The organism is Marinobacter salexigens, assembly GCF_002806945.1.
Taxonomy (GTDB): Bacteria; Pseudomonadota; Gammaproteobacteria; order Pseudomonadales; family Oleiphilaceae; genus Marinobacter; species Marinobacter salexigens.
Genome location: NZ_NIHC01000001.1, coordinates 802,275 through 914,346 on the forward strand (window position 1 = coordinate 802,275; position 112,072 = coordinate 914,346).

Annotated in this window: 111 protein-coding genes (2 of these 111 only partly in view); 60 read left to right on the forward strand and 51 right to left on the reverse strand. The window is 53.8% G+C overall.

Annotated features, from left to right (window positions below; all coding sequences use genetic code 11):
- The 14 genes from CDH47_RS03730 to CDH47_RS03795 all read right to left on the reverse strand — a co-directional run.
- Positions 1 to 452: the 5' portion of a TRAP transporter small permease subunit gene (locus CDH47_RS03730; RefSeq protein ID WP_100638756.1), read on the reverse strand. The gene continues 73 nt to the left of window position 1, outside the view; the window shows 452 of its 525 coding nt (coding positions 1-452); the start codon lies at positions 450 to 452; its stop codon lies off the left edge, out of view.
- Positions 453 to 595: 143 nt separating this feature from the next.
- Positions 596 to 1,510 (reverse strand): TRAP transporter substrate-binding protein, encoded by a 915-nt coding sequence (locus CDH47_RS03735; RefSeq protein WP_205077498.1) that lies wholly within the window; start codon positions 1,508 to 1,510, stop codon positions 596 to 598.
- 228 nt (positions 1,511 to 1,738) lie between these two features.
- On the reverse strand, positions 1,739 to 2,626 hold the full coding sequence (locus CDH47_RS03740; RefSeq protein WP_100638467.1) for a LysR substrate-binding domain-containing protein: 888 nt from the start codon (positions 2,624 to 2,626) through the stop codon (positions 1,739 to 1,741).
- Positions 2,627 to 3,065: 439 nt separating this feature from the next.
- The gene (locus tag CDH47_RS03745; RefSeq protein WP_100638468.1) at positions 3,066 to 4,934 is read right to left on the reverse strand and encodes a protein kinase domain-containing protein; all 1,869 of its coding nucleotides are present in this window, start codon (positions 4,932 to 4,934) and stop codon (positions 3,066 to 3,068) included.
- A 5-nt stretch (positions 4,935 to 4,939) separates the two neighbouring features.
- Positions 4,940 to 6,199: a 2-oxo acid dehydrogenase subunit E2 gene (locus tag CDH47_RS03750; RefSeq protein WP_100638469.1), complete on the reverse strand. Its 1,260-nt coding sequence runs from the start codon at positions 6,197 to 6,199 to the stop codon at positions 4,940 to 4,942.
- A 26-nt stretch (positions 6,200 to 6,225) separates the two neighbouring features.
- On the reverse strand, positions 6,226 to 7,203 hold the full coding sequence (locus tag CDH47_RS03755) for an alpha-ketoacid dehydrogenase subunit beta (RefSeq protein WP_100638470.1): 978 nt from the start codon (positions 7,201 to 7,203) through the stop codon (positions 6,226 to 6,228).
- A 1-nt stretch (position 7,204) separates the two neighbouring features.
- Positions 7,205 to 8,389: a thiamine pyrophosphate-dependent dehydrogenase E1 component subunit alpha gene (locus CDH47_RS03760; RefSeq protein ID WP_100638471.1), complete on the reverse strand. Its 1,185-nt coding sequence runs from the start codon at positions 8,387 to 8,389 to the stop codon at positions 7,205 to 7,207.
- 324 nt (positions 8,390 to 8,713) lie between these two features.
- Positions 8,714 to 9,238, reverse strand: a complete 525-nt coding sequence (locus tag CDH47_RS03765; RefSeq protein ID WP_100638472.1) for a cytochrome C — start codon at positions 9,236 to 9,238, stop codon at positions 8,714 to 8,716.
- Positions 9,239 to 9,249: 11 nt separating this feature from the next.
- On the reverse strand, positions 9,250 to 9,771 hold the full coding sequence (locus tag CDH47_RS03770; protein ID WP_100638473.1) for a methylamine dehydrogenase light chain: 522 nt from the start codon (positions 9,769 to 9,771) through the stop codon (positions 9,250 to 9,252).
- A gap of 17 nt (positions 9,772 to 9,788) precedes the next feature.
- The gene (mauD, locus tag CDH47_RS03775) at positions 9,789 to 10,400 is read right to left on the reverse strand and encodes a methylamine dehydrogenase accessory protein MauD (RefSeq protein WP_100638474.1); all 612 of its coding nucleotides are present in this window, start codon (positions 10,398 to 10,400) and stop codon (positions 9,789 to 9,791) included.
- 1 nt (position 10,401) lies between these two features.
- Positions 10,402 to 10,944 carry a MauE/DoxX family redox-associated membrane protein gene (locus CDH47_RS03780; protein ID WP_100638475.1) on the reverse strand — a complete coding sequence of 181 codons (543 nt, stop codon included), beginning with the start codon at positions 10,942 to 10,944 and terminating at the stop codon, positions 10,402 to 10,404.
- A gap of 8 nt (positions 10,945 to 10,952) precedes the next feature.
- Positions 10,953 to 12,092 carry an amine dehydrogenase large subunit gene (locus CDH47_RS03785; protein WP_100638476.1) on the reverse strand — a complete coding sequence of 380 codons (1,140 nt, stop codon included), beginning with the start codon at positions 12,090 to 12,092 and terminating at the stop codon, positions 10,953 to 10,955.
- Between the two features lie 112 nt (positions 12,093 to 12,204).
- Complete coding sequence (locus tag CDH47_RS03790; protein WP_100638477.1) at positions 12,205 to 13,614, reverse strand: aldehyde dehydrogenase family protein; 1,410 nt, start codon at positions 13,612 to 13,614, stop codon at positions 12,205 to 12,207.
- A gap of 74 nt (positions 13,615 to 13,688) precedes the next feature.
- Positions 13,689 to 15,029: an alginate export family protein gene (locus CDH47_RS03795; protein ID WP_100638478.1), complete on the reverse strand. Its 1,341-nt coding sequence runs from the start codon at positions 15,027 to 15,029 to the stop codon at positions 13,689 to 13,691.
- Between the two features lie 326 nt (positions 15,030 to 15,355).
- On the opposite strand from CDH47_RS03795, the gene feaR reads away from it, so the two are divergent.
- From feaR to CDH47_RS03835, 8 genes are all read left to right on the forward strand, one after another.
- The gene (feaR, locus tag CDH47_RS03800; RefSeq protein WP_100638479.1) at positions 15,356 to 16,270 is read left to right on the forward strand and encodes a transcriptional regulator FeaR; all 915 of its coding nucleotides are present in this window, start codon (positions 15,356 to 15,358) and stop codon (positions 16,268 to 16,270) included.
- A gap of 240 nt (positions 16,271 to 16,510) precedes the next feature.
- Positions 16,511 to 19,153 carry a DUF2339 domain-containing protein gene (locus tag CDH47_RS03805; protein WP_100638757.1) on the forward strand — a complete coding sequence of 881 codons (2,643 nt, stop codon included), beginning with the start codon at positions 16,511 to 16,513 and terminating at the stop codon, positions 19,151 to 19,153.
- Positions 19,150 to 19,533, forward strand: coding sequence for a DUF2750 domain-containing protein (locus tag CDH47_RS03810; RefSeq protein WP_100638480.1), 384 nt, complete (start codon positions 19,150 to 19,152; stop codon positions 19,531 to 19,533). The genes CDH47_RS03805 and CDH47_RS03810 overlap by 4 nt, the downstream gene beginning before the upstream one ends.
- A gap of 44 nt (positions 19,534 to 19,577) precedes the next feature.
- Positions 19,578 to 20,018, forward strand: coding sequence for a thioredoxin TrxC (gene trxC, locus CDH47_RS03815; RefSeq protein ID WP_100638481.1), 441 nt, complete (start codon positions 19,578 to 19,580; stop codon positions 20,016 to 20,018).
- Between the two features lie 14 nt (positions 20,019 to 20,032).
- Positions 20,033 to 20,380, forward strand: coding sequence for a thioredoxin family protein (locus tag CDH47_RS03820; protein ID WP_100638758.1), 348 nt, complete (start codon positions 20,033 to 20,035; stop codon positions 20,378 to 20,380).
- Between the two features lie 172 nt (positions 20,381 to 20,552).
- Positions 20,553 to 20,732 (forward strand): hypothetical protein, encoded by a 180-nt coding sequence (locus CDH47_RS03825; RefSeq protein WP_100638482.1) that lies wholly within the window; start codon positions 20,553 to 20,555, stop codon positions 20,730 to 20,732.
- A 159-nt stretch (positions 20,733 to 20,891) separates the two neighbouring features.
- Complete coding sequence (locus tag CDH47_RS03830; RefSeq protein ID WP_100638483.1) at positions 20,892 to 22,376, forward strand: esterase/lipase family protein; 1,485 nt, start codon at positions 20,892 to 20,894, stop codon at positions 22,374 to 22,376.
- Between the two features lie 103 nt (positions 22,377 to 22,479).
- Positions 22,480 to 23,178, forward strand: coding sequence for a crotonase/enoyl-CoA hydratase family protein (locus tag CDH47_RS03835; protein WP_100638484.1), 699 nt, complete (start codon positions 22,480 to 22,482; stop codon positions 23,176 to 23,178).
- 6 nt (positions 23,179 to 23,184) lie between these two features.
- Here CDH47_RS03835 and CDH47_RS03840 read toward each other — a convergent pair whose 3' ends face one another.
- Entirely contained in the window at positions 23,185 to 24,012 is an 828-nt protein-coding gene (locus CDH47_RS03840; protein ID WP_100638485.1) for a M90 family metallopeptidase, read from the reverse strand.
- A 200-nt stretch (positions 24,013 to 24,212) separates the two neighbouring features.
- Between CDH47_RS03840 and CDH47_RS03845 the strand changes: the two genes are divergently transcribed.
- The 5 genes from CDH47_RS03845 (at position 24,213) to CDH47_RS03865 (ending at position 28,547) form a co-directional block, all read left to right on the forward strand.
- Positions 24,213 to 24,413 (forward strand): DUF1656 domain-containing protein, encoded by a 201-nt coding sequence (locus tag CDH47_RS03845; RefSeq protein WP_100638486.1) that lies wholly within the window; start codon positions 24,213 to 24,215, stop codon positions 24,411 to 24,413.
- Positions 24,414 to 24,422: 9 nt separating this feature from the next.
- Positions 24,423 to 25,307, forward strand: a complete 885-nt coding sequence (locus tag CDH47_RS03850) for an efflux RND transporter periplasmic adaptor subunit (protein ID WP_100638487.1) — start codon at positions 24,423 to 24,425, stop codon at positions 25,305 to 25,307.
- Between the two features lie 4 nt (positions 25,308 to 25,311).
- The gene (locus CDH47_RS03855) at positions 25,312 to 27,420 is read left to right on the forward strand and encodes an FUSC family protein (protein ID WP_239985559.1); all 2,109 of its coding nucleotides are present in this window, start codon (positions 25,312 to 25,314) and stop codon (positions 27,418 to 27,420) included.
- Between the two features lie 67 nt (positions 27,421 to 27,487).
- Positions 27,488 to 27,853, forward strand: a complete 366-nt coding sequence (locus CDH47_RS03860) for a thiol-disulfide oxidoreductase DCC family protein (RefSeq protein ID WP_100638488.1) — start codon at positions 27,488 to 27,490, stop codon at positions 27,851 to 27,853.
- A 19-nt stretch (positions 27,854 to 27,872) separates the two neighbouring features.
- Positions 27,873 to 28,547 (forward strand): spermine/spermidine synthase domain-containing protein, encoded by a 675-nt coding sequence (locus CDH47_RS03865; protein ID WP_100638760.1) that lies wholly within the window; start codon positions 27,873 to 27,875, stop codon positions 28,545 to 28,547.
- 18 nt (positions 28,548 to 28,565) lie between these two features.
- Here CDH47_RS03865 and CDH47_RS03870 read toward each other — a convergent pair whose 3' ends face one another.
- Positions 28,566 to 29,420 (reverse strand): PA4780 family RIO1-like protein kinase, encoded by an 855-nt coding sequence (locus CDH47_RS03870; protein ID WP_100638761.1) that lies wholly within the window; start codon positions 29,418 to 29,420, stop codon positions 28,566 to 28,568.
- Positions 29,421 to 29,704: 284 nt separating this feature from the next.
- Here CDH47_RS03870 and efpL point away from each other — a divergent pair, with 284 nt between their 5' ends.
- The 3 genes from efpL to CDH47_RS03885 all read left to right on the forward strand — a co-directional run bounded on the left by efpL (position 29,705) and on the right by CDH47_RS03885 (position 32,355).
- Positions 29,705 to 30,271 (forward strand): elongation factor P-like protein EfpL, encoded by a 567-nt coding sequence (gene efpL / locus CDH47_RS03875; RefSeq protein WP_100638489.1) that lies wholly within the window; start codon positions 29,705 to 29,707, stop codon positions 30,269 to 30,271.
- 33 nt (positions 30,272 to 30,304) lie between these two features.
- Positions 30,305 to 31,489 (forward strand): YbfB/YjiJ family MFS transporter, encoded by a 1,185-nt coding sequence (locus CDH47_RS03880; RefSeq protein ID WP_100638490.1) that lies wholly within the window; start codon positions 30,305 to 30,307, stop codon positions 31,487 to 31,489.
- A gap of 92 nt (positions 31,490 to 31,581) precedes the next feature.
- The gene (locus CDH47_RS03885) at positions 31,582 to 32,355 is read left to right on the forward strand and encodes a hypothetical protein (RefSeq protein ID WP_100638491.1); all 774 of its coding nucleotides are present in this window, start codon (positions 31,582 to 31,584) and stop codon (positions 32,353 to 32,355) included.
- A gap of 5 nt (positions 32,356 to 32,360) precedes the next feature.
- Here the strand turns inward: CDH47_RS03885 and CDH47_RS03890 are convergent, their stop codons facing one another.
- Positions 32,361 to 32,813 (reverse strand): winged helix-turn-helix transcriptional regulator, encoded by a 453-nt coding sequence (locus CDH47_RS03890; RefSeq protein ID WP_100638492.1) that lies wholly within the window; start codon positions 32,811 to 32,813, stop codon positions 32,361 to 32,363.
- 284 nt (positions 32,814 to 33,097) lie between these two features.
- Between CDH47_RS03890 and putA the strand changes: the two genes are divergently transcribed.
- On the forward strand, positions 33,098 to 36,727 hold the full coding sequence (putA, locus tag CDH47_RS03895) for a bifunctional proline dehydrogenase/L-glutamate gamma-semialdehyde dehydrogenase PutA (RefSeq protein ID WP_100638493.1): 3,630 nt from the start codon (positions 33,098 to 33,100) through the stop codon (positions 36,725 to 36,727).
- A gap of 52 nt (positions 36,728 to 36,779) precedes the next feature.
- Here the strand turns inward: putA and CDH47_RS03900 are convergent, their stop codons facing one another.
- Together CDH47_RS03900 and CDH47_RS03905 are read right to left on the reverse strand one after the other, a co-directional pair.
- Positions 36,780 to 37,478 (reverse strand): lytic transglycosylase domain-containing protein, encoded by a 699-nt coding sequence (locus tag CDH47_RS03900; RefSeq protein ID WP_100638494.1) that lies wholly within the window; start codon positions 37,476 to 37,478, stop codon positions 36,780 to 36,782.
- Positions 37,479 to 37,666: 188 nt separating this feature from the next.
- Positions 37,667 to 37,843: a DUF1328 domain-containing protein gene (locus tag CDH47_RS03905; RefSeq protein WP_100638495.1), complete on the reverse strand. Its 177-nt coding sequence runs from the start codon at positions 37,841 to 37,843 to the stop codon at positions 37,667 to 37,669.
- Between the two features lie 250 nt (positions 37,844 to 38,093).
- Here CDH47_RS03905 and CDH47_RS03910 point away from each other — a divergent pair, with 250 nt between their 5' ends.
- The 3 genes from CDH47_RS03910 to CDH47_RS03920 all read left to right on the forward strand — a co-directional run bounded on the left by CDH47_RS03910 (position 38,094) and on the right by CDH47_RS03920 (position 39,848).
- Entirely contained in the window at positions 38,094 to 38,570 is a 477-nt protein-coding gene (locus CDH47_RS03910; protein ID WP_100638496.1) for a hypothetical protein, read from the forward strand.
- A gap of 25 nt (positions 38,571 to 38,595) precedes the next feature.
- On the forward strand, positions 38,596 to 38,832 hold the full coding sequence (locus CDH47_RS03915; protein ID WP_100638497.1) for a TIGR02647 family protein: 237 nt from the start codon (positions 38,596 to 38,598) through the stop codon (positions 38,830 to 38,832).
- A 125-nt stretch (positions 38,833 to 38,957) separates the two neighbouring features.
- Complete coding sequence (locus CDH47_RS03920) at positions 38,958 to 39,848, forward strand: DMT family transporter (protein WP_100638498.1); 891 nt, start codon at positions 38,958 to 38,960, stop codon at positions 39,846 to 39,848.
- A 24-nt stretch (positions 39,849 to 39,872) separates the two neighbouring features.
- Here the strand turns inward: CDH47_RS03920 and CDH47_RS03925 are convergent, their stop codons facing one another.
- Complete coding sequence (locus CDH47_RS03925; protein ID WP_100638499.1) at positions 39,873 to 41,093, reverse strand: iron-containing alcohol dehydrogenase; 1,221 nt, start codon at positions 41,091 to 41,093, stop codon at positions 39,873 to 39,875.
- 165 nt (positions 41,094 to 41,258) lie between these two features.
- Between CDH47_RS03925 and CDH47_RS03930 the strand changes: the two genes are divergently transcribed.
- The 3 genes from CDH47_RS03930 (at position 41,259) to CDH47_RS03940 (ending at position 43,665) form a co-directional block, all read left to right on the forward strand.
- The gene (locus CDH47_RS03930; RefSeq protein ID WP_100638500.1) at positions 41,259 to 42,158 is read left to right on the forward strand and encodes a YegS/Rv2252/BmrU family lipid kinase; all 900 of its coding nucleotides are present in this window, start codon (positions 41,259 to 41,261) and stop codon (positions 42,156 to 42,158) included.
- The gene (gene mtgA / locus CDH47_RS03935; RefSeq protein ID WP_100638501.1) at positions 42,159 to 42,854 is read left to right on the forward strand and encodes a monofunctional biosynthetic peptidoglycan transglycosylase; all 696 of its coding nucleotides are present in this window, start codon (positions 42,159 to 42,161) and stop codon (positions 42,852 to 42,854) included.
- A 91-nt stretch (positions 42,855 to 42,945) separates the two neighbouring features.
- Complete coding sequence (locus CDH47_RS03940) at positions 42,946 to 43,665, forward strand: Rossmann-fold NAD(P)-binding domain-containing protein (RefSeq protein ID WP_100638502.1); 720 nt, start codon at positions 42,946 to 42,948, stop codon at positions 43,663 to 43,665.
- Here the strand turns inward: CDH47_RS03940 and CDH47_RS03945 are convergent.
- The 4 genes from CDH47_RS03945 to astA all read right to left on the reverse strand — a co-directional run bounded on the left by CDH47_RS03945 (position 43,618) and on the right by astA (position 46,968).
- Positions 43,618 to 44,403 (reverse strand): ZIP family metal transporter, encoded by a 786-nt coding sequence (locus tag CDH47_RS03945; protein WP_100638503.1) that lies wholly within the window; start codon positions 44,401 to 44,403, stop codon positions 43,618 to 43,620. The genes CDH47_RS03940 and CDH47_RS03945 overlap by 48 nt on opposite strands.
- Positions 44,404 to 44,466: 63 nt before the next feature.
- Positions 44,467 to 44,964: a hypothetical protein gene (locus CDH47_RS03950; RefSeq protein ID WP_100638504.1), complete on the reverse strand. Its 498-nt coding sequence runs from the start codon at positions 44,962 to 44,964 to the stop codon at positions 44,467 to 44,469.
- 98 nt (positions 44,965 to 45,062) lie between these two features.
- Positions 45,063 to 45,869 carry a DUF1338 domain-containing protein gene (locus CDH47_RS03955; RefSeq protein WP_100638505.1) on the reverse strand — a complete coding sequence of 269 codons (807 nt, stop codon included), beginning with the start codon at positions 45,867 to 45,869 and terminating at the stop codon, positions 45,063 to 45,065.
- On the reverse strand, positions 45,859 to 46,968 hold the full coding sequence (gene astA, locus CDH47_RS03960; RefSeq protein WP_100638506.1) for an arginine N-succinyltransferase: 1,110 nt from the start codon (positions 46,966 to 46,968) through the stop codon (positions 45,859 to 45,861). The genes CDH47_RS03955 and astA overlap by 11 nt, the downstream gene beginning before the upstream one ends.
- A gap of 116 nt (positions 46,969 to 47,084) precedes the next feature.
- On the opposite strand from astA, the gene CDH47_RS03965 reads away from it, so the two are divergent.
- Both CDH47_RS03965 and CDH47_RS03970 read left to right on the forward strand, forming a co-directional pair.
- Positions 47,085 to 47,513, forward strand: coding sequence for an Lrp/AsnC family transcriptional regulator (locus CDH47_RS03965; protein WP_100638762.1), 429 nt, complete (start codon positions 47,085 to 47,087; stop codon positions 47,511 to 47,513).
- 406 nt (positions 47,514 to 47,919) lie between these two features.
- The gene (locus tag CDH47_RS03970; protein WP_100638507.1) at positions 47,920 to 49,602 is read left to right on the forward strand and encodes an AMP-binding protein; all 1,683 of its coding nucleotides are present in this window, start codon (positions 47,920 to 47,922) and stop codon (positions 49,600 to 49,602) included.
- A gap of 116 nt (positions 49,603 to 49,718) precedes the next feature.
- On the opposite strand, the gene CDH47_RS03975 is transcribed toward CDH47_RS03970, so the two are convergent.
- Positions 49,719 to 49,913: a hypothetical protein gene (locus CDH47_RS03975; RefSeq protein WP_100638508.1), complete on the reverse strand. Its 195-nt coding sequence runs from the start codon at positions 49,911 to 49,913 to the stop codon at positions 49,719 to 49,721.
- A 140-nt stretch (positions 49,914 to 50,053) separates the two neighbouring features.
- Between CDH47_RS03975 and CDH47_RS03980 the strand changes: the two genes are divergently transcribed.
- The gene (locus CDH47_RS03980) at positions 50,054 to 50,953 is read left to right on the forward strand and encodes a LysR family transcriptional regulator (RefSeq protein WP_100638509.1); all 900 of its coding nucleotides are present in this window, start codon (positions 50,054 to 50,056) and stop codon (positions 50,951 to 50,953) included.
- A gap of 12 nt (positions 50,954 to 50,965) precedes the next feature.
- On the opposite strand, the gene CDH47_RS03985 is transcribed toward CDH47_RS03980, so the two are convergent.
- Positions 50,966 to 51,607, reverse strand: coding sequence for a transglycosylase SLT domain-containing protein (locus CDH47_RS03985; RefSeq protein WP_193601549.1), 642 nt, complete (start codon positions 51,605 to 51,607; stop codon positions 50,966 to 50,968).
- Between the two features lie 167 nt (positions 51,608 to 51,774).
- On the opposite strand from CDH47_RS03985, the gene CDH47_RS03990 reads away from it, so the two are divergent.
- Complete coding sequence (locus CDH47_RS03990; protein ID WP_100638511.1) at positions 51,775 to 52,593, forward strand: DUF2059 domain-containing protein; 819 nt, start codon at positions 51,775 to 51,777, stop codon at positions 52,591 to 52,593.
- A 58-nt stretch (positions 52,594 to 52,651) separates the two neighbouring features.
- Here the strand turns inward: CDH47_RS03990 and CDH47_RS03995 are convergent, their stop codons facing one another.
- Positions 52,652 to 52,930: a peptidylprolyl isomerase gene (locus tag CDH47_RS03995; protein ID WP_100638512.1), complete on the reverse strand. Its 279-nt coding sequence runs from the start codon at positions 52,928 to 52,930 to the stop codon at positions 52,652 to 52,654.
- 183 nt (positions 52,931 to 53,113) lie between these two features.
- Between CDH47_RS03995 and CDH47_RS04000 the strand changes: the two genes are divergently transcribed.
- The 4 genes from CDH47_RS04000 (at position 53,114) to CDH47_RS04015 (ending at position 57,290) form a co-directional block, all read left to right on the forward strand.
- Complete coding sequence (locus CDH47_RS04000; protein ID WP_100638513.1) at positions 53,114 to 54,700, forward strand: ABC-F family ATPase; 1,587 nt, start codon at positions 53,114 to 53,116, stop codon at positions 54,698 to 54,700.
- A gap of 176 nt (positions 54,701 to 54,876) precedes the next feature.
- On the forward strand, positions 54,877 to 55,440 hold the full coding sequence (locus tag CDH47_RS04005) for a DUF1415 domain-containing protein (RefSeq protein WP_100638514.1): 564 nt from the start codon (positions 54,877 to 54,879) through the stop codon (positions 55,438 to 55,440).
- A gap of 228 nt (positions 55,441 to 55,668) precedes the next feature.
- Positions 55,669 to 56,397 carry a polyamine aminopropyltransferase gene (locus CDH47_RS04010; RefSeq protein WP_100638515.1) on the forward strand — a complete coding sequence of 243 codons (729 nt, stop codon included), beginning with the start codon at positions 55,669 to 55,671 and terminating at the stop codon, positions 56,395 to 56,397.
- The gene (locus CDH47_RS04015; protein ID WP_100638516.1) at positions 56,394 to 57,290 is read left to right on the forward strand and encodes an NAD-dependent protein deacetylase; all 897 of its coding nucleotides are present in this window, start codon (positions 56,394 to 56,396) and stop codon (positions 57,288 to 57,290) included. The genes CDH47_RS04010 and CDH47_RS04015 overlap by 4 nt, the downstream gene beginning before the upstream one ends.
- Positions 57,291 to 57,303: 13 nt before the next feature.
- On the opposite strand, the gene CDH47_RS04020 is transcribed toward CDH47_RS04015, so the two are convergent.
- Positions 57,304 to 58,713: a sodium-dependent transporter gene (locus tag CDH47_RS04020; RefSeq protein ID WP_100638517.1), complete on the reverse strand. Its 1,410-nt coding sequence runs from the start codon at positions 58,711 to 58,713 to the stop codon at positions 57,304 to 57,306.
- A gap of 85 nt (positions 58,714 to 58,798) precedes the next feature.
- The gene (locus CDH47_RS04025) at positions 58,799 to 59,896 is read right to left on the reverse strand and encodes a Leu/Phe/Val dehydrogenase (protein ID WP_100638518.1); all 1,098 of its coding nucleotides are present in this window, start codon (positions 59,894 to 59,896) and stop codon (positions 58,799 to 58,801) included.
- A gap of 428 nt (positions 59,897 to 60,324) precedes the next feature.
- Here CDH47_RS04025 and CDH47_RS04030 point away from each other — a divergent pair, with 428 nt between their 5' ends.
- The 3 genes from CDH47_RS04030 to CDH47_RS04040 all read left to right on the forward strand — a co-directional run bounded on the left by CDH47_RS04030 (position 60,325) and on the right by CDH47_RS04040 (position 62,815).
- The gene (locus tag CDH47_RS04030; RefSeq protein ID WP_100638519.1) at positions 60,325 to 61,062 is read left to right on the forward strand and encodes an AzlC family ABC transporter permease; all 738 of its coding nucleotides are present in this window, start codon (positions 60,325 to 60,327) and stop codon (positions 61,060 to 61,062) included.
- Positions 61,059 to 61,370: an AzlD family protein gene (locus CDH47_RS04035; protein ID WP_100638520.1), complete on the forward strand. Its 312-nt coding sequence runs from the start codon at positions 61,059 to 61,061 to the stop codon at positions 61,368 to 61,370. Before CDH47_RS04030 ends, CDH47_RS04035 begins: the two co-directional genes overlap by 4 nt.
- A 113-nt stretch (positions 61,371 to 61,483) precedes the next feature.
- The gene (locus CDH47_RS04040; protein WP_100638521.1) at positions 61,484 to 62,815 is read left to right on the forward strand and encodes a hypothetical protein; all 1,332 of its coding nucleotides are present in this window, start codon (positions 61,484 to 61,486) and stop codon (positions 62,813 to 62,815) included.
- Between the two features lie 13 nt (positions 62,816 to 62,828).
- Here the strand turns inward: CDH47_RS04040 and CDH47_RS17520 are convergent, their stop codons facing one another.
- Positions 62,829 to 63,329 (reverse strand): hypothetical protein, encoded by a 501-nt coding sequence (locus CDH47_RS17520; RefSeq protein ID WP_100638522.1) that lies wholly within the window; start codon positions 63,327 to 63,329, stop codon positions 62,829 to 62,831.
- Between the two features lie 247 nt (positions 63,330 to 63,576).
- Between CDH47_RS17520 and CDH47_RS04050 the strand changes: the two genes are divergently transcribed.
- The 3 genes from CDH47_RS04050 to CDH47_RS04060 all read left to right on the forward strand — a co-directional run bounded on the left by CDH47_RS04050 (position 63,577) and on the right by CDH47_RS04060 (position 65,277).
- Positions 63,577 to 63,942 (forward strand): DUF3302 domain-containing protein, encoded by a 366-nt coding sequence (locus CDH47_RS04050; protein ID WP_100638523.1) that lies wholly within the window; start codon positions 63,577 to 63,579, stop codon positions 63,940 to 63,942.
- Positions 63,942 to 64,901: an HlyD family secretion protein gene (locus CDH47_RS04055; protein WP_100638524.1), complete on the forward strand. Its 960-nt coding sequence runs from the start codon at positions 63,942 to 63,944 to the stop codon at positions 64,899 to 64,901. The genes CDH47_RS04050 and CDH47_RS04055 overlap by 1 nt, the downstream gene beginning before the upstream one ends.
- A 160-nt stretch (positions 64,902 to 65,061) precedes the next feature.
- Complete coding sequence (locus CDH47_RS04060; RefSeq protein ID WP_100638525.1) at positions 65,062 to 65,277, forward strand: dodecin; 216 nt, start codon at positions 65,062 to 65,064, stop codon at positions 65,275 to 65,277.
- Between the two features lie 39 nt (positions 65,278 to 65,316).
- Here CDH47_RS04060 and CDH47_RS04065 read toward each other — a convergent pair whose 3' ends face one another.
- The 3 genes from CDH47_RS04065 to CDH47_RS04075 all read right to left on the reverse strand — a co-directional run bounded on the left by CDH47_RS04065 (position 65,317) and on the right by CDH47_RS04075 (position 67,583).
- Entirely contained in the window at positions 65,317 to 66,513 is a 1,197-nt protein-coding gene (locus CDH47_RS04065; protein ID WP_100638526.1) for a GNAT family N-acetyltransferase, read from the reverse strand.
- A gap of 98 nt (positions 66,514 to 66,611) precedes the next feature.
- Complete coding sequence (locus CDH47_RS04070; RefSeq protein WP_100638527.1) at positions 66,612 to 67,034, reverse strand: hypothetical protein; 423 nt, start codon at positions 67,032 to 67,034, stop codon at positions 66,612 to 66,614.
- Positions 67,035 to 67,220: 186 nt separating this feature from the next.
- The gene (locus tag CDH47_RS04075; protein ID WP_100638528.1) at positions 67,221 to 67,583 is read right to left on the reverse strand and encodes a hypothetical protein; all 363 of its coding nucleotides are present in this window, start codon (positions 67,581 to 67,583) and stop codon (positions 67,221 to 67,223) included.
- Positions 67,584 to 67,794: 211 nt separating this feature from the next.
- Here CDH47_RS04075 and CDH47_RS04080 point away from each other — a divergent pair, with 211 nt between their 5' ends.
- The 6 genes from CDH47_RS04080 to CDH47_RS04105 all read left to right on the forward strand — a co-directional run bounded on the left by CDH47_RS04080 (position 67,795) and on the right by CDH47_RS04105 (position 72,703).
- Positions 67,795 to 68,481, forward strand: a complete 687-nt coding sequence (locus tag CDH47_RS04080; RefSeq protein WP_100638529.1) for a response regulator transcription factor — start codon at positions 67,795 to 67,797, stop codon at positions 68,479 to 68,481.
- Positions 68,478 to 69,794 carry a sensor histidine kinase gene (locus tag CDH47_RS04085; RefSeq protein ID WP_100638530.1) on the forward strand — a complete coding sequence of 439 codons (1,317 nt, stop codon included), beginning with the start codon at positions 68,478 to 68,480 and terminating at the stop codon, positions 69,792 to 69,794. The genes CDH47_RS04080 and CDH47_RS04085 overlap by 4 nt, the downstream gene beginning before the upstream one ends.
- Before the next feature lie 19 nt (positions 69,795 to 69,813).
- Positions 69,814 to 70,419 carry a YigZ family protein gene (locus CDH47_RS04090; RefSeq protein ID WP_100638531.1) on the forward strand — a complete coding sequence of 202 codons (606 nt, stop codon included), beginning with the start codon at positions 69,814 to 69,816 and terminating at the stop codon, positions 70,417 to 70,419.
- 75 nt (positions 70,420 to 70,494) lie between these two features.
- Entirely contained in the window at positions 70,495 to 71,025 is a 531-nt protein-coding gene (locus CDH47_RS04095) for a DUF4136 domain-containing protein (protein WP_100638763.1), read from the forward strand.
- A gap of 55 nt (positions 71,026 to 71,080) precedes the next feature.
- Entirely contained in the window at positions 71,081 to 71,437 is a 357-nt protein-coding gene (locus CDH47_RS04100) for a translation initiation factor Sui1 (protein ID WP_100638532.1), read from the forward strand.
- A gap of 12 nt (positions 71,438 to 71,449) precedes the next feature.
- Positions 71,450 to 72,703, forward strand: coding sequence for a D-amino acid dehydrogenase (locus CDH47_RS04105; RefSeq protein WP_100638533.1), 1,254 nt, complete (start codon positions 71,450 to 71,452; stop codon positions 72,701 to 72,703).
- Positions 72,704 to 72,763: 60 nt separating this feature from the next.
- Here CDH47_RS04105 and CDH47_RS04110 read toward each other — a convergent pair whose 3' ends face one another.
- The 9 genes from CDH47_RS04110 to CDH47_RS04150 form a co-directional block, all read right to left on the reverse strand.
- Positions 72,764 to 74,407: a fatty acid--CoA ligase gene (locus CDH47_RS04110; RefSeq protein ID WP_100638534.1), complete on the reverse strand. Its 1,644-nt coding sequence runs from the start codon at positions 74,405 to 74,407 to the stop codon at positions 72,764 to 72,766.
- A gap of 116 nt (positions 74,408 to 74,523) precedes the next feature.
- Positions 74,524 to 74,856, reverse strand: coding sequence for a Na+/H+ antiporter subunit G (locus CDH47_RS04115; RefSeq protein WP_100638535.1), 333 nt, complete (start codon positions 74,854 to 74,856; stop codon positions 74,524 to 74,526).
- Positions 74,857 to 74,872: 16 nt separating this feature from the next.
- A complete protein-coding gene (locus CDH47_RS04120; protein WP_100638536.1) occupies positions 74,873 to 75,142 on the reverse strand; it encodes a K+/H+ antiporter subunit F in 270 nt (89 codons plus the stop codon).
- Positions 75,139 to 75,627: a Na+/H+ antiporter subunit E gene (locus CDH47_RS04125; protein WP_100638537.1), complete on the reverse strand. Its 489-nt coding sequence runs from the start codon at positions 75,625 to 75,627 to the stop codon at positions 75,139 to 75,141. The genes CDH47_RS04120 and CDH47_RS04125 overlap by 4 nt, the downstream gene beginning before the upstream one ends.
- Positions 75,627 to 77,165, reverse strand: a complete 1,539-nt coding sequence (locus CDH47_RS04130) for a monovalent cation/H+ antiporter subunit D (RefSeq protein WP_100638538.1) — start codon at positions 77,163 to 77,165, stop codon at positions 75,627 to 75,629. Before CDH47_RS04130 ends, CDH47_RS04125 begins: the two co-directional genes overlap by 1 nt.
- Positions 77,162 to 77,530 carry a Na+/H+ antiporter subunit C gene (locus CDH47_RS04135; protein ID WP_100638539.1) on the reverse strand — a complete coding sequence of 123 codons (369 nt, stop codon included), beginning with the start codon at positions 77,528 to 77,530 and terminating at the stop codon, positions 77,162 to 77,164. Before CDH47_RS04135 ends, CDH47_RS04130 begins: the two co-directional genes overlap by 4 nt.
- Positions 77,530 to 80,331 (reverse strand): monovalent cation/H+ antiporter subunit A, encoded by a 2,802-nt coding sequence (locus CDH47_RS04140; protein ID WP_100638540.1) that lies wholly within the window; start codon positions 80,329 to 80,331, stop codon positions 77,530 to 77,532. The genes CDH47_RS04135 and CDH47_RS04140 overlap by 1 nt, the downstream gene beginning before the upstream one ends.
- 395 nt (positions 80,332 to 80,726) lie before the next feature.
- Positions 80,727 to 80,891, reverse strand: a complete 165-nt coding sequence (locus CDH47_RS17570; protein WP_193601551.1) for a hypothetical protein — start codon at positions 80,889 to 80,891, stop codon at positions 80,727 to 80,729.
- Positions 80,892 to 80,997: 106 nt separating this feature from the next.
- A complete protein-coding gene (locus CDH47_RS04150; protein WP_100638764.1) occupies positions 80,998 to 81,996 on the reverse strand; it encodes a GlxA family transcriptional regulator in 999 nt (332 codons plus the stop codon).
- A gap of 350 nt (positions 81,997 to 82,346) precedes the next feature.
- On the opposite strand from CDH47_RS04150, the gene CDH47_RS04155 reads away from it, so the two are divergent.
- Together CDH47_RS04155 and CDH47_RS04160 are read left to right on the forward strand one after the other, a co-directional pair.
- Complete coding sequence (locus tag CDH47_RS04155) at positions 82,347 to 84,149, forward strand: acyl-CoA dehydrogenase (protein ID WP_100638542.1); 1,803 nt, start codon at positions 82,347 to 82,349, stop codon at positions 84,147 to 84,149.
- A 270-nt stretch (positions 84,150 to 84,419) separates the two neighbouring features.
- Positions 84,420 to 85,199: a crotonase/enoyl-CoA hydratase family protein gene (locus tag CDH47_RS04160; RefSeq protein ID WP_100638543.1), complete on the forward strand. Its 780-nt coding sequence runs from the start codon at positions 84,420 to 84,422 to the stop codon at positions 85,197 to 85,199.
- Positions 85,200 to 85,462: 263 nt separating this feature from the next.
- Here the strand turns inward: CDH47_RS04160 and CDH47_RS04165 are convergent, their stop codons facing one another.
- Entirely contained in the window at positions 85,463 to 86,779 is a 1,317-nt protein-coding gene (locus CDH47_RS04165) for an alkane 1-monooxygenase (RefSeq protein WP_239985560.1), read from the reverse strand.
- Between the two features lie 259 nt (positions 86,780 to 87,038).
- On the opposite strand from CDH47_RS04165, the gene CDH47_RS04170 reads away from it, so the two are divergent.
- The 4 genes from CDH47_RS04170 (at position 87,039) to CDH47_RS04185 (ending at position 91,851) form a co-directional block, all read left to right on the forward strand.
- Positions 87,039 to 87,332, forward strand: coding sequence for a hypothetical protein (locus CDH47_RS04170; protein WP_100638544.1), 294 nt, complete (start codon positions 87,039 to 87,041; stop codon positions 87,330 to 87,332).
- Positions 87,333 to 87,526: 194 nt separating this feature from the next.
- A complete protein-coding gene (locus CDH47_RS04175) occupies positions 87,527 to 89,563 on the forward strand; it encodes a PhoX family protein (protein ID WP_100638545.1) in 2,037 nt (678 codons plus the stop codon).
- Between the two features lie 211 nt (positions 89,564 to 89,774).
- On the forward strand, positions 89,775 to 91,415 hold the full coding sequence (locus CDH47_RS04180; protein WP_100638546.1) for a methyl-accepting chemotaxis protein: 1,641 nt from the start codon (positions 89,775 to 89,777) through the stop codon (positions 91,413 to 91,415).
- A gap of 70 nt (positions 91,416 to 91,485) precedes the next feature.
- Positions 91,486 to 91,851 carry a DUF4870 family protein gene (locus tag CDH47_RS04185; RefSeq protein ID WP_100638547.1) on the forward strand — a complete coding sequence of 122 codons (366 nt, stop codon included), beginning with the start codon at positions 91,486 to 91,488 and terminating at the stop codon, positions 91,849 to 91,851.
- Positions 91,852 to 91,886: 35 nt separating this feature from the next.
- Here the strand turns inward: CDH47_RS04185 and CDH47_RS04190 are convergent, their stop codons facing one another.
- From CDH47_RS04190 to CDH47_RS04210, 5 genes are all read right to left on the reverse strand, one after another.
- The gene (locus tag CDH47_RS04190) at positions 91,887 to 93,188 is read right to left on the reverse strand and encodes an MFS transporter (RefSeq protein ID WP_100638766.1); all 1,302 of its coding nucleotides are present in this window, start codon (positions 93,186 to 93,188) and stop codon (positions 91,887 to 91,889) included.
- Positions 93,189 to 93,341: 153 nt separating this feature from the next.
- Positions 93,342 to 94,442, reverse strand: a complete 1,101-nt coding sequence (locus CDH47_RS04195) for a DUF1513 domain-containing protein (protein WP_100638548.1) — start codon at positions 94,440 to 94,442, stop codon at positions 93,342 to 93,344.
- A gap of 10 nt (positions 94,443 to 94,452) precedes the next feature.
- A complete protein-coding gene (locus CDH47_RS04200; protein WP_239985561.1) occupies positions 94,453 to 95,502 on the reverse strand; it encodes an imelysin family protein in 1,050 nt (349 codons plus the stop codon).
- Between the two features lie 11 nt (positions 95,503 to 95,513).
- Positions 95,514 to 96,911 (reverse strand): di-heme oxidoreductase family protein, encoded by a 1,398-nt coding sequence (locus tag CDH47_RS04205; RefSeq protein WP_100638767.1) that lies wholly within the window; start codon positions 96,909 to 96,911, stop codon positions 95,514 to 95,516.
- A 16-nt stretch (positions 96,912 to 96,927) separates the two neighbouring features.
- Positions 96,928 to 98,214 carry an imelysin family protein gene (locus CDH47_RS04210; protein WP_100638768.1) on the reverse strand — a complete coding sequence of 429 codons (1,287 nt, stop codon included), beginning with the start codon at positions 98,212 to 98,214 and terminating at the stop codon, positions 96,928 to 96,930.
- Between the two features lie 192 nt (positions 98,215 to 98,406).
- On the opposite strand from CDH47_RS04210, the gene CDH47_RS04215 reads away from it, so the two are divergent.
- The 3 genes from CDH47_RS04215 to CDH47_RS04225 are packed head-to-tail and all read left to right on the forward strand — an operon-like array spanning position 98,407 to position 101,386.
- Positions 98,407 to 99,246, forward strand: a complete 840-nt coding sequence (locus tag CDH47_RS04215; RefSeq protein ID WP_100638550.1) for a 23S rRNA (adenine(2030)-N(6))-methyltransferase RlmJ — start codon at positions 98,407 to 98,409, stop codon at positions 99,244 to 99,246.
- A 35-nt stretch (positions 99,247 to 99,281) separates the two neighbouring features.
- Positions 99,282 to 100,574, forward strand: coding sequence for a hypothetical protein (locus CDH47_RS04220; RefSeq protein WP_100638551.1), 1,293 nt, complete (start codon positions 99,282 to 99,284; stop codon positions 100,572 to 100,574).
- Between the two features lie 8 nt (positions 100,575 to 100,582).
- Complete coding sequence (locus tag CDH47_RS04225; protein WP_239985562.1) at positions 100,583 to 101,386, forward strand: mechanosensitive ion channel family protein; 804 nt, start codon at positions 100,583 to 100,585, stop codon at positions 101,384 to 101,386.
- A gap of 83 nt (positions 101,387 to 101,469) precedes the next feature.
- Here the strand turns inward: CDH47_RS04225 and CDH47_RS04230 are convergent, their stop codons facing one another.
- Complete coding sequence (locus tag CDH47_RS04230; protein WP_100638552.1) at positions 101,470 to 101,859, reverse strand: DUF4168 domain-containing protein; 390 nt, start codon at positions 101,857 to 101,859, stop codon at positions 101,470 to 101,472.
- 190 nt (positions 101,860 to 102,049) lie between these two features.
- Between CDH47_RS04230 and CDH47_RS04235 the strand changes: the two genes are divergently transcribed.
- Genes CDH47_RS04235 through CDH47_RS04250 form a run of 4 tightly spaced genes read left to right on the forward strand, consistent with a single transcriptional unit; the run spans position 102,050 to position 106,134 of the window.
- Positions 102,050 to 103,522, forward strand: a complete 1,473-nt coding sequence (locus tag CDH47_RS04235) for an ATP-binding protein (RefSeq protein WP_100638553.1) — start codon at positions 102,050 to 102,052, stop codon at positions 103,520 to 103,522.
- Positions 103,519 to 104,961: a sigma-54-dependent transcriptional regulator gene (locus CDH47_RS04240; RefSeq protein WP_100638554.1), complete on the forward strand. Its 1,443-nt coding sequence runs from the start codon at positions 103,519 to 103,521 to the stop codon at positions 104,959 to 104,961. The genes CDH47_RS04235 and CDH47_RS04240 overlap by 4 nt, the downstream gene beginning before the upstream one ends.
- A complete protein-coding gene (locus CDH47_RS04245; protein ID WP_100638555.1) occupies positions 104,958 to 105,866 on the forward strand; it encodes a DMT family transporter in 909 nt (302 codons plus the stop codon). Before CDH47_RS04240 ends, CDH47_RS04245 begins: the two co-directional genes overlap by 4 nt.
- Positions 105,856 to 106,134: a GIY-YIG nuclease family protein gene (locus tag CDH47_RS04250; RefSeq protein ID WP_100638556.1), complete on the forward strand. Its 279-nt coding sequence runs from the start codon at positions 105,856 to 105,858 to the stop codon at positions 106,132 to 106,134. Before CDH47_RS04245 ends, CDH47_RS04250 begins: the two co-directional genes overlap by 11 nt.
- Here the strand turns inward: CDH47_RS04250 and CDH47_RS04255 are convergent.
- Entirely contained in the window at positions 106,112 to 107,008 is an 897-nt protein-coding gene (locus CDH47_RS04255; protein ID WP_100638557.1) for an alpha/beta hydrolase, read from the reverse strand. The genes CDH47_RS04250 and CDH47_RS04255 overlap by 23 nt on opposite strands.
- Before the next feature lie 79 nt (positions 107,009 to 107,087).
- Here CDH47_RS04255 and CDH47_RS04260 point away from each other — a divergent pair, with 79 nt between their 5' ends.
- Both CDH47_RS04260 and CDH47_RS04265 read left to right on the forward strand, forming a co-directional pair.
- The gene (locus CDH47_RS04260) at positions 107,088 to 108,104 is read left to right on the forward strand and encodes an alpha/beta hydrolase (RefSeq protein ID WP_100638558.1); all 1,017 of its coding nucleotides are present in this window, start codon (positions 107,088 to 107,090) and stop codon (positions 108,102 to 108,104) included.
- 80 nt (positions 108,105 to 108,184) lie between these two features.
- The gene (locus tag CDH47_RS04265; protein WP_100638770.1) at positions 108,185 to 108,838 is read left to right on the forward strand and encodes a YiaD family glycine zipper/OmpA-like lipoprotein; all 654 of its coding nucleotides are present in this window, start codon (positions 108,185 to 108,187) and stop codon (positions 108,836 to 108,838) included.
- 85 nt (positions 108,839 to 108,923) lie between these two features.
- Here the strand turns inward: CDH47_RS04265 and serA are convergent, their stop codons facing one another.
- The gene (gene serA, locus CDH47_RS04270) at positions 108,924 to 110,153 is read right to left on the reverse strand and encodes a phosphoglycerate dehydrogenase (protein WP_100638559.1); all 1,230 of its coding nucleotides are present in this window, start codon (positions 110,151 to 110,153) and stop codon (positions 108,924 to 108,926) included.
- A 207-nt stretch (positions 110,154 to 110,360) separates the two neighbouring features.
- Here serA and CDH47_RS04275 point away from each other — a divergent pair, with 207 nt between their 5' ends.
- Complete coding sequence (locus CDH47_RS04275) at positions 110,361 to 111,764, forward strand: FAD-binding oxidoreductase (RefSeq protein WP_100638560.1); 1,404 nt, start codon at positions 110,361 to 110,363, stop codon at positions 111,762 to 111,764.
- Positions 111,764 to 112,072, forward strand: partial view of an SIR2 family NAD-dependent protein deacylase gene (locus tag CDH47_RS04280; RefSeq protein WP_100638561.1) — the 5' portion only. It continues 375 nt past the right edge of the window; only the first 309 of its 684 coding nucleotides appear in the window; it begins with the start codon at positions 111,764 to 111,766; its stop codon lies beyond the right edge, outside the window. The genes CDH47_RS04275 and CDH47_RS04280 overlap by 1 nt, the downstream gene beginning before the upstream one ends.

Below are 112,072 nucleotides of genomic sequence, written 5' to 3' on the forward strand. Positions count from 1 at the left end.
ACCAGACCAATAAGGATTAATGATTCCGGAATCCATAAAGGGACTTGAGCAATTGTTTCACTAGTTGAGCCACGCTCAAAGTGACGGCTGATGCTTCTCCAGAAATACCGTGCAATAAAAGAGCATAAAACCAGCGTTGTCACTACACAGGATATTTCAAGGGTTTTGCGTGCGAGCGCGCTGCGAACTTTAAGAAGTATAAAGTTAACCCTGATTAGCACGTTATGTTCGAAGGTATAGCCCAGCGCCAAAAATGTCATCGCCGCGACGCCATAACCAACGAATTCATCAAGCACAAAGGTGGATGTACTGAAAAAATACCTGAGCAAAATCTCTACTATAATATGCAGAGTCATTCCCGCCATAAAGATAACAGCAGCAATTGCCCCAGCCATTGAAAGCCGACTTGCAAGAACAGAAAACCCAGTCGCAAACACGCTAAAGGCTTTCATGAAGGGATTATTCATTGTTTAACCGTCCCATTTTTTAGCAACCACACGTGGCAGTTCTGCATGATATGGATACAACTCACCCATCAACAGCAACTATTGCAGCTGGTAAGTGAGTTATATCGACATCAGATCAACTTGGGTGTTTATTGAATATTTTTGATAGCGGCCCGATAACTGGTCAGGATCTCACGGCCATCGGGGCCCATTTTGCTGGCCCAGGACTCAATAACGGGTGTTGAGGCGTCTTGCAGTTCTTTACGGAAGTTTGCTGGAACTTCGTTCATGATGGTGACACCACGACGTTCAGCTTCGGCATAGCTGTTCTGAATAATGGTGCTCGCATTAGCCCATAGTTTGTCTTCGGTCTCTTTGGCGGCGGCTTCTACAGCAGCTTGTAATTCCGGAGTCAAATCGTCCCATACATCGCGATTCATCGTCACCAGGTTGATGGTGCTGTCATAGTTAATCGCAGTGAAATAGGTAACGTAGTCGTTGAAGCTGGAGCTCAATCCAGACTCAATCGACGTCAGCACCGCATCGATGCCACCGGTACTTAGCAAAGGCACTATGTCGGCCCAGCTCAGCTGGATAGGGGCTGAGCCCACATCGCGGAACACCTGAGTCCCGTTAGCATCGTAGGTGCGCATTTTGAGGTTGCCAATGGCTTCGTGGCTCTGCAGCGGTGCTTTTCCCCAAATACCACTGGAAGGCCAGGGTGACGAGTACAGCAAGCGCTGGTTGTATTTAGCCAACACCCGCTCATAGGTTGGGCGCGCCGTATCAAACAGCATCCGCGCTTCTTCAGTGTTGGAGCTCAAAAATGGAAGCGACGACAACAAGAAGACCGGGTTAATGCCGCCCAAGGGAGGAATGAAGGTGTTGGCAACCTGGACGATGCCATCGCCCACCGCATCCAGCTGGTCTTTGGATTTGAAACCCAAAGCGCCACCGAAGTGATGCGCAATTTTAATCTTGCCACCACTTTTCTCTTCAAGAAGCGCCGAGAAGGCCTGGTCTCCTTTACCTTGGACAGATGTCGCAGGGTACTCGTTTGGCATATCCCAAACGATTTCTTTGGCACTTACAGATGTGATATTGGTCAAGGTAAAAGCTAATGAAAGAACTAGTATAGTGCTTGTTGTTTTTCTCATATCTTCTCTCCACTGGCTTGAGAATATTTATTGTAATTAGGAAAACAGCAATGATGAGCTCACCACCTGAGACTCATACTGTCATAAATTTACGCGGCTGGAGTGGAGGCGTGCTCATGCTTCTATGAGCTAGATTCACATATGGCCTGGGTCTGTTTCTGCCAAAAGCCAATCGACGAAAATCTGCATATTCTTGGTCAACTGAAAGTTTTTTGGATAAACCAAGTAGTAGGAATAAGTATCAAGCGAAATATCAAAAAGTTGTACTAGCCTCCCGTCGGCAAGATACTCTCTCAAAAGCGCCGGACACCCCAACATAATGCCCTGATTATTGAGGATCGACTGCAGCCGTACGTTGGTATCATCAATGGTCAAATTGGTGGAAAAATCCACCGGTCCCGCTTCGGCTTTGTCTACCCATGCACCCCAAGCTGAATGATCCTCATCATGAATAAGTGTGTACCTGGCCAGGTCAGCCGGCGATACTGGGCGCCCCTGCTCTTCGATCAGCCCGGCACTGCAGATTGGTGTCAGGTTGCCAGGCACTAACATTTTAGCTTCCAGATCAGGCCAGTCGCCTTTGCCCCAGAGAATCTCCAGGTCAATGTTTTCTGTATTGAAATCCATTATTTTTATAGTGTGAATCAGATCAATCCTAATCTGTGGCCACATACCCCAGAATCGGTTTAGCCGTTGCGCCAGCCAAGCCCCCGAAAAGAAAGGGCGTAGAGCAATGCGGAGAGATTCCGTATCCCGGTTTCGCTGCGTGTCCAGAATGGCCCTGGCTATTTGGTCGAATGGTTGCTCTAAGGCCTGATGCAGGCGCGCACCTTCTGGTGTCAAAGAAAGAGCGCGGTTTTGCCTTAGGAACAGCTTGACCCCTAGATAATCTTCAAGTGCACGAATTTGATGGCTGATAGCCGAAGGCGAAACCAGCAGTTCATCGGCCGCACGCGTGAAGTTCAGATGGCTTCCGGCAACTACGAACGTCTTGAGTCCATTCAGCAAGGGTAAGTGCAGCATGTTTTTGTTCTCTCAAAACTGTGAGCGGTAAAAACGATCTGTGGTGCCTTCTGAGCTGGCCTTCAGCACCTTAAAAGCAATGCCAACAAGCCCTTGGTACCAATGCCCCGATCATTTTTTTACTTTTTATACCACCACTTAGTAATTGGTCAATTTCGAATCGTGCAGTTCACACGGTTGGAGTGTAATAGTTATTGAGTGGCATCAAGCAGGGTACTAACAACATGTTCGAATAATCGATGCAGTTCCAGAAAATCTGGTTCACATATGCATGGCACAAACAATAGACTTGAAGTCTTTAGTAACTCCAAGCTGATAGCAATTATCCAAACGTATTGTTTAAATTTCCTGCAGCAGGCTCGCTGGGCGAAAGGTCTTCACTATTTGGAAAGAGCCGGGGTGACCTTTTTAGCTTATTATCGCCTGATTAGGAGTAATCTCAGCTGCCTGACAAGGTTGATTCTGACGCTTCCAGCCTTGGGTTTCTGGGGTAATAGCGCTCTGGTAACCGCTCGATATAAGGGAAAAAGCGCGCATCTTTGTAGGGCATTTTCATAAAGCCAGATACACCCAGCCCGCTAATCTGATCCACAGCCGCCAGAATTTCATCCAGCCGCTGGCGGAATTCATCTTCTTTATCCGGATCCAGCAGTCGGTATTGGCTGTGAATTTTGAGGTGAAGGGGTAGAGCCTCGAAGATAATCATACCGGTATGGCGGATGCTGTTGAGTGCTTCGAGGGATTTGATGATGGGTTCAGGCAGCACCAGAAATTCCTCCGGGTCTGGCCCATCTTCAAAGTAGGAGTGTATACGTGAGCGGTCTTCCACTTCAGGAGCGGAACTTACCTGGTATGGCAGTCGCATCTCTGGTGGCGCCACGAACGGCTGGTCTTGTTGCTCCCGTTCAATGTGCAGGGTGTCCCGGGCGTTAAACAGGCAGCTTTTGAAAATGCCCTGGCGATAGATTGCCTGGGCAAGATTCACCATGTTGTTCACAGAAGTGGTAAAGGACGTTCGCAGCTCAGGGTCGTGGAGGTTCAGGGACGTGTCCACGTACACGCCTTCTGGTTCCCAGCGAACCGCCAGGCCACCTTCTACCGGGTAGCGTCCCAGCCGACTGACCGCGGCCAGGAAGGCTTTCTCTGTGTCACCCATGCCCTGCATGAAGTTTTTGTAGTACCGATCCAGCTGCACATCGTCCACATCGTCCAAGGATTCGTCGGATCCTTCCTGGCGCAGGAAGGATTTTCGTGAGCTGTAAACCACGGTGTCGATTTCCCGATCTGAAATGCGTGTCCAGATGGGCACCAATTGTGTGGGAGGTGGCTCCGGTAGATCGATCATTACCGTACGTGCCATACGTGGCATTTCGTTCAGATAATGGTCACCGGCCCGCATGCGTAGCACAGGGTCGGGGTCCAGCATGCCGTCCAGCATGCGTGCAAATTCCATGGGCAAGCCGAGCGATGTAGCAGGAATGGCCAAATGGCCGAAGCGGCAAGACTGCCCGGAGGCCAAGGCATAAAGCGTGGCCGCCGCACCTTGCTCATCAAATCGTGGCGATGAGAGCCCGCCGTAGAGCTGCTCTTCGCCAATGAAGTACACATCACCCAGTCGGGCGTTGGTTTGTTGCAGGTTATCAGACATCAGCTCCATCACGCTGGGGCTGAGAAATTGCTGGTTAGCATCCAGTTGAGCGAAGACCGACGAACCCCAGTCAATCAGGGCGATGTTCTCGGTCTCGGCATCAAACACCAGGTTGGAGGGTTTGATATCGCCATGCACAATCGGGCGCCTTCCGCTGTCGGCTTCGCGTCGCAAATTGCGCAGGATGTCGGCCAGTTGATCGGCAATGCGAATAATCAGGCGTGGGCTCAGGCGGCCTTGTTGGAGGGATACTTCCTCCAGGTTAAAGCCGGGTGCACGCTCCATCACCAGAATTGGTTGGCTGCCTGCACGATGGTAGGCCACCAGAGCGGGCACCCGGGGGTGCTCCACCTGTTCCAGTATGTAGGCTTCGTCTTCCAGCCGGTCATGCAGGTGTTGGGGCAGGGTGATGCGGGTGAACTTGAATACGTGCTCAAGATCCCGCGCACCCTCCAGTGGCCGTCGGCCGGCAAATACAAAGCCAAAGGCGCCCTTGCCAATCATCGAGATGTCCGCATAGCCCATCTGCCTGAGCTGATCTGTGCACAGCTCCACCCAGTCTTTCAGCTTTCTGGCATCGTCGTGGCTGAGCAGGTAAATCGACTGCTCTTCCGGGATGTAGAATTGCTGAAGCTGGGCTTGTTGGTTTGGTGGCGCCATTCCAATCAGCCCATATGCAGAAGCATGGATTGTGGTGACTCCAGATAGCTCTTCCACAGGTTGTTGAACCGGGCAATGGTGCCACCATCAATAATGCGGTGGTCGCCCGCCCAGCTGATGGTCATGATGGAGCGTTCTACCACCTGCCCGTTAGCATCAAACCTTGGCAGCTTTTGAGTGCGCCCCAAGGCCACAATGGCCACTTCCGGTGCATTGATGATGGGGGAGGCGTAGGTGCCCCCCAGAGCGCCAATGTTGGAAATGGTAATGGTGCCGCCTTTGAGATCCGCCTGGCTTACCCGGCCTTCTCTGGCAGCTTCCGTTAGGCGCGTTACCTCGTCGGCAATCTCCAGCAGTGTGAGTTGGTCGACGTTCTTCACATTGGGCACCAGCAGCCCGATTTTACTGTCCACGGCCATGCCCACGTTACAGCTTGGTTGGTAGTGAATTTCAGTAACATCCTCGTTGATCTGGCTGTTAAGTATTGGATATTCACGAACGGCGAGGGCGATGGCCTTCATAACGAAAGGCATCAGAGTGAGGCGAGAGCCACGGGCTTCGGCTTCCGGCTTGAGCTGCTGGCGCAGGGCCAGCAAATCCGTCACATCAATGTCTTCGCTGAAGTTGAAATGCGGAATGGTGGAGGCCGAGGCCACCATGCGCTTGGCCATCACAGCCTGCATGCCCTTGATGGGTTCTACGCGGACCTCCTGGCTTTGCGCTGCGGTTCGCTGAGGCCTGCTTTCTGAGGCAGGTGTGCTGCTTGAGCCGCCCTGTTCGAGATGGGTAAGCACATCGGCTTTGAGTACTCGGCCATCTTTTCCTGAACCCTGGATATCCTCCAGTGCAAGATCATTTTCACGAACCAGTCGGCGAACCGCAGGGCTGGCAGGGATTTTCTGACCATCCAGCCGCTCTGTTGATACTGCAACCTTCTCTGGCTCTGGGCTGTCCGCGGCTTTTGTGCTGGGTTCGGTTTTTTCTGGCTGCGTTTCTGGTGCCTTGGCCTCGTCGTCTGAACCTTCAGCGCTCTCATCCACCAGTTCAAACAGCGGCGCATGCACCTTGGCTATGTCGCCTTCTTTCCAGTACAGCCTGGTAACGCGCCCTGCATAGGGGGCCGGGATTTCTACCAGTGCTTTATCGGTCATCACTTCAGCAACCGGCTGATCTTCTTCGATCAGGTCGCCTTCACTTACCAGCCATTTGACCAGTTCACATTCCACGATACCTTCGCCGATATCGGGCAGTATAAAATCGCTCATAATTGTTCTCCTGTCCGGATATCCGCTTAGAATTCGACGCTTTCCCGAATGGCCTCATAGACCTTCAGGTGGTTGGGGAAGTGCTCTTTCTCGAGCACCAGCGGGAAGGGGGTGTCCATCCCGGTTACCCGTGCAATCGGCGATTCCAGATAGAGGAAGCAGCGTTCCTGAATGGTGGCAGCAATTTCACCGGCAAAACCGCCCGTAAGGGGCGCCTCGTGGGTGATCACCAGGCGACCGGTTTTAAGCACTGATTCGGCAACGGTTTCCACATCCCAGGGCAGGATGGTGCGCAGGTCTATTACTTCGCAGGAGAAGCCTTCTTTTTCCGCCATTTCGACGGCTTTATCGATGACTTCCATTTGAGCTCCCCAGCCCAGCACGGTTACGTCCGAGCCTTCTTTGAGCACCTCAGCTTCGCCCAGTGGTAACTGGTATTCGCCTTCAGGAACTTCGCCAACAGATGCCCGGTACAGTCGTTTTGGCTCAAAGAAAATCGTCGGGTTGGGGTCATTGATGGAGGCCAGTAACAACCCCTTCGCCTGATGCGGGTTGCGCGGCACCACAATCTTCAAGCCCGGCGTGTGTGCGAAATAAGCCTCAGGAGACTGGGAGTGATACAAGCCCCCGGCTATACCACCGCCGTAGGGGGTGCGGATGGTCATATTGCCCACATTGAACAGGTTGCCGGAACGGTATCGGAACTTGGCCGACTCGTTAACAATCTGGTCGAAGGCCGGGAATATGTAGTCGGCAAACTGAATTTCAGCCACAGGGAAGGAGCCCTGAGCCGCTAGCCCGTTGGCGAAACCAATAATACCTTGCTCCACCAAGGGCGTGTTGAAACAACGGTCTTTGCCGTACTTCTGTTGCAGGTTGCTGGTAGCCCGGAAAACGCCGCCAAACACACCCACATCTTCGCCAAAGCACATAACTTTTTCGTTAGCAGCCATCGCCAGATCAAGGGCGTCGTTGATGGCTTGCAGCATGTTCATCTTGGCCATGTTATGCCCCTCCCTGAACGTGAATCGCCGACTTGGGATACTCATCGGGATATTTGCGAATGTGTGCCTTCAGTTTTTCAAATTGCTCGTTCAGCAGTGGTGGCACCTCGTCGTAAACATCCGTTACCAGAGATTCCAGAGGGGGAGGGGGGAGCTTTTGAGCTCGCTTCATGGTTTCAAGAACTTCACGGCGCATGTTTTCTTGCAGCTCTTTCTCTTCGCCTGCGCTCCACCATTTTTTCTTCAGGAGCCAGTTGTACATGCGAAGAATTGGATCTTTCGCCTGCCAAACGGCCTCTTCTTCTTTGCTGCGATAGCCGGAAGGGTCGTCAGACGATGAGTGTGCTGCCAATCGATATGTCATGGCCTCGACCAGTACAGGGCGGTTTTCTTCTACAGCTAGCTTGCGAGCTTCTTCGGTGGCTTGATAAACCGCGAGAATATCGTTGCCGTCTACGCGGATCGTATCCATTTTGTAGCCAAAGCCCCGTGGTGCTATGCCGTCGGCAGCAAACTGCTCATTTGCAGGGGTAGAGATGGCATAACCATTGTTCCTGCAGAAGAAAATGGCCGGTACGCGATGCACGGCGGCCATGTTCATTCCTGCATGGAAGTCGCCTTCCGAGGCGGCACCCTCACCGAAATAAACCATGGTGCATTGCTTTGATCCGGCCATTTTCTGGCCGTAGGCATAGCCGGTGGCCTGGGGGATTTGCGTGGCCAGTGGCGACGAAATGGTCATGTAATGGAGCTTGCTGGAACCATAGTGAACCGGCATCTGACGGCCCTTGCCGTAGTCCTTCTCGTTGCCGAATAATTGGTTCATGAACTCATCAATGCTGAAGCCACGATACGCCAGAGCACCTTGCTCACGGTACTGGGCCATGATCATGTCGGCGTCGTCCAGTGCGGCGGCACTGCCGATAACAGACGCTTCCTCACCAGTGCACTGCATATAAAAACTGAGTCGCCCCTGGCGTTGAGCCGCAAGCATGCGCTCATCCAGAATACGAGTGGTAACCATAGTGCGGTAAATTCGCAGAGCTTTCTCTTTGCTGATGTCAGGTGCTTTGCCGCCTTTGTAGAGCGTACCGTCCTGCTTCAAGAGTTTAAGCGTTGGAATGCGGTATTCAGACCCGTCGGTAAACTCTGGGGTATAAACGATTTTGGATTTTGTTGTTGTCATAATCCTCTTCCTGGGGTGATGGCTTGAGGAACAGAATGCCCCTTGTGAGGGCCTCGTTAGTGTCGGTGCCTTGTTCCGGTTACTGGTTTTTCCAGAGTATAGAACGCATTGCTCAACCTTGCCGGTGTTGCAATAGGGCTTCCGCTGCAGACTTTTCCGGTTCGGGTAAAACCGGGTCAAGTCTTGCAAAATTGACCTTAACGTAAAGTGCGGGCTTTGGGTAGTGTCTGTTGCAGGAAGATTTTGGTCTTTGACGCTAAAACAGGAAAGCGCGGTTCAAGGCATTAATGCGCCAAGAACCGCGTTGAAAGGGTGCTATTGAAATTATGGAATGACGTCTTCCGGGATATCAATGTTCAGATACCGTATCTTTTCGATTAGATCAAGTCTGTATCCGATCAGGTCTCTGATCATGATCCCCCTATAGGCTTCGACCTCCTCGCCGGTATACGGCTTGAAGTTTTCAGGTGCACTGCCTCCTGCGATTCCGTCGTCTTTCAACATCCAGTTCAGCAGCTCGGCTAATTGCGAATTGCTGAGTGCGGACTGCGAAGAACCGGGCACCCTGATAAGGAACTCCCGTCCTCCTTCGACTTTCAGAAAGTTCCCCACAAAACCTTTCATCATTGGCACATCGCTAGCGGGTGCACCCTCGCCGTTGGTCAGGTGACAACCCAAACACTGCAACTGATAATTCACCGCTGGTGAATAATTGGCCTGATGTAAAGGCGTTTGCCGAGCTTCATTGCCAGGAGCTGGTTTCTGATTGGGGTCAGGAATAACCCGTGCCTCCCCCGAGGGGGAGGCAATCATCAAGGTTATAGCCAGAACACAGAACATCGAGCGCATTGCAAAGCTCCTCAGGTTGCCACGCCCCGGATAACCGATACTGTGCAGTTGTACACGCTACTGCTTGTGCCCAGACACCAGTTAATATCGTTGTTGTTGAAGGGCCGGTACATGGGCTCTTCGCTGTCGTTACGGGTACACGCGCAGTTAGAACAGCTGTGCTTGCCGCAGCAGTCGTTGTAGGAAATGATGTAATCGATTCCGTCTGCTGGGTTGCGGCAGGTGCCAACCCAAGTGACAGACGAGACTTCTGTGCCCGGAGGACAGCTGGTTGCTGATCCACCACAACAACTGCATAGAAATCCATCAACAGAGCAGTAGCGCCAGTAGTCGCAACTTGTGGGATCACCCGGGTCACCGGCTGAGGGCGTGCCAGCCGCTAAAGCCTTGCCGGTTCGGTCGATAGGAAGAAGGGCGGGTGCGGCCACGCCTACCGCAAGGAATGAGCCAAATTTTGCGATAAACTGGCGTCTCCCTGTTGTATTGGCTACGTGGCGTGACGAGTGTTCGAAAAAGCGATCAAGAAATTTCATTTTATTATTCTCCTTAATCAGGATGGTGTATGGATACCAGGGGATTCAGTTTGAGCCTTTATGTAATCCTGAAGGCTTGGTGAGCCGAGTAGTTCGGTTTCAAAGAGGCTGTCCAGGTGCTCTCTGGAGTTAACGAGTCCCTTGGCTTTGAGTGTGCCCGCCTTATCAATGAGCACCGCATAAGGTAGCTTGCCAATCTGATAGGTCATTCCCACATCAGGGCTTACAACGTAGGTGGATTTTTCCAGTCCGGCCTGGGTTATGAGCTTGTCATGCTCAAGAGCATCTCCGTCACTCACATAGATCACATCCAGGTTTTTAACTGAGCGGCTCATGGATTTAATGGCCGGTATGAGCGACTTACAGATTGGGCAGGTCGGCGAAAGGAAAAAGAGCAGCGTTGAGTGTTCACTGGCATAGCCAATGTTGATCGGGCGACCGAAACGGTCTGGCGCTGTAACCTGGGGCGCAGACTGACCAACCTCAACGCCCTTATCGAGCATCAATGCGCCAGCGGGGGCGATTCGTGAATGCAAAACGCCAATTTGCCGGATAAGGCCAAGAAGCACCAGGGAGGTGGCTATTAATAGTAACCAAAGCAGAATGTTTGAAACGATGAGTGCTTGCATCTTATTTTTCTCCTGACAGTTTTAGTAGCAATGGCCTGTTGGCAATCCAAAGATCAGTGGCTGTATAAAGCAGAACCATAACGAGACCCGCTGCAATCATCACAAAGTTGTCGTGCAGGCTTAGGGGCCGATCAATAATGGGCAACAGAGCTACCAGAGCAATGATGACCAGTAGCAGATTTCGGGCGAGCAAGGCAGGTTGTAACGGCTGCTGCATTGCCGGGCCGGAGCACCCGCAGTCAATGTCTTTACGGCCTCTGGCCAGATTGATCGCGATGGCAAGTGTATAGAGGCTGATCATCAAAAATGCCAGAACGCCGGCGTACGGCCTGCTGGTACTCCATAGCAGGCCGGCGGCAATAACGAGCTCTGCAATCGGCAGGGCTCGAGCTGCCACTGGCACCATCAGTCCTGGAATCAGCTCGTATTCATGCACCTGTCGGCGAAACCAGCCGGGGTGCCTTAGCTTATGGCTTGCCGCGCTGGCGAATGTCACGCTTAGCGCCAGAACAGCCGATGTACTGATAATAGGATCTATCATCATGTCACCTCTTAGTGGTTCAGTATCAGCGTCGGAGTTTTGGTCACGCCTTCCATTGTCCCGTTGTGTTCTCCCGTGGACAGGTCAAAAATTTCCAGGCCACCCTCAATATTCGCACCAAGCAGAAGCGGCTTGTCATCCGACGTCGCGCTCAGGCTCCAAACAAGGTTAGGTGACTCGAGAGTTCGAAGCCTTTTGCCGGTTTCAAGATCGAACTCCCAGATAATCTGGCTTGGATCTTCCCAGTTATAAGCTTTGTGGTCGGGATGCATCAGTACGTAAAGTCGGTTTAGCCCCGTAGCGGCTGCAATGAGCTGCCAGCCGCCTGGCGCCCAACCATCAGCCATTTCTTCACGCGTGACCAAGGACCAGCGGGGCAGCAGCTTAGGTTCGTCTCCGGACAGATCCAGAGGTACAACTTCACCCAAGGTGGTCACAAAATAGTAGGTCTCTCCGACGACGGTAGCCCTTTCGACCAGCTTGACCACGTTCGGATCAAAAAACTTGGTTTTGGTGCGATTTATTTCCTCACCGTTGTCGTTCAGGGTGATCATCTGAAGTGAGCCGTCGCCGCAAAGGGACGCAAACCGCCGTTCGCCTACCGGGTAGTTCAGAATGCACCCGTTGATTGCGATTTCGTTAACCATCTCCTGTTTGGTGGTATCAATCACTGTCACGGATGTAGAGGGTGTGAAGTTGTAGATGTAAACGAACTTGTCATCCGTACTGGGCGCTATGGAAAAACGTTCAGTCAGGGTGAATGCGCGTCGGCTCGGTAGTTCAAGCTCCCATTTGGTTGAGAGTGTTTGGCTATCCCAGGCAGTCAATACATCGGTACGCTCTCCTCGCACATAGCGGGTATAGAAGAAGTCCGCGGTATATATGGTTTTCCGGTCATGGGAGAGCGCAGCGGGAGCCGCGTGGCCCGTTGGTATCATTCCAAGATATTTCTTTTCGTCGGGATCAATCACAACGACCCGGGTGGAGACCATGTTCATGAACTCGAAATCCACCATGTAGCTGCGGTGATCGTCAGGCAGCGGCAGCGTGGTGCTACCGACGGTTTCGTTTGGCAGGCGCGCATTTGCGCTTGCAGCAATAAGGCTGGACGCTACCACCAGGCAGCACGCCAGTTTTTTGGATAGATGCATCATTACAATCCTCGATGTTATTTTTCTGGTGTATAGGTGCATAAAGCTTCATTGCCGGTCATGCACCTGATTCTCTTACAGCTTTCAATGCTAGATTTAAGACAGGCTGTTTTTATTTCTTTATGCTGATGACACGGCCCTGGGTTACTGCTTTGAGCCCTTCGATGCCAAACTCGACGCCGTAGCCAGATGCTTTGTTGCCGCCGAAAGGGACCATGGGGTGAATCGCGCCATGCTGGTTGATCCATACAGTGCCAGCTTCAAGCCGGGTGGCCAGCTCGCTCGCTTGGGCTTGTTCATCTGTCCACAGGGAGGCGCCAAGGCCTGCCTCAAGCCTGTTTGCGGACTTGATGGCATCTTCCACTTCGCTATAACGTATGATTGGCAGGGCAGGCCCAAATTGCTCTTCGTCAACCAGTCTCTGGCCATCTTTGATGTTGCCAACCAGAGTAATGGGCATGAAGTAGCCTTGGTCCGGCACCTCGCCAAACTCCCGGATGTCGCAACCCGCCCCTTTGGCGTCGGTTACGAGTTCCTGCACTTTCCCAAGCTGCATCTTGTTCTGAAGAGGACCAATGAGCACAGATTCATCCATGCCATCGCCTATTTTCATCTGGCTGGCGATTGCGCTGAGTTCGGCCATGACGGTTTCGTAGTCATCTTCGTGAACATAGAGGCGTTTAATACAGGCGCATGTCTGCCCCATGTTGAGGAACGCGCCCCAGAACAGATCGGTGGCTATGTTTTTAATATTTGTTCCGGGCATAACGATCGCTGCATCGTTACCGCCAAGCTCCAGTGTTATAGGTGACAAGCTTTTGGCGGAGGCTTCGATAATTTGGCGTCCGGTTGATTCGCTGCCGGTGAACATGATTTTGCTGATGTCAGGGTGATGGGTCAGTTTGCTGCCAATAATGCCATCGCCGGTTACAGTATTGAGCACGCCAGCCGGCAGAACATCGTTGATCAGTTTCACCATCTCCAATGTTGCAATGGGGGTATATTCAGAAGGCTTGAGGACGACTGTATTGCCCATTCTGATTGCAGGAATGATCTGCCATATGGCAATCATCAGGGGCCAGTTCCATGGCGCGATTGCGGCAACAACGCCCAGAGGAACCCGGTGCAGAGTGTCCTTGCGCTCGTCATCCTCGTATACAGTCTCCGGAGGCAACTCCAGGCTTGCGGGGACCTGAGTCCATCCCACACAGGCTTGCATTTCAAATCGCGAGCCAGGGCCGGACAGGGGTTTTCCCTGCTCTCGTGTGATCAGTTCCGCCAGGTAATCGGAGTTCTCCTCAAGAATCTGCGCGATTTTCAGAGTGATATCTCGTCGTTCCTGGTCACTTTGATTCGCCCAGTTTTTTTGAGCGCGCATGGCCGCCTGAACAGCTCGTTCGACCTCCTGTTCGTCGCTCTGCGGCGCAAACCCCAGGGATTGACCATTGGCGGGATTGAATATTTCGTAACTGCTTACGGGTTCTGAAAGAAGCCCGTCCACGGTATTCCGATAAGTCTGCATCTATCAGTTCTCCAGTTGTTGATAACCAGTATTGCCTTTGGGCGAAGCCGCGTTGGCCCGATCTGGCCCCTCGGTCAGAAGGTAATAACCGCCATGATTTGAGCGTAGGTGTTCAGATCGTTGTCCGAGAACTGGCTTCCGCCGTCCGCTGCACGATTTTCCGGTTTGAAAAAGCCAATAAGAGGGCTCAGGAACAGGTGATCGTTAACGGCCCATTCGGCGTAGAGGTCGATTTCCTGACTGTCCAGGGAGCCGGTTCCGCGGGAGGTGTCACTAAAGTCGAAAAATAAAGCACCGACTGCGACGGTTGGGGAGGGGTAGGCTTTTACGCCAACGTGGAGAACATCCGTGTCGCTATTGAACGGCCCGGCATAGTTGGCAGCAACTTCACCCTGAAACCAGGTTCCATAGCCACGATTGAAACCGAAAAACAGAGGGTCAAAGTCTTCCTCGAATGTGGAGTAGCGGATGTTGACGCTTGGGGACCACAACTGTTCAGTAAAGCTCCACCCGGCTTCCATATACCAAGCATTGGCGTCCTCGCGGCTGTTGTCGCCCTGGTTCTGGGTTACAAACTCAGCTGAGAGAAAAAGTGGCTCAATACCCGCATTACCCTGATACCTGAAGCTGGTTGTATCCTGGCCATCTCTGGCCGTGAGGCCAAGCGCCTGAGCATATCGGTCGTTTACGTCAAGACCTTTCAAATGCATCAGGCCAAAGGTTCCGTTGGGAGATACATATTCAAGGTTAATGCCGGTGAGCTCGGTATCAGCCTGGGCTTCATTATCTGACTCAATCCAGAACACATCCGAGCGTAATCCTGTATTGCCTCCAATCCGGACCATAGCTGTTTTGTCGAAAGCTTTTCTTGCAGCAAGCCAGTAAGCACCGCCGCGATCGAAATCGAAACCGCCCCCACTCAGCCCTTCGCCCACATTCAGAGCGTCCCCATTGATGAGAAAACCGTCGCCAATGGCGAAGTTTTGGCTGCCAAACGATACGTCCAGACCGTTGTTACCGAGAAAGGGGAGGTAGTCGCCGGATTTAAAGCCAATATAGGCATCCTCCAAATCTGTGTTGCGTTCATCACCTGTGCTGAAACCGCCAGCATCGCCGTCACCGAATGTGCCCGACGAGACAGCGTTGATGCCGCCATAAAAAGAGGCTTTATTGCCTACAGTGTAATTGCCAGACAGGCCGTACTTGAAATAGCCCTCTTGCCAGGTAGCCCCGTTGCGGTCAGAGTCATATAGATAGTTCTTGTCGCTGGTAAAAATACCGGCGGCTATTTCCAGGTCTGCGTTCAGCTCGTGATTATCACTGCTCGAAACTTCTACTGCGGAGGCTGCCGGGATCGCAAGACCGGCCGCAAAGAAGCATAAAACAGCGCGTCGAAGTTGATTGTCGTGGTGCATTGCTCAGCCTTTTTTGTTTTGTGTCTGAAGCGGACTCAGGGGTAATCGATGGGATTGCCTCTGACCTTCGTCGGTATAAGTACCTTCATGTGTTGTATTTTTATCAACTAACAACGCTGCGGGCTTTCTCTTTGGTGCCAGAAGATTTCGTTACTGTGCCAGCATGTCGGAAACACAAGCGCGGCCTGATACGTCTTTGTTCAGTATGAACAGGAATCTGTATCGAATGGTGGGAGCAGGCTTCGTAGAAGGATTTCTTGACTTTTGATTGTTTTCTGGTCAACTTCGTAGCCAATAATTATTAATGAGAGCAAGAGGTCACAAGCGTGTCGTTATCCACTGGCAGGACTGATGATTTCGACAAATGGATCAGCAATATCAATGATATATGCGGGCCTTTTCTGGCGAGTCGAGTGGGTGATGAATTTTTAGGATCTGTTGAGAAAGTGGGCGGGTCTCTGGACATGTCCAGGGTTAATATCCGTGGCGCGGATCTATATCGGACGCCCAAAGAGATACAGAAAAGTGGGGTTCCGGATTTTTTCTGTGTTTTCCAGATTAGAGGATGCTCGTTGGTAGAGCAGGCGGGAAACCGTTCGTCTCTGACTTCAGGAGACATCGTTCTTGTGGACTCTGCATTACCGTTCCGGTTTTCTTACCAAAATTTGTCGCAGCAGATATCTCTAATCCTGCCGCGCCAGATTATTGAGCGGATACTGAACCTCAGTAAGGTCGAGCTGGGTGTCAAAATCCCCGCAGATTCTCATATTGCCCGCTTTGCCAGCAAGCTCGTGATTGAAGCTTCTCGGCATGAGAATCTCGACGTTGAGGAAGGCGCGGCGATTCTTGATTCGCTGGCCACCTTGATAAAGCCGTCAGTCTTGAAGAGCGTCCACAGCAGCGAACCTTACGACAAAATTTTCAGGGCTGCTTCCGAATTTGTTAAAAATAATATTGGGGAGCCAGGCCTTAACGCATCGATGGTTGCTCACTCAGTCGGGACGTCGGTCCGGAGTCTTCATCGAGCATTCGCGGGCAATTCGATTACCTTGTCTGAATATGTGAAGGCTCAGCGGCTGGAAATGTGTGCGGACTATATCAAGGCAAATAGCGGGAGATTGAGCATCACCGAAGTAGTGTACAGGTACGGCTTTGGTAGTTCCAGTTATTTCTCTACTGCGTTCAAAGGCCGCTTTGGAATGACGCCCTCAGATTTCAAAAAACGCTGTTCTTCAGGTTGATGCTTACTTGGAATAATAGCCTAAGTCAACGCAAGTCCCATTTGTCATCTATTTATTCTTTTTTTAGGGTTTTTATACGCATTCCGCAAAACAGTAGTTAGTTTGTCAGAGGATTTTTGACCAGGACGCGTAGCTCGTCAGCTTTTATGGATGAGCATTATCCTCAGAAACTATAGACTGCAGATCAAATCGGCGGCTCACGCCGCATCGGAATGGATTCTTTTAAAAGGTAAAAGGAATTTGGAAGCAATACTGATTCTTCTTGGTGTGGGTTTGGCATTGTTCATACCTGTGGGCTCCGTTCTTGGTTTTCTGGCTTTTCGCAAATGGAATGAGCAATCTTCCCGTATTGAGGCGCTGAGTCACGAGGTTGCATCGTTGCACCTTGAGGTTGCCGAATTGCGTCTCCAAACCAAGCAAACTCAAACCCCACCGATTGCACCATGGGCACCCTTGCAGACACCTCTGCCGGGAGAGTTTCAAGAGGTTGTCCCGGAACAGTCGGCCAAGTCTGAGCGGCAGGCAGCCGAAGGAGTTATTGAAGCCCAGTGGTCGAGCTCTCCTCAATCGCAGGCAGGGATGGGTGGCTGGGCTGAGCCTCGTGCGCCATCCCGTATTATTGCAAGCCTCAAAGAAAACTGGATGGTCTGGCTTGGTGGCCTGAGTGTGGCACTGGCCGGTATTTTTATGGTTAGCCATTCCATCAGCGCGGGGCTGATTGGCCCTGTACAGCAACTGCTACTTGCTCTGGTTACAGGCCTTGCCCTGCACGCAGGCGCGGAATACCTGCGCAGGCGGCACATGAGCACAGATCAGGTATTTGCGGCCTTGGCGGGTGGAGGAAGCATTACCTTGTACGCTGCGCTGCTCACCGGTGTTCACCATTACCAGTTAATCAGCCCGGTTGCCGGGTTAATCCTGCTGGCGGCTGTGTCTCTGGCCACCATGGCGCTAGCCTTGGTGCACGGCCCGTTACTGGCCATTATGGGACTGAGTGGCGCTTACATTGTGCCTCTGCTAATCGGTGGGGAAGATGGCAGCGTGGCCTTTGTGCTCTCTTACAGCTTCCTGATTACGATCAGTTCGCTGCTATTAATGCGGTATGTTTTCCGTGATTGGCTCTGGTACGCCACGCTGGCCGGAGCCTTGCTTTGGTGGGCAGCCACCGTGGCGGCAGCGCCTGCTGAATTGGCAACGGCTTTTTATCTGGCGGCCCTGTTTGTTGCTTTTGTATTCTTGCCGGGCGAAGAGCAGGCCGCACCTTCACGTTTGCGTGAGGCGCTTCTGCCGCTGTTGGCGATTTGGGGTATTTCGATTGCGCATCAATCTGTTGATAACCCATCGATGTGGAGTTGGCTGCTCATTTTGCCGGTCGCATCCCTGATTCCTCAGAGCCGGGGCTCACTTTGGTTTTTGCCTTGGGGTGCCGTTGCGGCCAGTGCAGCCGGTTGGTTGCTGTATATGGGCGGGATGGATGGGGATCTTGTTTACCTGATGCAGATTCCCTTGGCGCAGCAAGCGGGTTTTGTCAGCTACCTGATTGCCGCCGCCATCATCACGACCGGTTTGGGGCTCTGGCTGTGGGGGCGATACACCGAACAACGCCGCTGGGCCTCGTTAACCCTGTTATCTCCATTGGTTTGGTTGGTGCTTGGCTGGCTTTTATTGCAGGGTTATGGCGAAACATCAAAAGTGTGGGCAATAGCCACCTTGCTGCTGGGTGCTGTATACGGCGTGTTGGCGTGGCAGATGGAACGGCTGGCCCGTTACGGAAACGGTGTGGTCTGGGCCTTGATAGCCGCGCACGTTAGTTATTCGTTGGCAACGGTTATGGCCTTCCGCGAAGCCTCTCTTACCCTGGCCTTATCGGTTCAGTTCGTCAGCCTGACCTGGCTGGCCCGACGCTATCGGATGCCGGAGCTGTATCTGTTGTTAAAAGGCGCCTTGGCACTGGTTGTCGCACGGCTTACCTTCAATCCTTGGCTGCAGGGTTACGATGCCAGCGTGCACTGGACACTATGGACTTATGGTGGTGCTACATTGCTGGCGGCGGTTGCTACCAGGCTTTCAGAGAAGGATCATCCGATTCGCCCCTGGCTGGAAGGCGCAACCCTGCACTTGCTGGTGTTGTTCCTGGGCGCAGAGCTGCGTTACTGGTTGTACGATGGCGATATCTTTGTTCACGAATACAGCCTGATCGAAGCAACCATGAACACGCTGCTTTGGGGCGCACTCAGTGTAACTTATGCGGTCCGGGCAAAATCCAGTCAGTCATTGGCCTGGCTCTACCGGTTGTTCTCATGGGTTCTGCTGGCTCTCTCTGCCATCAGCTATCTCACGTTGCTCACGTTACACAACCCCTGGTGGAGTGACGCCGCTATTGGCAGCACGCCCATCTTCAATATGCTGTTGCCTGCATTTGGTGGCCCGGTATTGCTGGCCTTTGTTATCAGCCGTTTCCCGCAGATTGTGCCCAGGCTCTGGTCGCTGAGTGTTGCAGGCGCTGGATTCCTTTTATTTACGGCTCTGGAAATTCGCCAGCTTTGGCAAGGCAGCGATATGGCGTTGTGGCATGGCATGACAGAGGGCGAACTGTATACCTATTCGGTAGTCGGCATGCTTTACGCCATAGTGGCAATCCTCTACTCCACTGTTTATTCCTCAAAAAGTACCCATATCATACTGTACAAGGTGGGCATGGCCTTGCTGGGGCTTGTGATCGGCAAGATCTTCCTTATTGATATGGCCGGCCTGCAAGGGTTCTGGCGGGTCGCGGCCTTTATGGGGTTGGGGCTCGCCCTCTTGGGTCTTGCATGGATGTACCGAAAAGCTCAGGGAGTTAACCCTGAGCCTGATTCATTAAACAGAGATTCAGATTTATGAATAGCGAAGAACTAGCCAGCGTACTCGAAATGGATGGTGAAGAGAGATACGACTACTTCCTCAGCGAAGTATTGGAGGAGCGGGAGATCTGGATACTCGTTAACTCGGAGAGCCGCTTCCTGTCCATTGTCTCTGAAGACGATGGTGTAGCACATTTGCCGGTTTGGCCCAGTTCCGAATTTGCAGTTGAATATGCCAAGGGCGTAGATGGTTTGACTCCAAAAAGCATCTCGTTGCCAGATTTCTTCAAAAAATGGGTGCCTGGATTATCGAAAGACGGGTTACAGGTGGGAGTGTTTCCGGGGTCTGAAGGAACTCTGTGGATAACCGAAGCAGGGGAGCTGAAAAAAGATCTGCAAGATGAACTGTCCAGCTTCTGATTTCCAGATAGCGAAAGCGATGTTAAGTGTGATGAGGTAAATGCATGACCGACGATCTTAAACATGTTGTTTGTCCACATTGCGACAAATTGAATCGAGTGCCCGCTGACAGGTTGGCCTCTGGCGGTAACTGTGGAGCCTGCAAGCAGCCCTTGTGGCCGGGCGAGGTGCTTGAGCTGACGGGGCAAAACTTTGCACCCCACACCGGGCGCAGTGATGTGCCTGTATTGGTGGATTTCTGGGCCAGCTGGTGTGGCCCCTGCAAAATGATGGCGCCGCAATTTGAGCAGGCGGCTCAGGGTTGGAAGGGCAAGGTGCGTTTTGCCAAGCTCAATACCGAAGAGCACCCGGCACCGGCAGGCCAGTTCAACATTCGCAGCATTCCTACGCTGATACTGTTCCGCAATGGCCGCGAGCTGGCTCGGCAAAGTGGTGCTATGAACCAGGGCCAGATTGATCAGTGGTTGAAGAGCAACGGTTGCTGAAGATGGGCGGCAGCATGAGGGTGATTGATAGTGAAGAAACGCTGGTGGAACTTGTAAACACGAGTTCTGCAGCCCTTGTGCTTTACGGTGGAGCAAGCTGTGGCGTGTGCCAGTCAGTGAAACCACAACTGGAGCGCATGGCCCGGGAGGAGTTCCCGGCGCTGGTAATGGCGTATGTTGATTGCCAGGCGTCTGCGCCGCTATGTGCCTCGCGGAGCATTTTTTCACTGCCAGTGATTCACCTGTGGTTTCAGGGACAACGCTTCGCCGAGTTTTCCAGAGTCTTCTCTATTGGCGATGTACGTTCGGCACTAGAGCGTCCATATTGTTTGACGATTCAGCAAGATATCGCTGAGCAGTAAATGATCTGGTCAGTTAACGGTCAGGTTTGTCGAACGCCCGTTTTAATTGGCTTGGACAGGCTTGTCCCGCGCCTTTTAACAAAGTTATCCACAGATTTATGGGATAAGTCTTTAGTTGCGTATAAATGCACAGACCGCCAGGCTCCCATGCAAAAGTTTACGGAGAGACCCTATGGAAGCGTTGCTAATAATTCTTACTGTTCTATTCGTGGCTCTGATCGTTATTTTGCCACTGGTGGAAAAGTATGCGCCGAAAGATGATGGTCAAAGCTATGGAAATTTGACTCGTTTCATTTTTCCGTTGGTAGCGGTGCTGATTATTGCGCAGATTGTTCGCTACTACTTTTCTTGAAGGAGTTCCCTGGGCTCGCACTTGTCAGCCTTTTTTACACATTCATCAGCGGCGGTATAGTCTGTGGTTGGCAAGTGCCGGCCCCTAACGCATAAACAGATATCCGGAACGAATATCGCATACCTCAGAGCAGGATCAGTCTGAAAGGATGCATGAGCCATGAGCCAGTTCCACCCCATCATCTACGTTCGTGGCTACGCCATGACCGCCAGCGAAATTGCCGATACTGTTTCCATGCCCTACATGGGCTTTAACCTGGGTGCAACAAGGGTGCGCCAGTCCTGGGATGGCAGCGTTTACAAACAGATATTTGAATCCCCCATGATGCGGCTGATGAAAGATTACGGCTACACAGATGCGTTTTCTGATGGCGCCGAAGTCGATCGGGAGATTACCAATAAAACCGTGGTTATCTACCGATATTACGATCAGGCCGACAGGGACTTTGGCGAAGGTAAACCGTTATCAATTCCCGCCGCTGCACTGCAGCTAGGGGATTTGATTCTGAATATTCGTGATCGACTATGTGGTGACGACCAGGCGCTTAGGGCGGCATTCCGGGTAAACCTGGTGGCGCACTCCATGGGCGGCCTGGTATGCCGATGCCTTCTGCAGAATGGTGGAATCAGCACTCCGGCAGTGAAGCAAATGGTGGATAAGGTGTTTACCTATGCCACACCACACAACGGCATAGAAATGGCCGGAATCAACGTGCCGGCGTTTCTCGGGCTTTGGGATATCAACAACTTCAATCGTGCAACCATGGCGGAGTACCTGGGGTTCGACCGCAAGCCATCCAGAGTCGACTCACTGGACGGCAAGTTCGACCCGGATCGGTTTTTCTGTCTCGTTGGAACCAACCAGCAAGACTACGGTGCCGCCAAAGGCGTATCAAAGTGGCTTGCGGGCAAGATGAGCGATGGCCTTGTTGCTATCGAGAACGCGGCCGTTCAAGGGGCACCTCGAGCTTTTGTATATAGAAGTCACAGCGGCCCTTACGGTATTGTTAACTCGGAGGACGGATACCAGAACCTGGTGCGTTTTTTATTTGGCGATGTGCGCGTTGATGGCGTGATGGATGTGGAATCTCTGCCACTGCCTCCATCCGTAGAAAAAGCCAGAAAAGAAGGCCGCCGGGTTCGCGCCTCTTATTATTTTGAAGCCACTGTGTCGCCCCGGGGTGCGCGCAGCTTTCGTCTGACAGAAAGACGCAAAGAAACATTCAGTGCGGTTTTGCGAAAGTTCGATGAAATGATGAAACCAAAGCAGGCAGGGCTTGACTCTGCTCGCTCTCCAGTTTTGTTTTCCACCTTTCTGGATAGCTCGAAAATCACCGTTGATCGGGGACGAACCATGGTGATGACCGTTGAGCTTGCCGTTTCCGCCACGGATTATTTTGTTGATGGAGCCCTTTGGACGGAACATCGGGTCGAGGGGGAGTATCTATACCGGGACACACTCACACTGAAAATGACGCCCACCGAGGATGGCTGGAACTTGCGTTATGTCACCACAGATGAGCAGTGGAGCGAACGTGGCGGCAGCAAAGCCGAACAAGAGGGAAGCAGCTACCTGATCCCTCTATCTTCAAAGAAAGGGTTTAAAGCTCAGTTGCGAATGAACCTGCGGCGAAGAAACGGATAAACCGCTCAGAAGAGCATCTTCTGTGAATAATTATTTGTGGCTACAGGCATAAGCTGGCAAAGTTCCGCGCAATCAGACTTTAATCCACCAAGAGGAAACGCCGGTGACCGATCCAGTAAGCTACTCACTCAGTGATGGTGTTGCGACCGTAGTGCTTAACAACGGCAAGGTAAATGCCCTGAGTCACGAAGTGTTTGAACAACTGCACAAGGCCCTTGATCAGGCAGAACAGGATAAGGCCGTAGTTATCCTGACTGGACAGCCAGGTATCTTCTCCGGCGGCTACGATCTGAAAGAAATGCAAAAGGGCATGAAGGAAGCAGCTGCGCTGGTTACGGTCGGCTCAAAGTTCACCCGCCGACTGTCTGCGTTTCCGTTTCCGGTTATTGGTGCGTGCAGTGGGCATGCGTTGGCAAAAGCTGCGTTTATTTTGCTGTCTGTGGACTACAGGGTTGGTATTGAGGGTAGCTTCAAGCTGGGCCTGAACGAAGTGGCTATTGGCATGACCATGCACCATGCAGGCATCGAAATTGCCCGCCACCGCTTGGCGCCAGCCCATTTTTACCGTTCGGTGATCAATGCCGAAATCTACAGCCCGGAAGGCGCAGTAGACGCGGGGTACCTGGACGAGGTGGTTGCTCCGGAACAGCTGATGAACCGTGCGAATGAGGTCGCCCAGGGCTTCCGTAAACTGAACATGAGAGCCCACGCCCAAACCAAGGTAAAAACCAAAGCGGGTTACCTTGAGCTGCTGGATCAAAGCATCGAGAAAGATGCCCAGAACCTGGGCCTTAACGGCTAAAGAGCACTAGCCCTGGGCCAATTCTTCAGGGTCTAGCCGGTAGTAGTCCCTAAGCAGGCCATACACGGCCGGTTGTTGTTCTTTCAGGTGATGCGGTTGCTGGTAGAAGGTTTCTGTCAGCACCGCAAAGAACTCGGCCGGTTTTGTTGCGCCATAGGGGTCAAGCCAGCTGGTGCTGCGGTGCCTCAGGGAGTGGCGAAGATGATCATAGGCGGTGGTCATAATCTCCTGCCACTCTTTGGCCTGCTCACCGCCCAGGGGAGGCGCGCCATCAGCTGATCCATCCAGGTAATCAAGCTGGTGCGCAAATTCGTGAAGAATCACATTGTGCTGGCTTCCCCGCTGCATAGCGCCGCTTTCGCATTCTGACCAGGCCAAGACAACCTGGCCCAGAGACGAAGCCTCGCCAGCCCTGACTTGATCGCTTACCCCAACCACCATGCCGTCTCGTTCAGGCGCTTGCACCCGGTAAACATTCGGGTAAACAAGAATGCTGCGCACACTGTCGTAATCCCCATAGGAACGCTTAACCGTCAGCAGGCAGGCATGCCCCGCAATGGCTACCCGAACACGGTCGTCTACCTCAAAGCCATCGCATCCATAGAAGTTCTTTTCTGCGATGAATAACTGAACCTGATCGCGCAGTGATTTCTGAAGAGGGGGTGGCAGTTGGCGGTATAGTGGCACCGCTGTTTGGAGGTGTTTGCGCCAGGCTTTCGGGAAAGGCTGTTCCAGCTCCCGCTCCCGCCGCCAGGTGCGGTAGAAGAAGAGATAGAACACCGACAGTGCGATCAAGGCAACGGCGAAAATTGCAAATATAAATGCTGGCGACATTGTCTTAAACTCACCTCATGCGTAGGTGGCGGCTGTCTGCTGTAAACTCAAGCCTAAGAGGTTTGAGAAGAGCAGATTCAGGCTGTAGATACACTCTCAGATTGCTAGCATACGCTAGTTGGCGAAATGCTTAAATCGCACCTATCATCAAACACTTAATCGCAAAATAATGACGACAGAGCTGCAGTAACAGGGGTGACATGCTTCACGAGATGAGTATTGGTGGAATGCTGTTCAGCCCTTTTGTGGTGCTGGTGCCCTTGGCATTTATTCTTGCGGCCATTACGCGAGGCGTTCTGCACTATACCGGCCTGCGCCGCTATATCTGGAAGAAAGCCTGGTTTGATGTGGCTGTATTCGTGTGTTGTTTGGCTGCAATTGTTTATCTGTTCGGGAACTAAAGGGCACTCATGGGAAAGCTTGGGCGTATTGGACTGACATTGCTGGTGGTGGTTGCGGCGGTTTTTGCCGGAACCTGGGTGTGGGATTACTACCTTCACTCTCCCTGGACGCGAGATGGCAGAGTTCGGGCAGATATCATCACTATTGCGCCCGATGTGTCGGGCTGGGTAACAGAGCTCAATGTGAGGAATAACCAGCTCATTAGTAAAGGTGAACCATTATTCACCATTGACGACACCCGTTACCGGGCAAAATTCGCAGAGAGCAATGCGAGGGTCGCCCAGGAGCGAACAGGCTGGGATCTCGCCAGGCACCAATACGATCGGCGGCAGCGTATGGCAGACCGCCAGTCTATCAGCGAGGAAAGTCTGGAGGCATACCGAATTCGCACCGAGACAGCCAAGGCCAGTTACCAGCTTGCACAAGCCGAGCTCAATACGGCCAGGATCGATCTGGAGCGAACAAAAGTGCTGGCGCCGGAAAGCGGGATTGTGAATAACCTTGGCCTGCGCCGGGGTAATTATGTGTCCAGAGGGGAGCCGGTATTATCGCTGATCAACAACGACTCCTTTTATGTGACCGGGTATTTTGAAGAAACCAAACTGCAACTGATACATGAGGGGCAGAAGGCCCGGATTACCCTGCTTGCCGGCGGCGAAAAGCTGACCGGAGAGGTAGTCAGTATTACCCGGGGCATTGCGGACCCTAACACCAAGAGCGATAGCCAGATGCTGCCGAAGGTACAGGCGGCGTTTAACTGGGTGCGTTTGGCCCAGCGAATTCCTGTTGATATTGCGCTTGATCCTCTGCCAGAAGGTCTCAACATCAGTGCCGGCATGACGGTTTCCATTTACCTGGAAACAGATGCGGAAAACGATCAGGAAGAAGAATAGAAAAGTGGCATCCCTGGCGCTCCACCAGCTGCTGACTCAGCTACTAACGCCAAACAGACGTACGGTGGTATTTGCTCTGAAAGGAGTGATATCCATGGCGCTGGCGCTGTTTGTGTCCATGTATCTGCAGCTTGACCGCCCCTATTGGGCGGTGGTGTCTGCGGTGTTCCTGCAGATCCGTCCGGAAAGCGGATTGGTGATCGAAAAGGCTCTGTGCCAGATTACAGGCTCGGTGATAGGTGGTGGTGTTGGGATTCTGATTCTGGCGTTTTTTATGCCATACCCGCTGCTGGCGTTAGGTTGCCTTACACTCTGGATTGGCCTCAACTCTGCAGCCTCCTCCATGGTGCATAACACCAACTTCATCTACGCTTTTGCCATGTCGGCAATGACGGCTGGATTGGTGGTGATTATGGTGGTGGCTGACCCCGGCGCGGTCGACGGCCGCGCCGTATTTGATATTGCGCGGTCCCGTATCAGTGAAATCAGCGTGGGCGCCCTCTGTGCCATGTTGGTCAGCCGGCTGTTATGGCCGGTGACGGTCAAGGAAAGCCTTCGCAACAACGCCCGTGATGTCATCAACAAAACACTTGAATACCTCTCGTTGGAACTGGACCCGACCAGCACCCATAAACAGCGCCACGAGCACGCAGACCAGATTCTGGAAACGCTGATTGTGCTGAGCGATGATTCCAGCGCCGTGGCCTACGAAGGGCCCGAAGGCCCGGGGCGCAGCCGGGCGGCCCACCTGCTCGTCAACAAGGTGATGTCTCTGCTGGCGGTCACCCAGATAATGGGGCGCTTCCCTCGAAATCACCCGGAATTGGTCTCACCCGCATTTGGTGTGCTGCTTGCAGATATGCGGATGCTGTTCATCGCCATCGCCAAGGCCCCCAGCTACAAAGAATCCTACAATCAGGCGCAGGAACTCAGGCGTGCGCTTTTGGAGCACAAAGCGGCTTACGTGAACGAATCGGCCATTGTTATTCGTCTCACCCAGACCGCAGTGGAGTTGGTGGCGGATCTGGTTATGGTGTTGCGGGCCTATAATGCGCTGGAAAATCGCGACCAGACACTGCTCAAGGCCTCCAAGCTAAAAACCCACAGGGATCCCCTGATTGGCGTTGTTAATGGCTTCCGGACCATGGTCGTGTTCGCAATCGGGGCCGCGATATGGATGAGCACTGGCAGCCCTGCGGCCATAATGCTGATGATTATGCCAGTTGTGTTTTCAATCGTATTTGCCCGGTTTTCGCTGGCGGTGTTGATGAATATGCTGCGGCGCCTGTTACTCAGTGTTGTAGTGGCGATTCCAGTGGCGCTTGTTTACGGGCTGGGATTGCTTGCCAAAAGCAGTGGGGATTTCGAGCTACTGGTGCTGGTACTTGCCGGCCCCTTTTTTATTGGTTTGCTGGCCCTGGCAGAGCGGCCAACACTGCCTTATGGTCTGGGCATCTGTATCCCTTTTACGCTTATCGTTCAGCCGGGCAGTAATATGGTTTTCCATGCAGATGCTGCCACCAGTAATGCCCTGGGATTGTTTGTGGGTATCAGTATTCTCTATTGGGTGTTTAAACTGATCACGCCTTTGGACGGGCAGCTAATGCAGCGTCGTTTGTTGAATGCAACAGCCCGCGACCTTACCAGCATAGATTACCAGCGGAGGCCTGAAAACTGGCTCAATGGCCGCATGGGAGAGCGCCTGTTACGACTGGCTAACTATGACCAGGGGTCGGGTAACCCCAGTCGACACATGACGGATTTAGGCTTTACCGGTCTCAACATAGGCCATATGTCGATTCGCCTGCGCCGGCGAATCGAGAATCACCGCAGTGCGGAGGTGGACGCGAAGCTCGCCGAGTGGCAGGCGGTTCTGGCAAAAACTTATCTGATGAGTGCCCGCGGCAAAGAGAATGCCCGGTTTCGTGAGGTGAGTGCAGAGCTGTTGGCGGCCATTCACTCAGCGAAAGAGCCTGATACGCAAACGGCAACCGTCAAGGGTATGTTCGAGCGTATTGCCCTGACGTTTGAGCGCACCGCCAGAACCATTGCTGAGGCCAACAGCTCGGCTACGAACACCAAGGTAGTTACGAATCCGGAGCCCAGCGGCTGAGAAAAAAACCGGATGTGGTGATGTGTTAGAGTGTCATTCAGGCTTTCTTTATGACTGGAGGGCGCTTATGAAGAAATCTCAGAGCAAACTGATCGTTTTTTACGATGGCTCATGCCCCGTTTGTGTCAGGGATCGGCGGTGGTATGAAAAGCTGGCGGGAAGAACCGGAGAGTCGGTCGAGTGGCTTGATATCACGGGCCGAGACGACGAGTTACGCCAACAGGGTGTTGATCCTTATAAAGCACTCCGTGAACTGCACGTGAAAGATAATCAGGGTGAAATTCACCGTGAGATGGACGCTTACATACTGCTGATGTCGCGAGTTTTCTTATTGAAACCCTTGGCATGGCTGATTTCCTTACCCTTGATTCGGCCTATGCTGGCGAGGATGTACCATTCGTGGGTTGGGCGCCGCCTTGGTGAACGCGCCTGAATCCATTTCAGAGGTTTTTATGGCTCGCTTCGAGTTGCTAGGCACTGCAATTATTCCCGGAAAGGGTACCGAGCTGCGACTCCTGCAGCGCAATGATGAATTCTCTATCCGCATTGCCGGCACGAGCGGTGAGCTAATGAATACCCGCTTGCACGGCTCTGAAGATGCGCTGGCAACTCTGGCCTGTGAGCGCATTGCAGACCACCCCGCTCCAAAAGTGCTTATAGGCGGGCTTGGCATGGGGTTCACCCTCGCAGCGGCCTTGCAGTCGCTAGGTGATACCGCAGAAGTGACCGTTGCCGAGCTGGTGCCGGAGGTAGAACAGTGGAATCTGGGTCCTTTGGGTAGTGCTTCGGGCTATCCCCTCAAAGATCCGCGAGCCAAGGTGCATATCGGCGATGTGGTGCAGCTGATCAAGGCTTCACCGGCCAGTTACGATGCCATTCTGCTGGATATCGACAATGGCCCAGAGGGACTGACGCGCAAGGAGAACGACTGGCTGTATTCTGCAGCGGGCATTGCCGCAGCCCAGGACGCACTGCGGCCTGAGGGTGTTCTCGCCTATTGGTCAGCCGGGCAGGATCCTGCGTTTACGGAGCGCCTGAAGCGCGCCGGATTGTCGGCAGAGGCTGTCACCGTGCGCGCCCACCGGCCGGGCAAAGGCGCAAAGCACGTTATCTGGCTTGCCTGGTGAACGACAGGACGACGAGAACTAGTCCTCGTCGTCTAACTGCATGCGCTCCAACCGATCTCTCTCTTCCTCTTTGGCTGCTTCAATTACGGCCATAAGCTCTTCTACATCAGCGCTGGCGGTGTCGTGCTCGAAGCATCCCGTCAGTTTGCTGTCGGGCTGCAAATCACCACGCTCGTAAAGTGCCCAGATCTCTTTGCCATAATCGGTTACAAGCAGGTCGGGCGCAAACCTGGCAAAATAGCGGCGCATGTTATCCACGTCCCGCTCCAGCATGCGTTCTGCGTTGTTGTTACCGGCGGCGTTAACCGCTTGGGGCAAATCGATGATAACCGGGCCGTTACTGTCTTCCAGCACGTTGAATTCTGACAGGTCGCCGTGGATCAGCCCCGCGCTCAGCATGCGAACTATCTCGGCGATAATTCGGCCGTGGTAATCGCGAGCCTGTTCCGGAGTGAGGGTTACGTCATCCAGACGTGGAGCAGCTTTACCATCGGCATCGGTAATCAGTTCCATCAGCAGTACGCCGTCTACAAAGCCCATGGGCTCGGGTACGCGTACACCGGCTTCAGCCAAGCGGTAGAGTGCATCCACTTCTGCATTGAGCCAGGCATCTTCCTGTTCTTTTTGGCCGTAGCGTGTTTTTTTGCTCATGGCTCGTGCCCGGCGGCTGTTGCGCACCTTTCGGCCTTCCTGATATTCAACGGCCTGCTTGAAGCTTCGCTTCTTTGCTTCCTTGAATACCTTGGCGCAGCGTACCTGCTCGCCACACCGCACCACGTAAACCTGTGCCTCTTTCCCGCTCATAAGCTGGTAAAGCACTTCGTCCACCAGACCGTCGTCGACCAGGGGTTGCAATCTCTTGGGTACTTTCATAACACCTTTCAGTTTAGCCATCAGCGTGCCGACCATGCGCGGTGCGTCGGCATGAAATAAGTCCAGAGCAAAGACGATGGTCACAATGCTGCATAGCTTACATCAAATTGCTATTTCTTATGCGAATCTGGGGTTGGCCTCAGGAAGCTTTTAGCTGAATGGCCTATAGTATCGTCTTGCCCTGTATCGACAGGGCACGTCTGAGGGTAGAATTGCGCGTGTAATAGCACGCCGGCTTTTGCCCGGTATGGATGCGTTTCGAGATTGTTTTGGAGCTTTAAAAGATGCCTAGAGCAAGTGAAATCAAGAAGAACTCTGCAGTTGAATACGAAGGTCGGGTTTATTTCGTCAAGGACATTGATCGTTCTGTGCCTCAGGGTCGTGCTGGCGGCAGTCTCTACCGCATGCGCATGTATGACGTGGTGACGGGCAACAAGATCGATGAAACCTTTAAAGACACCGACATGCTGAATCTGGCCGACCTTGTGCGCAGGCCAGCTACCTTCTCTTATTCTGATGGAGAAGAGTATGTGTTCATGGATAGCGAAGACTTTACCCAGTATAGCCTGAACCGGGAAGCCATTGCTGACGAGTTGCTGTTTATTACGGAAGATACTCAGGGCGTTATGGTAATACTGGTCGATGAGGCACCGGTTGCGTTGGTGCTTCCACCAATTGTTGAGCTTGATATTGAAGAGACAGATCCTTCAGTAAAGGGTGGCTCGGCAACGGCTCGTACCAAGCCCGCCAAAATGGCAACAGGCCTGGTGATTCAGGTTCCTGAGCACATATCCACGGGTGATCGCATCAAGATCAACGTGGAAGAGAGGAAGTTTCTTAGCCGGGCCTGACCGCCAGCTGTCCCGAAAAAACAGGAGCGCCCTGTGAAATCCATAGAGACAATAAGGGTGCTGGCAGCCAGTGTGATCGCGGTTGTAGTCATGGTCGGGATTGCCCGGTTCTCCTACACGCCGATGATCCCCGAGATGATGGAAGCGCTCGGGCTGAGCCAGTCTGTGGTTGGCATGCTGGCGACGGTGAATTATGCCGGCTATCTTACCGGGGCGCTTCTGATTACGCGGGTCAGCGATCTTGATCTCAAGGTAAAACTGTATCAGCTCGGCCTTGTTGTCGCGGTGGTTTCTACGGTTCTTATGGGTTACACCACCGAGGTCTGGCTGTGGTATGTACTGCGTTTTGTCTCTGGCCTGAGCACGTCAGCCGGCATGCTGCTCGGTGCGGGTTTGTTGATGAGTTGGCTAATCAAGAACAATGAAAAATCCGAGCTTGGCGTGTTTTTTTCAGGCATCGGGCTCGGAATTGTTCTTACAGCCGTGCTGGCAGAGCTGATCAAAGAGCCCTACAGTTGGGATCAGCAATGGGTGATCTACGGGCTGGTGGGGTTGGCGCTGACAGTTCCTGTGTGGCGCTGGATGCCGGATTATCGTGCCTGCGCCCTGCCGAGAACTGGCGGCGCGATTGCTGGCGAAGATCGCGGCCGGTTTATCGTTATTCTGCAATTGGCTTATTTTTGTGCCGGGGTCGGGTATGTGGTGACGGCAACCTTTCTGGTGGCTATTGCTGAATCCATGCCAGAGCTCAGTGGTCGCGGCTGGCTTATCTGGCTGATTGCGGGGCTGGCGGCCACGCCCGCCTGCTGGTTATGGGATGTTTTCTCCCGTCGTTGGGGGCAGTGGACCGCTCTTTACCTTGCTTACACACTCAACGCGATCAGTATTCTGATGCTGATCGTAGACACGAGTATGGCCAGTGTCATGCTCAGTGCTGTGATTTACGGAGCCAGCTTCATCGGTATTGTCAGTATGATGCTGGCAATGGTGGGGCGGGTGTTCCCCGAAAATCCCTCCCGGCCCATGAGCCGGCTTACCTTCAGTTATGGCATCGCCCAAATGCTGGCTCCCGCTATAGTGGGTTATCTGGCGGATGTGGAGGGCAACTACACTAACGGTCTTTGGCTCACGCTGCTCGTAATGGCGCTAGGTGTGGGTGTGCTTCACATGGCGCGGCGGGCCAAGGTCAGGGAAACCTCGCCGGCCTTCCCGGATTAGTTTTCGCAAGGCCGGACTCAGGTTCAGGTTTAGCGTCGCGTCGTCCACTGTGCCATGGTAAGGGTAGGTTTATACCGGAGTAATGGTAAGACATGTCGATTTCGGAAGGCGCGCAACATTACGTTCTTATGCTGATGCCAAGCCTTTTGCAGGACATTGAAAAGCTGGGGCTGCGGCGGATTATCCGGACGTCTGATTTCTCGGAGCAGGAGGTGACGGCGCTTTATTTCGAGTTTGTGTCTATCAAGCGGGTTCTTCCAGATAACCCCGAATCCATTGAGCTAGCCGTCTGGCAGCACTTGCTGCACTGTGTACGGGTGATGAGCTCGCTGGTAAATCTGGCTACAGCTGAAGACCTGGAGCGAGCGCGGGAAACGGCGATCCGCCGATACCTTCCCCATGCAAAAGAGAGCCTGAAAAACGAATATGAACAGATGCGGAGTGAGGGCAAGGTAGACTTCCGGCTTGCCGGCCTTCTGCGGCAGGGTGATTTACCGGAAAACGCCGGGCAGGTGTGTTTGGAGGCCATCAGGCGTGAGCGGCAGCAGCGCGTAGAATCCATAAAATGCCTCGAAATAGAGCATTTAAGCGGCCATGAAGCCTTTGTTGTAGAGGCTGCCAGGGCTTATGTGATGGCTGAGATTAATGATGCTCCAGAAGATTTCGGCACTCTTGATTTGGTGATCCGCCTTCTGGACCTCCTGCGGCTGGTACTTGTTCTGGAATCTCGCTCACCCGGTGGCGCCAGTGCCGTATCCTCCAATTTTACGGTCGGGAACATTGTGCTGGGTATCGGCAATGCGATGTATCGCGGTGAGCTGGGTTTGACCGTGTCCGCTCTGGGCTTGGCCAGAGTCAACAAGTAGAACGCTCAGAGCCCGGCATCCTTCACATTCTCCATCACCACAAAGGTGCTGGTTTGCAGCACATGGGGCAGAGCAGAAATCTGCTCGCCCAAAACCTGCCGATACTCTGCCATATTGCGTGTTCGTACTTTCATCAGATAATCGAAATTGGCGGCAATCATATGGCACTGTTCCACAGCTGCGATTTTTTTAACGGCCGCGTTAAACGCTTTCAGCGCCTCGCTGCTGGTGTCACTCAATGTGATTTGAGCAAAAGCGATATGGCTATGCCCAAGCTTGGACTGGTTGACCAGCACGGTGTAGCCGGTAATAAACCCCTGATCTTCAAGCCGCCGCATGCGTACCTGACAGGGGGTTTTGGATAAACCCACCCTCGATGCCAACTCAGTAACAGTAATTCGCGCGTTTTTTTGCAGCTCACGAATGATGGAGTGATCGATTCGGTCCAGCTCGTTCACGTTGTTTTATCCTCTACAAAGCGTAAAACCGCGACTTTTGGGCAAGTCACGGGTAAGGGCACTATGCTGTAGGCTATGGATGCCACACACCGCAAGGGTCTTGGGCTGTTTCAACTCGGTGATTAAGGTCGAGTTGGCTAAAATTGTATTTCATATCGGAGAATTAATACATTTTTGACGGCCAATATGGCCGTAGTGGCATGTCTTTCTGAAGTTTACAGTCAAACAGTCTGAGCCGTTGTAGGTAGAATGCGGTAAAGATAAATAACTGAGAGGGTACAACTATGATATCGCAGCAATCATTAGCTCCCGAGCTTGCCAGCAGCAGGCAGGCGGTTCGCGATTACTATCTCGAAGATGAGTATAAAGTGATCCATGAGATGATTGCTGCCGCACAGTTGTCTGACGCAGAACGACAAAAGATTTCGGCCCGCGCGGCAGACCTTGTACGCAGTGTTCGGCAAAGTGCCAAAGCCACCATCATGGAAAAGTTCCTTGCGCAGTATGGTCTCACCACCAAAGAAGGTGTGGCGCTCATGTGCCTGGCCGAGGCACTGTTGCGGGTACCCGATAACACAACCATCAATGCGCTTATTGAAGACAAGATTGTGTCTGGTAATTGGGGCGCCCATGTAGGGAAAGCGACCTCGGCATTTATCAATTCCACAACGGTTGCTTTGCTGATGACCAGCAACCTGTTGAAGGATTCTGAGCGCCATACAGTGGGCGACACGCTGCGTAAGCTGGTTAAGCGCCTCGGTGAACCAGTGGTTCGCACGGTTGCGGGCCAGGCCATGAAGGAAATGGGGCGTCAGTTTGTTTTGGGTCGCGACATTGAAGAAGCCCAGAGCGAAGCAGAATCCTACATGGCTAAGGGGTACACCTACTCCTACGACATGCTTGGCGAAGCCGCGCGTACCGACGCAGATGCCCGTCGCTACTATGAGTCCTACTCAAACGCTATCGATAGCATCGCCAAAAACTGTAAAGGCGATGTGCGTAAAAATCCCGGCATCTCGGTCAAGCTTTCTGCACTGCTGGCCCGTTACGAGTATGGCCAGAAAGAGCGGGTAATGAATGAATTGGTGCCCCGCGCCCTCGAATTGGCCAAAAAGGCCGCCGCCGCCAATATGGGCTTCAACATTGATGCGGAGGAGCAGGACAGGCTGGACCTGTCTCTGGATGTTATCGAAGCCATAATGTCTGATCCCACACTGGCTAACTGGGAAGGTTTTGGTGTTGTGGTGCAAGCCTTTGCCAAGCGTGCGGGCCACACTCTTGATTGGCTTTATGCACTCTCTGAGAAGCTCGATCGCCGCATTATGGTCCGCCTCGTGAAAGGTGCTTACTGGGATGCAGAAATCAAGCGCGCTCAGGTAATGGGGCTGCCGGACTTTCCGGTATTCACCCGCAAGGCGTGCAGTGACGTTGCCTACATTGCCTGTGCCAAAAAACTGGTGGGAATGAGCGATCGTATCTATTCGCAGTTTGCGACCCATAACGCGCACTCGGTGTCTGCCGTGCGCGAGTTGGCCAATGCTGCAGGCTTGAAGACCTATGAATTCCAGCGCCTGCACGGCATGGGTGAATCGCTGCACAACCAGGTTCTCAGTGAGAGCGGCGTACCATGCAGAATCTATGCGCCTGTAGGCAAACACAGTGACCTGCTCGCATACCTGGTGCGTCGACTTCTTGAAAATGGTGCCAACAGTTCGTTCGTTAACCAGATTGTAGATACTCGCATCACCCCGGAAGAAATTGCGAAGGACCCGATTGATGCGGTGCAGGAACTTGGTAACAAGCTGTCCAGCCAGGTGATTGTCCGTCCAACAGAATTGTTCGGTGACCAGCGCCGTAACTCGAAAGGCTGGGATATTACCGATCCGGTGACCGTTGCCCGTATAAATGAAGGGCGCGGAGCTTTCCGCAGTCATTTATGGACCGGGGGGCCGTTGATTGCCGGCAACACTACCAGTACCGACGTGCTGGAAGTAACAAACCCGGCTAACCCGGATGATCTGGTTGGCCATATTACCCACGCCAATGAGGCCGATGTTGATGCAGCCATTACGGCGGCTGAACAAGGCTTTGCCGGCTGGTCGGCCATGTCTGCAGAAAACCGTGCTGCCTGCGTGCGCAAAGTGGGTGATCTGCTGGAGGAAAACGTTCACGAACTGTTTGCGCTGACGACTCGGGAAGCTGGAAAATCCCTGTTCGATGCCGTTGCGGAGATACGCGAAGCGGTAGACTTCGCACAGTTTTATGCCAACGAGGGGCTGCGCAATAAAGATAATGGCGAAGCTCGTGGCGTTATTTGCTGTATTTCACCCTGGAACTTCCCGGTGGCCATCTTTGCTGGCCAGGTTCTTGCTAACCTGGCGGCGGGTAACGTAGTGGTTGCAAAACCGGCGGAGCAAACATCGCTGTTGGCGTATCGTGTGGTTGAAATGATGTACGAAGCCGGTATTCCCAAAGATGCTGTTCAGCTTCTACCGGGTACGGGTGCCACCGTAGGTACGGCACTCACATCTGATTCCCGAGTCGCCGGGGTTTGTTTTACCGGTTCCACAGCAACCGCTCAGCGTATCAACAAGGTGATGACAGAAAACATGGCGCCAGACGCACCGCTGGTGGCGGAAACCGGTGGGCTTAACGCCATGATTGTGGATTCAACAGCGCTGCCTGAACAAGTTGTTCGTGATGTGCTGGCATCATCCTTCCAGAGTGCCGGGCAGCGTTGCTCTGCATTGCGGATCATGTATGTGCAGAAAGACATAGCTGATAACCTGCTGGAAATGCTTTACGGCGCCATGGAGGAGCTGGGTATTGGTGATCCCTGGGCGCTGTCTACAGATGTGGGGCCAGTTATTGATGAGGCGGCCCGCAAAAAAATTGTCGACCACTGCGATAAATTTGAGCGTGAAGGTCGTTTAGTGAAAAAACTGCCAGTGCCAGATAAAGGCCTTTTTGTCTCACCTGCTGTGCTCAGAGTGAGCGGGATCGAAGAGATGGAAGAAGAAATTTTCGGGCCCATCCTGCATGTAGCAACTTTTGAGGCCAAGGATATCGACAAGGTTGTCGATGCCATAAACGCCAAAGGCTACGGCCTCACATTCGGTATCCACAGCCGGGTTGATAATCGTGTTGACCAGATTGTCAGCCGCATCAAGGTTGGCAACACCTACGTTAACCGTAACCAGATTGGTGCCATTGTTGGTTCCCAGCCATTTGGCGGCGAAGGCCTTTCCGGAACCGGCCCGAAAGCGGGTGGCCCACAGTACGTGCGACGCTTCCTGAAAGGTGCCAGCGTTGAGCGCCCGGCGGATCCCGGTGCTAAAACCATTGATGGCAAGAAGCTGAAAGGGCTGATTGCGAGCCTGGACAAACTTGCTGTTGCCTCCCCGGAAGCCAGGGTTGACGCCATGGAGCCCGTTTTTGGCAGGGTGCCAGAGCCCCTTGATGCCCATGCAGAAGAACTGCCCGGGCCAACCGGTGAGCTTAACCGCCTTACAAACCACGCCCGTGGAACCGTGTTGTGTTTGGGGCCAGACAAGGAAATCGCACTGGCACAAGCCGCCATGGCATTGTCGCAGGGCAACAAGGTGGTGGTTATTGCTCCGGGTGTTGAAGACGTCGTGGCTCGCGCAGCCCAGGCTGAGCTGCCCATAGTGGGCGTTGATGGGCTTTTGGATCCGGACGTACTGGCAAGCGCCGGAGGCTTTGAGGCAGTTGTAAGCTGTGCCGAACAGGCCTTGTTGCGCAAGTATCGCCAGGCTCTGGCCAAACGCGATGGCGCATTGCTCCCGCTGATCACCGAACCTACGCTAGACCAGCGTTTTGTAGTTGAGCGTCACCTTTGTGTGGATACAACCGCGGCCGGAGGCAATGCCAGTCTTATTGCAGCATCCGAGTAATATAAGGATGGAAGGCCGGAAGCACCCAGGAATGGGGCTTCCGGTCATTTAATCAGTTGCTGGCATAGCGTTCGCGCAGTATGCCTACACGTTCAACGTAAGCCTTGGTTTCAGCATAGGGTGGAACGCCACCGTAACGGCTGACAGCCCCCGGCCCGGCATTGTATGCCGCAGTGGCCAGCCTGGTATCACCCTTGAAGCGCTCCAGCATTTTTGCCAGGTAGGTCACCCCGCCACGAATGTTATCTGCAGCCACCATGGCATTCTGCACGCCGACTTCCAGAGCTGTGCCCGGCATTAACTGCATAAGCCCCTGGGCACCCACGGGTGAAAGGGCTTTTTCATTGAATGCAGATTCCGCATGAATCACCGCACGCACCAGTGCCGGGTCTACACCATGCTCTTGGGCCGATGATTTTATTTCTGTTTCATAGCGGCCAGCGAAAAGTGGGGTGGTGCGCCAATTTACCCGGGAGTCCGGGTCACAGGCGTAGCAGTGGAAGCTGATAACATCAAAGTCTGCTACCGAAGGCCGGGTACTGGTGTAGGCAACTATGCCATTGTCATCCTTGTAGCGAAATACGGTTTCGCTTTTGCTGGAAGCTCGCACGGGGCTATTGCTTTTTACGTTGGTAAACTCAATTCTGCCATCCGGATGCACAATGCGTTTGATACTGTCTGCTGCAGTGGGAGCAGAAAACCAGATCAATGCGATGAGCACGGGCAGAGCGAGTTGTTGAAGGCGTATCATTAGCTACTCACGAAAAGCGCAATCAATAATCATGCTGCAGGTTTACCTGAAGGCAGGTAGATTTAAAGATTATACGGCGTTACCGAGCAGAAATGATATTACGTCTTGTCGTTAAAGTGTTACCGGGAGGGGGGAGCCCGGGCGTGTTGGTGCCCGGGCCGAAACGCTGATCAAATTCATTCAGGTTGCTAAATTTTTGGTCCCCGCCCGCGAACAGCATTGGCAATGAGAGAAATCACCAGAAGAACGAGAAAGATAAAGAAAAGTACCTTGGCGATGCCCGCCGCTGTACCCGCGATGCCCCCAAAACCAAGGACACCGGCAATAATGGCGATGACAAGACAGACTACAGCCCAATAAAGCATAATCATTCCTCTATGTATGGCTTCCATTTCAAAATGGCACAGGTTTGCCAAAATGCACAAATACTCAGCAACTCCGGAATCCTGTCGATGTGTTTTTCGTACACAATTGCTGAATTTAACCTTATGTTTTTAATGCTTTAAACAGGTTTCATTGCCGTCGTATTAAGCTTTTATAAGATAAGCTTCCTGTCGGCATATTGTTATGGTGGCGCTACTGCTATCCTTTAAGAATCTGCCCCCGGAGTAATTTATGACTTTGAAACACATTGTTGGTGCCTTGCTCATTACAGCTACCTTAGTGCTTGCGGGACCACTCCATGCAGAATCTGCAGACTCTGCTGTTGATGAGTTCAAGCGTGAAACCCAAGAGCTCGGCGAGGCGCTGCAAGAGTACGGCGCTGACCAGAAGGATCTGGCGGAAGATTCGATTAATCGTGCGCTTTCGGCGCTCGATAAGCGTATTGCAGAACTCGAGGAAGAGCTTTCAGAGAACTGGGATGACATGAGCAACACTGCGCGGGAGCGCTCCAAAGACAGCCTTGCCTCTCTGCGTGAGCAGCGTGAGCGAGTACAAGCTTGGTATAACGAACTCAAAGCCAGTTCAGCATCTGCATGGGAACGAGCGAAAAAAGGCTTCTCGGATGCCTACGACGCACTTTCCGAGCAGTGGAATGAAACCGAGCGGGATCTGACCCTTGATCAGAAAAAGCGAAAACAAAGTATCTGACCACTAAACCAGACAAGGAAACACCATGCCATTTTCACCAGACAATATTGCCGAACTGAACCTGTTGTCCCAGTTTGAATCTTCTTCAGGCCAGGCTGGTATTAAAGTGCACCGTAGCGATGCGGCACCTGAGACTGTTCAAGCAGCAGAGCGGCTATTCGCCAAGGGCTTGATAAGTCGGGATGACGGAGGCTACCTCACGCCAATGGGCAGCGAAGCGGTAGAGCTAACGCAGAAGCTGAAGTCCATACTTACGACATAAAGTTCGCAGACTGATCCCCAGCGTCATCTGTGATGGTTGCTCGGCCGGGTGCCTGTATCTGGTTTGTTTGCGAGCTGGGCTCTAAACTAACTTTTGCTTCAGATACCTGACCCCGGCAGTTATTTATGCGCTCCTTTTTCTATTCGATTTTTGTTCCTGCCTTGTTCGTATGGTTGTGGAGCACTGGCTTCATCGGTGCAAAATACGGTTTGCCCTACGCCGAACCATTTACCCTCTTGCTTATCCGGATGCTGCTAACCCTCGGCATACTGGTGGTACTTGCCGGTGTACTCAAAACCCGCTGGCCAGGCTGGCGAGCGGCTGGCCACCTTGCCGTAACCGGGCTGCTTGTTCATGGCTGTTATCTGGGGGGCGTCTACTATGCCATTCAGGGCGGAATGCCCTCGGGCATAGTGTCGCTGGTGGTTGGTTTGCAGCCGCTTGTCACCGCCGGTGTCGCGGTTCTTGTGTTGAAAGAAGCCATTTCGTGGAGGCAGTGGCTGGGCTTGGGGTTCGGCCTGGTGGGTGTCACTCTGGTTTTGCTGGAAAAGTTTGCCGGGGCAGGTAACCCGGGGGCGGCGTTTTCGTTGTGGACGCTGATATGGGCACTGTTGGCGCTGGCCGGCATTTCGTTGGGTACTGTGTATCAAAAGCGCTATGGAACAGGTGCAGATTTGGTGGCCGGCACCATCATACAGTACGGCGCCGCTGCCATGTTTTTTGCCGTTGGCGCGCTGATGTGGGAAACCCGCGAAGTAGTTTGGGCTCTACAACTCAAGCTTTCTATGGCCTGGCTGGTCCTGGGTGTTTCCATTGGCGCCATTCTGCTTTTGATGTGGCTGATTCGCCGTGGTGCTGCGTCCCAGGTCGCCAGTCTTTTCTATTTAGTCCCTCCGGTCACTGCTTTGGAAGCCTTTTGGCTATTTGATGAGCGCTTAGGCGTATTGGCAATTATCGGGGGAATTGTTTCCATTACGGGTGTCGCCTTGGTGGTGTCGCAGAAACACCCCGGCTAAGGAGCGTTCTGGCGCACGGATCTGTTATGCAGTTTGCCCATCTATAATGCGTAGCACCTGAATAATCTCATTCTTGTTCATGTATTTGGGCACGGCGTAGGTTCCGTGCGCTTCTTTCATGGCGGCTTGTGCCATGACTGTAAAGTGTTTCTCATCGATACCCTTCACTTCGCAGGCGATGGGCAAGGTGGCAAGTAGTGTATTGATACGCTGGATCAACTTGTCGGTTGCCAGGGAGTCTGCCTCTGTATCCGTGGCAAGGCCGCACAGCCTGGCCAGTTTGGCCATTCGGGCTTGTGCACTGTGCCTGTTCACCTCAAGTATGTGCGGCAGAACAATGGCGTTAGCCCGGCCATGAGGAACGCCATATTGTGTGCCAAGCTGGTGTGCAATGGCATGCACGTACCCCAGCCCCGTTTTGTTCAGGGCCAAGCCGCCGTAGTTTGCCGCCAGCGCCATTGCATCCCGGGCCTCGTAGTCCTGGCCATTTTCGCAGGCCTTTTCCAGGTACTTGAGTACCAGCTTTACGCCGGCACCGGAGTAAAACTCCGTTTCAGGTGTTGAGAAATCACTGATCCAGGATTCCAGGCAGTGGGTCAGGGCATCAATGCCCGTATCTGCGGTTACTGACTTGGGCATGCCTGCCATAATCTCCGGATCCAGCGCCGCCGCCAGAGGGACTACCTTTGGCTCAATCACGAGATTTTTTACGTGGGTAGTTTCGTCCGATATGACCGCCCCTATAGTGACTTCAGAGCCCGTGCCGGCAGTCGTGGGAATAACAAACAGTGGGAGAGATGGTTTTCGAGCTTTGAGAATCCCAACCAGCTCCTCAGGTGTTTTGCTGTTGGAGGCAGCCAGAGCAATCACTTTCGCGGCATCAATAGATGAGCCGCCCCCAATGGCCAATACCGCATCACAGCCATTCTGGTGAAGTATTTCCAGGCCTTTTTCTACAACCAGAAACCCCGGGTCTGGTGTTACGCCGCTGTAAACAACCGTTTTGGTCCCCAGCTTGTTCAGATGCTCCTCAATTGGATCGGTGATCCCCAGCTGAAATAGCACATCGTCGGTCACAAGCAGAACCCGCTTGAAGTCGAAGTGCGCCATGTGTTCAACCAGCCTTAACCGGGACTGTACCCCCAGAAACATGTTGGGTATTGGGCTTGGAATCAGTTTTGTTATTAGCTTGAGGGCGGCAAGTTGTGCTTTGGCGCGAACAGGCGTGATCAGGTCTGTAATCATTGCGTGTTTCCAGAGAGTGAGGTTGAGTTCAGGCGTTAACTATAGTCAGACAATGCGGCAGTTGGAAACAGTTCCTGTGTCCGTATGGTAACAACCAAAATGGCATGTTTGAGGTATCTTTGGTGGTTTGAAGCTTTTGGATGTTGTTACAGCGAGCGTAATGGTATGACTTATTGGCTGGTAGCAAACCCTAACGCAGGCAGTGGTCAGAGAGGGCGGGAGTTCTGGCTTGTAAAGCTGGCGAAAGCCGACATTACAGATCCGGAGTGTTGTGACCTTCAGGATCAGAGTTGGACGGCAAACGTAAAACCCGGTGACACTATAATGGTGGCAGGGGGTGATGGGTCTGTTAACGCCGCCGCTCGGATATGCCTGGAGCACAAGGCAACGCTTGCGGTGCTGCCGTCAGGCACGGCCAATGATTTCGCCCGAAACCTCGCTTTGCCGGAAGACCCGGCTGCGGTGTGTGAGCTGGTTCGACAAGGCACCACCCAAAAAGTGGATGTGGCAGAGTTTGGGGATGGCATCTTTCTGAACGTGGCCCATATCGGGCTGGGAGCGCTCGCAGCACAGGAGTCACAGGGCGTTGCCAAAAAGCTTTTGGGGCGCTTCAGTTATGGCGTGGAATTGTTGAAACAGGTAAGTGCCAAGCGGGGGTTTCGCGCAGAAATATCATGTGACAAAGCGATTGTGCGTGGTCGCTGGCTGTCGATAGCTGTCTCCAGCGGTGCCTATTTCGGCGGCGGCAATGAAATCCCGCAAGCAACGGCAGATGATGGGGTGCTCGATATTATTGCGGTGAAACCGCGTCCTGTGATGCAATTGCTGCTTACGTTCCTGCTGGTGCGATTCAGCGGGAAGTCACCCAAACGCACCAGTACAGTGGTGCACATGAAGGGCAGGTGCTGCGATATCATCACCTCCAAAGAAAAAACCGTAACAGTGGACGGCGATGAGGCTGGAAAAACACCGTTTAATGCCGTGTGCCGCAAGCACTGCCTTCGGGTGATTGGCACGACTGTGGTGCGCACCGGCGAGGCCGATAGCGACAGGTCAGGGGCGTGAATGGCTGGTAAATCGCTATCAAAACGGCTGTGTCGTGGCATTGCCCGGGTATTCATTACGCTGGTGCTGCTGTTCTTGTCGGTATTGCTCTTGCTTCGGTATGTAAATCCTCCCACCTCGGCGTTCATGCTTGGCTACAGCCTGACTAACCCCCACAAAGAGGTGCAGCAGCAATGGGTTAGCTTCTCGGACATCTCCCCCTGGATGCCCCTTGCGGTGGTGGCCAGCGAGGATCAGCGGTTTCCTGAGCACTGGGGCGTTGATTTTGAGGCGATTCGCAAAGCTTTGGCTGAGTATCATGCTGGCGACGGCCTCAGGGGTGCCAGCACCATTACCCAGCAAACCGCAAAAAACCTGTTTCTCTGGAACGGCCGCAGTTTTGTCCGTAAAACCCTGGAAGCCGCGCTTGCGCTGGCGGTTGACGGGCTGTGGTCCAAGCAGCGAATCCTTGAAGTGTATTTGAATATCGCCGAATTTGGCCCGGGTATATACGGTGTGGAAGCCGCTAGCAGGGCGTATTTCGGGATCTCTGCGCGGCAGTTGTCGGCTAGTCAGTCGGCCCGATTGGCTGCTGTTCTGCCCAATCCGAAGGTGTTAAATGTTGCCTCGCCATCGCCCTATGTTCAGGATCGTGTTTTCTGGATTCGTGGCCAGATGGATCAGCTATCCGGGCTACACTACCTGAAGGATTTATAGAACATTTCCGGCTGCTCTTCGGGTCAGGTAGCTCCGTAGCTTGTGCGGATATTTGATACCATGAGTATTCACGCAGAACAAAGAGAGCATTATGAAGGTGTTATTGCTGGGTGCCACCGGGCTGACCGGTGGGATGGTTCTCGCTGGCCTGCTGGCCCGCGACGAGGTTGAACGGGTGGTTGTGCCTGTTCGGAAACCCCTGGAATCCGTTCATGGCAAGCTGCAGCAGCAGGAAATGGATTTTGACCGCATGGCAGATTACGCAAAGCTTTTTGAGGTGGATGTGATCGTCTGCTGTCTGGGTACTACCATCAAAAAGGCGGGCTCTCAGGAAGAGTTTCGAAAAGTAGACTACGGCTACTGCCTGAAAGCGGCTGAACTTGGCCGTGCTGCAGGCGCCAGTGGGTTTGTTTTGATGTCGGCCATCGGGTCATCGTCTTCATCGACTATTTTCTATAATCGGGTTAAAGGTGAGCTGGAAGATGCGGTGAAAAGCCTCGGTTACCCTTACTTGTCGATATACCATCCCAGTTTGCTGCTGGGCGACAGACCAGAGCACCGCCTCGGGGAAGCCATAGGAGCGAAAGCCATGCCGCTGGTTAACAGGGTTCTTCTGGGACCGCTGGAAAAGTACCGTGCTATCGAGGCGCAAACCGTTGCATCTGCCATGGTTAACGAGGTTTGCAGTCTGGTTGCCAAGCCGGCGGCCGAGCAGGTTGTTCAGGTTCGCCAGTATGAGGACATTGTGGCGCTGGCAGGCGCCTCAACCCAAGGTGACATCCAGAAACATCATCACCACAAAGCCGACTAACAATGCGAAGGTGGTTTGGGCTTTGTACCGGCTTCGGTGGGTCTCGGGAATGATTTCGTTGCTGATGATGAACAGCATGGCGCCTGCAGCAAACCCCAGTGTCCACGGCATTATCGGTTCTGCCAGCGATACCAGGGCGGCACCGAACAGGCCACCAATTGGCTCAGCCAACCCGGTCAGAAGGGCGATAGTAAAGGCGCGAGCCCGCGAGTACTGGATGGCAATCAGCGAAAATGCCACGGCAAGTCCTTCAGGAATATTCTGAATGCCAATGCCCAGAGCTAGTACATAGCCATTACGAACATCGCCACCCGCAAAGCCAACTCCCACGGCCATGCCTTCGGGAAAGTTATGAAGTGTTATGGCGATAATAAACAGCCAGATGCGGCGAATATGGACAGAATCGGGCCCCTCTGGGCCCAGGTTAAAGTGTTCGTGGGGCAAGTTCTGGTGGAGGTAATAAAGAGCCCCGGCGCCAAACAGAATACCGAATATCACAAGCAGTGCAGCTGCCCAGTTTGAGCCCAGCAGAGCCTCTCCATATTCCAGCCCTGGAAGTATCAGAGAAAAGAAGGATGCGGCCAGCATTACGCCCGCAGCCGCCGCCAGCATGCTGTCCTGCAACCGGTCAGACAGGTCTTTAACGAAAAACACTGCCAAGGCACCAATGCCGGTTGCGAGCCCTGCTGCCAGGCTTGCCAGTGTACCGAGCCAGACGATGCTGATATCAGTTGTCATGAGGTTCTGAATCTCTTGGTCGGCTGAATGCTGGTTAATCCTTGCCAGAAACTATTCAAACCATCAGTCCGTTTTGTAGGTGGGTTTTTTAGACCGCGAGAGTGTGGGCTCACAACCAACCACTTGCCTGGCCTGCTTGTGCGCATGCAGGTACCAGCGTTGCCCAGGCTGTTTGAAGGTGCTCGGAGTTATCTGGAAAGCCGTTGTTTCCATGGTAGCCGGGATAGGTGAGCCATCCGCATGGCGGTATACACAGCTGGTATTGAGGGTGATGGGTGTGGCTATATGTATTTCTATAAAGCCGTCATCCCTGACCCGGGGTGGGCTGTTGTCTACACTGATGACTTTCAGGCAGGGGCCGTAGTGAACCCTGCCTTGCTCCCTCAGATATTCGCTAAGGCAATGCTGGGAACTGAGCAGAACGGCATCGGCACTTTTTGGCTTCGCGCTTTCTGGCTGGCTCTTACTGTTTAGCCCGGCGGCCGGGTTTGTGGATGGCGACGACTGGCAGCCGGCCAATACAAGAAGACAGGCCAGTACAAGTGTGACAACAGGCTTCATTGATACTCCTTGTTGCATTGAACAAGTGGAATTGTTCGGGAACAAGGGGGCAGTTTAGCGTAGCTTTCCGGCTGGTACACGGGTGGACTGTCAAGTGTTTACATGCCGGCATTGGTGCTTTCAAAAATTTTGTCGGCCGAAGCGGCAACAAACCCTGTGTAAAGATTGCCGTCTGGCTTCGGGTAGCGCAGTGCAAACTCATAGAAGCAGCTGGGAATCGTCATTTCGCGATCGCTGAACTGAACCGGAACCCGGTCAGCCATTGTGGATGACTGTTCGAGCAATTCTTTGGGAGAACCCTTCACCTCGCCACCTGACGCATTTACTGTGAAGCCCATGTCTTTCAGCAGCTGGTTTATATCGGTCACGGTCTCAAAGTTATTCAGGTGGTTAATGCTTACCGTGAAGTGGTTTGCCCGGTAACCCCAGGCCGCGAGCCAGGCAGCGTATTCGCTCTCTTCCAGCAGTTGCTGGTAGGTTTGTGAATCCAGGTCCCAATGCCGGCCGGAATAAAGAAAGTTGTCGGCGGTAACCTGTTCTTGTGTTACCTGCTCAACCAGTTTGTGCACTACAGCCTGCAACTCTGGTGAGCACTGCTCTGTCAGCAACTCTGAAATAAACACCTTTGGAGCCTCGGGGTCTGGGTGCTCATAATGTCGGGCATAGAGCTTCTTGGCTTTGAAATGGTACTCGCCGCCTTCCTGGTACCCCAGAGCCAGAAAATGCTCTGCTAGAGCCTCCAGGCCAACCGGCTGCAGGTTAAAAGTACGCAGGGCGATATGGTCGTTGATGATGGCCTGACCTTCTTCGGCACCCAGAATGCGGTGGATATGTGCAGCCGAGGGTGTGACCGCCTTGTAATCCTGCCAGAGGTTTTCGAACAAGGCATTGCGATCAGTATGCATAGTTTAACTCCGTAACCGTATCTTGTGAGTGTACCGCTGCCGTTCTATGGTTCAGGGGCAAAGTGCGCGCAGTGCTGCCATTATCAAGGCAAAGCTTTTCCGCCAGAGCGTGGGGAATTACCAGCGTACCTGAATCGTCGGATGCTTCCGCTGTAACGGTGGCCCGAAAGTTTGCTGTCCCTGTGTTTGCTATCAGGGTGGGTTCGCTTTGCTGCTGGCGGGTGTGCCCAAAGAGCGCTTCTGCGCCAGCCAGGCCTTCATCCACGCAAACCCGTTGCTCAGATGAGGCCCTGACGCTGCGAATCTCCGCCAGGGCGCACTCCACCGTTGGGCCTGCATCAAACAGATCTATCAAGCCTTTATGCTTGAAACCCTCCGCCTCCAGAATCTGCAAAGCTGGCCGGGTGTGCTTGTGCACCTGGCTAAGAACCGCTCGTGCCTCCGGGCTCATAAGGCAAGTATAGAGTGGATGGGAGGGCATCAGCTCATCAATGAAATCTGTGTAGCCGGCACCGACCAGATGGGTAGCCTGGGCGAACTCCATGTCGACAAAGTGTGTGCTCAGCCAGTCCCAAAAGGGTGACTGGCCTGCGGCATCAGAAACACCGCGCATTTCGGCAATCACCTTGTGTGAAAAACGCTCCGGGTGCTGTGCCATAAACAGGAAGCGCACCCGGGACAGCAGCTTGCCCGCATTGGCCCGGCGAAACTCGGGGCGCAAATAGAGTGAGCAAATCTCGGAATAGCCTGTGTAGTGGTTGCAGCGGGTGAGGGTTTCCACACTCCGGCGAACATCAAGGTCCCGCGAGTGATGGGTAACTGTGTTGCGCCGGAAGTGGTAAAGCGGCTGGGTGTGCCCGGTGTTTGCCTCAATACCCGTGGTGCCGAGAATGTCGCCAGTGGTTTCATCTTCCAGTACAAACAGGTAATGCTCGTCGCCAGGGCTGCGCACATTGCGGCCAAAGCTTGCCGTGGAATGGGCAATTTTTTGGGCCAAAGCGTCCCGGTCGGGCATCAGAGATGTAAATCCCGGGCCAGACTCTTCGGCTATCTGGTAAAGGGTTTCCAGATCTTTGTCTGCAATGGGGCGAATGATCATAAGTGGCAACCCGGCGTTGTTTCGAGACAGTATGCAGTGATGCTTTGCCGGTTTGCAGATGCGTTTTGATCGTAATGGGCTATGCTTTGCACAAAACAGCGAGGCAATTTTTCGAAATGATAAAAAGTAACGACCAAAAGCTGCTGATGCTGCTGCGTCAGAATGCGCGAATCAGCATTACGGACCTGGCCAGGGCGCTGAAACTGTCGCGCTCAACGGTGCAAAGCAGAATAGCCCGGCTGGAAGCCAGCGGAGTGATTGCAGGGTATGCAGTACAGCTAGGCGGAGCGTTTACTGCCAGCCAGGTGGAAGCCCATGTTTCTATTAAAGTGGCTCAAAAATTAACGGCGCGAACAAACAATGCACTTGAAGGCATTAGCCAGGTGTCGCAGTTGTTTTCGGTAAGCGGAGAGTACGATCTCATAGCAATCGTGCAGGCTCAGTCTCTTGAAGAATTGAGCGCGGTGTTGGACGAGATTGGTAATCTTGAAGGCGTTGAGCGCACTAACTCAGCCGTAGTTCTGGAAACCCGCTTCCGGCGTTAGGCGCTTTTCGCAATTCTTGAATCGTCAGCTACTTACGTGCCCAGCATGCCCGCAAAGGCGCTGTACAGGAACGCGGCGGAGCCAAGCAGAATAACTCCCCAAGCCGGAAAAATCAGTAAAGAGCGGGTCGACTGCCTCATGGCTGTCTCCTATGAGTGATGAAAAGCGATAAGCTTCGATTTTCACTTTAGACCAATCTTGATGAATGTCACATAAAAAATTACCAGCTTCAGCAAGTCATTACAGAGCAAGGGTTGGTTTAGCCACTAAGGCAGGTGTTTAATGCCATTGAGCTCGCGCCAATTAACACTAATATTTGTGTAAACAAACAAATTTGCATTAGAGTGAATCCGAATTCAGATGTTTGTCTGAATTCGTCAACGATAACAATAATCAGGAGTTTTTCATGGCATTGGATCCCCGCAAGCAGACCTCCTTGCACTGTTTGTACTACTGGGCAGAAAAAAGCCCTGAAAGAACATACCTCACCCAGCCCTATCCCGATGGTACGGTAGAAAATATTAGCTGGGAGCAGGCTGCCGACCAGGTGTCGCGCATGGCGGCCCACCTCAACAGTCTGGAGTTGTCTGAGGGCAGTAATATCGCCGTTCTCGGCAAAAACAGTGCGCACTGGATACTGTCGGATCTCGCCATTTGGGCCGCCGGGCACGTTTCCGTGCCCTTATATCCCACGCTTAACGGGGACGCTGCTGCTTATGTGCTTGAGCACTCTGATGCCAAGTTGCTGTTTTTGGGTAAACTTGATGGCACCGCAGATGGCTGGAATGATATAAAAGGCCACATTCCTCCTGATCTTCCAATCATTTCTCTGCCCATGTCGCCGCGCGATGATACCCCCAAGTGGATTGACGTTATTGCCAAACATGAGCCGGCGGCGCCGCAGTTACCGAGCCAGGATGCACTTGCCACGATTGTTTACACGTCCGGCAGCACGGGGCGCCCTAAAGGAGTTATGCACAATTTCGGAGCCATGATGTCGGTGGCAGATGGGCTGCAACAGATGTTCTCGGTGTCCTCTGAGGATCGTATGCTGTCCTATCTTCCTTTGGCGCACGTGGCAGAGCGGGCGGCGGTTGAAACCCAGTCGCTGTATTTTGGCTTTCATGTGTATTTTGCCGATAACCTGGACACCTTTCAGCAGGATCTTCAGCGTGCCCGGCCGACTCTATTCTTCTCAGTCCCGCGCTTGTGGATGAAGTTTTATCTTGGGGTAAACGCCAAGTTGCCACCCAAGAAACAAAAGCTGCTATTCAGCATCCCGTTTGTGCGTTCTGCGGTGAAAAAGAAAGTGCTCAAACAGTTGGGGCTGGATCATTGCCGGGCAGCCCTCACCGGCGCTGCACCATTGTCTGAAGAAATCATCCTGTGGTACCGAAACCTTGGCCTGGAGTTGCTTGAGGTTTATGGCATGACAGAAAACTTCGGATACTCCCATGCCAGCAGACCCGGACGAGCCACGATAGGCCTGGTAGGTGAGGCCAACCCCGGGGTTGAGCATCGCATCGGCGAAGGGGGAGAGTTACTGGTGAAAAGCCCAGGGATGATGATGGGCTACTATCAAAACGAAGAAAAAACCCGCGAAGACGTCACCGATGATGGCTTTCTTAAAACCGGTGATATGGGGGAGATTGATGCAAATGGCTACCTTAAAATTACCGGCCGAGTGAAAGACCTCTTCAAAACCTCAAAAGGGAAATACGTTGTGCCGGTTCCTATTGAAAACCGGTTCAACCACCCCTCGGTGGAAGCTGTCTGTGTGGCCGGCGCCAACCAACCCCAGCCCTGCCTGATGATACTGTTGTCTGAAGACGTTCGGGATGCGCTTTCAGGGGGTATGGATAGGGCTGAGCTTGAACAGGAACTGCTGAAAGAGTTGGGCGCAGTAAATGAAGAGTGTGAAGCCCATGAAAAAATACCGTTTTTGGTGGTCGTGAAAGAACCCTGGACCACAGAAAACGGCATGCTCACGCCAACCATGAAGATCAAGCGGAATGTTATAGAAGATGTCTACAATCGCAAGATGGACGGTTGGTTTGGCCAGAAAAAGAAAGTAATTTGGGAAATTTGATCGAGTAATGCAAAACGCCGGTGGCTCTGAGATCAGAATCACCGGCGTTTTCAGTTTGGCTACTTGGTTCAGAGCTGCGGTAATTGGTGCAGCTCATTACGTTTGCCTGACTGGAATCAGTGTCCGCCTTGCATCTGAACGATTTCGGGCGTTGCTTCTGCAGCCTTACGGTTAAAGGACCGCAGCTTACGGCTCATAAACTGGACTGCCATTTTCGCCGCCGCACGAGTGTGCTGGCTTCTCACCGCAGTACTGTTGTGGAGGATACTGGACGGTAGCGAGTGAACGGTTGTCATAGGTCTTTGTGCCATAACGACTTCCTCCTTATCTGGTGAGTTTTTACAGGTGAGTGGAAAAATTCTATTTCTGACTATGTACTGAATTATAAGGGTATTATTTTGCAGCGTAAATACGTTAAACTCCGTACTCTTGTTGCAAATATGCAGTAGCTATGGACTGGGATTATCTACGATATATACATGCTCTGGCAATAGGCGGAACCCTCGCCAAAGCCGGAGAAATACTGGGCGTACATCAAACCACGGTTTTGCGTCGCCTTGACCAGATGGAAGAGACGCTGGGCGTTCAATTCTTCGAGCGTAATCGGGATGGGTTGCAGCTGACCCCCGTGGGCGAAACTGCCTTCCGCAATGCAGAAAAGCTCTCTGTGGAGATGGAAAACCTCGAGCGCAAATTGGTAGGCCAGGACTCAGCACCGGTGGGAAAGGTACGGCTGGCGGCTGAAGATACGATGATGAGCGAATTGCTCGGGTCAGTTCTGGCTGAGTTGGTGCGGGAGTTTCCCGACGTTGAGCTGGAGGTACTCACCGATAACGACGTTACCAATCTTACTCACAGAGAAGCGGATCTTACTCTGCGCCCTGAGAATAAGCCCCAGGCAACTCTGGAAGGTGAGCGTGTGGCGGCGATTGAGTCTGCAGTCTACGGATCTGCCAGTTATTGTCGGCGTCATCGCGATATTGATATTGAAAACCACCCTGAGGACTGCCTTTGGATTATTCCGGATGACACCTTCAGTCATCTGGCCACGGGGCGGTGGTATCGAAAGCATTTGAAAAATGCCACCTCCGTTATTCGCTGCAACAGCTTGCTTGCCATGCACGCTTTGGCGCGCGCGGGCGCAGGGCTTGCGGTTTTGCCTTGTTTCCTGGGTGAGGGCGCAAAGGAGTTACGCAGGTTGTCTGATCCTCTGGAAGGTGAAAGCGTTGATCTGTGGGTTCATGTAAGCCAGGACACACAGCAAATGGCGCGGATACGAATCGTAAAAGAGTTTCTGGTGGACAGGCTGCGTGCCCAGGCATCAGCCATTGAGTTTAACCCAGATGGTTAAAAATACCGGGCCTCAGCCGCAGAAAGGCCAGAACTGATACCAGCGCCAGCACTGGAATTCCTGTTCACAGGTTTTCAGTTGATTGTCGTATCGGAATGCCCGCAACTGAACTCGCGACGCCAGCGCCGTAATGGCAGGCTTGCGGGTATAAGATTTGCGAGCGTAGCCACCTCGCCCTTCATGGTACGCCAGGTAAAGTTGGCGGGGGTTATAAAAGGGAATGCCAAGCTGGCTGTTTGTGAGGTGGTTATACCAGCCCACAAAATCCAGCGCATATTCCATATCGGTTCGCACAGTAAATAAGCCATCGCCATTGGCGGAAAGGTACTCCCCCCATGCGGGATCTAATGCTTGTGCATAGCCGTATGCAGTGGTTGGCCTGGACCAGGGTATAAAACCCCACAGTTTTGTTCTCGGTGGTCGGGCGTGACTTCGGAACGATGATTCGTAATACACAAAGGCCATTTGGGTCGCTATTGGAGTCCCCCAGCGTTCCTGGGAGTCTCTTGCGTAGTCGTACCAAACCGTATGCTCTCGGAAGATCTCGCACAGATCGTTCGGGTTAACCGGTGGTTCCGGGGCCAGTAGGCTGAAACGCAGCGTTGCCCATGTGCCAATGAGCAAGCCCAAAACCGGAAGGCCGTACCATTTCATGTGGGATCGCCACCGATCTCGACGGGTCTGGCGCTTTCTTTTACGCCGCGGAGCCCGCGCCCAGAACTTTCCTACCAAACTGTCATCTCCAGAACCCATGGATTGCTTGCTCAGGGGAGGGTGCCCGTGTCATAAACGCTGCATCCACCAAACAGGATGATAGTTAAATGAAGCTTGGTACCCTAGTTAAACCTCTTTTAGTTGCTGGCCTGTTTATGGCCGGCTCTGCCATGGCTGCGCCCAGCGCGCAGCGGGTGCTGACGGCATCGCCTATCGACGATATTGTTGAACGCTATCCGGCTATGATGGCCGAAGGTATTCGCGAGGGTGTGAAGCGCAGCCAGAAGCTGCCACCTATGGTTGCAGACACGCTTGGATATGTAGTCCGCAACAGCTTTAGCGCGGCAGATATAGAACAGAAAATTGTAAGTAACCTGGAGCACAACCTTTCGGGTAAGCAGCTTGAGGCGGTAGAGGGCTGGTACAAAACGCCCGTTGCCCGAAAAATATCAGCGGCAGAAATCGCGGCCTCCGATCCGGCAGCATGGGGGCAGATTCAGGCACGAGCCTCAGAGCTGAACAAGAAGTACAAAGGCACTGATCGCGCACGTATGTTTGAACGGTTCGATCGGGCTGCTCGCGCAACCGAAAGTGCAGTGGATACAACTATTGCGGTGCAACTCGGCTTGGCAACAGCAATGGCTGCATTCAGCAGCGATTCGACAAATTACGATGAGCTGAAACAGAAACTAGGTAGTCAGCGTAGCGCCATTCGGGGCATTGTGGAGCAGCAGGTGTATGACAGCTATCTACATACCTACGAAAAAATCAGCGCTCAGGAGATGGGGTTGTATATCGATTTTCTGGAAAGCGAGGCGGGAACTGCATTTTCCAAAACAGTAACTGAAAGCATCCAGCAGGCGATTACCGAGCCTATTGAATCCATCGGCAGCCAGTTGGCACGCTTCCTCCTTCCGCAAAAATAGAAACCTTGGCTCCTGAGTTGATCAGGAGCCAAAAGCCAGTCGCGGCAAGGGTAAGCCCTTAGCTGCGGCTGGTAACTTCCAGCAGGTGATAACCAAACTGGGTTTTTACTGGTCCGAGAACCTTATTCACTTCACCGCTGAACACTACTTTATCGAACTCTGGAACCATCTGGCCTGGGCCGAATGAGCCCAGATCACCGCCGTTGCGGCCGGAAGGGCAAGAGGAGTGCTGCTTTGCAACTTCTGCAAAGTCCTGACCACCCTCGATTGCGGCTTTCAGTTCTTCACACTTTGCTTCGCTGTCTACCAGAATGTGGCGTGCGGTTGCCTGTGCCATGGTTACTGTCCTTACATAAAATGAATGGGAACTTCAGAGAAGGAATGCTGCCCTTCCGTCGGGCTTGAGGCAAGCCCTTTTTATGCGTGTTTCTGCGGCCTCACGGTAATCACCGCAAACCTGTACAATGCCGGCTTTCTTTAGCCGGTGCAGCGCTGGCCCTCACATCTATAGGTTTGTTTCTTGATCTCTACTGCCAACATCACCATGCAATTCGGGGCAAAGCCCCTGTTTGAAAACGTTTCTGCCAAGTTCGGTAACGGCAACCGCTACGGCCTGATCGGAGCCAATGGCTGCGGTAAATCCACACTGATGAAAATCCTCGGTGGCGACCTGGAGCCTTCTGCCGGCCAGGTTATGCTGGAGCCGAACGTTCGCCTGGGTAAGTTGCGGCAGGATCAGTTTGCCTACGAAACCTGCTCTGTTATGGACACCGTCATCATGGGCCATGAAGAGCTTTGGCACGTAAAGAAAGAGCGTGATCGCATCTACTCGCTGGCAGAGATGAGCGAAGAAGACGGTATGGCCGTGGCAGATCTGGAAGTTCAGTTCGCGGAGATGGACGGCTACACAGCTGAATCCCGCGCTGGTGAATTGCTATTGGGGTTGGATATACCCCTGGAGCAACACGAAGGCCCTATGAGCAACCTGGCCCCTGGCTGGAAATTGCGAGTTTTGTTGGCGCAGGCACTGTTTTCTGATCCCGACGTATTGTTGCTCGACGAACCCACCAACCACCTGGACATTAACACTATCCGTTGGCTGGAAAATATTCTGGTAGCTCGCAGCAGCACCATGATCATCATTTCCCACGACCGCCACTTCCTGAACAGCGTGTGCACCCACATGGCCGATCTGGATTACGGTGAGCTGAGGTTGTTCCCGGGCAACTACGATGAATACATGACCGCCGCCACCATGGCTCGCGAGCGCCTGCAGGCAGACAACGCCAAGAAGAAGGCACAGATTGCAGAACTCCAGCAGTTCGTAAGCCGCTTCTCGGCCAACGCCTCGAAAGCCAAACAGGCCACCTCCCGTGCTCGCCAGATCGACAAGATCCAGCTGGATGAAGTAAAGCCATCCAGCCGCGTAAGCCCGTTTATCCGTTTTGAGCAGGGCAAGAAACTGCACCGCCAAGCCGTAACCATTCGGGATCTGACCAAAGGTTTTGATGGCAATACGCTGTTCAACAAGCTGAACCTGCAGGTGGAAGCTGGCGAGCGCGTGGCCATTATCGGCCCCAACGGTATTGGTAAAACCACATTACTGCAGTGCCTGGCTGGCGCTTATGAGCCGGACAGCGGTGAGGTTAAGTGGACCGATAGCGCGGAAGTGGGCTACTACGCCCAGGATCACACGGATGATTTTGCGGATGACGACACGCTATCTGAGTGGATGGCACAGTGGACCACCGGCGGCGAGCAACTGGTTCGCGGCACCCTGGGGCGTATGCTGTTTTCTGGCGATGATATTGGTAAATCGGTGCGGGTTATTTCCGGTGGTGAGCAGGGGCGCATGTTGTTCGGTAAGCTGATTCTGCAAAAGCCGAACGTAATGCTGCTGGATGAGCCTACTAACCACTTGGATATGGAGTCTATCGAGGCGCTGAACCTGGCACTTGAGAACTATCCGGGTACACTGATTTTCGTGAGCCACGACCGTGAGTTTGTGTCTTCCCTGGCGACTCGAATTATTGAGCTTACGCCGGATGGCATTACGGACTTTAGTGGGACTTATGATGATTATCTTCGTAGCCAGGGTTATGTCTAAAACTTACTGATTCTTTGGAGGCTGGGCAGTCTGGCAGGGCTGTCCAAAAAACCGCTGTTAATACATCCTTATACGCTTGGCTCCGCCATCCATGGCTCCGCACATTTTTTGGACAGCCCTGCCAGCCTGCCCGATCTGAACTATGGAGTTTGGATCAACAACCAGAGGGATTAATTGTGAACGACGGAACGGTAGTTCAAGCAACCCGGAAATGGGTCGAAGACGTTGTTGTTGGTTACAACCTGTGCCCCTTCGCCAAGCGGGAACTGGTCAGAGACCGGGTACGGTTTGTGGTATCCGAGGCAGATAACGAAGACGGACTCCTCCAAGCCCTGCAAACCGAACTCCTGCGCTTGGACGATGAACCGGAAATCGAAACCACAATCCTGATCCACCCCCACGTACTGCAAGACTTTGCAGACTACAACGAGTTTCTGGGCGCTGCCGACGGGCTGTTAACCTATCTGGACATGGAAGGCATCTACCAGATTGCCAGTTTCCATCCGGAATATCAGTTTGCTGGCACTGAATCGGATGATGCGGAGAATTACACCAATCGATCTCCGTTCCCCATGCTTCACCTGTTGCGGGAAGCCAGTCTGGAAGCGGCGATTGATAATCATCCGGATGTAGATGGAATACCGCTGCGGAACATTGAGCTTATGAACAAACTCGGTGCGGAGAAAATGCGGACGATTTTAACCGAGAGTCTGACTGCGTCGGAGAATACTGGGGAGTAGGCCGTTGCACCGGTGCGGTCCTCCCACTCAAATGTGTGTGAAGCGACGAATCCAAGGGAGTAGACAGTAGCGCCTATGGGGGGCCTTCTCCCAAAAATGTGCGGAGCCAAGCGTACATGGATGTACTTGCAGCGGTTTTTGGGAGAAGGCCCCCCATAGGCGCTTGCACAGTGCCGATCTTATGCAGGCACGAAAAAAATCAAAGCAAAGAAAAAAAGAGGCACCTCAGTGGCAAGACTGTTCGAGCAAATAGATAGCCAACCCTCCGAAATCGGCGAAATCACACTCCGCCGCCGACGCATCCCCGCACTGGGCGACCGAGACATCTACGAAGTAAAACTCGGCGAAGAATTTCTCATGTCCAGCATGTTCGTAGACGCCGAAGTCGCACTCTCAAACCTAGGGCTGAATGAAACCGAAGGGGATAACCTCAGCGTTGTCGTAGGCGGCCTCGGGCTAGGCTATACCGCCGTAGCCGCACTCAAACATGAGCGAGTAGGGGAACTGCTGATCGTCGAATACTTCGAACCCGTCATCCGCTGGCACCAGCAAGAATACGTACCCCTCGGCAAAGACATCAACGCCGATGCCCGCAGCCGCTACATCCACGGCAGCTTCTTTGACCTCGCCATTGCCGACCCCGAACACGGTGGCTTTGATCCCCAGGCACCCGGCAAAGAATTCGACGCCATACTCCTGGATATCGACCACTCTCCCCGCGCTCTGCTGAACGACTCCAACGCCAGCTTCTACACCACCGACAATATCAGCCGCATGGCAAGGCAACTCAAACCCCGTGGTATCTTTGCCATGTGGTCCAATGAGGCAGAAGACGACGTATTCATGGATGTGCTGCAGAATGTGTTCACGGACGTCGTTTGTCATGTAGTGAGCTTCTACAACCCGTTCCAGAACAGGGAATCTTTTAACACCGTATACGTGGCCCGCAAACCGTGACGACCTACAGAACTCGACCCTTCAGTCCGAATCAACGCCTGCCCGAGCTGGATGCGCCGCCGGTTGTGCATGAACCAGAGCAGGCGGGCGAGATGCTGGCAGACTTCATTCGCCGCAATCCCAGGTTAATGATTTTGACCGGCGCAGGTGTAAGCACAGATTCCGGTATTCCTGATTACCGCGATGGTGAAGGCGCATGGAAGCGTAAGCAACCAGTTCAGCACCGTGAGTTCATGGAGAGCCATGAAACCCGCCAGCGATACTGGGGGCGCAGCTTGATTGGCTGGCCGGTGATCCGCAATGCAAAGCCTAACGCCTCCCACTTCCATATTGCTGAACTGGAAATGCGCAATCATTCCAGCCTCGTGGTCACCCAGAATGTAGACCGCCTGCATCAAAAAGCGGGTACACAGGGCGTAAGCGACTTGCATGGACGTGCAGATGAAGTGCTCTGTATGAGCTGTGGTTATAGATGCGCTCGAGATGAGGTACACGAACGCAGTGCCGAGCTTAATCCGGCCTTTCAGGGCTATAAGGCGGAGGCTGCTCCAGATGGTGATGCAGATCTGGATGTAGATTTCTCCGATTTCCGTCTTGCAGATTGCCCGCGATGCAACGGAATACTAAAGCCAGATGTCGTGTTTTTTGGTGACTTTGTACCGAAGCAAAGAGTGGAATTGGCGAAAGAGACGCTCAAGGCAAGTGATGGTTTGTTGGTGATTGGATCTTCGTTGATGGTCTTCTCCGGCTTTCGCTTTTGCCGCTACGCCAAAGAACTGGGCAAGCCGATAGCTACCCTGAATCTGGGGAGAACACGTGCAGAAGAGTTGGCGGAACTGAAGCTGAACGCAAGAATCGGGGAGACCCTCAGGGCCTCCCTCGATCAGCTATAGGCCGGGTGCTGGCTTAGGCTCCAACAAGGTTGTAAACAAACACCGTTCCCACAGCCACCGGAGTAATGAACCGCACGGTAACGTACCAAAGATTGAACATGGGCTTGGAGAGCGCCAGCTCTTCTTCCATGGCCTTGCGGGACATAATCCAGCCAGCAAATACCGCAACCAGCAAGCCGCCCAAAGGCAACATGATGTTGGCAGTAAAGAAGTCCAACAGGTCAAAGATGGTTTTGCCTTCCAGCATGGTGATCCACCCCAATGGTGCAAAGCCTGACCACAGGTTCAGGGACAGGATCGACGCAATACCCAGAGCCCAGCACACAAAGCCTGCCGCCAGCGCACTGATGGTGCGGTTCATGCCTTTTTGCTCTTCCAGCCATTCTACAATCGGCTCCAACAGGGAAATTCCTGACGTCCAAGCGGCGAAAATCAGCAATACAAAGAACAGGGTTCCGAACAGGCTGCCCATAGGCATTTGACCAAACGCCAGTGGCAGGGTCTGGAAGATCAGGCCCGGGCCCGCGCCAGGCTCAAGGCCGTTGGCGAAAACGATCGGGAAGATAGCCAGCCCCGCCAGCAGTGCCACGCCAGTGTCGATGAGACATACAGCTATGGATGTTTTGGCGATGGAGATGTTTTTCGGCAGGTAGGAGCCGTAAGCCATCATTACTGCCATGCCAAGGCTCAGGGTGAAGAACGCGTGCCCCAAAGCGACCAGTACACCGGCAGTAGTGAGTTTGGAAAAGTCTGGTTGAAACAGGAAGCTTACCGCCCGCCCGAACTCGCCAGTGGTCATGGCGAAGCCAACTACTGCAAGCAGCAGAAGGAACAGCGCAGGCATCAGAATGCTGACAGCTCGCTCAAGCCCCGCACGCACGCCCTTGGCTACCACAAGGACTACCAAGGCCATGAACAGGGTATGCCACATCAAGAGGGTGAGCGGGTCGGCCAGCAAGCTGGAGAAGATCTCGCCAATGGCATCCGCAGACTGGCCCGTAAACTGTCCGCTCGCAGCACTACCCACATACGACACTGCCCAGCCGCCAATGACCGAGTAAAACGAAAGAATCAGAAAGCCAGCAATTACACCGATTGCACCAACCGCCCGCCAGGAAGGATTGATTCCCTGCTGCTTTGCGATTTGTTTGAGACTGTTAACCGGGCTGCGCCCACCACGACGACCAATAAGCACCTCGGCCATCATAATTGGCAGACCAATGGCGGCAATACACAGAAGGTAAACCAATACAAAAGCGCCACCGCCATTTTCGCCGGTAACGTAGGGGAATTTCCAGATGTTGCCTAGGCCGACAGCAGAACCTGTGGCGGCAAGAATGAAGGCAAAGCGCGAGGACCAGAGCCCCCGGCCAGCATTGGAACCCTCCATTGCGGCCGGGTTTGTTGCATTAGAGTCAGACATAATTGTCTCCTGCCAATTACTTGTTTTTGTTTGGAAGAGCGGGGGCCTCGATGCGCTCAAGGCCCCATAAAGTAAATGTCACTAATTAGGCGCCCGCAAGCTGCTCCCTGGATTCAGAAGCATTCTCAGCACGCGCCCGAAAACGCTCTTCGGCAAGCTTGTTGGCAACTGCACCCGTAGCAATGCCGCTGGCTTCTGAGCGCGTAAAGATCTCAGTCAGAGTTTGGCCAATGCCTTCCACGTGGGCGCGTACCTCATCCGGCGAGGCTCCGGTGCGCTCGTAAAACACGTCGATAATGCCACCCGAATTAATCGCGAAGTCCGGTGCATATAAAATGCCCCGGTCTTTCAAAGCCTGGTCGTGATCCGGGCGCTGAAGCAGGTTGTTGGCTGCGCCAGCAATCACTGTCGCTTTCAGGCGGGGAATACTGTCGTCATTCAGCACAGCACCCATCGCACAAGGCGCAACAACGTCTACCGGCAGGAATAAGATGTCTTCAGCCGATGCCGCTTTGGCGCCAAGTTCGTCTATGGCGCGCTGCATGTTGTCTTGATGAATGTCGTACACCCAGAGCTCGGCACCCGCGTCTTTAAGGTGGCGAGCCAGTCGAAAGCCCACATTTCCCACACCCTGGATGGCAACCTTCAAACCTTTCAGATCTTCCCGGCCAAGTTTGTGCCTTACCGCAGCTTTCAGGCCGACAAAAACGCCATAAGCGGTGGTAGGTGAAGGGTCACCATTACTGGGTTGGCCATCAAAGGCAATGTGTTCAACAATGCCTGCAACGTGTTGGGTGTGCCGCCCCATCACTTGAAGGTCTGGCACGCTGGTTCCGGAGTCCTCAGCGCCAATGTACTGGCCGCCAAGCCCTTCCAGGTGCTTGCCCATGGCTTCAAGCAAAGCTTCGCTTTTATCCTTGCGGGGGTCGCCAATAATCACAGATTTACCGCCGCCCAGGTCAAGATTGGCCAGCGCCGATTTGTAGGTCATGCCCTTGGATAAGCGCAGCACATCGCGCAATGCTTCTTCATCACTGGCATAGGGAAACATCCGGCAACCACCAAGAGCTGGGCCGCGGGAGGTATTATGTATGGCAACAATGGCTTTGAGCCCGGTTTCGGGATCGCAGAAAAAAGACAGGTGTTCGTGGTTATCAAATTCGGGATGGCTGAATACAGTCATGGGATCACCTCTCTTCCTTGGCCCGAGTGGGCTCTAAGTTGCGGAAATTAAAGGCGACTATATTAGCAGGTAGGAACGAATGTGCACTGCACAAGACGTCTCCAAGACGTGCTGAAATTAGCATATTGAAATCCTCTCCACTTGGCCGGATCTCGGCGGCAGTGGCAATGTTGTTTTTGTCGTCCGGCTTGTGGCCGGCGTTTTTGATTTCAGGTGCTCGGCTCCCTTCACAGGGGATAGCCCTTTTGAGGTCGAGCAAAATCTAAACTAATCGGTGCGAGCGGGAAGGTCAATTCCAAAAGATGTATGGTGAAGCTTAATTCATGCTTATGTGATAGTTGCATTTGAAAACTTCTTGTTGGATCAATAACTCACACTTGCGGAAACTACTGATACGCGCGCCGGGGAAATTTCCTTAGCTTGCGTAGATGAAAAATGCGTCATATACCTACCAGTTCCAGCCCGAACAAGTTCGCTACGAACTTGTTCGGATGCTCCCTATATCCCTGTTTGTAGTGGCCTTTGGCGCTGCATTCGGACTTGCCGCCGTGCAGGAGGGTCTAGGCCCTCTGGAATCTTTGCTGATGAGCACTTTGGTGTTTGCCGGTGCATCACAATTTGCCGCGATTGATATGTGGGGAGCAGAGGTGTCTGTTATCCCGGTAATCATCGTAGTGTTTGCTATCAATTCCCGTCATCTGCTGATGGGTGCTTCGCTTTACCCCATGTTGAAGGACGTATCTCCTGCAAAGCGCTATGGCATTCTATTGCTCCTTACAGATGCCAATTGGGCGGTATCCGCCCAGGAATATCAGAGCGGCAGGCGCAATCTGGAAGTGATTGTTGGTGGCGGTCTGGCGCTCTGGCTGGCGTGGATTGTCGGCACCTGGCTGGGCGTGTATTTCGGTGGGCTTTTGCAGAATCCGAAAAGCCTTGGGATGGACATGGTGCTGGGCTGTTTTCTGCTGGCCATGGCGCTGGGTGGCAAAAAGAATCCCCGTGTGCTGGTCGCCTGGGCGCTGGCCGCTATTGCTTCACTGGCTGCATGGAAGTGGTTGCCCGCCAACACCCATGTGGTTGCCGGAGCCCTTGCCGGTGGTGTGGTTGGCTTCTTCTGGCTGGAAAACACGTCGGTTGATGAACGTGTTGGGGAGGACTTGGCATGACCATCGAAACCACCACGACCGGCGTATTGTTACTCATTCTGATCATGACCCTGGTAACTTTGGTCACCCGGTTCGGGGGCGTGTTTATCATGTCCTTTGTGCGCATAAGCCCCCGCATCGAGAGCTTCATTAACACCATGGCAAGCTCTGTGCTCATCGCCATCATCGTACCCATGGCCTTTGGTGGTGATGCAGGCGCTTTGGCGGCTCTCTCCGTTACCGCCGTTGTCATGCTTATACTCAAAAAACCGCTGCCCGCAATTGCCGCTGGGATTCTTGCGGCTGCTTTCGTGCGCTTTATGGTTTAGGAGGAAGGCAGTTAGCCTGCGAAAGGGTAGCTTGCGCAAAAAATACTCAAGTTCAGTTTGTTACTGCCGATAGGGGGTTAGATAAACAAAGAACTCAGAGGTAAACCGGCGCCATGATCGTATCCAGTCAAATTTCCTTTCTTCAGGGAAACTCCCGTCAGGAAACGGCGTTCAGCCAGAGCCAGCTGCGGATTAACCAGCAGTCCTTGCCCGGCAACCGTGCAGAAGGGCAGGGTGGGGGCAGGCAGCTCAACATAACCCGCGATGCAGCCTATCGATACAACAGCCAGGAACGCCTCGGCTTTTCAAATTCCAGCACCGTCAGCGGGGGCGATCGCAACGCGGTGTATTCCAGTGCTGAGCTGGTGGAGAAAACTACGGACTTATTCCTCCGAGGCCAGCAGGCTATCAGTGTGGGCCGTGCTGCGCTCAGCGGTGATTCCGCTGCTCAGGCGAACGGCAGCATGTCTGTTGAAGCGAATCGCTATATGTTCTATTCACAAAGTGAATCCCGTTCGTTTGCTTCTACCGGAAGCATTTCGCTTGAGAACGGCGAAACCATTGATTTCACCCTGTCGCTCCGCCAGTCGCAATCCCGAACCTATGAATATTCCGAAAGCCTGCGGATTGAAGAGCGGCCCATGACCGACCCGCTGGTGATTAACTTCGGCAGTGCCACCGCACAACTGACCGATACTTTGTTCGAGTTCGACATGGAAGGAAACGGCAAATCCGCGCAGTTCGCTAGCCTCGGAAGCGGCAGTGGTTATCTCGTATTCGACCGGAATGGCAACGACAAAGTGGACGACGGCACGGAACTGTTTGGGCCTCAGAGTGGGTCCGGTTTCAGTGAACTCGCCAACTATGATGACGATGGCAACCTTTGGATTGATGCCAACGATGAGGTGTTTTCGTCTTTGTCTGTGTGGGTGCAGGGAGCCGATGGCGAGCAGGCCTTGAAGTCCCTTAGCGAGGTGGGGGTGCAAGCACTGTACGTTGGTAGTGCAGAGGACAACTTTACCCTTACGAATCGCCAGGGCATTCCCTTGGGGCAGATACAGGCCTCTGGCATTTACCTGACAACAGACGGCGAAGTTCGCACACTCGAAGAAATTACCCTGGCTGAGCAGAATGCTGTGGAGATACCTTCTGCATTTCAGCGCATTAACAGTAGTGACGGCGCTGTAGCAGGTGGCGAAGGAGTCGGCGAAATTGGCGGGCTCGTGGGTGCCCGGATTGAGGCCATTCGTGGCGCTCTGGAAAAACTCAATGAGATCCGGGAAAAGCAGCAAGCCTTTATTCAGGAAACCAAGGATTTAGGGAAAGCCAACTCACCTCTGGATGAGTACATGAGCATAATTGATCGGCTGCGAATGGAGTTGCTGAACAGCCAGAGTGAGAAGCAGCAGGCGGCTAGCCGGTACCTGGAATTTGCCAAGTCCTGACCAGATGTGGACTTTACTTCTTCCGTTTATGATTAAACGTGTTGGGGTTACTTGGAAACTGGATTTTCGGATTAACCTGTTTTAGTGCGCTGTATAAGTTCTTTCGAGAAAAGGGGTAGTTCATGCACAGTTGGTGGGCTTCCCCATTGTTCATGCGAACGTTTATATTAGTCATATAGCCTGATCCGATATTCAACTTGTGCTCGATCGCTGCAATATCTTGAGGGCTGATCCTGAAACACCACTCCTTGAACGCAGGGTGGTGGCTATAAAACTCCTTTTCCGTTAGATATATTTCGAACTTGTCCCTTCTTTTCAGAAGCCAGGCCAGAATTACGGCCAAGACAACCGCCACAGCAATAGCGCCCTTCTCAACCACAGCGTATATATTTTGGAAGTCTGGCTGGTCTTTAAAGAAATGCTGAAACCCATAGAGAATAACGGGTATCGCCAGTATGTTGAGCGCAACACTCAGGGCTTGGCGAGTTTGGTTTTTTTTGTAATGGAATAGCATGGGCGAGCCTGTGTTGCACCGGATAGTTGATGCACAGAATACTTGGTGTTCGCCTGCGACGGCCAGTTTTTCAGGAAAGGAGGGAGGAGAGCCGGCAGGCCCGAAGGCTTACCGGGATGGGTTGGGCTCAAAAGCCGTCGACATTTTTTAAAGCCGATCGCAATTTCAGATTGTAGCGTTCGGTATTTCCCGCTATTGTCAAGTGCCTACCCTATAAAGAAGCTCATAATGCGGAGCCCTCCCGGCCATGCTTGACTATGTTGCTCTTGGCATACTGATTTTTGCCGCCATAACTGTCTTTTACGGCATCATTGTGATTCACGACATCCCTTATGACATAGCTGAGAAGCGGCATCATCCTCATGCCGATGCTATTCATGTGGCGGGATGGATCAGTTTGCTGACACTGCACGTCATTTGGCCTTTTCTGTGGATTTGGGCAACCCTTTATCGTGAGGACAGGGGCTGGGGTTTCAACAAGCGTGGCGTGGTGGAGAAGGCAGGGGTCGAGGTCGAATCTATCGCCGAACTACAGGCTCAAGTATCCGAGCTTAGCGCGCAGGTTGCGCAGTTGCAGCAATCAGATAGCCAGTCGTCGGGAGAAGCCCTCTAATGGATCTCTTATTAATTCTTACCTATACCGCACTGTGCATCGCTATATTCAAGATTTTTAGAATTCCATTAAACAAGTGGTCGGTGCCTACCGCAGTTTTAGGCGGTGTTATTCTTATTGGCGGGCTGATATTCAGCATGAACTACAATCACCCGTTTTCCGAGATGAGTCGTGACTACTTTGTTACTACGCCAATTGTACCAACCGTTAGCGGCCGGGTTATTGATGTCAAAGTTCAAGGTGGCACCAAAGTAAAGAAGAACGATGTGCTGTTTGTGATTGATCCCAAACCCTATCAGTTCAAGGTTGACTCGATAAAGGCGCAACTAAAGTCTGCCAGGGTTGATCAACAACGGGCTCTGAGTCTGGTAAAGCGTGGTGCAGGCAGCCAGCGCACGGCAGACCTCAGCAAGGCAAAGGTCGATACTTTGCAGGCCCAACTCGCGGAAGCGGAGTTTAACCTCAGTGAGACGGTTGTCAGAGCACCAACGGACGGCTATGTTGCGCAGCTTGCATTAAGGCCCGGAATGATGGCTGTATCCCTGCCGCTGCGGCCGGTTATGGTGTTCGTGCACGCCGAAGATCTCTACTTTGTTGGCTGGTATCGCCAAAACAGCTTGCTGCGTTTGCAAGTTGGCAATGAGGCTGAAGTCGCACTAAATGGCCTGCCTGGGCAGGTATTTAGCGGTAAGGTTAAAAGCGTTTTACCGGCACTGTCTGAAGGGCAGGTACAGGCAAGTGGCAACCTGATCAATCCGCAGACGGCAGTGTATCCAGGCCGCATTCCAGTGCTGATTGAAATTACGGACCCGGAGTTCAAGCAGTACGCCGGGACAGTTCCTGGCGGTGCCTTTGGGCAAAGCGCGGTATATAGCGACCACTTTCACCATGTTGCGATTATGCGGAAGATTCTTTTGCGGATGTCTTCCTGGGTGAACTATCTGTTTCCCTTCCATTAGAGCCATGTGCCGTGCGAACCCTATCGAAATAAAGGCGTCTTTGGCTCCCTGGTAGATATGGACCGGTACCTGAATAATACCCTGAGCGGGACATACTTGCTGTGTGCACGCCTGTCTCCTAGGCTTTTGGTGAAAGCCACTGAGTACAAGGAGCTTTTGTATGTCTGATAACCACGTGTACAAGAAAGTTGAAATTGTCGGTTCGTCAGAGACGAGCATTGAGAACGCCATTGAAAATGCCCTCGCGGAATCTGCGAAGAGTATCCGCAATATGGAGTGGTTCGAGGTAATGGAAACCCGTGGTCACATTGTCGATGACAAGGTTGGCCACTATCAGGTGTCCTTGAAAATAGGTTTCCGGATTCAGGATAGTTGATATGGATACGGAGCCAGATGAAGGCTGAAGAGTGGCTCGTCAGGCTCCGTGATTTTGCCGGAAGGGCAGTACCGTTTTGGCCTCTTCGTAGTACCCCATAACCTGCTCGGCTTCCTCATGGGTAAAAGCCTCAATAGCGTCCCGAAATCCTGGGTGCGCTATGCCGTGCCATGAATGGGTGATTACCGGCTCAAATCCTCGCACCAGCTTGTGCTCCCCTTGCGCGCCTGCATCGAAGGTTTTCAAGCCCAGCTCGATAGCCAGTTCGATGCCCTGGTAATAACAGGTCTCAAAGTGCAGGTGGTTGTATTCTTCCAGACAACCCCAGTAACGACCGTAAAGCGTATGCTGCCCGCTCAGGAACAAGGCGCCCGCAATCATTTCGCCATCTTTAACCGCCATGATGACATGCAGATGTTCAGGCATGGTTTCCCGTATCTGTTCAAAGAACTGCTGTGTAAGGTATGGCCGTTGGCCACGCTTCAGGTAGGTGGCTTGATAGAATACATAAAAAGCCGCCAGAACGTGATCGGGAATGTCTGAACCATCAAACCGGGTGAAGCTGATCGCCTGCTCGGCCACTTTGCGGCGTTCTTTGCGAATGGATTTGCGTTTGCGGGAGGTGAGCTGGCTCAGGAAGTCCTCGAAGCTGCCATAGCCGTGATTGCGCCAATGAAACTGACAGCCAATACGGTGGAGCTGTTCATCATCCTGTAGTAACTGCTGATCCTCTGTGTTGGGAAACAGAAGATGCCAGGAGTGAGCGCCAATACGGGCTATTTGTGTGTCCAGAAGATTATGGAGTTTCCTGGGGCCAAGCGCAGCGCGCAATTTTGGATCTAGCAATAACCTTGGCCCTTGGGAAGGTGTAAAAGGTACGGCCATCAATAACTTTGGATAATAATGCTGGCCATAGCGCTGATAGGCCTCGGCCCAGGCAAAGTCGAACACGTATTCGCCACGGGAATGGTTTTTCAAGAAGGCGGGGATAATACCGGTTATCTGGTCTTGCTGGCGGATCACCAGGTGGCTGGGTTGCCAGCCGGTGGTTGGGCTGGTGCAGCCAGTCTGCTCCAGTGCCTGAAAAAACTCATAACGCAAAAAAGGGTTGTGAGTGCCCGCGAGACGCTGCCAGTCGGATTGAGCAATATCGTTTATTGAGTGAGCCACCGTGACCCGGCAATCTGCCGGGCCCGGGAAAATGGCTGGTGATTCGTTGAAGCGGGATTGGGACATGGTTGTGCTATCTTCCGGTTAGTTGTGCAGGCGTGAGCGGCATGCTCAGACTGCCCTAACCATACGCCATAACTCCCCGCGCAATCACGAAAGCAGAATTAATTCCGGTTCTGCATGCGGCGTTCCTGCATTTCTATTTGCCTGTCCGTCATGCGCTGCTGGCGTTCTGCAGCCATTTCTTCCTGGATTTCTGCCCAAATCTTACGTTGCTCTTTAGTCAATTTCAGGCGGTTTGCGATTTCTTCATTGCGCGCTGCTATTTTGGGCTGACGATCAAGTAATTGCTGCTGTCGCTCCGCTTGACGCAATGCCATTCGCTCGGCGCGCATCATTTCGCGTTCTTCGCGCATCTGTTGTCGTTCTTCCCGCATTTGCTGACGTTCAATCTGCATTTCCTGGCGCTGCTGGTCGTCGAAGCGGGGCCCGCTGTTTTGGCCTTGGGCCATAGCCAAAGGGCTGGATAGCAGCAGAGCAGAAGCAAGAATGCTGGCGGTTATAGGGGCTGATTTGCGTAAACTCATAATGACACCTCTGGTAAATCCGTTTTCGGTGAGAGCTTGGAAAAGCTTTTAATTAGTATGCTTTATATTCGGTTATATAAGGTGTGGGCACAAGACCGGGTATTACGGATTGTAGAAGATAAGGTTTTCCGTACACTACCTTCCGATCGGTGGTTCCCCGGCCCAGTGCCAAGCACTGTCTCGCACTTACCTCTTAGGCCGATCGCATCGCTTTTTCATCTTGCTTTGCATTTTCGCCATTCGCTTTTCATGCTGCTGCCGGTTTTCTTCGTGAATCTCATTCCAGGTTCCGCGCTGTTCCTCGTTAAGTTTAAGGCGCTCGGCCATGGCCTCGCGTCGTTCGGCCATTTCCGCCTGTCGCTCCTCCATATTGAAACGCCCCTTGCCTTCACGCAGGTTGTCGCACATTTCTGTCATATCGCGCTGGTTGCCGCGCTGGCCGTCACCGTAGTTGCCCGAAGAGTTACTTGCCATCAAGGCAGGGCTGGCGGCAAACAGAACGGAGGCCAGTAGGCCGGCGGTAATAACTGAAGTCTTACGTTTGCTCATGGTGTTTCCTCGCACGGTTAGCTGCTTCTCAGCAGAAGGTTGATTCATTGGTGACCATGGTACTGCCTGGCTTGGTAAACGAGCGTCAATGCCATGTAAAGGTTCTGCAAAGGCGTTCAAGTCAGAGCCTGCATGCTCTCGGGGCCGTGATAGACTTCAGTTAACACATCATGCGTCTATTCAGGCGTTCTAAAGCGGGCAGAGAGTCAGGATGCAGAACAGGGTTCTTTTGGTAGAGGATGACGATGAGCTACGTGAGCTGCTCGCCCGCTATCTGAGCGGTCAAGGGTTCACGGTTCGTGAAGCCGCCAACGGAGAAGACGGGCTTGCGCTGGCGCTCGGTCAGCACTGCGATATTGTGGTGTTGGATATAATGCTGCCAGATATCAGTGGGCTTGAGGTGCTGCGCGAGTTGCGGGCTGAAACGCACTTGCCGGTAGTGCTGTTGACTGCCCGTGGCGATGAGATGGATCGTATTGTTGGCCTGGAGGTGGGTGCGGATGACTATATTCCCAAACCTTGTAACCCCCGTGAGTTGGTGGCTCGGCTTCAGGCAATCCTGCGCAGGGTAGCCTGGGATCAGAAGGCTGTCGTGAAGACGGAGAAGCAATTTGGGGACTTGCGCATTGAAGTTGATCACCGGCGTATTTACCAGAATGATGAACCGCTTGATTTAACAGCCACCGAATATGAAGTCCTACAGGTGTTATTGGCCCATGCAGGCAGTGTGGTGCGTAAATCAGACCTTATGCAATGGGCCCTGGGGCGCCGCCTTGAGGCTTTCGACCGAACATTGGATATGCATATCAGTAACCTTCGCAAGAAGCTGGGCAGTGACGACCCGCCGAGAATTGAGACGGTACGTGGTCTTGGATACAGCTATCGGGTGCCAGAATGAAACGCCGGCTGATCGTGCCGCTGTTCTGGCGGATTTTCATGCTGATCTGGCTGGCTATGGCGGTAACAGTGGTAGTGAGCAGCCTTGCTTCTCGCGTATTAATTGAGCGTGAGCGGGTTGCTATCGAGCGCCAGCTTGATTTACGGGATCTTGGTCTTGAGGTAGCGGCTATTCAGGAAGCCCGCGGGCGCAGGGATGCTCACAGGTTTCTCCGGGCGCAAGGCGACGAGCTGGGCCTGCACCTTATGCTGATCGGCACCGATGGTGCCAACCACCTACCTTCAGCGATACGCTCACGTATGGAGTCTGGCTGGTACCGGCAAAAGCCAGCAATAGTGGATGTGGGTGGTGGGTATCGGCTGGTAGCTTGGCCAAGGATGCATCAAGAGGGTTGGCTGGAGCCCAGGGTTTTCCGGCTTGTCGAGATGGGTGTTGCATTTGTGCTTATTACACTCGCTTGTTGGCTGGTTGCCCGTTTTGTGTCGCGCCCCGTGCGGCATATGGAAACGACCGCAAAAGCTATTGCCGACGGTAGTACCGAGCTGCGCGTAAGTGAGCGCATCGCGGCTCGCCGTGATGAAGTGGGGGAGCTGGCAACCGCATTTAATGCAATGACAGACCAGCTATGCGCGTTGCTTGAGCGGCAAAAGCACTTGCTGCGAGACATTTCCCATGACTTGCGAACGCCGTTGGCGCGCCAACGTATTGCCATTGAGCTGGCAAGTGAAGGCGGCGTAGAGGGCGAATTGATGGCCAGCATCCTGCGCCAGAATGAACGGCTTGATACTATGACGGGCCAGATACTGACGCTATACCGCGTGACGGAGCAAGGTGGTGGTATTTCACGGGAACCCTTGAGCCCTATGCAGCTCCTGAACGATGTATTGCAGGATGCAGCGGATTACGCCACGCATCAGCGAGTGGATTGCAAACTTGTTTCAGCGCCTGAGTGCACCGGTGTGACCGTATTGGGTGACGCCGGATTGCTGCATCGGGCTTTCGACAACATTCTGCAGAACGCCCTGGATCACACCCCGCCGGGTAAGGTGGTGCATGTGAGGTTGGCGCTGATGGACGGCTGGATCAAACTGGCGATCGAAGATGAGGGGCCAGGTGTTGCGGATGATGTTTTGGCACAACTGTTTGAGCCCTTTTACAGGGCGGACAAATCCCGGGGTGGGCAGGGCTGGGGATTGGGCCTGGCAATAGCTAAGGATATTATTCTTGCCCACGATGGGGAAATAACAGCAACGAACAGCAAGCGCGGTGGTTTACAGGTAGAAGCCCGGCTGCCCGTGTTCGCCGTCAATTAATGAGACTACAGGCGAGTTCATGAAAAAAGATTATCCCGTACCTGCCGGCTATCTTGAGCGCGAAACAGAAATCAAAAAAAGCCGTTTTATTGCACGTATTGCACCCGTAGCTTCACGGGACGAGGTGCGGGAATGGCTGGAAAAGGCTCATCAGGACTACCCGGATGCTCGTCATATCTGCTGGGCCTATCAGATTGGGCGCCCCGGGTCAGCCGCTGAAGCAGCGATGAATGACGATGGAGAACCATCCGGTACCGCAGGCAAGCCAATTCTGAGCGTGATTCAGCACAAGGATATGGGTGACGTTCTGGTGATTGTTGTTCGATATTTCGGCGGTATCAAACTGGGTGCAGGGGGGCTTGTGAGAGCCTATGCGGGTGCGGCGGAAAGTGTGCTTTCAGAAGTGGAAAGAGTGTTCCATAAGCCACTCAATGCAGTAGATATAACCATGGGGTTTGCCGACGAGCAGCCGTTACGGCATTGGTGTGAAGTTAATAAAGTAGAACTGGACTCAATCGATTACGGCACTTCTGTAACAGCTCGGGTACTTGTGCCGGAAGACCTGATGGAAGAGTTCACAGCATTCAGTGATGCTCATAAACTGGATTACAGTTTCGAAACATGACTGGGCAAAAATACATCGGGCAAGTGGCTTATGCGTATACTGGAATCAGGAAACCAAGAAACCAAGGGGTGGACAATGGCTCGTCTTCTGATGGCAGCACTGGTGACACTGGTAATGACCGGGTGTGCCAGCAATGTGGTGACTGATTACAACTCAGCCGCGGTGTTCAGCAACTATGCAACATGGGCTTTTGTGTCCGGCCCCGGCGAACCTTCCTTTATTTCTCTCGATGGAAGCCGTGTGCAGAATGCGGTGGAACGGGAGCTGAACCTTAAATCCTTGCGTAAGGTGGCAGAGTCGGAAGCCGACCTTCTTGCTAGCTGGCGGATTGTGGAGGAGGAGCGTCTTGAACAATCTGGCGTGGGCTTAGGTTTAGGCTTTGGTACCGGGAACTTTGGATGGGGGCTTTCGGCACCGCCACCCGTGCGTGAAGTAAAAGAAGGGAAGCTGGTCGTCGAATTGGTTGACACTAACTCGAAGGAAGTTGTTTGGCGTGCAGCCAGTCGCCGTTACCTCAATGAAACACAGACCCCTGAAAAGCGCGGAAAACTCATAGACGAAGTGGTCGCAGAGATGTTCAGCAAGTATCCTCCTGAACTGGATTGATAAACACAGGGCTCTGATGAAGCCGTGGCTTCAAGGGCAGATACTGGGAGGATGAATGGCAAAGCGATCTTCAGGCGGGCTGGTATTTTCAACCGAGCAAGGGCGAATGTGTCCCGAATGCCGCAATGCTGTTTCAGAATGCACTTGTGGTGATTCGCGGCGCCCGGAAAGTGATGGCATTGTGCGGGTTAGCCGTGAGACCAAAGGCCGTAAGGGTAAGGGCGTCACTCTGGTTACGGGTATTCCCATGGATGACAAAGAGCTTAAAGCCTACGCAAAGGTGCTCAAGGCCAAGTGTGGAACTGGCGGCACCGTGAAAGATGGCGTAGTGGAAATACAGGGTGATCAGCGGGATTTGTTGGTCCCACTTCTGGAACAAAAAGGCTGGGTTGTTAAGCGGTCAGGTGGTTAACCGGAGAGTAGCATGCATATAGTGGTTTTAGGTGCAGGTGTTGTTGGAATAACCACAGCCTGGTTTCTGCAAAAGCAGGGGCATCAGGTAACAGTGATAGACCGGCAGAGCCAGGCAGGGCTTGAAACCAGCTATGCAAATGGGGGGCAGGTCTCTGTTTCCCACGCCGAGCCCTGGGCGAATCCCTCAGCACCTTTAAAAGTGCTGAAATGGTTGTTTAAAGCGGATGCGCCCCTATTGTTTCGCCCAAAGATGGATCCTGCCCAGTGGCGCTGGGCGCTGTCTTTTCTGACTCAATGCACGTCTGCAAAAGCGGCTCATAATATTCGCCAGATGGTGAACCTTGGCACTTACAGCCGGAGTCAATTGCAGGCTTTGCGCCAGGAGGCTGGGCTTGAGTATGACCAGGTTACGAAGGGCATACTGCATTTTTATACCAACCAGGCGGAATTTGATGGAGCCCTCGAGCCAACGCGCATCATGCGAGAACTGGGGTGTGATCGGCAGGTTATTGATGCAAAGAAAGCCATAGAAATCGAGCCGGGGCTAAAGCACATTGAGAGCCAAATAGCGGGTGCAACCTACACACTGGAAGATGAATCCGGTGATGCACGCAAGTTTACTCAAGGGCTGGCAGAGCGATGCCGGGAAGCGGGTGTTGAATTTTGTTATCACACCGATATTCTTGGTTTAGAACGAATGGGAGAGCGCATTCTCGGAGTTCATGTGCTGAAAGATGGGCATCACCAGACCATGAGGGCAGATGCCTATGTTCTGAGCCTTGGAAGTTTCAGCGCAGTGCTTGCCCGCCAAGTTGGGCTGAGTTTGAATATTTATCCCGCGAAAGGTTATTCAATTACGGTACCCGTGAAAAATGAAGAGGCCGCCTTCAATGTGAGCCTCACCGATGATGAGTACAAGTTGGTCTATTCGCGCCTTGGTGATCGCATTCGCGTTGCAGGAACTGCCGAACTGAGCGGTTATACCCGCACTCTTAATTACACACGCTGCCGCGCAATTGTTCGTAGAACCGCAGAGATAATGCCCGAGGCTGGCGACTGGGATCAGGCAGAGTTCTGGACAGGCTTGCGGCCAGCAACCCCCTCCAATGTGCCCTACGTGGGCAAGAGCCATTTTGCCAATTTGTATTTGAATACCGGCCACGGAACGCTGGGTTGGACCCACTCCTGTGGTTCGGCTGCTGCGCTGGCGGATATTGTTGATGGCCGGAAGCCCGAGGTGGATTTCACCTTTTCAGGGCTTTAGCGCCGCGCAAAAAAATGGCCCGCAGGAAAACCTGGCGGGCCATTTGGATCCTGAATCAAATTACTGCAGTTGGTCACGAATGAGTTTTTTGTTGATCTTGCCAACACTGGTTTTCGGTATGTCTTCAACAAAATCCATCTGCTCGGGTATCGCCCACTTGTTGATTTCTCCGCTATCAACATGTTTCTGGAGATGGCTCTTTATATCCTCCAGAGTCGCTTGCACACCCGGCTTCAAAGTGATGAGCGCATAAGGTCTCTCACCCCACTTTTCATCCCTGATGCCGACAACAGCCGCGCCAGCGACCGCTGGATGCTGGCTGATCAGGCTTTCCAGATCAAGAGATGATAGCCATTCGCCGCCTGTTTTTATCACGTCCTTGATGCGATCCTTGATGGTGAGCGTATTGTCCGGCTCCATGGAGGCAACGTCCCCGGTGTGCAGCCAGCCGCCCTCCCAGAGTTCTTCACCTTTGGCGGGCTCTTTGAAGTAACTCTGAGTGAGCCAGGGAGCTCGCGCAACGATTTCGCCTTGTGCTTCGCCGTCGTGGGGCATTGGTTTGCCTGAAGGATCGACAATCTCCAGTTCTACCATAGGAACGGCAATACCGGTTTTGATGCGCTTGGCAGTTTGCTCCTCCAGCGGCAGTTCCAGGTCTTCCGGCTTCAGGTGGGTCGCGCTGAGCAGTGGGCATGTTTCAGACATGCCATAGCCGGTGTACATGCGAATGCCAAGTTGAGCCGCTGCATCACACAGCCCTTTGGTCATTGCGCTGCCACCAATCAGCACCTGCCAGTTGCTCAAGTCTGCTGTTTTTATGGATTCGGTAGCCATCAGCATTTGCATGATGGTGGGAACACAGTGTGAGAAAGACACATTGTGTTCCTTGATCAGGTCAACCAGTAGTTCAGGCTCATAGCGCCCGGGATAAACCTGTTTGATACCCATCATGGTTGCTGCGTAGGGAACGCCCCAGGCGTGAACGTGGAACATGGGCGTTACCGGCATATACACAGACGAGGATCGCATTAGCGGCGCCTCATCGTAGGCGGAAAGCGTTCCGGTCATCGCCAGGGTGTGGAGTACCAGCTGCCGATGGCTAAAGAAAACACCTTTGGGGTTGCCGGTAGTACCAGAGGTATAGAACGTAGTCGCGACGCTGTTTTCGTCAAAGTCGGGAAAGTCGAACTCGGTGGCTGCACCGGCTAGCAGGGCTTCGTATTCACCGGCGGTATCGAGTTTTGTGGCCTTGGCGGTTTTTTCATCGCTAAGCTGGATGTAGGTTTTAACGGTTGTTATTTCGCTTTGTAACCCTTCCAGGATGGGCAGGAAGTCATCATGCACGAGAACGACATCGTCTTCAGCATGGTTCATGGTGTAAACAATCTGATCAGGCGACAGGCGCACGTTAATGGTGTGCAAAATGGCGCCGATCATGGGAATGGCAAAAAAACATTCCAGATAGCGGGGGGTATCCCAGTCCATAACGGCTACGGTATCACCCGGTTTTACCCCCGCATCGGTGAGGGCGTTGGCCAGGCGGTGAATGCGCTCGACCAGATCTGTGTAGGTGTACTTGCTGTGGTTGGCGTACACAATTTCCTGATCGGGAGAGTACCTTGGCCCTGAAAGCAGTAACTGTTTTATCAGAAGAGGGTACTGATAGGCATTTTCAGCGGCGGGTAAAATTCGTGTCTGTGCCATGTGTCGAATCCTTTTTCCCTGTTTTTTGTGTTGTCTGAGGAGTTGGGTCAATCTGACATAAATTGTTTAAGAGCGGAAGCTTGCAAAGACCCCCTACCTTTAGCGGCCGGGCAGAATTATTGCTCCCAGGGCTTGCCCTCTGTGCCTTCCACAGTTTTTACACCTATATGCATGGCGGCTTTAGCCAGCATGTTGGCGCTCACCGGCGCAGTCATGAACAAAAACACGGTAATCAGCACTTCTGATATACCGATATCTTCACCCATGGCGCTGAAATAGATCACCGAGCTGACCATGATGGCCCCCACGCCTACGGTGGTTGCCTTTGTGGGGCCATGCAGCCGTGTGTAAAAATCTGGCAGTCGCGCCAGACCGATTGCACCGACCAGCGTAAAAGCACCACCGAATAGCAGCAGTGCCGATATTGCATATTCTGCAAGTGGGCTCATGACTTATCTCCGATTGTTACTCAATAACGCTGCCGCGCTTCAGGTATTTGGCCATAGCCACAGTGCTGACAAAGCCCATAACGGCAATCAACAAAGCAGATTCCAGGTACATGCGCGTTCCCAGCGTAATACCCAGCAGGATAATCAGTGCAATGGCATTAATATAAAGCGTATCAATCGCCAGAACACGGTCTGGCTCATCTGGCCCCACGATCAAGCGATACACGTTGAGCAGAGCAGCCAGGGTTACCATGGCAATGGTGAGGTACAGAGCAATGGTAATCATCGGAACATCTCCATCAGCGGCTTTTCGTAGCTGTTGTAAATGGCGTCAATAACGTCCTGGTCGCTGGTCGCGTCCAGCGCGTGGATTAACAGGCTCTTGTTGTCATCGCTAACATCTGCGCTGACGGTTCCGGGTGTGAGCGATATGGTGCTCGCCAGGATTGAAATCGCCAAAGGATGATCCAGCGTTAGCGGATAATTGACGAACGCAGGGCGCGGCGTGCGTGGGCTGAGAATCAGCCAAGCCACAGAAAAACTGGCTATCACGATATCCTTCAGCACTCGCAGTATATAGCCAGGCATGCGCCAGGACTTCACGAAGGCAGGGCGCTCAGGCCAGAAACCGTGAGTTATCTGGGGAATCAGCCAGGCCAGAATCAAACCCAGCACAACACTGCCACCGGATACGCCATCGCTAAGTATCTGCCAGGTAACGAAAAGAATCAGGCTCAGCCAGGGTTGCGGAAAACTCAGGCGATCAAACATCAATTTACCTCCCCGACCAGTGGGTTCTGCGGAACGTGCACAGGCGTTTGCAGAATATTGATATAACCGCGGTTGTCGTAAAGCTGTTCAGCAGTGGCGCGGGTATAGTCGCTTAGGGGGCCGGCCAAAATAACGATGAGTAAGGTCAGGCAGGTCAGAATACCCGTGGATATTGCAACTCTGTTGTTCAGGGGTTCCGGAGTTTCCAGGTGACCGTCCACGTTCCACCAGAAAACGATGCTGCCGGCCCGGCTGTAGGCAATGAGCGTGAAGAAACCGCCAGCCAGCAGAACGCCCCAGAGCCAAGCCATTTGAGTTCCGGGCTCAACTGCTTTTAAAATCAGTAGCTTACCGAAAAATCCACCCAAAGGAGGTAGGCCAGCAGCAGCTACAGCACCAATTAGAAACAGCACGCTCAGGAATGTCCTGTGGCGCATTTGGGGTGCAGTTACTATGCTGTCAGCTGCTGTGCCACGCTGGCTCGCGACCAGCTCGGAAACCAGAAACAGGGCAGCAACCGTCCAGGTGGTGCTGACCAGATAGAATAGTGCGGCAGACAAGCCAGCTTCAGAGCCGAGCGCGATAGGAGCAAGCAGTGTGCCCACGGAAATAATGACCTGCCAGGCTACCAGTGTTTTCAGGTTATCAGCGCCCAGCGCCCCGATAACGCCCATGCTCAGCGTGACCAATGCCAGAGGGAAGAGCCAGTCCATTCCAAGGTTGGCCAGCTCACCTGCGCCCTCACCAAAGATCAGGGGGTAGATTCTCACAATGGCATAGATGCCCACCTTGGTCATAACTGCAAAAAGAGCAGCGACAGGAGCGGTAGCTCTGGCATAGGCCTTTGGTAGCCAGAAGCACAGCGGCAGAATGGCGGCTTTGAGTCCAAAAACAACCAATAGCATCATGCCACCGGCTTTTACAAGGTTAAGGTTGTTGCCAGAAACCTGCGGAATTTTTACAGCCAGATCCGCCATGTTCAGGGTTCCGGTAACGCTGTAAATCATGCCTACACTGATCAGGAACAGTGCTGACCCTGCAAGGTTCAGAGTAACGTAGTGCAGCCCCGGCACAGTTCGGGTAGTGCCGCCGCCATGCATGAGCAGGCCATAAGAGGCAATCAGTAGAACTTCAAAAGCAACGAACAGGTTGAACAGGTCGCCGGTCAGAAAAGCGATATTCAGGCCCATTAGCTGAAACAGGAACAGGGTATGAAACTGCCTGTTGCCCTCATCCGCACCGCCACTGGCGTAGATGTGACAGAACAGGCCGAGTACAGCTGTTAATACGAGCATCAGAGCAGCCAGCCGGTCGAGCACCAGCACAATGCCAAAAGGAGGCTGCCAGTTGCCAAAGGCATAGGCGCGGTAGCTGCCATCGCTGGCAAGTGCCAACAGTACAACTGCGGATACCAGCATCAGCACTGTGGTAGCGATTGCCAGAGTGCGGCGCAGGCTGATAGGAGCGTAACCCATGAACACCTGCAAAATACCGCCGAGCAGTGGAATCAGAATGGGAGCAATTAGCCAGTGAGTCATTTGCTGGATGCCTCCTGTTCCTGTTTTGACTCCGGCAGGATTTCCTCGCGCGGGCCATCCACATGGTCATTTTCATTGTCGGCCAGGTTGCGCAGAGACAGAACAACCAGAAATGCGGTCATGGCAAAACCTATCACGATAGCTGTCAGTACCAGCGCTTGGGGCAGTGGGTCGGAATAGCTTGTTGTCGTTCCGATAACCGGCTGCTGGCCTGTAGCGAGGCGCCCGGAGGCAAACAGGAAAAGGTTCACACCGTAGGAAAGCAGAGTGAGCCCCATGATCACAGGGAAGGTGCGAGCACGCAGTAATAGATAAACTCCAGAAGCGGTCAAAGCGCCAATAACCAATGCAAATAGTAGCTCCATTACACTCCCTCCCCTTTGCTTTTGATGGCCGAATGAGGCGACAGTCGGCCAATGCTTACCAGTGCCAGCAAGGTTGCGCCAATTACTGCCAGGTACACCCCTAAGTCAAACACCAGAGCCGAGGCAACCTCGAATTTGCCCACAAAGGGCCAGGTGATGTAACCAAATGCAGTTGTCAGGAAGGGGTAGCCATAGGCCAGGCTACCGGCTCCGGCGATGGTTGCAAACAGTAAACCGAGGCCAATAACGTTGTGGTACCGGAGCGGGATGCGATCCTGAGTCCAAACCATACCACTGGCGATGTACTGAAGAATCAGTGCCACAGAAGTAATTAAACCAGCAATAAATCCGCCTCCCGGCAAGTTATGCCCGCGCAGGAAAATATACGCAGATACCATAAGCGCCAGCGGCAGCATAGGCCGAGCAACTTGCCGCAGCATCAGCGGGTAGTTGTCCCGTGTCCAGGCATGGCCCAGGCCGTCTCCCGGCGGAGGTGTCAGTGCGGTGTCTTTGAGCATGGCGTAGATGCCAAGCGCTGCAATGGCCAGTACTGTTATCTCACCCAGAGTATCGAAGCCACGGAAGTCGACCAGGATTACGTTAACCACGTTGGTTCCGCCACCGCCTGGCTTGCTGTTTTCCAGGAAAAACTCGGAAATGGAGCTGAACGGCTGGGTTAGCATGGCCAGAGTAATCAGCGTCATGCCGACTCCCACAGCGAGAGCAATCAGCAAATCGCGGGAGCGACGGCCTTTCGAGCTTTCCACGGGGGTCCAGGAGGGCATGTAGTAAAGCGCCAGCATCAGCAGGACGATGGTAACAACTTCCACTGATAGCTGAGTCATGGCCAGATCCGGCGCAGAAAAACGGGCAAAAGCCAGCGCTACAATCAGGCCAACAACGCTCAAAAGCACCAGCGCGTAAAAGCGCTCCCGGTGCCAGCGCGCGGTGGCCAGAGCAGAGATAATGAGCACGCCAGCAGCAATGCCTGTTGGCCAATCCACAGCACTGAGCCCGTTCTCACCAATATACAGGCCATTCTCCGCAAGCGGCATGACCGCTACCGCAATAACGCTGATCACCAGAAGCATGGCGTAGCGCTGCAAAGAACCGTTTTCGAGCCACCCTGTAAAGCGGTGAGCCATGTCTTCGATCTTTGACACCCCAAACTCGAATACAGCCTTGCCATCCACTTCCCGGAGTTGCGCATGGAAATCGAAAAAGCGCTGGCGTTGTGTGTACATCAGCAGGCCACCGAAGAAGGCCAGGAAACTCATCAACAGTGGCAGATTAAAGCCATGCAGGATCGCCAGTTGATAATCCGGTACTTCTCCACCAAGGGTGGCAGACGCGGCAGAATACAGCAGTGGCCCTACAGAGATGGTTGGAAACACGCCCACCATGATGCAGGCGAAGACAAGAATCTCCACCGGAAACTTCATGTAACGGGGAGGTTCATGGGGGGGGAATTTGGGTAGATCGACCGGCTTGCCATTGAAGAATACGTCATGAACGAACCGGGCCGAATAGGCAACCGCAAATATGCCCGCGAGCGTTGCAACAATGGGAGGAATCCAGGCCCAAAGACCGGGAAGATTGAGCTGCAAGGATTCGGCAAAGAACATTTCCTTACTGAGAAAGCCGTTCAGCAAAGGAACGCCTGCCATTGAAGAGGCAGCAACCATGGCCAGGGTTGCGGTGTGAGGCATATAGCGCCAGAGCCCGTTGATGCGCCGCATATCGCGGGTGCCAGTTTCATGGTCAATGATACCTGCGGCCATGAACAGTGAAGCCTTGAAGGTAGCATGGTTGATTACGTGGAATATCGCTGCAACGGCGGCCAGTTGGGTGCCCATGCCCAACAGAAGGGTTATAAGGCCCAGGTGGCTTACGGTTGAATAGGCAAGCAGCCCTTTCAGATCGTGTTTGAACATGGCGATATACGCGCCAAGAAGCAGGGTGGCCATGCCGGTGAAACTGACCATGTAGAACCACTGTTCGGTGCCCGCCAACGCTGGATACAAACGCGCCATAAGAAAGATTCCCGCTTTTACCATGGTAGCTGAGTGCAGGTAAGCGGAAATCGGCGTGGGGGCCTGCATGGCATGGGGAAGCCAGAAATGAAAAGGAAACTGGGCGGATTTTGTAAAGGCGCCGAGCAGAATCAGAGTCAATGCAACCGGGTACAAAGCGTGGGCTTTGATTTGATCACCGGCTGCGAGCACGTCATCCAGCTCAAAACTGCCAACAATATTGCCGATGAGCAGTATGCCGGCCATCAGCGCCAGGCCGCCGCCGCCAGTTATCGCGAGTGCCATCCGGGCGCCGCGCCGGGCGTCCTGTTTATGAGTCCAGAAGCTGATCAGCAGGAAGGAGGTCAGGCTGGTAAGTTCCCAGAAAATGAGCATCAACAGCAGGTTGCCGGAAAGCACAATGCCTAGCATGGAGCCTTTGAAGCATAGAAGCAGAGAGTAGAACTTGGCTACATTCTCCTTGGCGCTCAAATAGTAGTGGGAGTAAACAATAACCAGAAGGCCAATGACCAGTATCAGCAGGGCAAACAGAAGTGCCAGGCCATCCAGGCGAAAACTGAAAGAGATCCCGAGTGCAGGCAGCCACTCGTAGGCGTGCAGCACAGTGCCGCCTGCAGAGAGAACAGACCAGTGTGGAAACAGCGCTGCCAGCGCAATCAGTGCAGGTACAGATGAGGCTATTGCGATGGCCGTTCGCCCGCCCTGGGCAAACAGAGGCGCTGCTATGGCCCCCAGAAATGGCAGTAATACAACTAGCGGTAGCGACATCGCAGCCTCGTTAGCGGTTTTCTTTTTCTATGAATGAAGATGGTTTATGAGCTTGAGTCTAGTCCCCGTCGGCCACCCTGCACAGGTCGCTTGAAAGCGATGTGATTGGGCAGCGGGAGTCGGATCAGCGAAAGACTGGTGGATCCGGGAAGTAGGGTAAACGCCCACGATGCCGAGCGATGTCAGCGGTAAGGGGGGGACGATTGATCTGCTTGCAGCCGACGGACCTTGCGGTCATGGTTGCTCCGTTAGTAAAACCTGGCCATTGATAATACGTGCCCGGGCTCGCAGGTCAAGTCGACTTGTGATCGATCAATTGCAGTTTGGATGCCCGGAAGTGACGCGGAGGGGCACAGTCTAACCCGGTTATGCAGGCCTTTTAGGTCACTGTGCAGTTACTTTGCCAGTTTTAACGCGTTGGAAATGGCCTCTGCTTCGGCCTCCAGCACCATGCTGCGCAGGTTGTTGCCCTGTTGGTTGGCCTGCTCAATCTGTTCAAGCTTCATGGTGTACAACCTGTTGAGAACCTCAACCTGGGCTTGTTGAGCTTGTGCGTTCATGGCATGTTTCTCCCACATCACACGTGTCAGTATACTTTACGGAAACATCCGGCTAGTGGTCTTCATGGTACTTTAGATGCATAACTTGGGCCAACCAGCCGGTATCTTAGCGGCCAAACCGTGACCTGTAGGCGCCAGGGGCCAACCCGGTTTGCTTGCGAAACAGACGGCTGAACGAGCTGACGTCCTCGTAACCCACTAGCCGGGTAACGTCCTCCACGGGCAGGCGCGAGTTTTCCAGGTGGCGGCGCGCGGCTTCTATTCGTATGGATTGCAGGTAGCTTTTGGGCGTTTCGCTGGTGGCCACTTTGAATCGCCGCATCAGCGATCGAGTAGTTAGGCCACTCAAAGCGGCAAGAGAATGCAGATTAATCTCCTCTTTGTAGTTTTCCTCCAACCAATTTTGCAGTTTCAGGATTGCCGGGTCTGAGTGATATCGCTTCGCTTGAAGCGCGCTATAGGGTGCCTGGCTATTGCGCCCGGCATCGATAACAAACGCCTTCGCCAATTCACGGGCAACCTGGGCCCCGGCGCGGCGCTCTATAAGATGCACACCCAAATCCCACCAAGCCATGCCGCCTCCGGCACAGGCGATATGGCCATCGACTGTGACCAGCTTTTCAGGATTCAGTTTTACTTGCGGGTAGCTCTGGCGAAACCTGTCGCTGAAACCCCAGTGGGTGGTGGCTTCTTTATTGTTCAACAGCCCCGCCTCAGCCAGAAGAAACGCTCCGGTGCAGTTGCTCGCCAGTTGAACTTGCCCGGTGGTGTTTTTACCTGGCGCACTGAACTGACTAAGCCAGGTAACCAGATCCGGATTAGAAGCCAACACTTGATCAATCGGTGCTCCGATAGTCGGCACAATCACCAGATCGGCGCTATCCCTATCCAGCTCCTCCCAGCTCTCATCTGAAACCAGGGTTATGCCGTTAATGCACCGGCAGTGGTCGCCATTACGCGTGAGTAGGCGCGTGGTGAAGTGCGGGACTGGTTGCTCACTATGAATTCGCGCCCAGGTAACGCCGGCCAAACGAAACAAATCGATGACACCTGTTATCGCGCTGGCTAAAGCACCATCAAATCCAATAACTGAAACTTTTTGCACAAGATCTCCCAGCCGAGCAACTCTGTCAGGGCGATGGTGGTACCGCTGCTCAGGACTGTCGGCAGCAGGGAAGCTGCCGTCAAGCTTATATGGGTGAAGCAAGCGTTTATGAAGCGTAGCTTCATGCGCAGCTGAACGACAGCAATCTGCGATTGCTGGCCGGACCCCGCAGGGGGATTCACAGCGTGTCCTGAGCAGCGGTACCACCATCGCCCGGGAGTGAAGCTCCGAAGCCAAGTGGCGATATTAGCCATAATTATGTCATAAATGCCGGTTCCCAGAAAAACCCGGTTGTGAGAGCCTGTACACAATAATGAAACACTCCAGCCAATCATCAGGAAGCTGACTAAATGACCGATACCCTGATAGACCGCCGTGATCTGGCGTTCCAGCTCTACGAAGTGCTTGATACCGAAAGCCTGCTCAGCCGTGACCGGTTCAACGAACACAACCGCGATACCTTTGATGCGGTCATCGAAACCGCCGACAAAATGGCCAGAGAGAAGTTCGCCAACCACAACAGCACTGCCGATAAAGACGAGCCAAAATTCGTCAATGGCCAGGTGGAAATGCTGCCGGAAGTGAAAGAAGCCTTCGATGCTTATGCCGAGGCCGGCTTTATTGCAGGGCGTTATGATTACGAATTGGGCGGTATGCAGCTACCTGAAACCGTTATGGCCGCCTGTAACGGCTTCTTCACTGCCGCTAACCCGGGTACAGCAGGTTATCCATTCCTGACCACAGCCGCCGCAAACCTTATCCGCGTGTTTGGCAACGAATCCCAGAAAACCAGCTTCCTGCCCAACATGCTCAGTGGACGTTACAGCGGCACCATGGCCCTGACCGAACCACATGCTGGCTCATCGCTGGCAGATATTCGCACCTCTGCCACGCCAACAGACGAAGGTCATTACCTGATCAAAGGCGCAAAAATCTATATCTCCGGTGGCGAGCAAAGCATCACTGAAAACATCGTTCACATGGTACTCGCCAAAATCAAAGGCGCACCGGTGGGGGTAAAAGGCATTTCCCTGTTCATCGTTCCCAAGTTCCGGGTAGATAGTGAAGGCAATCCCGCCGATCGCAATGGCGTAAGCCTGGCAGGCCTGATTCACAAACTCGGGTACCGTGGCACCACCTCAACGGCGCTCAGTTTTGGAGACGATGCGCCTTGCCACGGCTATCTGGTGGGTGAGCCCCATCAGGGTTTGAAGTACATGTTCCAGATGATGAATGAAGCCAGGGTAGGTGTAGGCTTTGGCGCGGCGGTGATTGGCTATCGTGGCTACATGCACAGCCTGGAATACGCCAAAGACCGGCTGCAGGGCCGCAAGGCATCCGAAAAGAACCCGGAAAGCCCCCAAGTACCGATTATCGAACATGCGGACGTACGCCGCATGCTGCTGGCTCAGAAGGCTTATAGCGAAGGCGCGGTGGCACTATGCTTGTATGGCGCGCGCCTGATGGACGATCAGCACACTCATCCGGATGAACAGAGGCGCACTGAAGCCGGCAAGCTGCTCGACCTGCTTACACCGGTGATCAAAACCTGGCCTTCAGAGCATGGCCCGAAAGCCAACGACCTGGCCATTCAGGTATACGGGGGTGCCGGTTACACCCGTGAGTATCCGGTGGAGCAGTGCTGGCGCGATAACCGCTTGAACCCTATCCATGAGGGCACCACCGGTATTCAGGGTCTGGATTTGCTGGGCCGTAAGATCTGGCAGGATCAAAGCCATGGCTTGCAGTTGCTGATGCAGGAAATGCAGGTGGATCTGGAAGCTGCAACTACCGACCGTTGCCAGCAGTGGGCGCTGTCTTTGAGCGAGACTTTGCAGCAGGCGGTTAAGGTGACTCAAAGCCTGGGCAAGTCTTTGATGAGTGGCGAAGTGGACAAAACCCTCGCTAATGCCTCCTGCTATTTGCACCTGTTCGGTCACATCATTGTAGCCTGGATGTGGTTGCGTCAGGCGAACGCTGCGGCACAAGCGCTGGCTTCTGCTAACAGCGATGACGAGCGTAATTTCTACCAGGGCAAACTGCAGGCCGCTCAGTACTTCTTCCACTGGGAACTGCCGACGGTGGCTCAGGATTTGGTGTTGTTGCGGAATATGGATGACACTTGCTTGAACATGAAGGCTGAGTGGTTCTGATTTTGGAGTAGGCTCAATCGGCGGGCAGCACCTCCCGGGAACCGCCTGCAAGTACCCCTTCGGGGTCCGGCCAGCAATCACAGATTGCTGTCGCTCGGCTGTCGCATGAAGCTTCGCTTCATAAGCGCTCGGCCTCGCCCATGTAGGGCTTGGCGTTGGCCATCCATGGCCAACGACATTCCCGGGAGGTGCCGCCCGCCGCTTGCGCTCAAGCTCAGGAGATGGCTCTCAAACGTTAAAAACAACAGCTGTTTACTAAAGGTGTCACCAATGTCACTGGTTAAGGTAACGAAGCAGGATCACATCTTACTCATAGGGCTGAACCGCCCCGAAAAAATGAACGCTATGAACCGGGCCATGTACCACGAAATCGCAGCGGCTTATTACCAGCTGGAGCACGATGACGATTTGCGTGTGGGGCTGATGCATGCAGAAGGGGACCACTTCACCAGTGGCCTGCAGTTGGATGACTGGGCTGGCGTGTTTTCAAACGGTGAGGGAATAGAGCCGGCTGAAGGGGAGTTGGACCCGTTTCATATCACCGGCGACGGCCTCAGCAAACCGGTGGTGTTCGCAGCTCAGGGCATTTGTTTTACCTGTGGTGTTGAGATGATGCTGAACACAGACGTTCGCGTAGCAGCAAAAGGCACCCGCTTTGCCCAGCTGGAAGTTAAACGCGGCATCTACGCCTGCGGAGGTGCCACTATCCGCCTGCAACGGGAAATAGGTTGGGGCAATGCCCAGCGTTATTTGTTAACAGGTGATGAATGGACTGCCGAACAAGCCTACGAGTGGGGCTTGATTCAGGAATTGGTTGAGCCGGGAGAACAGTTCAACGTTGCTCTGGAAATCGCTGAGAAGATTGCCAATGCCGCACCCCTTGGTGTGCGAGGTAGCCTGAAATCGTCCAAAATCGCGGTCAGCGAAGGTCAGGAAGCCGCAAAACAGCGTTTGTTCCCGGATCTGCAGCCAGTGATGGCTAGTGAAGATGTAAAGGAAGGCATTCAGTCCTTCCTTGAAAGACGAAACGCAGTGTTCAAAGGAAAGTAAGGCTGGCGCTGCCAAATCCGAAGCGGCTGGTGGGGCAAGACTCCCGAAACTGTCGGCAGCAAGGATGCTGCCGTCAAGCGTACAGGGGTGAGGCAAGCGTTTATGAAGCGCAGCTTCATGCGCAGCTGAACGACAGCAATCTGCGATTGCTGGCCGGGCCCCGCAGGGGTATTCACAGCGTGTTTCGGGAGTCTTGCCCCACCGGGCGCCAGCACCCAAGCAAGAGCACCAGCAGATTCCAAGCTCCCAGCCATCAGTGTTCGTCAGGCAGCCTTCTCCGAAGCCGAACCCGCTTCTTCCTCCCGACGAGCCGCAGCCTTGGCAGCCACCTCAGCCGCGTAATCCGCATACCTGGCCATCAACTCCGCCTTACGATCCGGATCCCAGTTGATCTTGCTCAGATCGCCCTCGTAGTGATCAATCACCCGCTTGTCCATGGTCTCGTACCACCACTGAGGCACATAAGCTGGCGCCAGCATGGACGCATAACCACCGGGTAACTGCGGGGCCTTCTCAAAGTGGCGCAACGCCTGATAACTGCGCTGTGGATGAGCATGGTGATCAGAATGGCGCTGCAGCTGATACAAAAACAGATTCGTCACAATATGATTACTGTTCCAACTATGCTCTGGTTGCGTACGCTCATATTTTCCGTTTTTGTCTTTCTGGCGCAGCAGTCCGTAGTGCTCAATGTAATTCACACTTTCCAGCAGGCTGGCACCGTAAGCCGCCTGGGCGGCAAGGAAAGGAACTGCCCGCGGCCCACAAATCAAAGTCGTCGCTCCGAAAAAACCTGCACTCATGACCCAGCCCTGGAGAAGCTCATTATCCAAACTCCAGAACCCCTTGCCCTTTCGAGCCAGCCGCTCCTTCTCGATTTTCACCGCAGACTTCATACCGCCAATCACAGTACGGGGTAAGAACTTCCAGAAACTCTCCCCCATACGGCTGCTAGCAGGGTCTTCGGGGGTTGCTACGCGCTTGTGGTGGCCAAAGTTGTGCTCAACCACAAAGTGGGTGTAGCCCGTGGGGGCCAACGCCGCCATGGCCAGCAGTTTGTTTAGCTTGTTCGATTTGTGGCCAAGCTCATGAGCCGTGTTAATGCCAACGCCATTGATGGCGCCAACGGACAGCGTCAGGCCGATCTTGTCTTCAATAGGGGTTTTCTTGCGACTGGCAAGCCATGCGCCCATTACCGTCAGTGCGTATTGGCCAGGAATGAAGGCCTTAACAATGCGGTTGTAATACTTGTCTTGCTCCAGGGAACTGACCGCCGACTCGGGCGGGTTGCTCTGGTCCTCACCAATGGCACGATCCAGCGCGGGAATGACGCCATGCACCAACACCGGTCCCGTCCATGCCAGAAATTTAAGCTTTTTAGGTGCTATTGCATAACCGGTCAGCGCTGCCAGGCCAATACCCGGCAAAGCGGGGCCTAATAACCAGAGGTAGCGCTTTGGGTCTTTCCATTTTCCAGCAGCTGGGGGCTTTGTAGGGTTTTCTGTCTGCTTTTTTGCTGTTTGCGAATCCAGGGTGTCATTAGGCGTGTCATGAAGAGCGTCATGGGTTTTGGCATTCATGGTGTTTCTCCGTTGCGGTGCGCGTTCTTTAAATCTATGTCGGACAATCTTGCAATGCAACAGGTTGGCTTAGTGTAAGCGAGGTTGGCCTGGAATGATAGGTGGTATGGGCTGGCGGGCCGTTAAGCCAGCATCGGATTTTTCAGTTGGTGTGAGGGCGGTTGGTTTAACAAAGAGTAATCAGCAGGTAATTGTGTGGTGCCGGCCATGGCCGTACTCTGTGCGGTGTTACAAATGTTTACCGACGGAGGGATATGTTATGAATAAATTTACTCTCAGTGCTCTTCTCATGTTTTTGACTTTAGGGCTCGCTGCTTGTAGCTCCGATGACAATGAAGGAGCTGATTTTGAAAGGGCCGCAGACAACGCTGAAGAAATGATGGATGACGCGAGCAATTCCGTGGAAGAGACCTATGAAGAAGCCACTGGTCAGGATGAAGGCGTAATCGGCGAAATGAAGGAAGGTGCCGAGAATGTTGGCGACGAAATGGGCGAAGCCGCTGAAGAAGCAGGCGATGCCATGGAAGAAGGTTATGACGACATGACGAAGTAATCGTGTCCTGGCCCTGGCGCGCAGTACTTGCGCCGGAGTGCTCCGCCTGATTTCATCAAAACCGTTAATCTTTGTCAGAAAAGATTAACGGTTTTGTCGTTTTACTGTCTCCGTATTGTCATCTGCTCCGTCGACACTGTGTTCTCAACAACACCCACTTATTGTTTATCGAGAGAGACCAGGAGAGACAAAGCATGGCGAAGCACGACCTTGATCCCGATTATCTGGATCCTGACTACGAACCCGTTGTAAACCATTCTGGCAACAGGGCGTTTCAAGACGTACTGGCTGCACGCATGCAGCGGCGCACCCTGATGAAAGGTGGGGTTGGCGCGGCTCTGGCCAGTATTATGGGTTTCGGGATTGCGGGTTGTGGAAGTGACAGTGATAGCGATGACAAAAGCAATGGCGGCAATGGAAATGCTGGTTTGGGCGAGGGCAGTGCAACAGAGCTTGGGTTCGCGGCAATAGCCGTTTCAACCGCAAACAAAGTGGTGGTACCTGCTGGATACTCCACCAAGGCCTTTTTGCCTTGGGGAACACCAATCACCGGTTCCTACCCGGCATTTCGGGCAGACGCTTCCAACTCCGGGGCGGATCAGGAGCAGCAGGTAGGCATGCACCACGATGGCATGCACTTTTTCCCGATTGATTTTAAGGCCGGCGGTAGCTCGTCAGATGAAGGGCTGTTGGTGATGAACCATGAGTACATCAACCAGGCAGCGCTTCACCCGGACGGCCCCACCTATACTGCCAGTGGAATGCGTCCTGCCGACGAAGTGCGCAAGGAAGTAGCTGCCCATGGCGTATCTGTGGTGCATATCAAAAAAGACAGTACCGGTAATTGGGATATAGTATTCGGAAGCCCCTTCAACCGTCGGGTTACGGGCAACACAGAGATGGATATTCGTGGTCCCCTGCGCGGCTATCAAAAGCTTTCGACCCGCTTCAGCAAGGGTGGCACCCGAACCCGGGGCACGTTGAACAACTGCTCCATGGGGCCAACTCCTTGGGGAACCTATCTGGCTGCAGAGGAAAACTGGCACGGGTATTTCGCCAATAGTTCAGGTGCCAGACCGCGCGAGCAGACTCGTCATGGCGTTGGTGGTGCGAGCCGTTACGATTGGGAGCTTGCCGAAGGCGGAGATGATCAGTACGTGCGCTTCAACATTACCCCCACGGCTCAAAGCGCTGAAGACGATTATCGCAACGAAGCCAATACCTACGGCTACATGGTTGAAATTGACCCGTTTACGCCGGAGAGCAAGCCCCAGAAGCGCACCGCCCTTGGCCGTTTTGGCCACGAAGGGGTGATCTTTGCACCGGTGGAAGAAGGCAAGCCGGTTGTGTGTTATTCCGGAGACGATTCCCGCTTTGAGTACATCTACAAGTTTGTATCCGCGCGGCCATACTACGCAGCAACCGCCAGTGGCTATTTGCTGGATGAAGGCACCCTGTACGTTGCCCGGTATAACGAGGATGGCTCCGGCGACTGGCTGCCGCTGTCGCTTGATGACCCTGGCTTTGCGGCCAGTGTAGAGGCAGCCCGGGGCACAGTGGTGGGTAACCTGGAGTTTGATGGTTTTGAAAATCAGGCGGATGTGCTCCTGAATACCCGTCTGGCTGCAGACATTGCCGGCGCAACGCCAATGGATCGCCCGGAATGGGGAGCGGTAGACCCGAATTCAGGCGAGGTTTATTTTACCCTGACCAATAACTCCCGGCGCACCGAGGAGCAGGTAAACGCTGCAAACCCCAGGGCAGAAAACCGCACGGGTCATATCATTCGCTGGAGCGAAAGCGGCGATGACTTTGCAGCAACAGGGTTCCAGTGGGATATTTTTGTGTTGGCAGGAGAACAGGGCACAGAAACGGTTGTGGATGGAGAGGTGGTTGTATCGCTGACCGACGACAACATCTTCAACAGCCCGGATGGCTTGTGGTTTGACTACAATGGCCGCCTCTGGATTCAGACCGATGGTTCTGATGCGCCTCCGTACCAGAACAATATGATGCTTGCGGCTAATCCCGAAACCCGTGATATTCGCCGTTTCTTCGTAGGGCCCCAGGGGTGCGAGGTGACCGGAGTTGTAACCACGCCGGATGTTAAAACCATGTTTGTTAACATCCAGCACCCGGCCAGGGACTGGCCCTTTGGCAACGAGGGGGATCACCCGCGGGACGCAACAGTCATCGTGACCCGGGATGATGGGGGTGTGATCGGCGCCTGAATGGTTAGTTAGCGCTCTGTAAAACCGGAAACCTGATCGCCTGAGTAGATGGGCACATCGGGTTTTCGGTTTTTGAGTTTAAGAAACACCGATTTTGGTCGATAAGTTAATCAACGAAAGTATGAGTTATTAATCTACTTCAATTATTTAATCTCTAAAGTGGCCGGATAACTGTGTACCTACCAGAAACAATAATAACCAAGGGGTGTTTATGGGGTTGCTTGACCGTACAACGATATTTTGGGGATGCGCAGGCGTCATTGTTCTTGCGATTGCCAGTATCCTGGTGGCACCTTTGTTAGGTTTGGATCCTGCCTCCCTTTCTGTCGGTCTGCTTATCGGCCTTGTAGCGGCAACCTCCTACCTTGTAGTGAGAGTTCTGGCACCAATGGATCGCGGTTTGGATGGCCTGAACGATGGAACGTTGGATGAAAGTCACCCAGTGAGAGCCCGGTGTAAGCAATTGCTTGCTAATGCTCAAACAGGTAAAGCTTTGACGGAGGCTCTTTCTGGTAGTGCAGATAAAAACGCAATCTCTGCGGCGCAAGTATCCTACGCAGCCGACCAGCTCAAATTACGACTGGATTTGCAGGTGCAGGAAACCGCGCAAATGGCAGATTATGCAGGGCAGATTACTGAGACGGTCAGGGAGTCTTCGCAGCAGGCTACTGAAGCAGCCACAATGGCTCTGCAAAATCGTGAGGCCAGCACCGAAGGGCGCCAGGCGCTCACCAATGCTATTGATAGCATACGCGAGGTACATCAGCAGTCAGGTGAAAACCTGCGTTTGATTCAGGAGCTGAACGACAAGTCCAACAAAATCCAGGGCGTAACCAGCACCATTCAGGGCATTGCGGAACAGACTAACTTGCTGGCACTTAACGCAGCCATTGAAGCGGCTCGTGCAGGCGATCAAGGGCGTGGCTTTGCAGTGGTGGCAGATGAAGTCCGTCAGTTGGCAGGCCGCACCGCTCAAGCTACCGGTGAGGTAGCGGAAACGCTGCAGGAAATCCGTTCCGATACAGCGTTGATTGTCACTCGCATAGAGAATCTTGCTCGCAGTGTTGAAGAAGGGCTGGTGTCTGTAGAAGGGGTTGGCGAGCAGCTAGATCTGATACGCGATCAGTCTGATCGGGTTCAACAGCAGATTGCCCGTATTGCAGAGATAGATCAGAACAACGAGCTCAGCCTGGGTCATGTATTCACGGCCATTGAAACCGTGCGCGATCAGATCACTGAAAGTGACACCAGCGTTGCGTCGCTTGCAGAGCAGGCGGCAACACTGATGGAGCTTGCGGAAGTCGCCAATGCGACGTTTGCGATGAATAGTGATTCCAGCTACCACAGATTCTTCTACGAACAAGCCCGCGCTGGTGCCAGTCAGATTGGTCAGATTTTTGAGCAAGCGATGCGAGATGGTAAGTTGACAGAAAATGCCCTGTTCGACGCGGCGAGAAAAGTGATTTCTGGTACTCAACCTGCCAAGTATTCAAGCAGCTTTGATGCCTTTACCGATCAGTTTTTGCCACAGGTGCAGGAAACTGTGAAGAGTTCCCACCCTGCATTGGTATTTGCGATTGCTGCAGCCCCGGATGGCTATGTGCCTACCCATAACCGGGAGTTTGCTCATGCGCCTACCGGAGATGTGGCCACGGATTTGATGCGTAGCCGCAGCAAGCGATTGTTTAACGACCGCACGGGAATACGCTGCGGCAGTCATACCGAGGACATGCTGCTGCAAACCTACCGGCGCGATACGGGTGAAATCATGCACGATCTTTCTGTACCAGTATATGTTAATGGGCGACACTGGGGTGGCTTCCGGCTTGGATATCGCCCTGATAAACACTGACCCTTTGGGCGGAAAATGGACTCTGCGCCTGTGTTAAGCTTTCTGCTCATTTTGAAAAAGGAGATGTGCCTTGGCTGACCCGGAATATATTCCTGCTGGTGAAGATGAGCTGGCGCGCCGATCTGACCCTGCACGCAATCTTGCAGTGGTTGTTTACATTCTTCAGGGGTTGTCGTTTTTTCTGGGCGGTATCACCGGTTTGGTAGGCGTAATTATTAATTACGTGAAGCTCGATGACGTTCGTAATACCTGGGTGGAACCCCATTTCCGCTGGCAGATCAGAACCTTCTGGTTGGGCTTGTTGTGGACGGTCATTGGTGTAGTAACCAGCTTTATTATTGTCGGATGGTTTATTCTTATGGGCACCGCCATTTGGCTGATCTATCGCATTGTGAAAGGTGCCTTGGCACTGAATGATGGCAAGGCACCTGTTTAAAGCAATTCATGAGAAATTGCGTGGCGACTGGCAGGTCAGCCGCCGGTAACTTCCTTCAGGCGAATGGCACTCAGGGTTCCTGCCAGCCCCATCAAACCGAGCACTACAATCACTGCGGAGTTTGAAATCAGGGACAGCAGTGCGGTTAATCCCCCGGTCGCAAGCAACAAAAATCCGATCACGGTATTGCTCACGGCCGTGTAATCCGTGCGTTTGTTGCCTCCTGCCATATCCACCAGATACGTTTTTCGTCCCAGCCTCACGCCCGCATGGGCAATACTCAAAATAAAGAAGGCCAAGGGGTAAAACCAGCCATTGCCAACGCCCGTGCCGACGAACATGGCGGTGAGGCCAACCGACAAGCACACAGCACTTGCGATTGCCGCACCGCGAATCATCACGCGCCGGCTGGAGGTGTCTGCCATCCAGCCCCAGAAGCTGGCGGATACGGAGCTGGCCAGACTGCTCGCCAGGAGGAACACGCCAAGCATCAAACCCGTATCCGATTCCTTTTGCGCCAAGACCACAAAGTAGGGTGATGCGAGAGCCGAGCACAGCAGCAGTGCTCGGGTAATAACAAAGTTTCGGAAAAGTGCATCATCGCGCAGCAATGACAGGCTTTTGAAGGCTTCCGTGAGGGCGTTGCCACCACCGCCGGTTTCACCTTCGTGCTCTTCTACGCCTGCGAACAATGCTCCGGCAATCACCCAAAGGGCGGCAGCCAACAAAAGCAGGAGGCTATAAAATGCCAAAGTCGGGTCACCTTGATCCCTGAACAAAACAATCGTTAGTAAAACGGTTGCCGTGCCGCCAATAGTGGCTGCCAGGCCCGAGAGCCTGCCCCTGCGGGTTTTCGGAATGCACTTTCCCTGAACATCTTTCATGGCCACGGAGCAGAAGCCCCGTGACAGGGAAAATACAACCAGCGCAGCGACGATGCCGGCACCGGCGGTATAGCCTTCAAGAAACCACACGCAAGCAGCCATAGCCGCAACACTGATTGCCTGGCCAAAGCTGCCAATCGTCCAGAACCATTTACGCACAGGTTTGCGACGAACCCAGGCTGCAATCATCATCTGGGGAACCATGGAGCCGGACTCCCGAATAGGAACCAGCCAGGCCACCAGAGCCGGTGCGCCAATGGCACTCATCAGCCACGCAAGCACGGTTTTCGGGCTGATCAGCAAGTCGCCCAGCTTGGTGAGTACGTTGGCTGTCAGAATCAGGAAAAAATTGCGGGGCACCACGTTGCAAGCTTCCGCAGGGATGTCTTTACACACCCGTGCGTCTTCCTCGTTGGCAATCAGGCTATAGAGCCGGTCGACAGAGCGCTCCAGAGTGCCGGTTGCAGCCTGGGCGCTGTCTTGCGAAGTGGTGTTGTTCTGTGTGGGTGTCTGTTGCTGGGACAAGCCGCCATCCTCCGGGAATTGGATAGCCAAGGATACCAGCAGGATCTACTCCTCTGAACCCCGGAATGCACATCAACGCTTTTACACCAGGTGGTGATCCCACTGAACCGGCATGCTGGCAATCTCTTTTGCTGGCTTGCCCTTGCCTATTCGCACCAGTTTGCCACGGCCTGAGGACACCAGAAAGTCTCCGCCGGCCAGAGCTTCAACGCCAGCGCAATCCGGGATGGCGGCTTTTTCGATAATCGCCCCTGAGCGGCTGTTGAAAATCAGCGCTGTGCCTCCGATGGGCGAGGCAATGGCCACCAAGTCGTTTTCGGGGTGGGCGACTATGCTGGCAATGTAATTGCCCAGCGCCCGGTGAATATCCTCACCCAGGTCGATCTCTTCGTAGTGCCCGTTGCGGTAACGAGCCACAAGCGGCGGCAGCTCATGGGCTGGCCCCTGATATTGATAGGCCGCATAGAGAGTGCCGTCGGGCGCTGCATCCACATGTCGGGTGCTTAGCTGATGGTGGGATGGCTGGAATCGGCCAAGAATCTCGCCGGAGCCCCTGTCCATCATCACCAGCGCAGGTTTCATGGTGGGCAGGTTGAGTTTGATGCGATCGTAATCCGGGTGGGTAAGAATACCGCCCAGCCCGACAATCAATGTTTGGCCGTCCGGGTGCAGCGTGATCTGGTGCGGGCCTATGCCGTTCAGCTCAAAGGTGTTGGCTCGTTGATAACCGCGGTGGCTATCGTACACCGCAATGATCCCTTCCCCGGGTTCGTAGCGGTTCGCCGGGGCATACAGGTATCGACCGTCTGGTGAGAACACCCCATGGCCCACAAAGTGTTCGCCTTCGGCGGCGATAATGCGGTGCAGCCGTTCGCCTGATGTGCTATTGAGCACGTAAAATGCCCAGCCAGGCCGGCGCTCAAAGAACGCGACCTGTGCAGTGCCAGGACGGTTGCAGCCGCTGTGGCAGCGAGTGTTGACCGGTGATTGCCAAAGCATCTTGCCGTCTGGCGCAATCGCGCCCACAGCGAAGCGGTCGCCAGGCAAACCGACGGCACCCGTGTATTGCTGAGGGCTATGGCTGGCGGCTTTGCGGGGCAGTATGCTGCAGCCGGAGAGAGTGAAAGCTGCGCTGCCGGCGAGGGCGGTTTTAATAAGGCTTCGGCGAGTCAGTTCAGGCATGGACCTTTCCTCAGTCTCCGTCGCTGGAATTGAAGCCGCGCACAACCCCAAGTTCAACAGCTGCCCGGTCGTTCACCAGCGAGGTCAGCTGAGTGACGTCGATATACAGGCTTTGCAGCATTTTGTAGGCGTTGTCGTCAGCGAGTAGGGGGGCCATTGGACGGTCGAGTTCCGGGAAGTTGGCCAGTACTTCGTTAAACCCTTGCTCGATCTGCTCGGCCAGCTCGGTTTGCTCCCGGTCGTTGAGAAGTTTAGAGAAAGCTGGCAGGAAGCTTTGTTTGAGCCCTCGAACACTGGCGTCTATGGCGGCAAGACTAGCTTCGCTGCGCCAGGCATCGGCGGCGTAAACCGAGCGCTTGCCATTGCCGCGCAGCCCCATTGGCGTAGCCAAACGCCGCTCCTCAAGTATCTCCAGCCCGGCCATGGCAGATCGGATGGTTGTATCCGTGTACTGATGGCTGCCAAGGTAGTTGCTCTGAAAGCCCTTCCAGTCATTCGCCAACGATTGGCCATTGCCGGCGATATGGCGGGTTACGGCGACCAGTAGTTTACAACTGCGACCGGTTGGCAAAGCTTCTTCGCCATTATTGAATGCCTGGTCGTACAGCAAGTACTCCGCCATTGGAAAACCCTGTACAGCAACGCCGGATTCGCTGACTTTTTCAGGTGTGATCGGCGTATCGCCTTTAAGCAGGTGGGAGGCCTTGCGGGCCACCAGGTTTTTGGGATCTGGCCAGAACTGGAATTGCCAGGCGCGATTCCCCTGTTCTACCGGGCCGAAATCCACAAAACGGACCTGCTGCCAGGCCAGAAATGCTTCCAGCCAAGCCTGTTGCGTTTGCTCAAACCCTTCAGATGACGGGGCTTGGCAGTAGGTCGTTGCCTGAGTTGCCAAAGCTTGGCTTTGTGCCGCCAGATTCTGATAACCCGTGAGAATGTCACTGTGCCATTGCTTGCGGTATTCAGCAGTCGGCGTATCAGTATTGTTGGCATTTGCCGCCATCAGTGGGGAGGCAGCCAGTGATGAGGCGAGGAAAATAGCCAGGGTCAGTCGCGTCATGTAGGGCTCCATCAAAGGGAATTCAGAAAATCGATCAGTGCCTGTCGGTCTTTGGCGCTGAACCCGCTGAAACGCGCCACCGCCGGAGCGGCTTCCCCGCCGTGCCAGAGAATGGCTTCTTCAAGAGTGCGTGCCCGGCCATCATGTAAAAAACCCGCTTGCGGATTAACGGTCTGCGCCAGGCCAATGCCCCAGAGAGGCTGGGTGCGCCACTCGTTGCCATTGGCCAGAAACTCATCCCGGCCGTCGGCGAGGGCAGGGCCCATATCGTGCAGCAGCATGTCGGTATAGGGCCAGATGGTCTGGTTGCTCAGGTCCGGGCGGTCCGGGTCTGTTCCGGTGGTGTGCCTGGGAGTATGGCACCCGGCACATCCGGTTTCGTTAAAGAGCCGTGCGCCCTTTTGCACTGATGGATCTTCCATGTTGCGCCGGGCGGGCACTGCCAGGCTCTTTGCGTAGAAGGTAACAAAGTTTGCGATCTTGTCGCTGACTTCCGGCTGACCACCGTCAGGGAAACGGTCGCATTCCTGTTCTGGCGTGCAGTCGGTGGTTGGCTTAAGGCTGGAGGTTAGTCCCATATCGCCGGCAAACGCACCCATGCTTTGCTGGTGCACATTGGGCTCTGCGGCTTTCCAGCCAAACCGGCCAGGCACTGTCTGCTCGGTTTCAAGATCCCATACCTGATTGAGTTTGCCGGAAATGCCGTCGCCATTTTCATCCTGAGGGTCGGCCAGGGCTTCCAGATCGGCAATCGGGATGGCTTCGAGCAGGCCCATTCCAATCATGGGCGGCGCGACCCGGGGTGAAATCAGAAGATCCTCGGGCAGAGGGCCATAGTTGGGGTTCTCTATGCGATAAACCGGTTCCCTCAGTTCTACCTCGGTACCATCAGCCAGGGTTTTGGTTAGCATGTTCCATGTCAGCACCATATCGGCTTCTGGCTTGGCGGCGGGCAGGGCAGCGGTTTGTAGTTGGCTCCCGTAAACCGGCGCCGGTTTGAATCCGTGGGTCAGAAGAATGTCTGCATCTGTTTCCGGGTCGGCCGGAACAGCCAAGCGCAAAAACAGGGATACGGGTGGTTCATCTATCCCCGGAGGGTGGCCTCGGCCGTCTTTGATATGGCAGCCCTGACAGGAGTTGGTATTGAACAAAGGGCCTAATCCATCCCGTGCCGTGGTGCTGGCCGGCGCTTCAACCCAGGGATTGCGGAAAAAGCTGTTGCCTACGCTGAAATCCAGGCGCTTGGTCATGGAAAGGTTGCCTTGGGGCAGGGAGTAGGCGTTGGTGTCGAACTGCTCAACCGTGCCCTCCCCACCTGTGAGAGGCGTATCCTGCAATGGGAAGCCTGCGTGAGCAGGCAGGCATAAGGCCAGCAGCAACAGCACAGGTGTTTTTTTAATCCCGGTCATTTCTTTTCGCGGATTATCAGAATGCATGGCCAGCGTCATCTGGTGACAAGGCTTCCAGGCCCAGTTGACGAGCGGCTTGTTCAATGGAGCCGGTTTGCTCCACCAATGCCATAATTGCGCCGTTCACTATACTCGCGCCTTTCGCATTACCCGGTGCAATCATCATATCAAAGGGCATGGGGTTCTGGTTTGATTCGGCTTTGGCTTTCATTACGCCCAATGCTTCCATAGAAGCCTCCAGTTGCGCATTCAGCCGAGCGTCCAACTCGGGGTTGGTTTGGGCGACCAAGGCAGATAGCGACGGACCAGATACCAGGCTGCCGTCTACACGGCGGTAGTTGCCGGTATAGACGTTCTGAATGCCCTGGCCATTGTAATAATGCGAGTTGTGGGTGTTATCACTGAAACAGTCGTGCTCGTCTTCGTAGGAGTTGGCTTCAAGAGCCACCTTCATGCGCTCACCAGCTAGTTCGCCTAGCGACAGAGAGCCCATGCCGAACAGCATTTTTTGCACACCTTCGTTGGCATCGGCGGCCATAAGCTGGCTGCGGTAGTTGTCTGAGGCTTCCGGTGCCCATTGAGCAACCATCCATTCAAGGTCTGAAACCAGAAGATCAGTTACTGCATCCAGGTACTCCCCACGACGCCCGCAGTTTCCGTTAGTGCAGTCAGCACCCTTGGCGTAATCGCTTACTGGGCGTTCGCCGCTGCCAGCCTCAAAGCCGTGCAGATCTTGCCCCCAAAGCAGAAATTCAATGGCATGGTAGCCGGTCGCCACGTTTGCTTCTGAACCACCGATCTCATTCAGGTTGGCAAGCAGCTCTGGTGTGAGGTTTTTTACATCCAGAGTTTCGCCGCCCACATTCACGCTTGTGCTGCCAATGATATTGGCGGTTGCGCCCGCATTGCCCAGTTCATACTGGTAGTCGTCGGCCTGCACGTAATCGATCAGCCCTTCATCCAGAGGCCAAGCGTTCAGCTGGCCTTCCCAATCGTCCACAATCGCGTTGCCAAAGCGGAATACTTCTGTTTGCTGATAAGGAACACGAGCAGCCAACCATGCTTCTTTAGCGGCTTGCAAGTTGGCTGCTGTGGGGTTGGCGATCAAACGGTCGGTAGCTTCGTCCAGAGTTTTGGCGGTAATCAATGCATCTTCATAACCGGCATGGGCCAGACTTGCGTAGTGCTCCACAACTGTGGCTTTGGTGGCAGGCTGGGATGCTGCGGATTCTGATTGAGTGCTGGCGCAGCCAGTGCTCAGGACAGCGGCAATAGTGAGCGCAAGAGGGGCTGGACGAAACATGGCTATCATTAATAACTCCGGGATTGCGGGATGGTTAAAGTAATGGGATGCATTATCATTCGCAATTATGTTTTCTGAGGCTGTCAGGTGCAAGCGTTTTTTGCACTGGGTCAATGAGCGCTATGCCGAGGATTCCTTGCGCTGAAGGTGCGCGCTCGGGCTTAATGGATTCTGTTAACAGGGAGTCAATCTATGCTGAGTTATCTTCACGCCTTTCACGCCGGAAACTTCGCCGATGTTCAGAAGCATGGGGCGCTAACGCTGGCCTTATCTATGATGCAGACAAAGGCGTCCGCCATTGCCTGCTTTGATACCCACGCGGGTAGCGCCATCTACGACCTGAAGAGCGAGCGAGCACGGAAAACGGCAGAGGCGGATTCGGGCGTTCAAAAGCTTTGGGCGAGCCGTAACAGTTTGGTGTCTGAAGATTGGCCGTTGGTATTGAAGGTGTTGTCCCGGTTCAACGCTGGAGAGGAGCCGCTGACGGTGTATCCCGGCTCGCCCGTCTGGTTTCGTCAGTTCCTGCGCCCGGGTGATTCGCTGACAGCTTTCGAACTGCACCCCACGGAAAGTGGACAGCTTGCTGGTTGGGCGGCGGACCAGAAGGTGCGGGTGTTGCACGAAGATGGCCTGGAGGGGCTATTGAGGCAACTGCCTCCCGCGCAACCCAGGCTGATGGTACTGATTGATCCTTCCTATGAAATAAAAACCGAATATTCCGATGTAGCAGCTACCCTGCAAAAAGCCTGGCAGAAGTGTCGCCACGGGGTCTATCTTGTTTGGTATCCGGTTCTCACCAGCGGCCTGCAAGCTACGTTGAAACAAGCAGTAAAAGACAGCCCGCTGCGCAAAGTGTGGTGCAGTGAGGTGCACTTGAAAACACCTCCCGAGCGAGGCATGACAGGTTCCGGCATGCTGGTGGTTAACCCACCATGGGGGTTTGATGACCGTTTTTCTGCCATGATTGATGGTGTTGCAGGCGAGTCTGCACTGGGCCTTTCCCACGAACACGGCTGGCTGGTGCCTGAATAAACAGGGTAGCGGCTGGTCACGCAGGAGCTGTTTTTTTGAAGGACAAAACCAACGACAACACGGCCGACTCTTGTCTCCCCGGTGGGCTAATACCAGCCGACCAGTGGGCGCTGCCGCAAACATCCGTGCGGCGATCGCTCAAGGATGCGATTCGTCATGCCCTCAAACAATTGAGGGCAGGGGTTTCACAGGCGGAAGAACCGTTTGAAAGCATGGATGAGTTGCCAGAACTGTCTGCTGCCCAGCAGCGGCGGCTGGCACCAGAGCCGGATTATTCACACCAGGCTGAGGCTATTGCTTGTAGTCTGAGGCAGGCACGCTCCGAGGGCTCGCTCAGCCGCGAAGTTGTCTGCCTGGTAGCGCCGCCTTTTTCCGGGGTGGCGCAGGCGCTTGCGCGGTTTTCAGCACCTGAAAAGCCAGACTCCATTGCAAGAGATGGTGAGAAATGGCGCATCATTGCACCGCCCAAAACCCTTTCATTTAACGATCATGAGGCTGGTGAATGGTGGGATAAGCAGGATTTGTCTCGCCCCTGGGTGATCCCCGAGCTTGCTGATTTCTGGCTGCGGAGCCTTTCAGGTCTGGCTCTGGTGAAAGAGCTATTTCGTCGTATCGCGAATGGCAATACGGGGGCGGGTATCGTGGGGAGCTCCAGTTGGTGCTGGCGGTACTGGGGGCATTATCTTGAGAATGCCCAGATGTCGCCCTGGACACCTGCACCCATGGAGGCCGAGCGCCTGGGTATCTGGTTTACCTACCTGGCATCCGGTAAAAGCGACTCACCGGTGGTGGCTAGAATGACTGGCGACGGCCTTTATGTGCTGCCCTGTCCCGAAACAGACGAAGCCGAAAACGACAAAAAATCCAAAAAACGCAAATACAGCACTTTTTTGCGTGACCTTGCAGCGACTTCCCGAGGTAACCCCGGTGTGGCTCTGGCCATTTGGCAAAGGGCCTTGCGGGCACGGCCCGATGACGATGCCAAGCTGGAGGAGGCCGAGGACAAAGCACACAAGCACAGCGAGGCAGCGGATTGCTGGGTTGTACCCCTGGGTCGGCTGAGTCTCCCGAATATGCCCCAAAGCAAGGAAGGTGTTACCGGTTTTATTCTGCATGGGTTGTTACTGCATAACGGCCTTGATGCGGAATCGCTGGAGATAGTTACCGGTGTCTCCACCTACGAGTTGAGCCTGGTGCTGTCGCGGTTAAAGCGTGCGGAATTGGTAAGCTGCGACCAGCTTGACGGGCGTTGGCAGGTTACGCCTATCGGATACCCCACTGTCAGGCGCCATCTGCAGAGTTGGGGGTTTCCCCTTGACCAGTTCTAGGAGTTCGTATGATTGATGATCTTGGAATCAAGGCTGCCTTTGCCTCTATAACCGGCCAGGCGCTGCTGAAGGCTTTGCTGGTTGTCGTTATTGCCTCTCTGATCACCGTTGCGGTTCAAAAGGTACTTCCACGTGTTGCAGAAAAGCTGGGCGGCAAGCCACGCCTCTACCTCTTGGCATCTGTGCCTCTGCTTCGGTTGCTGATTATTCTGGCCACGATCGTGATCGTAGTTCCGATTTTGGTGGAGCCGTCGTTCGAAAACATGGTGGCTATTTTTGGTGCACTGGCCCTGGCGCTGGGTTTTGCGTTCAAGGATTACGCCAACAGCCTGATCGCCGGCATTGTTACCCTTTATGAAATGCCTTACCGGCCAGGCGACTGGATTGAAGTGGATGGACAATACGGCCAGGTGCGAGCCATCAATACGCGGGCTGCCGAGATTATTACTCCCGACGACACGATAGTGATCATTCCCCACAACAAACTGTGGAACTCCTTGATTGCCAACGGTAACGACGGCACGGATAACCTCATGTGTGTGGCAGATTTTCATCTGGAGGCTAATCATGATGTCAGCCAGGTGCGTGATCTGCTCCGGGACATTGCCTTTACCAGCCCGCGAACCAAAACCTGGCAGCCTGTGCTGGTGATTGTGTTCAACAAACCTTGGGGCATGCACTACCGGCTGAAGGCTTATCCCTTTGACCCCAAAGATCAGTTCCAGTTTATTTCCGAACTGACAGCACGTGGCTCCGCGGAACTGGCACGTCAGGGAGTCAAGTTCGTCTCCGCGCCCGTGTCTGTCAACTAACCTCTAGTGGAGGGGGCTGGACGCAAAAAGCCCCGCGTGGCGGGGCTAAACTGATGAGCAGTTTTTACGGCTGCGACTGGCGCTTACATCAGCGCGTCAATACGGTTGCGTACCTTTGGCTCACTGCTATAGGCCGTTGCAATGGCGTTATAGGTCGGGATATCCATGCCTGAGTCCTCGATAACCGTTACCATTTCATCGTTTGCTTCCATTTGCAGCTTTTGGGCTTTTTGCTGGGAATCCGCTGATTCAATCTTCTCAATGTATTCTTCACGCACTTCTGAGATCCCTTCCTGAGCTTTAATGAACTGTTTCAGTTCAGCGTCGTTGTAATGGGTGTTCTGCGTACCTGCGGCTGCAGGGTTTGAATAGCCTTCAGAGCCTCCCGTGGCTACAGGGTTTTGTTCTGCCATGGCAGGAGCGGCAGCCAGCAGGGCGACAGAGGCGGTAATGGATACGAGTAGCTTGTTCATGATCGACTTCTCCTGTTTGATTTGCGTTCACTAGAGACTTATCAAACGCTGTGCCAGCTTTCGGGTGTTTGGTATTTTATATACAAAACAACGGGTTGTGTGTTCGTCTTGGTTAATCTCAGGTAATGAGGGTTGTGGCGAAATGCCACATGTGGCAGAAATGTGTGGCAATTATGCTGTTGGAGCCTGAATGAAACCGTCTCTCAGAAGTGCTGGCCAGGTGTTTGGATCGATACAACTCACCCTGGTGTTGAGCATTGTTGTCCCTTTGCTGACCATCGGAGGCCTTGCCATATATCTGGGGTTCGGGGCTGTAGAACGCGCTCTGAATGATCGCTTGCAGGAAGATCTGGAACTGGTGGCCCGCGCTGCCAGCGGTCCGCTCTCCCGTGCCATGCAGGAAAAAGACGAGCTGGTGATCGGCGATTCTCTTAAATCGATCTTCCGCATTGGTCGTGTCTCCGGGGCATCGGTTTTCGATAAAGCCGGAGCCCGAATTGCCAGCCTTGGCCTGGCGGATACCGACGTGGGTAACAGTGCCAGTGCGGAACAGGTTATAAACAGTGGCGAGCTTGGGGGCGCCTTTCGGCGGGTGGATGGGCAATCCGTATTCTCCCACTTCACGCCATTGGTGGCGGACGATGGCCGCATACAAGGGTTGCTGCAAATCACCCGCAGGCGCAGTGATTTTCATGAACTGCTGGCATCCAGCCGTCTTTGGGCTGCGTCTATCTGGTCGGCCCTGGCGGTAACGGTCATCCTGGTGGTGGTGCTTGGGCACTATGGAACGGTTGGCCGCCATGTGCGCCGGCTATTGACCGCCATGGCCGAGTTGGCGCCGGGCAACTGGCAATTTGATACGGAACCCTCCGGCCCCCGGGAATTACGGCAGATTTACGGTGGTGTGCGGGATATGGGGCAGCGCATGGCTCGGGCCGAAGAGGAAATACAGCAGCGGGTAATCACCGAACGCCAATTGGCCGAGCGCCTGGAATATCAGGAAAAAATCGCCATGATCGGCCGAGTGGCGGGCGGGGTGGCTCACGAACTGGGCGCGCCCTTGAATGTGATTCAAGGGCGCGCCAACATCCTGGCCCGGCACGAACTGACAGACGAACAGCGGCGGCAACTGGACGATATCGGCTATCAAGTGGGGCGCATGACCACCATTATTCAGCAGCTTCTGGACTGTTTCCGCCATGTACCGGATTCCAGGCGGCCTATCCGGCTTGATTCGATCCTCAAGGATGTATTGGAACGCGCGGCTGAAGACGAAAAATGTCGTGGCAAACGCCTGCTAAGTAAAGGGCTGGAGATGGAGGCCAGTATCAGAGCGGAGCCCGTAAGGCTGGAGCTGGCGTGTTTGAACGTGGTGCGCAACGCCTGTCAGGCCGCCAGTACAGAGGTGGTCTTGTCGTTGCATCGTTATGATAACGAGTGGGAAGTGCGGGTTGAGGACGATGGCCCGGGTATAGCGGCGGAAAAGCGGGACGCTGTGTTTGAGCCCTTCTACAGTACCCGGCCAGCCGGAGAAGGCACGGGGCTGGGGCTGGCGGTGGTTAGCAGTGTACTTAAAGAACATGGAGGCCGGATTGAAATCACAGACAGCGGATCAGGAGGGTGCAGAATGAGCCTGTACTGGCCAGTGGAGACAGAGGTATGAGCCACTACAAGGCAAAAATTCTTTTGCTGGAAGACGATGCCAGCCTGGGCCTGCTGTTGAGCGAGGAGCTTGCTCTGGATGGCTACAGCGTAAGCCGCGCGGGAACCGTAAACGAGGCCTGCGGGATGCTCAAGTCCGAAACACCCGACTTGGTGGTGTCCGATCTCCGCCTGCCCGATGGCGACGGGTTGGAGCTTCTCAAGACCGCGCAGGCCGAAGGCCTCAGCCTGCCTTTTATAATTATCACCGCCTTTGGAACGGTTGATCAGGCCGTTGAGGCATTGAAAGCCGGGGCGGATGATTTTCTCACCAAGCCTTTGTCGACAGATCACCTGCGCCTGAAAATAAGGCGGCTGCTAACCCAGGCCGATCTTACAAAGCAGCTTCAGCAGTTTCTAGCCCACAGCAGTGCAGAAGAATCTCTTGGGCTGATTGGCGAGCACGAAAGCATGGTCCGGCTCCGGTCCGAAATTCGGCAAATTGCCCGCAGTGAGGCCGCGGTATTGATCTGCGGCGAAAGCGGAACCGGCAAGGAGTTGGTGGCACGAGCCATTCACCGTGCCAGCGAACGAAGTGCCAAGCCGTTTGTGGCGGTTAATTGTGCGGGCATACCGGCAGAACTCATGGAAAGTGAGTTTTTTGGCCACGAGGCAGGCGCGTTTACCGGGGCCCGACAGGCCCGGAAAGGTCTGTTTGCAGAAGCGCACGGCGGCACTTTGTTGCTTGATGAAATTGGCGAAATGTCTCTCGCCTTGCAGGCAAAACTGCTTCGGGTGCTGCAGGAGGGCATGGTAAAACCGGTGGGCTCGGATCAGGAAGAGCCGGTGGATGTGCGCATTCTGGCCGCCACCCACGTGGATCTGCTGAAAGCTGTGAGCGAGGGCAGTTTTCGGGAGGATCTTTACTACCGGTTGGAAACCCTGAGCCTTCGCATCCCTGCGCTGCGAGAGCGGGGGGATGATGTCGATCTGCTTGCCATGCACTTTCTGCGGGAAGCCGCGCGGCGGCACCAGCGCGGGTTTTTGAAGCTCAGTGAAGTCAGCTCCCGCACTCTGATGGACTATCCCTTCCCGGGAAATGTCCGCGAACTGGCCAGCGCTATCGAGAGGGCGGTGACCTTTTGTGAAGGCGACACGATTCAGCCCGATCATCTGCCGGAGCGAATTCGCAAGCGCCAGGGTGCGGCAGATAGTCCACAAACTACATCCACAGCTGAGAGCATTTCCACATGGCCCACACTGGACACCCTCCAGCAAAACTATGTGGCGGAAGTAATGAAGGCAGTGGGCGGCAATAAGCGCCGGGCTGCTCAGGTTCTGGGCATTAACCGGCGCACCTTGTACCGCTGGTTGGCGGCGGATGAATCGGACCCCGGGGCCAACGAATATCAGGATTCAGTGAGAGGTGGCGCAAGCGTGCCAAAAGGAGAAGCGCAATGAAAGATCAGAAAACAGCCATGATGTACGGGCTGGGCACGGTTCTGCTCTGGTCTACCGTTGCCACAGCGTTCAAATTGGCCTTGGCAGACCTGGCGCCAGTGCAAATGCTGTTGGTGGCTTGCACTGCGTCTGTGGTGGTTATGGCCATCATCCTGATGCTGCAAAAGCGTTGGCATCTGGTGTTTTCGCTCAAGAAAAAACAGTACATTCAATCGTTTGGCATGGGCTTGATAAATCCGTGCCTGTACTATTTTTTTCTTTTCGGCGCATTTGACCGGCTACCGGCACAGGAGGCCCAGCCGCTGAACTACACTTGGGCGCTGGTGTTGGCCTACCTGTCCGTGCCGTTTTTAGGGCATCGTCTGCGCAAACTGGATATTCTGGCTGGCCTGGTGTGCTATGCCGGTGTGGTGGTGATTGCCACCCGGGGTGCGGTGACATCCCTGAGTTTTTCAGACCCTTTGGGTGTCGCTCTGGCCATAGGCAGCACACTGGTGTGGGCCTCCTATTGGATTATTGCTACCCGCGATACCCGGGACCCTGTAGTTGGCCTGTTCCTGAACTTCTTGTTCGGTCTCCCGGTGATCGCCCTGATCTGTTGGTGGACAGAAGGCCTGTCTCTGCCGGTAACCGGCTCTCTGGTCGCCGCACTTTATGTGGGCATATTCGAGATGGGCATTGCCTTTGTGCTCTGGTCTTACGCGATGAAAAAGGCCGAAAACACCTCCAGGGTGAGTAACCTGATTTTTATTTCGCCCTTCCTGTCGCTGGTATTCATCTATTTTATTCTGGGCGAACAGATTTTACCGTCCACCTATATTGGCCTGGTGTTGATCATGGGAGGGCTTTGGCTGCAGCAGAAGAAGGTGAAAGAGTGGAAGCAGGAGTTGGCAGATGCCCAGTGACTGGTATATTTATATGATTCGAACCGCCCGTGGTGCGCTTTATACGGGCATAACCACCGATGTCCCTCGCCGCTTTGCCGAGCATCAGGCCGGCGCACCCAAAGGCGCACGAAGCCTGAGAGGCAAAGGCCCGCTGGAACTGGTGCTTAACTTGCCTGCGGGGGATCGGAGCCGGGCATCAAAGTTGGAGTGGCATATCAAGCAGTGGCCAAGGCAGCGCAAAGAAGCCCTTGTTCAGGGTGACGTCAGTCTTCCAGATGCGTTTTGATATGTTTGCCTGCTGCTTTTATGGCAGCAGTGGCACGGCTTAACTGGCCGCTATGTACCTGGAATACATGCCAAAGGCCGTTGTACACCTCCAGTTGCGTATCAACCCCTGCGGCCCGGGCTGCTTTTGCAAGGCGTTCCGAATCGTTAAGCAGAATCTCCTGGCTACCGACCTGGATCAGCAGCGGAGGTAGGCCCTCAAAGTTACCGAACACAGGTGAAATAAGCGGGTGGCTCAGGGATTCCCGCGCAGCGTAGAGCTTTGCAGCTTTTGCTGTCCAATGTGCTTGCAGCACGGGTTCACATTCGGGGGAGTACAGGTCTTTCTGGGTGAGATCGGTCCAGGGTGAAAAAATCGTAATCGAAGCCGGTAGTGGCTGATTGCTATCTCGCAGCCGCATGGCCAATGCAATCGCCAGTCCACCACCCGCTGAATCGCCTGCTATGGCAATCTGCCCTGGCGTAAAGCCCTCGTCGTCTATCAGCGCCCGCCAAGCTGCTTCTGCATCGTCCAGAGCAGCCGGGAAAGGGTGCTCCGGCGCAAGGCGGTAATCTGGTGTAACCACTATGCAGCCAGTGGCTTTGGCCAGGTGGCCGGTAAGGCCTTTGTGGGTAGTGGCAGAACCGATAATATAGCCACCGCCGTGCAGGTAAAGCACCGCACCGCGGGTAACCTTTCCGAAAGAGCTTCGGATTACCGAAAGGCCTGCCAGGGTGCCTGTTTGAAAGCGGCTGTCGCGGGGCGGAACCGAGCTGCGGTAAGCCTGGCGTATTAGCGTGCGCTGAACTGAAACCGGAATTGCCGGGTGAAGTGCGGGCCGAACCAAACGGGTCATGGTTTGGCGCAGTGCGGTTTCAATTAGGTGTTGCAACATCTGTGTTATGCCCCCGCTATGGGTTAGGATTGTGCATCTTAATTCGTATTATCTATTCATGACAGGCGTTTAACTCTACGTGTACTGGAAAACAGATACCATAGAAATACCTGGTTGGGATCGCAGCTCTCTTTTGAAGAGGCTGGAGCCTTTTGATCCGGGTGGGCGTGAAGAACTCAGTGAAGAAATGGTGGCCTATTGCCGGTTTTATGGCCTGGATCTTTGGGTGGAGCATCCGGAAGTTGCGTATCATCAAGGCTATGTAACGGCCGATGAGCATGAGGTCATGGTGCACTATTTCCGGCTGCCGGAGTCTCAGGCTAAACGGGGTACGGTGTTTATTCTGCACGGCTATTTTGATCACGTTGGTTTATACACCCAGTTGATCGATCGTTGCCTCGGAGCCGGTTTTGATGTGCTGGCGTATGATCAGCCGGGCCACGGACTCTCCAATGGCACGCCAGCAGCTATTGGCAGCTTCCTGGAGTATCAGGCAGTGTTGTCAGAAGTTCTGAGTCAGGTGCGCGACAAAGTTCGCGGCCCCTGGTTTGCGGTGGGGCAGAGTACGGGAGGTGCCATATTGATTGACTACCTCTTGTCTAATCACCATTCCACAGAGACGTCGGAGTTTCGGAAGGTGGTTTTGTTGGCGCCGTTGGTGCGCCCCGCCGGGTGGCTTGGCGCCAAGGTACTGCACACCTTGGTGAAGCCGTTTATCACCCGGTGGCAGCGTGTCTTTGCAGAGAATAGCGGTAACACCCGCTTTTTACGCTTCCTGCGTGAGCATGACCCACTGCAGGCCAGAGCCGTTCATGTGGATTGGGTAAGCGCGCTACGAACATGGATACCGCACATTGAATCGGCTCGCCCAGTGAACTTCCCGGTTACGGTGGTTCAAGGTGAAAAAGACCAAACGGTAGACTGGCAGCACAACCTGAGAATTATCCGCAATAAATTTTCTGCGGTGGAAGAGGTGAGGATTGCCGACGGACGTCACCATCTGGTTAATGAAGCCAAGGATTTACAGGCAACTGTATTCAATACAATTATCGATACGTTTGAACATTCATCAGCGGGCGCTCCTGACAACGCTTGAAGTCAGAACCTGGAAGGGGCTGGCACTGGAAGCTTTCTAATGGAATGGCGCCTGAAGAAAAACTGCCACAGGAGAATTGCGTGAAAAAAACAATGCTTGCAGTAGCCGTAACGACTATGGGCCTTGCCGGCTGCATGACCTATGATCCTTACACCGATGAGGAGAAAACCTCGAGTGCAACGAAAGGTAGCATCATCGGCGCTATCGGCGGCGCAGCTGTAGGCGCGGCCACCTCAAGCAAAAGCGACCGCGGTAAAGGTGCACTCATTGGTGCAGCAGGCGGTGCAGCTGTGGGTGGCGGCATTGGCTACTACATGGACCGCCAGGAAGCAGAATTGAGACACAAGCTGAAAGGCACTGGCGTTCGGGTTGTACGTAACGGCGATCAGATTGAGCTGGTAATGCCCGGTAATATCACATTCGATACGGACCAGTCGTCCATTCGCTCCGGGTTCACCGGTACGCTTGAGTCTGTTTCGTTAGTGCTGAAAGAGTTCGACAAGACCGTTATTCAGATTGAAGGCCACACAGACAGCACCGGCGCCGACAGCTACAACCAGCTGCTCAGCGAACGTCGTGCCGGCTCTGTGCGGGACTTTCTGCTTAACCAAGGCATTGAGCCCCGGCGCACCCGTGCAGTTGGGTATGGCGAGCGTTATCCCATAGCTTCTAATGACACCGCAGCTGGGCGCGAACAAAACCGCCGTGTAGAACTGACCCTGGTTCCCATGTAGTAACTTGCCAACAACCAAGGTTCCGGCTTTGCCGGGCATAAAAAAACCGGAGCTGCTGCTCCGGTTTTTTATTGGCGCATGCTGCTTAAAATAAGACGCGAGCGCGAATGGTACCTTTCACCTGGAGCAGTTTCTCCAGAGCAAGTTCACCGTAGGCCTTATCGACATCGATCACCACGTACCCAATGTCTTCCTTGGTCTGCAGGTATTGGCCGCAAATGTTGATGTCGTTGTCGGAGAATACCTGGTTGATTTCAGACATAACGCCTGGCACGTTCTCGTGAATGTGCAGCAAGCGGTGCTGGTTCGGGTGTGAAGGCAGCGCAACTTCCGGGAAGTTAACAGACGACACAGACGTGCCGTTATCGCTGTACATTGCCAGCTTCTCGGCCACTTCACGACCAATGTTTTCCTGAGCCTCGATGGTGGACCCACCTACGTGAGGTGTCAGAATAACGTTGTCGAACTCGCGCAGTGGGGATACGAATTCCTCGTTGTTCGATTTTGGCTCCACCGGGAAAACGTCAACTGCGGCACCCAGCAGTTTGCCGCTTCTCAGGGAGTCCGCAAGCGCATCGATATCAACAACTGTGCCCCTCGAGGCGTTCATCAAAATAGAGCCAGGCTTCATTTGCGCCAGCTGCTCAGCCTTGAACATATACTTGGTGGCTGGTGTTTCAGGAACATGCAGGCTCACAACATCAGAAATGTTGAGCAGTTCTTGCAAGCTGCCAACCTGAGTGGCATTGCCAATAGGCAGCTTGGAAACCACATCATAGAAGTACACATCCATGCCCAATCCTTCAGCCAGAACGCTGAACTGGGTGCCGATGTTGCCGTAACCGATAATGCCCAGCTTCTTGCCGCGGATTTCATAGCTGTCTTTGGCAGATTTCTGCCATTCGCCACGATGCGCCTTGGCGCTCTTCTCGGGTACGCCGCGGAGCAGGAGAATGGCCTGCGCCAAAACCAGTTCAGCAACGCTGCGGGTGTTGGAGAAAGGTGCGTTGAATACCGCAATACCCTTGCGGGTTGCAGCCTGTAAATCCACCTGGTTGGTGCCAATGCAGAAACAGCCCACGGCAACCAGCTTTTTGGCAGCCTCGAATACCTTTGCGGTCAACTGAGTGCGGGAGCGAAGGCCGACAAAATGCGCATCGGCAATCTTCTCAATCAGATCTTCCTCGGCCAGCGAGTGACTGAGGTACTCAATGTTGGTGTAACCTGCAGCATTCAGGGTGTCCAGTGCGGACTGGTGCACGCCTTCCAGCAGCAGAATCCGGATTTTGCTCTTTTCGAGAGACGTCGTTGACATGGGCTTTGTTTCCGAACCTTTCGTGGCATTAAATCACCTGCAGCCAGTGATTGTCGGGGCTGGCTCACAGAACAGGGGCGGTATGATACCATAAAAGCAACTTTTCACAGCGTGCCGGTTCGTCTGGATCAAGTGAGCGGATAAGTTGTTATCTGAAACGCTTTTTTCAAGAGAATTCGGCCCAACCCCGACGAGACTGATGCATTCATGAACTCTGAACAGATCATTGCCTCCCTGAAAGAGCTGTTAGCGACCGGTGAAGCGCCTGGAAAGATCCTGACTGACCCGGCCGATCTCGAGAATTATGGCAAGGACTGGACGCGAATTTACGCGCCTGATCCGATTGCCGTGGCGCTTCCTAAAACCACGGAACAGGTTCAGGCCCTGGTGCGTTTCGCCAATGAAAATCGCGTGGCGCTGGTTCCATCAGGTGGTCGTACCGGCCTCAGCGCAGGCGCAGTGGCAGCAAATGGGGAAGTGGTCGTTGCTTTAGATAACATGAACCAGATCCTGGATTTCAGTGCCGGCGACCGGCTGGTTCGCTGCCAAGCGGGTGTTGTAACAGAACAGCTGCAGAACTTTGCGGAAGACAAGGGGCTGTATTATCCGGTGGATTTCGCGTCAGCCGGCTCCAGCCAGCTGGGTGGAAACATTTCGACGAATGCAGGCGGCATTAAAGTAATCCGCTACGGTATGAGCCGAGACTGGGTGGCCGGCCTGAAAGTAGTTACTGGCAAAGGTGATATTCTCGAGCTGAACAAGGACCTGGAGAAGAACAACACAGGCTACGACCTGCGTCATCTCTTCATCGGTGCGGAAGGTACACTCGGCTTTATTACAGAAGCCACCATGAAGCTGACGCGCCAACCGAACAACCTCACCGTACTGGTTCTTGGGCTGAACGACCTGAGCAACACCATGGATGTGCTCAAAACCTTCCAGAGCGGCCTTGACCTGACCGCTTACGAGTTTTTCTCCCACGAAGCCATAGGGCACGTGCTCGCCCACGGCCAAGTGCCCGCTCCCTTCGAAACCGAAGCGCCTTACTACGCGTTGCTGGAATTTGAAGCGACCTCAGATCAGGTGATGGACGACGCCATGAGCCTGTTTGAGCAATGCATGGAAAAAGGCTGGGTATTGGACGGGGTCATCAGCCAGAGCGAAACCCAGGCCCAGAACCTGTGGCAGCTACGAGAGCGCATCTCGGAATCCATTGCGCCCCGCCTCCCCTACAAGAACGATATTTCTGTGGTTGTCTCCAAAGTTCCGGAGTTTCTGCAGGAAATTGACGCCTTGGTGGCAGAGCAATACCCGGATTTCGAAATCATCTGGTTTGGCCATATAGGCGATGGCAACCTGCACCTCAACATTCTCAAGCCTGAAAGCATGGCAAAAGAAGACTTCTTCGAAAAATGCCAGCAGGTTAACAATTGGGTGTTCGAAATCGTTGAGAAGTACCAGGGCAGCGTCTCCGCCGAACACGGCGTGGGCATGACCAAAAAGCCCTACTTGCAATACACTCGCAGCGAAGCAGAAATTGCCTACCTGAGAGGGATCAAGCAAGTATTTGACCCCAACGGAATCATCAACCCAGGAAAGATATTCGACTAATGCAACGGCATATCGTAGTACTCACCGGCGCTGGCATCAGCGCCGAAAGTGGCCTCTCCACCTTCCGCGATAACGGTGGGCTTTGGGAGCAGCACAGCGTATACGACGTTGCCACCCCCGAAGCCTTCGCCCGCAATCGCGAGTTAGTCCTGCGCTTCTACAACGAACGCCGCCGCCAACTCGCCAATGTGCAACCAAACCGCGCCCACACATTGCTGGGTGCGCTGGAACAGCATCACCGCGTAACCATCGTCACCCAAAACGTAGACGACCTCCACGAACGCGGCGGCTCCAGCAATGTAATCCAC

What these genes read in the sequence shown, in the direction of transcription:
- serA (WP_100638559.1), bottom strand. Translation starts at nt 110,153, where the DNA reads ATGTCAACGACGTCTCTCGAAAAGAGCAAAATCCGGATTCTGCTGCTG.
- CDH47_RS04250 (WP_100638556.1), top strand. Translation starts at nt 105,856, where the DNA reads ATGCCCAGTGACTGGTATATTTATATGATTCGAACCGCCCGTGGTGCG.
- efpL (WP_100638489.1), top strand. Translation starts at nt 29,705, where the DNA reads ATGCCTAGAGCAAGTGAAATCAAGAAGAACTCTGCAGTTGAATACGAA.
- CDH47_RS04230 (WP_100638552.1), bottom strand. Translation starts at nt 101,859, where the DNA reads ATGAACAAGCTACTCGTATCCATTACCGCCTCTGTCGCCCTGCTGGCT.
- CDH47_RS04065 (WP_100638526.1), bottom strand. Translation starts at nt 66,513, where the DNA reads ATGTCCCAATCCCGCTTCAACGAATCACCAGCCATTTTCCCGGGCCCG.
- CDH47_RS03765 (WP_100638472.1), bottom strand. Translation starts at nt 9,238, where the DNA reads ATGCGCTCGATGTTCTGTGTTCTGGCTATAACCTTGATGATTGCCTCC.
- CDH47_RS03870 (WP_100638761.1), bottom strand. Translation starts at nt 29,420, where the DNA reads ATGAAAGTACCCAAGAGATTGCAACCCCTGGTCGACGACGGTCTGGTG.
- CDH47_RS04060 (WP_100638525.1), top strand. Translation starts at nt 65,062, where the DNA reads ATGTCTGATAACCACGTGTACAAGAAAGTTGAAATTGTCGGTTCGTCA.
- CDH47_RS04225 (WP_239985562.1), top strand. Translation starts at nt 100,583, where the DNA reads ATGATTGATGATCTTGGAATCAAGGCTGCCTTTGCCTCTATAACCGGC.
- CDH47_RS03770 (WP_100638473.1), bottom strand. Translation starts at nt 9,771, where the DNA reads ATGAAATTTCTTGATCGCTTTTTCGAACACTCGTCACGCCACGTAGCC.
- mauD (WP_100638474.1), bottom strand. Translation starts at nt 10,400, where the DNA reads ATGCAAGCACTCATCGTTTCAAACATTCTGCTTTGGTTACTATTAATA.
- CDH47_RS03995 (WP_100638512.1), bottom strand. Translation starts at nt 52,930, where the DNA reads ATGGCACAGGCAACCGCACGCCACATTCTGGTAGACAGCGAAGCAAAG.
- CDH47_RS04100 (WP_100638532.1), top strand. Translation starts at nt 71,081, where the DNA reads ATGGCAAAGCGATCTTCAGGCGGGCTGGTATTTTCAACCGAGCAAGGG.
- CDH47_RS04105 (WP_100638533.1), top strand. Translation starts at nt 71,450, where the DNA reads ATGCATATAGTGGTTTTAGGTGCAGGTGTTGTTGGAATAACCACAGCC.
- CDH47_RS04160 (WP_100638543.1), top strand. Translation starts at nt 84,420, where the DNA reads ATGTCACTGGTTAAGGTAACGAAGCAGGATCACATCTTACTCATAGGG.
- CDH47_RS04040 (WP_100638521.1), top strand. Translation starts at nt 61,484, where the DNA reads ATGATCGTATCCAGTCAAATTTCCTTTCTTCAGGGAAACTCCCGTCAG.
- CDH47_RS04055 (WP_100638524.1), top strand. Translation starts at nt 63,942, where the DNA reads ATGGATCTCTTATTAATTCTTACCTATACCGCACTGTGCATCGCTATA.
- astA (WP_100638506.1), bottom strand. Translation starts at nt 46,968, where the DNA reads ATGATCATTCGCCCCATTGCAGACAAAGATCTGGAAACCCTTTACCAG.
- CDH47_RS03965 (WP_100638762.1), top strand. Translation starts at nt 47,085, where the DNA reads ATGATAAAAAGTAACGACCAAAAGCTGCTGATGCTGCTGCGTCAGAAT.
- CDH47_RS03905 (WP_100638495.1), bottom strand. Translation starts at nt 37,843, where the DNA reads ATGCTTTATTGGGCTGTAGTCTGTCTTGTCATCGCCATTATTGCCGGT.
- CDH47_RS04030 (WP_100638519.1), top strand. Translation starts at nt 60,325, where the DNA reads ATGAAAAATGCGTCATATACCTACCAGTTCCAGCCCGAACAAGTTCGC.
- CDH47_RS04090 (WP_100638531.1), top strand. Translation starts at nt 69,814, where the DNA reads ATGAAAAAAGATTATCCCGTACCTGCCGGCTATCTTGAGCGCGAAACA.
- CDH47_RS03760 (WP_100638471.1), bottom strand. Translation starts at nt 8,389, where the DNA reads ATGACAACAACAAAATCCAAAATCGTTTATACCCCAGAGTTTACCGAC.
- CDH47_RS04035 (WP_100638520.1), top strand. Translation starts at nt 61,059, where the DNA reads ATGACCATCGAAACCACCACGACCGGCGTATTGTTACTCATTCTGATC.
- CDH47_RS04195 (WP_100638548.1), bottom strand. Translation starts at nt 94,442, where the DNA reads ATGCCTGAACTGACTCGCCGAAGCCTTATTAAAACCGCCCTCGCCGGC.
- CDH47_RS03955 (WP_100638505.1), bottom strand. Translation starts at nt 45,869, where the DNA reads ATGCATACTGATCGCAATGCCTTGTTCGAAAACCTCTGGCAGGATTAC.
- CDH47_RS03950 (WP_100638504.1), bottom strand. Translation starts at nt 44,964, where the DNA reads ATGAAGCCTGTTGTCACACTTGTACTGGCCTGTCTTCTTGTATTGGCC.
- CDH47_RS03780 (WP_100638475.1), bottom strand. Translation starts at nt 10,944, where the DNA reads ATGATGATAGATCCTATTATCAGTACATCGGCTGTTCTGGCGCTAAGC.
- CDH47_RS03910 (WP_100638496.1), top strand. Translation starts at nt 38,094, where the DNA reads ATGACTTTGAAACACATTGTTGGTGCCTTGCTCATTACAGCTACCTTA.
- CDH47_RS04110 (WP_100638534.1), bottom strand. Translation starts at nt 74,407, where the DNA reads ATGGCACAGACACGAATTTTACCCGCCGCTGAAAATGCCTATCAGTAC.
- CDH47_RS04165 (WP_239985560.1), bottom strand. Translation starts at nt 86,779, where the DNA reads ATGAATGCCAAAACCCATGACGCTCTTCATGACACGCCTAATGACACC.
- CDH47_RS04135 (WP_100638539.1), bottom strand. Translation starts at nt 77,530, where the DNA reads ATGGAGCTACTATTTGCATTGGTTATTGGCGCTTTGACCGCTTCTGGA.
- CDH47_RS04125 (WP_100638537.1), bottom strand. Translation starts at nt 75,627, where the DNA reads ATGTTTGATCGCCTGAGTTTTCCGCAACCCTGGCTGAGCCTGATTCTT.
- CDH47_RS04115 (WP_100638535.1), bottom strand. Translation starts at nt 74,856, where the DNA reads ATGAGCCCACTTGCAGAATATGCAATATCGGCACTGCTGCTATTCGGT.
- CDH47_RS03925 (WP_100638499.1), bottom strand. Translation starts at nt 41,093, where the DNA reads ATGATTACAGACCTGATCACGCCTGTTCGCGCCAAAGCACAACTTGCC.
- CDH47_RS03985 (WP_193601549.1), bottom strand. Translation starts at nt 51,607, where the DNA reads ATGAAATGGTACGGCCTTCCGGTTTTGGGCTTGCTCATTGGCACATGG.
- CDH47_RS04205 (WP_100638767.1), bottom strand. Translation starts at nt 96,911, where the DNA reads ATGACCGGGATTAAAAAAACACCTGTGCTGTTGCTGCTGGCCTTATGC.
- CDH47_RS04175 (WP_100638545.1), top strand. Translation starts at nt 87,527, where the DNA reads ATGGCGAAGCACGACCTTGATCCCGATTATCTGGATCCTGACTACGAA.
- CDH47_RS04095 (WP_100638763.1), top strand. Translation starts at nt 70,495, where the DNA reads ATGGCTCGTCTTCTGATGGCAGCACTGGTGACACTGGTAATGACCGGG.
- mtgA (WP_100638501.1), top strand. Translation starts at nt 42,159, where the DNA reads ATGGCTGGTAAATCGCTATCAAAACGGCTGTGTCGTGGCATTGCCCGG.
- CDH47_RS04070 (WP_100638527.1), bottom strand. Translation starts at nt 67,034, where the DNA reads ATGAGTTTACGCAAATCAGCCCCTATAACCGCCAGCATTCTTGCTTCT.
- CDH47_RS03740 (WP_100638467.1), bottom strand. Translation starts at nt 2,626, where the DNA reads ATGCTGCACTTACCCTTGCTGAATGGACTCAAGACGTTCGTAGTTGCC.
- CDH47_RS04050 (WP_100638523.1), top strand. Translation starts at nt 63,577, where the DNA reads ATGCTTGACTATGTTGCTCTTGGCATACTGATTTTTGCCGCCATAACT.
- CDH47_RS04120 (WP_100638536.1), bottom strand. Translation starts at nt 75,142, where the DNA reads ATGATTACCATTGCTCTGTACCTCACCATTGCCATGGTAACCCTGGCT.
- CDH47_RS03840 (WP_100638485.1), bottom strand. Translation starts at nt 24,012, where the DNA reads ATGTCGCCAGCATTTATATTTGCAATTTTCGCCGTTGCCTTGATCGCA.
- CDH47_RS03970 (WP_100638507.1), top strand. Translation starts at nt 47,920, where the DNA reads ATGGCATTGGATCCCCGCAAGCAGACCTCCTTGCACTGTTTGTACTAC.
- CDH47_RS03885 (WP_100638491.1), top strand. Translation starts at nt 31,582, where the DNA reads ATGTCGATTTCGGAAGGCGCGCAACATTACGTTCTTATGCTGATGCCA.
- CDH47_RS04130 (WP_100638538.1), bottom strand. Translation starts at nt 77,165, where the DNA reads ATGACTCACTGGCTAATTGCTCCCATTCTGATTCCACTGCTCGGCGGT.
- CDH47_RS03945 (WP_100638503.1), bottom strand. Translation starts at nt 44,403, where the DNA reads ATGACAACTGATATCAGCATCGTCTGGCTCGGTACACTGGCAAGCCTG.
- CDH47_RS03850 (WP_100638487.1), top strand. Translation starts at nt 24,423, where the DNA reads ATGGGAAAGCTTGGGCGTATTGGACTGACATTGCTGGTGGTGGTTGCG.
- CDH47_RS04235 (WP_100638553.1), top strand. Translation starts at nt 102,050, where the DNA reads ATGAAACCGTCTCTCAGAAGTGCTGGCCAGGTGTTTGGATCGATACAA.
- CDH47_RS03755 (WP_100638470.1), bottom strand. Translation starts at nt 7,203, where the DNA reads ATGGCCAAGATGAACATGCTGCAAGCCATCAACGACGCCCTTGATCTG.
- CDH47_RS03790 (WP_100638477.1), bottom strand. Translation starts at nt 13,614, where the DNA reads ATGCAGACTTATCGGAATACCGTGGACGGGCTTCTTTCAGAACCCGTA.
- CDH47_RS04170 (WP_100638544.1), top strand. Translation starts at nt 87,039, where the DNA reads ATGAATAAATTTACTCTCAGTGCTCTTCTCATGTTTTTGACTTTAGGG.
- putA (WP_100638493.1), top strand. Translation starts at nt 33,098, where the DNA reads ATGATATCGCAGCAATCATTAGCTCCCGAGCTTGCCAGCAGCAGGCAG.
- CDH47_RS04080 (WP_100638529.1), top strand. Translation starts at nt 67,795, where the DNA reads ATGCAGAACAGGGTTCTTTTGGTAGAGGATGACGATGAGCTACGTGAG.
- CDH47_RS04180 (WP_100638546.1), top strand. Translation starts at nt 89,775, where the DNA reads ATGGGGTTGCTTGACCGTACAACGATATTTTGGGGATGCGCAGGCGTC.
- CDH47_RS04140 (WP_100638540.1), bottom strand. Translation starts at nt 80,331, where the DNA reads ATGTCGCTACCGCTAGTTGTATTACTGCCATTTCTGGGGGCCATAGCA.
- CDH47_RS17520 (WP_100638522.1), bottom strand. Translation starts at nt 63,329, where the DNA reads ATGCTATTCCATTACAAAAAAAACCAAACTCGCCAAGCCCTGAGTGTT.
- CDH47_RS03860 (WP_100638488.1), top strand. Translation starts at nt 27,488, where the DNA reads ATGAAGAAATCTCAGAGCAAACTGATCGTTTTTTACGATGGCTCATGC.
- CDH47_RS03990 (WP_100638511.1), top strand. Translation starts at nt 51,775, where the DNA reads ATGAAGCTTGGTACCCTAGTTAAACCTCTTTTAGTTGCTGGCCTGTTT.
- CDH47_RS03825 (WP_100638482.1), top strand. Translation starts at nt 20,553, where the DNA reads ATGGAAGCGTTGCTAATAATTCTTACTGTTCTATTCGTGGCTCTGATC.
- CDH47_RS03915 (WP_100638497.1), top strand. Translation starts at nt 38,596, where the DNA reads ATGCCATTTTCACCAGACAATATTGCCGAACTGAACCTGTTGTCCCAG.
- CDH47_RS04155 (WP_100638542.1), top strand. Translation starts at nt 82,347, where the DNA reads ATGACCGATACCCTGATAGACCGCCGTGATCTGGCGTTCCAGCTCTAC.
- CDH47_RS04275 (WP_100638560.1), top strand. Translation starts at nt 110,361, where the DNA reads ATGAACTCTGAACAGATCATTGCCTCCCTGAAAGAGCTGTTAGCGACC.
- CDH47_RS03750 (WP_100638469.1), bottom strand. Translation starts at nt 6,199, where the DNA reads ATGAGCGATTTTATACTGCCCGATATCGGCGAAGGTATCGTGGAATGT.
- CDH47_RS04085 (WP_100638530.1), top strand. Translation starts at nt 68,478, where the DNA reads ATGAAACGCCGGCTGATCGTGCCGCTGTTCTGGCGGATTTTCATGCTG.
- CDH47_RS03980 (WP_100638509.1), top strand. Translation starts at nt 50,054, where the DNA reads ATGGACTGGGATTATCTACGATATATACATGCTCTGGCAATAGGCGGA.
- CDH47_RS04020 (WP_100638517.1), bottom strand. Translation starts at nt 58,713, where the DNA reads ATGTCTGACTCTAATGCAACAAACCCGGCCGCAATGGAGGGTTCCAAT.
- CDH47_RS03810 (WP_100638480.1), top strand. Translation starts at nt 19,150, where the DNA reads ATGAATAGCGAAGAACTAGCCAGCGTACTCGAAATGGATGGTGAAGAG.
- CDH47_RS04240 (WP_100638554.1), top strand. Translation starts at nt 103,519, where the DNA reads ATGAGCCACTACAAGGCAAAAATTCTTTTGCTGGAAGACGATGCCAGC.
- CDH47_RS04255 (WP_100638557.1), bottom strand. Translation starts at nt 107,008, where the DNA reads ATGTTGCAACACCTAATTGAAACCGCACTGCGCCAAACCATGACCCGT.
- CDH47_RS03830 (WP_100638483.1), top strand. Translation starts at nt 20,892, where the DNA reads ATGAGCCAGTTCCACCCCATCATCTACGTTCGTGGCTACGCCATGACC.
- CDH47_RS04210 (WP_100638768.1), bottom strand. Translation starts at nt 98,214, where the DNA reads ATGTTTCGTCCAGCCCCTCTTGCGCTCACTATTGCCGCTGTCCTGAGC.
- CDH47_RS03735 (WP_205077498.1), bottom strand. Translation starts at nt 1,510, where the DNA reads ATGCCAAACGAGTACCCTGCGACATCTGTCCAAGGTAAAGGAGACCAG.
- CDH47_RS03785 (WP_100638476.1), bottom strand. Translation starts at nt 12,092, where the DNA reads ATGCATCTATCCAAAAAACTGGCGTGCTGCCTGGTGGTAGCGTCCAGC.
- CDH47_RS04075 (WP_100638528.1), bottom strand. Translation starts at nt 67,583, where the DNA reads ATGAGCAAACGTAAGACTTCAGTTATTACCGCCGGCCTACTGGCCTCC.
- CDH47_RS04200 (WP_239985561.1), bottom strand. Translation starts at nt 95,502, where the DNA reads ATGACGCGACTGACCCTGGCTATTTTCCTCGCCTCATCACTGGCTGCC.
- CDH47_RS03745 (WP_100638468.1), bottom strand. Translation starts at nt 4,934, where the DNA reads ATGGCGCCACCAAACCAACAAGCCCAGCTTCAGCAATTCTACATCCCG.
- CDH47_RS03900 (WP_100638494.1), bottom strand. Translation starts at nt 37,478, where the DNA reads ATGATACGCCTTCAACAACTCGCTCTGCCCGTGCTCATCGCATTGATC.
- CDH47_RS04245 (WP_100638555.1), top strand. Translation starts at nt 104,958, where the DNA reads ATGAAAGATCAGAAAACAGCCATGATGTACGGGCTGGGCACGGTTCTG.
- CDH47_RS03865 (WP_100638760.1), top strand. Translation starts at nt 27,873, where the DNA reads ATGGCTCGCTTCGAGTTGCTAGGCACTGCAATTATTCCCGGAAAGGGT.
- CDH47_RS03845 (WP_100638486.1), top strand. Translation starts at nt 24,213, where the DNA reads ATGCTTCACGAGATGAGTATTGGTGGAATGCTGTTCAGCCCTTTTGTG.
- CDH47_RS03975 (WP_100638508.1), bottom strand. Translation starts at nt 49,913, where the DNA reads ATGGCACAAAGACCTATGACAACCGTTCACTCGCTACCGTCCAGTATC.
- CDH47_RS03940 (WP_100638502.1), top strand. Translation starts at nt 42,946, where the DNA reads ATGAAGGTGTTATTGCTGGGTGCCACCGGGCTGACCGGTGGGATGGTT.
- CDH47_RS03930 (WP_100638500.1), top strand. Translation starts at nt 41,259, where the DNA reads ATGACTTATTGGCTGGTAGCAAACCCTAACGCAGGCAGTGGTCAGAGA.
- CDH47_RS03920 (WP_100638498.1), top strand. Translation starts at nt 38,958, where the DNA reads ATGCGCTCCTTTTTCTATTCGATTTTTGTTCCTGCCTTGTTCGTATGG.
- CDH47_RS04025 (WP_100638518.1), bottom strand. Translation starts at nt 59,896, where the DNA reads ATGACTGTATTCAGCCATCCCGAATTTGATAACCACGAACACCTGTCT.
- CDH47_RS03820 (WP_100638758.1), top strand. Translation starts at nt 20,033, where the DNA reads ATGAGGGTGATTGATAGTGAAGAAACGCTGGTGGAACTTGTAAACACG.
- CDH47_RS03795 (WP_100638478.1), bottom strand. Translation starts at nt 15,029, where the DNA reads ATGCACCACGACAATCAACTTCGACGCGCTGTTTTATGCTTCTTTGCG.
- CDH47_RS04215 (WP_100638550.1), top strand. Translation starts at nt 98,407, where the DNA reads ATGCTGAGTTATCTTCACGCCTTTCACGCCGGAAACTTCGCCGATGTT.
- trxC (WP_100638481.1), top strand. Translation starts at nt 19,578, where the DNA reads ATGACCGACGATCTTAAACATGTTGTTTGTCCACATTGCGACAAATTG.
- CDH47_RS17570 (WP_193601551.1), bottom strand. Translation starts at nt 80,891, where the DNA reads ATGAACGCACAAGCTCAACAAGCCCAGGTTGAGGTTCTCAACAGGTTG.